General features: G+C 33.8%; 106 protein-coding genes (1 of these 106 running past the window's edge). 73 read left to right on the plus strand and 33 right to left on the minus strand.

The features are described from left to right. The first annotated feature begins 142 nt into the window (after positions 1–142). From E0I26_RS12490 to E0I26_RS12590, 22 genes are all read left to right on the plus strand, one after another. Positions 143–904: a hypothetical protein gene (locus tag E0I26_RS12490; protein WP_131916802.1), complete on the plus strand. Its 762-nt coding sequence runs from the start codon at positions 143–145 to the stop codon at positions 902–904. A gap of 219 nt (positions 905–1,123) precedes the next feature. Next, a complete protein-coding gene (locus tag E0I26_RS12495) occupies positions 1,124–3,493 on the plus strand; it encodes an outer membrane beta-barrel family protein (protein WP_131916803.1) in 2,370 nt (789 codons plus the stop codon). A gap of 66 nt (positions 3,494–3,559) precedes the next feature. Continuing rightward, complete coding sequence (locus E0I26_RS16525) at positions 3,560–3,733, plus strand: hypothetical protein (RefSeq protein WP_165929450.1); 174 nt, start codon at positions 3,560–3,562, stop codon at positions 3,731–3,733. Between the two features lie 347 nt (positions 3,734–4,080). Beyond that, on the plus strand, positions 4,081–6,501 hold the full coding sequence (gene ppsA, locus E0I26_RS12500) for a phosphoenolpyruvate synthase (protein ID WP_131916804.1): 2,421 nt from the start codon (positions 4,081–4,083) through the stop codon (positions 6,499–6,501). A 12-nt stretch (positions 6,502–6,513) separates the two neighbouring features. Further along, positions 6,514–6,699, plus strand: coding sequence for a hypothetical protein (locus E0I26_RS16675; RefSeq protein ID WP_205728801.1), 186 nt, complete (start codon positions 6,514–6,516; stop codon positions 6,697–6,699). A gap of 8 nt (positions 6,700–6,707) precedes the next feature. Beyond that, positions 6,708–7,169, plus strand: coding sequence for an OsmC family protein (locus tag E0I26_RS12510; RefSeq protein WP_131916805.1), 462 nt, complete (start codon positions 6,708–6,710; stop codon positions 7,167–7,169). Positions 7,170–7,286: 117 nt separating this feature from the next. After that, positions 7,287–8,246 carry a pyruvate dehydrogenase (acetyl-transferring) E1 component subunit alpha gene (gene pdhA / locus E0I26_RS12515; protein WP_131916806.1) on the plus strand — a complete coding sequence of 320 codons (960 nt, stop codon included), beginning with the start codon at positions 7,287–7,289 and terminating at the stop codon, positions 8,244–8,246. Positions 8,247–8,273: 27 nt separating this feature from the next. Further along, a complete protein-coding gene (locus E0I26_RS12520; RefSeq protein WP_205728802.1) occupies positions 8,274–8,579 on the plus strand; it encodes a zinc ribbon domain-containing protein in 306 nt (101 codons plus the stop codon). A 24-nt stretch (positions 8,580–8,603) separates the two neighbouring features. Further along, positions 8,604–9,590, plus strand: coding sequence for an alpha-ketoacid dehydrogenase subunit beta (locus E0I26_RS12525; RefSeq protein ID WP_131916807.1), 987 nt, complete (start codon positions 8,604–8,606; stop codon positions 9,588–9,590). Between the two features lie 182 nt (positions 9,591–9,772). Continuing rightward, positions 9,773–10,768: a 2-hydroxyacid dehydrogenase gene (locus E0I26_RS12530; RefSeq protein ID WP_131916808.1), complete on the plus strand. Its 996-nt coding sequence runs from the start codon at positions 9,773–9,775 to the stop codon at positions 10,766–10,768. 161 nt (positions 10,769–10,929) lie between these two features. After that, positions 10,930–11,325 (plus strand): DUF2784 family protein, encoded by a 396-nt coding sequence (locus E0I26_RS12535; protein WP_131916809.1) that lies wholly within the window; start codon positions 10,930–10,932, stop codon positions 11,323–11,325. Positions 11,326–11,544: 219 nt separating this feature from the next. Further along, complete coding sequence (locus E0I26_RS12540; RefSeq protein ID WP_131916810.1) at positions 11,545–12,648, plus strand: site-2 protease family protein; 1,104 nt, start codon at positions 11,545–11,547, stop codon at positions 12,646–12,648. Further along, a complete protein-coding gene (locus E0I26_RS12545) occupies positions 12,635–13,789 on the plus strand; it encodes a phospholipase D-like domain-containing protein (protein WP_131916811.1) in 1,155 nt (384 codons plus the stop codon). The genes E0I26_RS12540 and E0I26_RS12545 overlap by 14 nt, the downstream gene beginning before the upstream one ends. A 499-nt stretch (positions 13,790–14,288) precedes the next feature. Further along, the gene (locus tag E0I26_RS12550; protein ID WP_131916812.1) at positions 14,289–15,350 is read left to right on the plus strand and encodes a reverse transcriptase domain-containing protein; all 1,062 of its coding nucleotides are present in this window, start codon (positions 14,289–14,291) and stop codon (positions 15,348–15,350) included. Positions 15,351–15,599: 249 nt separating this feature from the next. After that, positions 15,600–16,172, plus strand: coding sequence for a YceI family protein (locus tag E0I26_RS12555; protein WP_131916813.1), 573 nt, complete (start codon positions 15,600–15,602; stop codon positions 16,170–16,172). Positions 16,173–16,446: 274 nt separating this feature from the next. After that, positions 16,447–17,346, plus strand: a complete 900-nt coding sequence (locus E0I26_RS12560; RefSeq protein WP_131916814.1) for a J domain-containing protein — start codon at positions 16,447–16,449, stop codon at positions 17,344–17,346. Next, positions 17,343–17,636, plus strand: a complete 294-nt coding sequence (locus E0I26_RS12565; protein ID WP_131916815.1) for a chaperone modulator CbpM — start codon at positions 17,343–17,345, stop codon at positions 17,634–17,636. The genes E0I26_RS12560 and E0I26_RS12565 overlap by 4 nt, the downstream gene beginning before the upstream one ends. A gap of 49 nt (positions 17,637–17,685) precedes the next feature. Then, positions 17,686–20,277, plus strand: coding sequence for a cation-translocating P-type ATPase (locus E0I26_RS12570; protein ID WP_131916816.1), 2,592 nt, complete (start codon positions 17,686–17,688; stop codon positions 20,275–20,277). Between the two features lie 473 nt (positions 20,278–20,750). Next, a complete protein-coding gene (locus E0I26_RS12575) occupies positions 20,751–22,646 on the plus strand; it encodes an SPFH domain-containing protein (RefSeq protein ID WP_131916817.1) in 1,896 nt (631 codons plus the stop codon). A gap of 181 nt (positions 22,647–22,827) precedes the next feature. Then, on the plus strand, positions 22,828–23,610 hold the full coding sequence (locus tag E0I26_RS12580; RefSeq protein ID WP_131916818.1) for an MlaE family ABC transporter permease: 783 nt from the start codon (positions 22,828–22,830) through the stop codon (positions 23,608–23,610). A gap of 6 nt (positions 23,611–23,616) precedes the next feature. Continuing rightward, positions 23,617–24,369, plus strand: coding sequence for an ABC transporter ATP-binding protein (locus E0I26_RS12585; protein WP_131916819.1), 753 nt, complete (start codon positions 23,617–23,619; stop codon positions 24,367–24,369). A gap of 8 nt (positions 24,370–24,377) precedes the next feature. Then, a complete protein-coding gene (locus E0I26_RS12590) occupies positions 24,378–25,355 on the plus strand; it encodes an MlaD family protein (RefSeq protein ID WP_131916820.1) in 978 nt (325 codons plus the stop codon). 37 nt (positions 25,356–25,392) lie between these two features. On the opposite strand, the gene E0I26_RS12595 is transcribed toward E0I26_RS12590, so the two are convergent. Then, a complete protein-coding gene (locus tag E0I26_RS12595) occupies positions 25,393–26,517 on the minus strand; it encodes a cysteine desulfurase family protein (protein ID WP_131916821.1) in 1,125 nt (374 codons plus the stop codon). A 36-nt stretch (positions 26,518–26,553) separates the two neighbouring features. After that, entirely contained in the window at positions 26,554–27,456 is a 903-nt protein-coding gene (locus E0I26_RS12600) for an EamA family transporter (protein ID WP_131916822.1), read from the minus strand. Between the two features lie 205 nt (positions 27,457–27,661). Between E0I26_RS12600 and E0I26_RS12605 the strand changes: the two genes are divergently transcribed. Continuing rightward, complete coding sequence (locus E0I26_RS12605) at positions 27,662–28,606, plus strand: hypothetical protein (RefSeq protein ID WP_131916823.1); 945 nt, start codon at positions 27,662–27,664, stop codon at positions 28,604–28,606. Positions 28,607–28,745: 139 nt separating this feature from the next. Here the strand turns inward: E0I26_RS12605 and E0I26_RS12610 are convergent, their stop codons facing one another. Together E0I26_RS12610 and E0I26_RS12615 are read right to left on the minus strand one after the other, a co-directional pair. Further along, positions 28,746–29,297, minus strand: a complete 552-nt coding sequence (locus E0I26_RS12610; protein ID WP_131916824.1) for a Smr/MutS family protein — start codon at positions 29,295–29,297, stop codon at positions 28,746–28,748. Continuing rightward, positions 29,290–29,472, minus strand: a complete 183-nt coding sequence (locus tag E0I26_RS12615) for a hypothetical protein (protein ID WP_131916825.1) — start codon at positions 29,470–29,472, stop codon at positions 29,290–29,292. The genes E0I26_RS12610 and E0I26_RS12615 overlap by 8 nt, the downstream gene beginning before the upstream one ends. Before the next feature lie 101 nt (positions 29,473–29,573). On the opposite strand from E0I26_RS12615, the gene E0I26_RS12620 reads away from it, so the two are divergent. Continuing rightward, the gene (locus tag E0I26_RS12620; protein ID WP_235831770.1) at positions 29,574–29,852 is read left to right on the plus strand and encodes a DUF2752 domain-containing protein; all 279 of its coding nucleotides are present in this window, start codon (positions 29,574–29,576) and stop codon (positions 29,850–29,852) included. 36 nt (positions 29,853–29,888) lie between these two features. Here E0I26_RS12620 and E0I26_RS12625 read toward each other — a convergent pair whose 3' ends face one another. Then, positions 29,889–30,587, minus strand: a complete 699-nt coding sequence (locus E0I26_RS12625; RefSeq protein WP_131916826.1) for a DUF1003 domain-containing protein — start codon at positions 30,585–30,587, stop codon at positions 29,889–29,891. A 398-nt stretch (positions 30,588–30,985) separates the two neighbouring features. Between E0I26_RS12625 and cysM the strand changes: the two genes are divergently transcribed. Beyond that, the gene (gene cysM, locus E0I26_RS12630) at positions 30,986–31,873 is read left to right on the plus strand and encodes a cysteine synthase CysM (protein WP_131916827.1); all 888 of its coding nucleotides are present in this window, start codon (positions 30,986–30,988) and stop codon (positions 31,871–31,873) included. Between the two features lie 298 nt (positions 31,874–32,171). Further along, positions 32,172–32,864: an SGNH/GDSL hydrolase family protein gene (locus E0I26_RS12635; RefSeq protein WP_235831771.1), complete on the plus strand. Its 693-nt coding sequence runs from the start codon at positions 32,172–32,174 to the stop codon at positions 32,862–32,864. A gap of 95 nt (positions 32,865–32,959) precedes the next feature. On the opposite strand, the gene E0I26_RS12640 is transcribed toward E0I26_RS12635, so the two are convergent. Next, entirely contained in the window at positions 32,960–33,370 is a 411-nt protein-coding gene (locus E0I26_RS12640; protein ID WP_131916828.1) for an OsmC family peroxiredoxin, read from the minus strand. Between the two features lie 378 nt (positions 33,371–33,748). Between E0I26_RS12640 and E0I26_RS12645 the strand changes: the two genes are divergently transcribed. The 5 genes from E0I26_RS12645 to E0I26_RS12665 all read left to right on the plus strand — a co-directional run bounded on the left by E0I26_RS12645 (position 33,749) and on the right by E0I26_RS12665 (position 38,618). Continuing rightward, positions 33,749–34,273 (plus strand): GNAT family N-acetyltransferase, encoded by a 525-nt coding sequence (locus tag E0I26_RS12645; RefSeq protein WP_131916829.1) that lies wholly within the window; start codon positions 33,749–33,751, stop codon positions 34,271–34,273. A 121-nt stretch (positions 34,274–34,394) separates the two neighbouring features. Further along, positions 34,395–35,417, plus strand: coding sequence for an alpha/beta hydrolase family protein (locus tag E0I26_RS12650; RefSeq protein WP_131916830.1), 1,023 nt, complete (start codon positions 34,395–34,397; stop codon positions 35,415–35,417). Between the two features lie 284 nt (positions 35,418–35,701). After that, on the plus strand, positions 35,702–37,114 hold the full coding sequence (gene rlmD / locus E0I26_RS12655; RefSeq protein ID WP_131916831.1) for a 23S rRNA (uracil(1939)-C(5))-methyltransferase RlmD: 1,413 nt from the start codon (positions 35,702–35,704) through the stop codon (positions 37,112–37,114). Between the two features lie 156 nt (positions 37,115–37,270). Continuing rightward, positions 37,271–37,810, plus strand: coding sequence for a DUF6452 family protein (locus E0I26_RS12660; RefSeq protein ID WP_131916832.1), 540 nt, complete (start codon positions 37,271–37,273; stop codon positions 37,808–37,810). After that, entirely contained in the window at positions 37,782–38,618 is an 837-nt protein-coding gene (locus E0I26_RS12665; protein WP_131916833.1) for a DUF6048 family protein, read from the plus strand. Before E0I26_RS12660 ends, E0I26_RS12665 begins: the two co-directional genes overlap by 29 nt. Before the next feature lie 89 nt (positions 38,619–38,707). Here the strand turns inward: E0I26_RS12665 and E0I26_RS12670 are convergent, their stop codons facing one another. Together E0I26_RS12670 and E0I26_RS12675 are read right to left on the minus strand one after the other, a co-directional pair. Then, positions 38,708–38,944: a hypothetical protein gene (locus E0I26_RS12670; RefSeq protein ID WP_131916834.1), complete on the minus strand. Its 237-nt coding sequence runs from the start codon at positions 38,942–38,944 to the stop codon at positions 38,708–38,710. Positions 38,945–38,993: 49 nt separating this feature from the next. Continuing rightward, positions 38,994–40,199, minus strand: coding sequence for a THUMP domain-containing class I SAM-dependent RNA methyltransferase (locus E0I26_RS12675; RefSeq protein ID WP_131916835.1), 1,206 nt, complete (start codon positions 40,197–40,199; stop codon positions 38,994–38,996). Between the two features lie 69 nt (positions 40,200–40,268). On the opposite strand from E0I26_RS12675, the gene E0I26_RS12680 reads away from it, so the two are divergent. Further along, the gene (locus E0I26_RS12680; protein WP_131916836.1) at positions 40,269–41,033 is read left to right on the plus strand and encodes a class I SAM-dependent methyltransferase; all 765 of its coding nucleotides are present in this window, start codon (positions 40,269–40,271) and stop codon (positions 41,031–41,033) included. Next, positions 41,034–41,702: a ZIP family metal transporter gene (locus tag E0I26_RS12685; protein WP_131916837.1), complete on the plus strand. Its 669-nt coding sequence runs from the start codon at positions 41,034–41,036 to the stop codon at positions 41,700–41,702. Positions 41,703–41,760: 58 nt separating this feature from the next. On the opposite strand, the gene E0I26_RS12690 is transcribed toward E0I26_RS12685, so the two are convergent. The 3 genes from E0I26_RS12690 to E0I26_RS12700 form a co-directional block, all read right to left on the minus strand. Then, complete coding sequence (locus tag E0I26_RS12690) at positions 41,761–44,148, minus strand: TonB-dependent receptor domain-containing protein (RefSeq protein ID WP_131916838.1); 2,388 nt, start codon at positions 44,146–44,148, stop codon at positions 41,761–41,763. A gap of 154 nt (positions 44,149–44,302) precedes the next feature. After that, positions 44,303–45,451 (minus strand): helix-turn-helix domain-containing protein, encoded by a 1,149-nt coding sequence (locus tag E0I26_RS12695; protein ID WP_131916839.1) that lies wholly within the window; start codon positions 45,449–45,451, stop codon positions 44,303–44,305. 101 nt (positions 45,452–45,552) lie between these two features. After that, entirely contained in the window at positions 45,553–46,713 is a 1,161-nt protein-coding gene (locus E0I26_RS12700; protein ID WP_131916840.1) for a histidine decarboxylase, read from the minus strand. 160 nt (positions 46,714–46,873) lie between these two features. Here E0I26_RS12700 and E0I26_RS12705 point away from each other — a divergent pair, with 160 nt between their 5' ends. The 9 genes from E0I26_RS12705 (at position 46,874) to E0I26_RS12745 (ending at position 54,635) form a co-directional block, all read left to right on the plus strand. Next, on the plus strand, positions 46,874–47,326 hold the full coding sequence (locus E0I26_RS12705) for an Lrp/AsnC family transcriptional regulator (RefSeq protein WP_131916841.1): 453 nt from the start codon (positions 46,874–46,876) through the stop codon (positions 47,324–47,326). 190 nt (positions 47,327–47,516) lie between these two features. Further along, positions 47,517–48,338, plus strand: a complete 822-nt coding sequence (gene murQ, locus E0I26_RS12710) for an N-acetylmuramic acid 6-phosphate etherase (protein WP_131916842.1) — start codon at positions 47,517–47,519, stop codon at positions 48,336–48,338. 78 nt (positions 48,339–48,416) lie between these two features. Then, the gene (locus tag E0I26_RS12715) at positions 48,417–48,638 is read left to right on the plus strand and encodes a DUF6095 family protein (RefSeq protein WP_131916843.1); all 222 of its coding nucleotides are present in this window, start codon (positions 48,417–48,419) and stop codon (positions 48,636–48,638) included. After that, complete coding sequence (locus tag E0I26_RS12720) at positions 48,638–49,210, plus strand: pentapeptide repeat-containing protein (RefSeq protein ID WP_131916844.1); 573 nt, start codon at positions 48,638–48,640, stop codon at positions 49,208–49,210. Before E0I26_RS12715 ends, E0I26_RS12720 begins: the two co-directional genes overlap by 1 nt. 2 nt (positions 49,211–49,212) lie before the next feature. Next, positions 49,213–49,788, plus strand: coding sequence for a DUF1572 domain-containing protein (locus E0I26_RS12725; RefSeq protein ID WP_131916845.1), 576 nt, complete (start codon positions 49,213–49,215; stop codon positions 49,786–49,788). A 79-nt stretch (positions 49,789–49,867) separates the two neighbouring features. Then, positions 49,868–50,242 carry a DNA topoisomerase IV gene (locus E0I26_RS12730; RefSeq protein ID WP_131916846.1) on the plus strand — a complete coding sequence of 125 codons (375 nt, stop codon included), beginning with the start codon at positions 49,868–49,870 and terminating at the stop codon, positions 50,240–50,242. 42 nt (positions 50,243–50,284) lie between these two features. Beyond that, positions 50,285–51,055, plus strand: a complete 771-nt coding sequence (locus E0I26_RS12735; RefSeq protein WP_131916847.1) for a TerC family protein — start codon at positions 50,285–50,287, stop codon at positions 51,053–51,055. A gap of 205 nt (positions 51,056–51,260) precedes the next feature. Continuing rightward, positions 51,261–52,739 carry a PhoX family protein gene (locus tag E0I26_RS12740; RefSeq protein ID WP_131916848.1) on the plus strand — a complete coding sequence of 493 codons (1,479 nt, stop codon included), beginning with the start codon at positions 51,261–51,263 and terminating at the stop codon, positions 52,737–52,739. Between the two features lie 84 nt (positions 52,740–52,823). Further along, a complete protein-coding gene (locus E0I26_RS12745) occupies positions 52,824–54,635 on the plus strand; it encodes a cytochrome-c peroxidase (RefSeq protein ID WP_131916849.1) in 1,812 nt (603 codons plus the stop codon). A gap of 44 nt (positions 54,636–54,679) precedes the next feature. Here E0I26_RS12745 and E0I26_RS12750 read toward each other — a convergent pair whose 3' ends face one another. The 6 genes from E0I26_RS12750 to ychF form a co-directional block, all read right to left on the minus strand. Then, complete coding sequence (locus E0I26_RS12750) at positions 54,680–57,409, minus strand: DNA gyrase/topoisomerase IV subunit A (protein ID WP_131916850.1); 2,730 nt, start codon at positions 57,407–57,409, stop codon at positions 54,680–54,682. Then, on the minus strand, positions 57,409–58,536 hold the full coding sequence (locus E0I26_RS12755; RefSeq protein ID WP_131916851.1) for a PDDEXK nuclease domain-containing protein: 1,128 nt from the start codon (positions 58,534–58,536) through the stop codon (positions 57,409–57,411). Before E0I26_RS12755 ends, E0I26_RS12750 begins: the two co-directional genes overlap by 1 nt. Before the next feature lie 50 nt (positions 58,537–58,586). After that, complete coding sequence (locus E0I26_RS16530) at positions 58,587–58,772, minus strand: hypothetical protein (RefSeq protein WP_165929451.1); 186 nt, start codon at positions 58,770–58,772, stop codon at positions 58,587–58,589. Between the two features lie 11 nt (positions 58,773–58,783). After that, on the minus strand, positions 58,784–60,646 hold the full coding sequence (locus E0I26_RS12760) for a DNA topoisomerase IV subunit B (RefSeq protein WP_131916852.1): 1,863 nt from the start codon (positions 60,644–60,646) through the stop codon (positions 58,784–58,786). A 155-nt stretch (positions 60,647–60,801) separates the two neighbouring features. Beyond that, the gene (locus E0I26_RS12765) at positions 60,802–61,323 is read right to left on the minus strand and encodes an NADPH-dependent FMN reductase (protein ID WP_131916853.1); all 522 of its coding nucleotides are present in this window, start codon (positions 61,321–61,323) and stop codon (positions 60,802–60,804) included. 321 nt (positions 61,324–61,644) lie between these two features. Then, a complete protein-coding gene (gene ychF / locus E0I26_RS12770) occupies positions 61,645–62,739 on the minus strand; it encodes a redox-regulated ATPase YchF (RefSeq protein WP_131916854.1) in 1,095 nt (364 codons plus the stop codon). Positions 62,740–62,962: 223 nt separating this feature from the next. Here ychF and E0I26_RS12775 point away from each other — a divergent pair, with 223 nt between their 5' ends. From E0I26_RS12775 to E0I26_RS12785, 3 genes are all read left to right on the plus strand, one after another. Continuing rightward, on the plus strand, positions 62,963–65,827 hold the full coding sequence (locus tag E0I26_RS12775; RefSeq protein WP_131916855.1) for a TonB-dependent receptor: 2,865 nt from the start codon (positions 62,963–62,965) through the stop codon (positions 65,825–65,827). A 95-nt stretch (positions 65,828–65,922) separates the two neighbouring features. Next, on the plus strand, positions 65,923–66,663 hold the full coding sequence (locus E0I26_RS12780) for a class I SAM-dependent DNA methyltransferase (protein ID WP_131916856.1): 741 nt from the start codon (positions 65,923–65,925) through the stop codon (positions 66,661–66,663). 117 nt (positions 66,664–66,780) lie between these two features. After that, a complete protein-coding gene (locus E0I26_RS12785; protein ID WP_131916857.1) occupies positions 66,781–67,317 on the plus strand; it encodes a hypothetical protein in 537 nt (178 codons plus the stop codon). A gap of 71 nt (positions 67,318–67,388) precedes the next feature. On the opposite strand, the gene E0I26_RS12790 is transcribed toward E0I26_RS12785, so the two are convergent. Then, on the minus strand, positions 67,389–67,739 hold the full coding sequence (locus tag E0I26_RS12790; protein ID WP_131909957.1) for a 4Fe-4S dicluster domain-containing protein: 351 nt from the start codon (positions 67,737–67,739) through the stop codon (positions 67,389–67,391). A 134-nt stretch (positions 67,740–67,873) separates the two neighbouring features. On the opposite strand from E0I26_RS12790, the gene E0I26_RS12795 reads away from it, so the two are divergent. The 6 genes from E0I26_RS12795 to E0I26_RS12820 all read left to right on the plus strand — a co-directional run bounded on the left by E0I26_RS12795 (position 67,874) and on the right by E0I26_RS12820 (position 72,749). Continuing rightward, positions 67,874–68,932, plus strand: a complete 1,059-nt coding sequence (locus E0I26_RS12795; protein WP_131916858.1) for an acyl-CoA reductase — start codon at positions 67,874–67,876, stop codon at positions 68,930–68,932. Between the two features lie 93 nt (positions 68,933–69,025). Further along, positions 69,026–70,096 (plus strand): 3-phosphoserine/phosphohydroxythreonine transaminase, encoded by a 1,071-nt coding sequence (serC, locus tag E0I26_RS12800; protein ID WP_131916859.1) that lies wholly within the window; start codon positions 69,026–69,028, stop codon positions 70,094–70,096. Positions 70,097–70,251: 155 nt separating this feature from the next. Beyond that, positions 70,252–71,202, plus strand: a complete 951-nt coding sequence (locus E0I26_RS12805; protein WP_131916860.1) for a D-2-hydroxyacid dehydrogenase — start codon at positions 70,252–70,254, stop codon at positions 71,200–71,202. Between the two features lie 96 nt (positions 71,203–71,298). After that, on the plus strand, positions 71,299–71,862 hold the full coding sequence (locus E0I26_RS12810; protein ID WP_131916861.1) for a DUF937 domain-containing protein: 564 nt from the start codon (positions 71,299–71,301) through the stop codon (positions 71,860–71,862). Positions 71,863–71,979: 117 nt separating this feature from the next. Continuing rightward, a complete protein-coding gene (locus E0I26_RS12815) occupies positions 71,980–72,414 on the plus strand; it encodes a DUF6146 family protein (RefSeq protein WP_131916862.1) in 435 nt (144 codons plus the stop codon). A gap of 32 nt (positions 72,415–72,446) precedes the next feature. Beyond that, the gene (locus E0I26_RS12820) at positions 72,447–72,749 is read left to right on the plus strand and encodes a DUF6787 family protein (RefSeq protein WP_131916863.1); all 303 of its coding nucleotides are present in this window, start codon (positions 72,447–72,449) and stop codon (positions 72,747–72,749) included. Between the two features lie 14 nt (positions 72,750–72,763). On the opposite strand, the gene E0I26_RS12825 is transcribed toward E0I26_RS12820, so the two are convergent. Further along, positions 72,764–73,063 carry a hypothetical protein gene (locus E0I26_RS12825; protein WP_131916864.1) on the minus strand — a complete coding sequence of 100 codons (300 nt, stop codon included), beginning with the start codon at positions 73,061–73,063 and terminating at the stop codon, positions 72,764–72,766. A 43-nt stretch (positions 73,064–73,106) separates the two neighbouring features. Next, positions 73,107–73,655, minus strand: a complete 549-nt coding sequence (msrA, locus tag E0I26_RS12830; protein ID WP_131916933.1) for a peptide-methionine (S)-S-oxide reductase MsrA — start codon at positions 73,653–73,655, stop codon at positions 73,107–73,109. A 245-nt stretch (positions 73,656–73,900) separates the two neighbouring features. Here msrA and E0I26_RS12835 point away from each other — a divergent pair, with 245 nt between their 5' ends. From E0I26_RS12835 to E0I26_RS12870, 8 genes are all read left to right on the plus strand, one after another. Then, positions 73,901–74,563: an ABC transporter ATP-binding protein gene (locus E0I26_RS12835; protein ID WP_131916865.1), complete on the plus strand. Its 663-nt coding sequence runs from the start codon at positions 73,901–73,903 to the stop codon at positions 74,561–74,563. 190 nt (positions 74,564–74,753) lie between these two features. Beyond that, on the plus strand, positions 74,754–75,530 hold the full coding sequence (locus E0I26_RS12840) for a TIGR02757 family protein (protein ID WP_131916866.1): 777 nt from the start codon (positions 74,754–74,756) through the stop codon (positions 75,528–75,530). 529 nt (positions 75,531–76,059) lie between these two features. After that, positions 76,060–76,428 (plus strand): response regulator transcription factor, encoded by a 369-nt coding sequence (locus tag E0I26_RS12845; RefSeq protein WP_131916867.1) that lies wholly within the window; start codon positions 76,060–76,062, stop codon positions 76,426–76,428. A gap of 28 nt (positions 76,429–76,456) precedes the next feature. Next, positions 76,457–77,533, plus strand: a complete 1,077-nt coding sequence (locus E0I26_RS12850) for a HEAT repeat domain-containing protein (RefSeq protein WP_131916868.1) — start codon at positions 76,457–76,459, stop codon at positions 77,531–77,533. A gap of 12 nt (positions 77,534–77,545) precedes the next feature. Continuing rightward, a complete protein-coding gene (locus E0I26_RS12855) occupies positions 77,546–78,976 on the plus strand; it encodes a glycosyltransferase family 2 protein (RefSeq protein ID WP_131916869.1) in 1,431 nt (476 codons plus the stop codon). A gap of 13 nt (positions 78,977–78,989) precedes the next feature. Continuing rightward, the gene (locus E0I26_RS12860; RefSeq protein WP_131916870.1) at positions 78,990–81,440 is read left to right on the plus strand and encodes an LTA synthase family protein; all 2,451 of its coding nucleotides are present in this window, start codon (positions 78,990–78,992) and stop codon (positions 81,438–81,440) included. Then, a complete protein-coding gene (locus E0I26_RS12865; protein ID WP_131916871.1) occupies positions 81,440–82,705 on the plus strand; it encodes a YaiO family outer membrane beta-barrel protein in 1,266 nt (421 codons plus the stop codon). The genes E0I26_RS12860 and E0I26_RS12865 overlap by 1 nt, the downstream gene beginning before the upstream one ends. Positions 82,706–82,782: 77 nt before the next feature. After that, complete coding sequence (locus tag E0I26_RS12870) at positions 82,783–84,135, plus strand: DEAD/DEAH box helicase (protein ID WP_131916872.1); 1,353 nt, start codon at positions 82,783–82,785, stop codon at positions 84,133–84,135. Between the two features lie 61 nt (positions 84,136–84,196). On the opposite strand, the gene E0I26_RS12875 is transcribed toward E0I26_RS12870, so the two are convergent. Continuing rightward, positions 84,197–85,309, minus strand: a complete 1,113-nt coding sequence (locus E0I26_RS12875; RefSeq protein ID WP_131916873.1) for a lactonase family protein — start codon at positions 85,307–85,309, stop codon at positions 84,197–84,199. 182 nt (positions 85,310–85,491) lie between these two features. On the opposite strand from E0I26_RS12875, the gene E0I26_RS12880 reads away from it, so the two are divergent. The 4 genes from E0I26_RS12880 (at position 85,492) to E0I26_RS12895 (ending at position 89,810) form a co-directional block, all read left to right on the plus strand. Beyond that, positions 85,492–87,420 carry a BatA domain-containing protein gene (locus E0I26_RS12880; RefSeq protein WP_131916874.1) on the plus strand — a complete coding sequence of 643 codons (1,929 nt, stop codon included), beginning with the start codon at positions 85,492–85,494 and terminating at the stop codon, positions 87,418–87,420. Positions 87,421–87,540: 120 nt separating this feature from the next. Next, positions 87,541–88,794 (plus strand): dihydroorotase, encoded by a 1,254-nt coding sequence (locus tag E0I26_RS12885; RefSeq protein ID WP_131916875.1) that lies wholly within the window; start codon positions 87,541–87,543, stop codon positions 88,792–88,794. A 40-nt stretch (positions 88,795–88,834) separates the two neighbouring features. Continuing rightward, positions 88,835–89,161: a hypothetical protein gene (locus tag E0I26_RS12890; protein WP_131916876.1), complete on the plus strand. Its 327-nt coding sequence runs from the start codon at positions 88,835–88,837 to the stop codon at positions 89,159–89,161. A 4-nt stretch (positions 89,162–89,165) separates the two neighbouring features. Next, the gene (locus E0I26_RS12895) at positions 89,166–89,810 is read left to right on the plus strand and encodes an alpha/beta hydrolase (RefSeq protein WP_131916877.1); all 645 of its coding nucleotides are present in this window, start codon (positions 89,166–89,168) and stop codon (positions 89,808–89,810) included. Positions 89,811–89,818: 8 nt separating this feature from the next. Here E0I26_RS12895 and E0I26_RS12900 read toward each other — a convergent pair whose 3' ends face one another. Genes E0I26_RS12900 through E0I26_RS12910 form a run of 3 tightly spaced genes read right to left on the minus strand, consistent with a single transcriptional unit; the run spans position 89,819 to position 91,544 of the window. Next, positions 89,819–90,265, minus strand: coding sequence for a hypothetical protein (locus tag E0I26_RS12900; protein ID WP_131916878.1), 447 nt, complete (start codon positions 90,263–90,265; stop codon positions 89,819–89,821). Between the two features lie 2 nt (positions 90,266–90,267). Then, positions 90,268–90,768 (minus strand): hypothetical protein, encoded by a 501-nt coding sequence (locus tag E0I26_RS12905; RefSeq protein WP_131916879.1) that lies wholly within the window; start codon positions 90,766–90,768, stop codon positions 90,268–90,270. 11 nt (positions 90,769–90,779) lie between these two features. Beyond that, positions 90,780–91,544 (minus strand): MBL fold metallo-hydrolase, encoded by a 765-nt coding sequence (locus E0I26_RS12910; RefSeq protein WP_131916880.1) that lies wholly within the window; start codon positions 91,542–91,544, stop codon positions 90,780–90,782. Between the two features lie 94 nt (positions 91,545–91,638). On the opposite strand from E0I26_RS12910, the gene E0I26_RS12915 reads away from it, so the two are divergent. Further along, positions 91,639–93,099 (plus strand): TonB-dependent receptor, encoded by a 1,461-nt coding sequence (locus tag E0I26_RS12915; protein ID WP_121342546.1) that lies wholly within the window; start codon positions 91,639–91,641, stop codon positions 93,097–93,099. Between the two features lie 84 nt (positions 93,100–93,183). Here the strand turns inward: E0I26_RS12915 and bcp are convergent, their stop codons facing one another. After that, positions 93,184–93,636: a thioredoxin-dependent thiol peroxidase gene (gene bcp / locus E0I26_RS12920; protein WP_131916881.1), complete on the minus strand. Its 453-nt coding sequence runs from the start codon at positions 93,634–93,636 to the stop codon at positions 93,184–93,186. 88 nt (positions 93,637–93,724) lie between these two features. On the opposite strand from bcp, the gene E0I26_RS12925 reads away from it, so the two are divergent. After that, complete coding sequence (locus E0I26_RS12925) at positions 93,725–94,375, plus strand: endonuclease III domain-containing protein (RefSeq protein WP_131916882.1); 651 nt, start codon at positions 93,725–93,727, stop codon at positions 94,373–94,375. Positions 94,376–94,688: 313 nt separating this feature from the next. On the opposite strand, the gene E0I26_RS12930 is transcribed toward E0I26_RS12925, so the two are convergent. Then, positions 94,689–95,273, minus strand: coding sequence for an RNA polymerase sigma factor (locus E0I26_RS12930; protein WP_131916883.1), 585 nt, complete (start codon positions 95,271–95,273; stop codon positions 94,689–94,691). A 464-nt stretch (positions 95,274–95,737) separates the two neighbouring features. Here E0I26_RS12930 and uvrA point away from each other — a divergent pair, with 464 nt between their 5' ends. Further along, a complete protein-coding gene (uvrA, locus tag E0I26_RS12935) occupies positions 95,738–98,524 on the plus strand; it encodes an excinuclease ABC subunit UvrA (RefSeq protein ID WP_131916884.1) in 2,787 nt (928 codons plus the stop codon). Between the two features lie 4 nt (positions 98,525–98,528). Here uvrA and E0I26_RS12940 read toward each other — a convergent pair whose 3' ends face one another. The 5 genes from E0I26_RS12940 to E0I26_RS12960 form a co-directional block, all read right to left on the minus strand. Next, a complete protein-coding gene (locus E0I26_RS12940; protein ID WP_131916885.1) occupies positions 98,529–98,828 on the minus strand; it encodes a hypothetical protein in 300 nt (99 codons plus the stop codon). Positions 98,829–99,198: 370 nt separating this feature from the next. After that, positions 99,199–100,668 carry an oligosaccharide flippase family protein gene (locus E0I26_RS12945; protein WP_131916886.1) on the minus strand — a complete coding sequence of 490 codons (1,470 nt, stop codon included), beginning with the start codon at positions 100,666–100,668 and terminating at the stop codon, positions 99,199–99,201. 41 nt (positions 100,669–100,709) lie between these two features. Next, positions 100,710–102,005 carry a glycosyltransferase family 4 protein gene (locus E0I26_RS12950; RefSeq protein ID WP_131916887.1) on the minus strand — a complete coding sequence of 432 codons (1,296 nt, stop codon included), beginning with the start codon at positions 102,003–102,005 and terminating at the stop codon, positions 100,710–100,712. A gap of 59 nt (positions 102,006–102,064) precedes the next feature. Beyond that, entirely contained in the window at positions 102,065–104,473 is a 2,409-nt protein-coding gene (locus E0I26_RS12955; protein ID WP_131916888.1) for a YfhO family protein, read from the minus strand. 48 nt (positions 104,474–104,521) lie between these two features. Next, positions 104,522–104,803, minus strand: coding sequence for a DUF4834 family protein (locus tag E0I26_RS12960; RefSeq protein WP_131916889.1), 282 nt, complete (start codon positions 104,801–104,803; stop codon positions 104,522–104,524). Between the two features lie 124 nt (positions 104,804–104,927). Here E0I26_RS12960 and E0I26_RS12965 point away from each other — a divergent pair, with 124 nt between their 5' ends. Together E0I26_RS12965 and E0I26_RS12970 are read left to right on the plus strand one after the other, a co-directional pair. Beyond that, complete coding sequence (locus E0I26_RS12965) at positions 104,928–105,863, plus strand: transporter (protein ID WP_131916890.1); 936 nt, start codon at positions 104,928–104,930, stop codon at positions 105,861–105,863. Positions 105,864–105,886: 23 nt separating this feature from the next. Beyond that, the gene (locus E0I26_RS12970) at positions 105,887–107,005 is read left to right on the plus strand and encodes a GTP cyclohydrolase (protein WP_131916891.1); all 1,119 of its coding nucleotides are present in this window, start codon (positions 105,887–105,889) and stop codon (positions 107,003–107,005) included. Positions 107,006–107,094: 89 nt separating this feature from the next. Here E0I26_RS12970 and E0I26_RS12975 read toward each other — a convergent pair whose 3' ends face one another. Together E0I26_RS12975 and E0I26_RS12980 are read right to left on the minus strand one after the other, a co-directional pair. Then, complete coding sequence (locus E0I26_RS12975; protein WP_131916892.1) at positions 107,095–107,568, minus strand: hypothetical protein; 474 nt, start codon at positions 107,566–107,568, stop codon at positions 107,095–107,097. 119 nt (positions 107,569–107,687) lie between these two features. Continuing rightward, positions 107,688–108,950, minus strand: coding sequence for an aminotransferase class I/II-fold pyridoxal phosphate-dependent enzyme (locus E0I26_RS12980; RefSeq protein WP_131916893.1), 1,263 nt, complete (start codon positions 108,948–108,950; stop codon positions 107,688–107,690). Positions 108,951–109,276: 326 nt separating this feature from the next. On the opposite strand from E0I26_RS12980, the gene E0I26_RS12985 reads away from it, so the two are divergent. The 5 genes from E0I26_RS12985 to E0I26_RS13005 all read left to right on the plus strand — a co-directional run. Beyond that, a complete protein-coding gene (locus E0I26_RS12985; protein ID WP_131916894.1) occupies positions 109,277–110,257 on the plus strand; it encodes a M20/M25/M40 family metallo-hydrolase in 981 nt (326 codons plus the stop codon). 171 nt (positions 110,258–110,428) lie between these two features. Further along, positions 110,429–111,214 (plus strand): NYN domain-containing protein, encoded by a 786-nt coding sequence (locus tag E0I26_RS12990; protein ID WP_131916895.1) that lies wholly within the window; start codon positions 110,429–110,431, stop codon positions 111,212–111,214. A 1,056-nt stretch (positions 111,215–112,270) separates the two neighbouring features. Then, positions 112,271–112,849, plus strand: coding sequence for a non-canonical purine NTP diphosphatase (locus E0I26_RS12995; protein ID WP_131916896.1), 579 nt, complete (start codon positions 112,271–112,273; stop codon positions 112,847–112,849). A 205-nt stretch (positions 112,850–113,054) separates the two neighbouring features. Continuing rightward, complete coding sequence (locus tag E0I26_RS13000; protein WP_131916897.1) at positions 113,055–114,986, plus strand: DEAD/DEAH box helicase; 1,932 nt, start codon at positions 113,055–113,057, stop codon at positions 114,984–114,986. 88 nt (positions 114,987–115,074) lie between these two features. Beyond that, positions 115,075–115,343: the beginning of a carboxypeptidase-like regulatory domain-containing protein gene (locus tag E0I26_RS13005; protein WP_131916898.1), read on the plus strand. It continues 499 nt past the right edge of the window; only the first 269 of its 768 coding nucleotides appear in the window; its start codon is at positions 115,075–115,077; its stop codon lies beyond the right edge, outside the window.

Raw genomic sequence — 115,343 nt, forward strand, 5'->3', positions numbered from 1 at the left:
TGGCTCAATAGCTACAAACCAATAAAACACACGTTCGATTTTCCGCTGGAAAATCTTATATTAGCAAGAAATAATCGTTCCACGAAGCCGCTACTGCGCCAAGCCGCGGAACGTTGGCGGTCATTGTAAAAAAACTCACAGAATGAAATTTAGACTATTATTTTTAATATTACTTGTTTCCAAAATTGGGTACTCCCAAGATGGAAAACTTGAAGACTACAAAGTAGCCAATATCAACAATGTTATATCTTTATTCAAACAGAAAAATATTGACAAAATTTCAAGTATAATTGATTTCCCATTAAGAAGAGAATATCCAATACCAAGCATTAAAAACTCGAAAGAATTTAGACAAAGGTTTAATGAAATCTTTGACAAAGTTCTTATTGATAAAATTACCAATTCAAAAGTCAAACAGTGGTCAGAAGTCGGTTGGAGAGGAATTATGTTAGATAATGGCATTTTATGGATTGACAGTACTGAAGGAAAAATAACTGCAGTAACCTATCAAAGCAACTTTGAAAAAAAACTAAAAAAAGATTTGATTGATAAGGAGAAGGGGAATTTGCATATATCATTAAAAATATTTGAAAGCCCTACTTACAAGATAAAGACAAAAAACTATCTCATTAGAGTTGACAAATTATCTGATTACAAATACAGATATGCCTCTTGGAAAATAGGCGAAAAGGAATCTTCAAAACCCGACTTAACTTTAAAAGACGGAAAATGGGAATTTGAAGGAAGTGGAGGAAATCACGTAATCACATTCAAAAATGCAAATTATATATATAGAGTTTACAGAAATATTATTGGAGAAGACAACGCACCAGATATAACAATTGAAATTGAAAAAAATGGAAAAATAATACTAACAGCAAACGGAACATTAATAGTTGATTAATTAACAACGAACCGCCAACACTTGCTACAAGAGATTTGGGCAATTGGCTTAATTTAAAAATGGTTTTGTGTTTGGGATGATTTGGCAAATCCGAATAATGGGTTTAATTTATTCCCAAACCCGCTGTAGTACCGGAACACGTTACAGGATACCTTTGAGCTACACGAAACGCAAATAAACAGCATAAAAGAGAAATAAACGAACAAAAAAACATACAATATGATGTCAAAAATATGTTTAGTAACCTTTTTCTTAATTGCCTTTTTACCAAACAACTTACTTTCACAAACAAGTATTAAAGGTACAATAGTAGACGCCAACAACATTCCAATAGAGTCCGCCGAGGTTATATTGTTATCAAAAGAAAGCAAAATCGCAAAAGGAGATTTATCAGATATTAAAGGTTTTTTTGACATAACTATTAAAAATGGAAATTACACACTACAAATCAATCACAATGGAGTTTTTTTGTTTTCAAAAGAGATTGTTATTAATAAAAATATGGATTTAGGCATCATTAAATTAGAAACAACTCAATTACTAAAAGAGGTAATAGTCCAAGCAAAAAAACAATTATTCAAAAGAGAATTTGACAAAATAATATTTATTGTAGAAAATAGCCCTTTAAAAGAGGGTTATAATGGATTAGAAGTTCTTCAACGATCACCTAAAATAAAAGTAAATTCGGAAGGAGGTATTTCACTTAAAAATGGTAATCCATCAGTGAATATAAATGGTCGAAAATTAAATTTATCAAGCGACGAATTATCAAATTACCTAAGCAGTTTAAACTCAGAAACGATTAAACAAATTGAAATTCAAGAAGTTGGTTCTCCTGAGGCTGATGCAAGTAATATTGGCGGAATAATTAACATTGTAACCAAAAAAAATCCAAAAGGATTCTCCTCTTTGAGTAAAGGGTATATTGGTCACAAGGAAAAGAACTTTCAGAAATATCAACTTGGAAACACAATAATTTATGGTTCAGACAAATGGAATCTATATTCAAGAGTAAATTATACGGATAATGATGATAGAGGAAAAGTCAAGTCAACAGCTACTATTTTTAATACAAACATTAAGCAAAAGAATGAAGGTTTTTTTATCGAAAGTGATAAAACAATAACATTAACAAATGGAGTTGTTTCTTATCCAAATAAAAAAAATGAATTTGGAGTAGAATTCTTTTTTAATAAGCAAAAAAAAGGAATTGATTCAAACAAAGATTTAAATATATATAACAGTAACATACTTGAGACATCCAGTAAAAATTTATCAATCTCAAGCGTAAAGCAAAATACATGGTATACTACTTTTAATTATACTCTTAAAAAAGATACGCTTGGAAGTACCATTAAATTTATTGGTGACATTGGTCAAAATAATATCGACAACACAAATAATATAGTTATCAATTATTTTTTAGGTAATTTAAGTAATTCAAATTCACGCTTTACTGCAGACGGTATCGCAAATTATAATACATTTCAATTAGATTGGAAACAGAATACATCAAAAAAAATCAACTTTTCGACAGGAATTAAAAACAATTATATTAATAGAAAAAATACATTAATAGAAGAATCCCTTATTGGAAATAATTGGCAATTAAATCCAAATGGATTTCAAAACTTTACAAATAGAGAAAATATATTTGCCAGTTATTTTACATTTAATACAAAGTGGAAAGAAAATAATACAGTAAAATTTGGTTTAAGGATTGAAAACACTTATATCAATGGGTTTAATAGGATTAATAGCGAATCTGTAACGCAAAATTACACAGATTTTTTCCCGAGCTTCTATTATGGGTATGATTTTGGCAATGATAAATATATATCCTTAAGCTATTCAAAGAGCATCCAAAGGCCCTCTTTTAGGGATTTGAATCCATTTGTACTCAAACTAGATGATTTCTACTATCAAAAAGGCAATCCCAATTTAAAGCCTCAATACTCAAATAAAATAGATGTTTCGTATCAATTAAAAAATCATGATTTTTCATTTTATATGAACTTTGTAAATGACCTTATTGCTCCAGCCTATACATTAACAGATGAGAATGTTAGGATTTATCAATCTCAGAATTTTGGAAATGAAAAGAATTACGGTATCAGCTATGATTACTCTGGAGATTTAACAAAATGGCTATTTCTGAATTTTACTTTTAGTACCAAATATTACGAATTCAATTCGAAAAACGATTTTTTAAAAACTAATAAAACATCTTTTGTTAATAATATTTTCGCCAATATAAAACTTACAAAAACACTCTCAATTGATGTTTTTAGCGTTTACTTTAGTAAATTCCAATATCATGTCATGGACGATTTTGGGGCTTATAATCTTGATATTTCGATTCAAAAGAAAATATGGAATGACAAAGGTTTAATCAAGTTATCTTTTTTTGACATTTTTGATACAATGAGAGCCAAAAATGCTTCAACCTATGGGAATTTTGAATTTGAATTCTTTCAAAAAAGATTGACACAATCTATAGCTTTATACTTTCAATACAAAATAGTAAATAGTAAAAAAGTAAATGACAAATCTGTTCGTTCCGAAAACCAAACTAGACAAAGACTATAAACAATATTAAAATGGCGGAAATCGAAAAGCCAGCTATGAGTAGACCTAACCAAAAAAACAGTCAAAATGAAAGATAAAAAATCATTTAAAGACCTTGTAAAGCAAATGGAATTTTTACAAGAAAACCAACAAGGTAAACTTAAAGGAGGCTTTCCTTCTTATAGTTCAACTAATTCAGCATCTATTTTTAGTATTCGTCAGATAAATATCTCGTTTTCGGGTAGTCTTAAAAACAGTTGAATTTTGATTAAAAAAGAACCGTTTTTTAATCAGTTTCAATTTGCATTACCCCAAACGAAATAAAAACACAAACAACTGTTTATTAAATACTTAAAATAAAATAATATCAAAAAAAAGTGATTTTTTTGTACCAATAAAATAATTATTTGTTTAAATTTACAGTATTGGTTTAAACAGGCAGGAACACCTACTACCTCTTCTTTTAAACTTGATATGTAAATTTCAAACCTACTTCTGAATTACAAAATTTACTATCCTATTAACTAAAAAATCTGCCCCAGTAATTTTCTATTGTTTCTTATCCAGCATACCAATAATGGTCTGTTTCTATTACAAAAACATACGAAATGGGGAAGTACAAATACATTTTGCTTTTTGACCAAATTGGTATTGATGCCATTGGTAAAGTTGGTGGCAAAAACGCCTCTTTGGGTGAAATGTACAATCAGCTTAATCCAATAGGGATCAGTATTCCTAATGGGTTTGCAGTTACTGCTGAAGGATATCGTCTTTTCAGGAAAATGAATAATCTGGAGAAACCTTTGAAGGATTTATTATTTTCATTGGATACAGAACACTATTCCAATCTTTCCTCTATTGGAGAAAAAGCCAGAAACCTTATTTTATCTGCTGCCATTCCGGACGAAATTCGGGATGAAATTTACGCTGCCTACCAATCACTTAGTGAACAATGCAACAGCAATAATCTTGATGTGGCGGTGCGAAGCAGTGCTACCTCTGAGGATTTACCAACAGCGAGTTTTGCAGGACAAATGCAATCCTTCTTGAATATCAACGGTGCCGTGCAATTACTGGATGCCGTTCATCGCTGTTTTGTATCCTTGTTTACAGATCGTGCCATCAAATACCGCCATGACATGGATTTTGCTGCACTAGACATTGCCATTTCCGTTGGCGTTCAGCAAATGGTACGAAGCGATAAAGCTTCCTCCGGCGTGGCATTTACCATTGACCCTGACAGCGGTTTCGAAAACACCATCATCATCAATGGATGTTGGGGTTTAGGAGAAAATATTGTTCAGGGAACGGTGACTCCTGATGAATGGATGGTTTTTAAACCAACTTTAGAAAATCCTGATTTCAATCCCATTCTAAAAAGACAGTGCGGAAGAAAAGAATTCACGATGATTTATGCTGAAAAATCAGAAAGTTCATCCGCTGAAAACACAATTATCAACACCAATACTTCTTTAGAAAAACAAAACCAGTTTTCGTTAACCAATAAAGAAGTCATCCAACTGTCCCAATGGTGTTCCAAAATTGAGAAACATTATAAAAAACCAATGGATATCGAATGGGCAAAAGACGGTTTGAATAACCAACTCTACATTGTTCAGGCTCGTCCGGAAACCGTTCATGGAAAAGCAAACAAGCAAGTTCGGGAAATCTACAAACTCAAAGAAAAAAGCGCTCTTTTGACTCAAGGAATTGCGCTTGGCGATAAAATTGCTTCCGGAAAAGCGCGTATTCTAAACAGTCCGGAAGAAGGCGATTTATTGCAAAAGGGAGAAATCATAGTAACTGATTTGACTAATCCGGATTGGGACCCTATCATGAAAAGAGCGTCGGCAATTATTACCAACAAAGGCGGACGCACCAGCCATGCAGCGATTGTTGCCCGAGAACTCGGAACCGTTGCCGTAGTGGGTTGCGGAAACGCCACTTCCGCGATAAAAAATGGTCAGGAAATCACTGTTTCCTGTGCCGAAGGTACAACAGGAAATATTTACGATGGGAAATTGAAATGGGAAGTATCAGAACAAGATTTCAGCAAACTTGAAATGCCAAAAACAGCTCCCATGCTTATTCTTGCGGATCCGGAAAGGGCTTTTGAATTAAGCCATTATCCCAATCAGGGCGTGGGTTTGATGCGAATGGAGTTTGCCATTTCGAATACCATCAAAATTCATCCACTGGCATTGTGCGAACCTGAAAAAATAACCGATGAGAAGATTGTAGCCGAAATAGCCACATTAACGAAAGGCTATGAAGATCCTAAAAATTATTTCATTGACAAACTGGCCGAAGCTGTAGCAATTGTTGCCGCCGCTTTTTATCCCAAAGATGTTATTGCTCGAATGAGTGATTTTAAAAGTAACGAATATGCCAACCTCATCGGAGGAAAATATTACGAGCCCGATGAAGAAAACCCGATGATTGGTTTCCGTGGTGCTTCGCGTTATTACAGTGATTTTTATCGAAAAGGTTTCGCTTTAGAATGCGAAGCCATGAAAAAAGTACGAAACGAAATGGGACTGCAGAATGTAAAACTGATGATTCCTTTTTGCAGAACAATCGATGAAGGTGAAAATGTGCTAACCGAAATGTCTAAAAATGGATTAGTGCAAGGCATCAACGGATTACAAGTATATGTCATGATTGAGATTCCAAGTAATGTATTAATGGCCGATGAATTTGCAAAACTCTTTGACGGATTTTCTATTGGTTCCAATGATTTAACGCAACTCACATTAGGTTTGGATCGCGATTCCGCACTGGTAAGTTATTTGTTTAGCGAAGAAAATCCTGCCGTCAAATCTTTAATTAAAGAAACGATTCGGGTTGCCAAACGTTTTGAAATAAAAGTGGGATTGTGCGGACAAGCTCCTAGCGATCTCCCGCAATTTGCACAATTTTTAGTGAATGAAGGCATTGACAGCATCTCGTTTAATCCAGATGCTTTGATAAAAGGAATTGAAAATATTTTGGAAGCGGAAAAGAAAACAAAAAGAAAAATTCTAATGTAAATCGATTTAATTATGGAAGCACCATTCAAAAATAAAGTAGCCATCGTGACGAGTGGTTCATCTGGAATTGGTAAATCAACCGCCTTGGCTTTCGCCAAAAAAGGAGCTATTGTAAACTGTGCTTCTGTAGCCGGACATGCAATGACAGTTGATGGGGGATTTGCCGCACAATATTTTTTGAGTTTAAATATCACTTAAAAACGTATATGATGTATACTTACGAAGTAAATCTAAAATGGTCAGACAAAAGGAAAGGGATGTTAAGTTCCCCCGCTCTGCCTCAAAATATTGAAGTAGCGACACCTCCTGAGTTCCCGAAAGGAATGGAGAAAATTTGGTCGCCTGAACATCTATTTGTTGCAGCGATAAACAGTTGTCTGCTAACTACTTTTCTATCGATTGCCGAAAATTCAAGACTACAGTTTATAAGCTTTGAGAGTAAATCGACCTGTAATGTTGATAAAATCAATGGGAAACATACCATAACCGAAATCATTCTTCAACCAAAACTCGTCATTCATTATTCCCAAAAACCGGAGCGGGCTAAACATATTTTGGAGATGAGTGAAAAAGCCTGTTTGATTTCAAATGCCATAAAAATAACCATTCGTTTAGAGCCGGAAATAATTATTGAATATAATCTTGTTCCGCTTGGAAATTCCTTCTAGAATAATATTCGAAATGTATTCCCAAAAAACATAAAGCTATAATTACCAGCACAATATATTTCAATATTACAACAAACTAAAAATAACGAGTCAAAAATTGATTCAAAAAAGATAATTATGGATGCGAAAAAAGGACTTTTGCTTTTGTATCAAATGCTACTCATTCGACGATTTGAAGAGAAAGCTGCCGAGCAATACACTAAAGCCAAAATCAGGGGATTCCATCATTTATATATTGGTGAAGAAGCAGTAGCCGCAGGTGTAATGCAGGCTTTAACGGATGATGATACTGTGTTAAGTACCTATCGGGAACATGGTCATGCTTTGGCACGCGGTATTGATGCTGATTTAATCATGGCAGAAATGTATGGTAAACTGGAAGGCTGCAGCCGAGGCCGAGGTGGCTCAATGCACCTTTTTGATGCCTCAAAAAAATTTTACGGAGGCAATGCTGTAGTGAGTGGCAATCTTCCAATAGCCGTTGGAATGGCATTGGCATCCAAAAAACAAAAGAAAAACAATATTACCTGTTGTTTCTTTGGTGAAGATGCCGCTGCCAAATGTGAATTTTACGAGGCAATGAATCTGGCAGCACTTTGGAAAGTTCCTGTTTTGTTTGTTTGTGAAAACAATCTGTATGCGATAGGCAATGCAGTCCGGTATTCGGATACTGCAACAGAGCTGGAAAAAAAAGGGCTTGCTTATGGAATTGAATCTTCTACCGTAGATGGAATGAATTTGATAAAAGTAATGCATGCTACCAATACGGCTGTCGAAAAAATGAGAAGCGGTGGAAAACCCTATTTATTGATTTGCAACACGTATCGTTTTAGGGCTTACTCCATGTTTGATGCCGAATTATACCGTGCTAAAAAGGAAGTGGAAGAATGGAAAAGACGAGATCCTATTCCGCAATTCGAACAGTTTCTTTTGCAACAGCAATGGATTACAAAGGATGAAATTACTGATTTTGAAAGCAAAATAAACACAAAAATCCAGAAAGCATTAGATTTTGCGGAAGAAGGCGCTCGGGAACCATTAGAGCAATTGACAAAATTTGTTTACACCGAAATTTAAATTATAAACATTAAAATCAAAAACACCATGAAAAACTTTACACTAAACTCTTTAAAAGAAAACAGTATGGAAGACATACTATTTTGTCAAAGTTGCGGTATGCCACTAAATGCGGAAAAACTAAAAGGAACAGAAAATAACGGTATTAAAAGCAATGACTATTGTAAGTATTGTTATGTGAACAGTGATTTTAAAAATCCGGAAATGAATCTGGATGACATGAAAAATGTTGTAAAAATGTATATGGAAAAAAGAAAACTTCCCAGTTATATGATTCAAAAAGCCGTAAATATTTTGCCTGCATTAAAACGTTGGAAAAGCAAACAACAATAATTGATTCAACCCATGAAAAACAGCATGGCTACACTATCCATCACCTATCGAGAGGCTTTAAATCAAAGTCTTCGCGAAGCATTGCAAAATGACGAACGCGTTTTTTTGATGGGCGAAGATGTGGGTCGCTATGGTGGCGCTTTTGCGGTAAGCAAAGGATTATTACAGGAATTTGGAAAAGACCGCATTATGGATGTACCCCTATTCGAAGCGGGCTTTGTGGGAGCCGGAATTGGAGCGGCAATGGCTGGTATGAAACCTATTATTGAAATAATGACAGTTAATTTCAGTTTATTGGCTATGGACCAAATCGTGAACAATGCGGCTACCTTACAGCACATGTCGGGCGGACAATTGAATGTTCCTATCATTATACGAATGGGAAGCGGTATTGGACGCCAGTTGGGAGCACAACATTCGCATAGTTGGGAACCCTTTTATGCACACATTCCAGGATTAATTGTTTTGTCCGTGGGAACGCATGAGGATGCGAGAAGTATGCTACATGCCGCCTTGCTAAGTCCTGATCCTGTGCTACTGTTTGAATATACGATGCTGCTTAATCTAGAAAAAGAGATAGCGACTGATTTGCCAATTGCCTCTCTCTCTAAAGCCAAAGTGTTACGAGAAGGAAAAGACATTTCGATTATCACCTACGGAACAGGAGTGTATAAAAGTTTAGAGGCTGCTGCCGAATTAGCTACCGTTGGAATTGATGCTGAAGTCATTGATTTACGGGTTTTACGGCCATTGGATGAGTTCACTTTCTTGGCTTCAATAGCCAAAACGCATCGGGTATTAATAGTCGAAGATGCTTGGCGTTCCGTGAGTATTTCTTCGGAAGTGAGCGCTCGGATTATGGAAAACGGATTTTATGATTTGGATGCTCCCGTACAACGATTGTGCGGCATTGAAGTCCCTATTCCCTACCCTGCCCATTTGGAAGAAGCAGCTATTCCTCAAAAAAGTGATATTATAAATGCAGTAAAAAAAATGATCTATCGGAATTGATTTTTTAAGAAGAATTACTGATTCGGGAAGAAACTAAAGCATCCATTTAATCCTTAATCACACTGATTAAAAAGAGTTTAGTTCCATTAAATTAAAAATAAGAATTGAAATTCCAGAAACAGGTTTACGAAAAAATCACTATCTTAACATGTATTTTTTTTAGAAATGAAAAACAACAAAAAATGAAAGTATTAGTCTATAGTATATTTGGTTTTGATAAAGCTTTTCTGGAAAAAGCAGCACATGGTAATCACGAATTAGTTTTTACGGAGCAGCCCTTGAATGAAAGTACCGTACACCTTGCTAAAGGATTTGATGCGGTTTCACTTTTTACTTCTGATGATGCTTCGGAAGCAGTATTGCAAAAACTATATACTTGTGGCATCAAATATATTGCCCTGCGCTCCGTAGGTTACGATCATGTTGATTTGGCCAGAGCAAAATCATTAGCGATAAAAGTGGCAAATGTTCCTGCTTATTCGCCTTATGCCATTGCTGAACTAGCCGTAGCCTTGTTATTGGCCCTAAACCGAAAACTGGTTTTAGGTCAGACGCTAATGCAAATTGGCGATTATCGTTTGGATCATTTAGTGGGTTTTGATTTACATGGAAAGACAATAGGCATCGTAGGAACTGGAAAAATAGGCGCTGCTTTTGCAAGAATTATGCATGGTTTTGGCTGTGAAATTTTAGCCTTTGATATTGAGGAGAATAAGGAACTTATGGATGAAATTCCTATTACTTATGTTTCACTCGAAGATTTATGCGCCACTGCTGATGTGATATCTGTTCATTATCTGCTCAATGGAGCAACAAACCATCTGTTCAACAAAAGTACTTTTGCACTAATGAAAAAAGGGGTGATTTTTATTAATACTGCTCGTGGAGGAATCGTAAACACCAAAGATTTATTAGAAGCTATCGAAAATAAAACCATTGGAGCTGCCGGCTTAGATGTTTACGAAAAAGAGAAACCTATTTTTTTTCAAGATCATACTGATTCTCCAATACATGATAACTTGTTTTTAAAACTTCGCTCCCATCCTAATGTAATGATTACCGGACATCAAGGTTTTTTGACAAATGAAGCATTAGAAGGAATTGCACACACTACGATTGCTAATTTGAATGCTTGGACCTACAATGGTATTTCCGGAAATGAAATAAACAATTTCTAAATTGTTTATGGTTAATTTATTCTAACCATGCTATCGTCAATGGCGTTAAAATTAAAAAATGAAAGAATCATTTAAAATAGGGAATATAGCAGGGATTGGTATATTTACAGATTAGACTTTTCCATACTTATTTCCTTTATCGTTTTCTTTACCAATCCGTTATGGGTAAACTTATTCTTCATATTATCGATTATTTTTTTATTGTATTTCATACCGTTCTTATCTTGTTCAACGTGCTTGGCTGGATTGTTCCGCGATGGAGATCTGCAAATTTAATTACATTATCACTTACAGTATTTTCGTGGTTTATAATGGGGATTTGGTACGGTTTGGGCTATTGCCCGTTTACAGATTGGCATTGGAAAGTGCGTGAACTTTTAGGCTACCATGATGAAAGCAATTCTTATATCCATTTTCTTATTCTAAAAATAACCGGAATTAGGCTGTCGGAAAGTTTGGTTGACGTTGCAACAGTAATTATTTTTTTTACTGCGTATTTTATCAGTATTTATTTTGCAGTAAAGAAAAGAATGTTGAAGCGAAAGTTAAAAAAATGATATTCCTCCTATTGTAGTTTTCTTATGCTCTGCATTTGAAAAAATAATTTTCATTTTCAAACTCCAATTTCTCTAATTCTTCAAAAAAAATGTTGTAATTTAGTACAAGTTGTGCCTGCCCCCTTTCTTCTTGCATAGACTACAATTTATTGATTTTTAATTATTTGCATATTTTTTTTCTAATCCTACTATAATAAATAGTATTAAAAATTCAAAAAAATGAAAGGATCATTAAAACTCGGAAAAATAGCAGGTATCGCAATATTTATACACTGGACATTCACATTACTTATTCTGTTTATCATTTTCGTTAACTACAAATCAGGTCAAAATGCCACACAAATAATATGGTCTGTCGTATTTATTTTAACTATTTTTATTACTATTTTATTACACGAACTGGGGCATGCTTTAGCCGCAAAAAATTATAACATAAAAACCAAAGATATCACCCTTTTACCCATTGGCGGATTGGCCAGACTAGAGCGGATACCTGAAAAACCTTTGGAAGAATTAATAGTCGCTTTTGCCGGACCTTTGGTAAATATCATATTGGCCTTTATTACGGGAATTTTCATTACCATTCCTGACACTTCGGAGCAATTAATGGCGGAGTTATCTAATGGCGTAAACGCGAATAATTTCTTTCTCAATTTTTTTTTAGTCAATTTCTGGTTGGCAATTTTCAATTTAATCCCAGCTTTTCCTATGGATGGCGGCAGAATATTACGCGCTTTATTATCGTTTAAATTACAAAGACATGTTGCGACAAGAATTTCGGCACGAATAGGACAACTATTGGCAATGGGATTTATCATTTTTGGATTTTTCACTTCCCCTTTTTTAATTTTTATAGGTATTTTTGTCATTATCGGAGCTCAAGTTGAAGCTGATTATACCGAGTCTAAGTTCTTCTTGAAAGGCTTCAAAGTCCATGATGTTATAATGAAACAGTATCCAACGATGGATGCAAATGATACCGTAAAAACAGCGGTTGAATTGGTATTGGACAGTCAAAACAAGAATTTTTTGATCACTGAAAATGGTATTCCGGTTGGAACGTTGAATCGAGACCAAATTATTATGGCACTTTCTAAAAAAGGAGACGATGAATTTGTTTACAATGTTATGGATCGAAATTTGGTTTACCTCGACAGTGATTCCCTTTTGGAAAACGTTTTTGAACTGATACAACTCAATAAATCAAGATTAATGCTTGTTATGGAGAACAATGAACTCGCTGGTACTTTGGATGTTGAAAACCTTATGGAATTCCTTTTAATTAAAGAAGTAAAAATAAATAAAGCCCATGATGAAAAGTAAAAATAGCCTTATTGTTCCAAAAAATCTGGAGCTTGTCTACAGCGGCGAAGATTATTTTTCTCGATTAGAAGCTATTATTCGTAATTCACAGTTTGAAATTCACATGCAAATGTATCTTTTTGAAAATGATACAACCGGAAATAGAATTATCACAGCATTAAAAGAAGCCGCTTCCCGTAACGTTCAAATTTATGTCCTTTTGGATGGCTTGGGATCTTTATCATTTCCTTCCGAGACAATAAAAGAAATGAGGCAAAGTGGCATAAACATTCGTTTTTTTGCCCCTTTATTTTCAACCTATACCTTTTATATTGGCAGAAGATTGCATCGAAAAGTTATTGTTACTGATGCAAAAACGGTCCTAATTGGTGGCATAAATATAGCCGATAAGTACTGTGGTTCGGCTACCGAAGCTCCTTGGTTGGACTATGCCGTTCAATTAAACGGAGAAATTGCCCAACCGCTTCAAAAATTGTGTGCCGATATTTATTTTAAAAAAAGACGCCTGCAAAACAAAAAAATAAAATCTTCCTTTCCTGTTCAGGAAGATGCCATGGTTCGCATCCTTCAGAATGACTGGTTAAAGGGAAAAAACGAAATTTGTGATGCCTACATAAAATCCATTCGAAATGCGAAAAAAGAAATAATTATTGTGGGAAGTTATTTTCTGCCTGGGATTCGAATCATTCGAGCCTTGAAAAAAGCATCCAAAAACAAGGTGAAAATTAAATTAATTCTTTCCGGAAAATCAGATTTACCGCTGACAAGGCGCGCCACTTGCTTTCTCTATGGCAAACTCCTTAACTATAATATTGAATTATACGAATGGAACCAATCTATCTTACATGGAAAAGTGGCGGTAATAGACGGCAATTGGACTACAATAGGTTCTTTTAATCTGAATAATTTAAGTTCGTACGGAAGCCTTGAAATGAATGTTGAAATAAATTCTGCTTTACTTTCTAAAATGTTTCAAAAACAACTCATCGAAATTATTGCTCAATGCCAAAACATAACGCTTAACTCGCTAAAAACAAAGAACAATCTGTTTACGAAAACCATCAACTTTCTTTCGTATTGCATAACCAGAATAATAGAAATAATTGTCACGTACACTCCCTACAAGCGATTCAATAATTGATTTTTAGAAAATAATAATTACCGTTTTTATTCCAAAACAGAAAAAGCGTATTCTGTTTCCAAAAGTAAATTATTATTGAAAAAATTATCACTATTAGTACTGTTAATAAAATATTTTTAATTAACTTTATATGTGCTTTTAAACTATTTAAAACACTAACATATAGCACTTTATAAACTAACAAACAATGGAACCACACCGAATAAAAACTAAAAAAAAAGAGGATTGGATTCAAAAAGATTTGGAGAGTAAAATTCCCAAATTAAGCAGTAAAACATTGTTTATTCCCAGTCAGGATGAATTATTTTTCTAGTTCATTCCTCAAAGAAATTTGTTAGCCTAGGTTAACATCGGAGCCGTGAGTCACTGCTCTGTAATTGAATGTTCTTTCAAGCACCAGGTTTAAAAGATTCTCCGCAGAGCTTCGAACTTTTAAACCGGTATTCTTAATCGGGGTTAGGGACAAAATAGTCCCTACTCCATTAACGATTTAAACGCTATGGATTTTGCACAGTACAAAGATACCTTTACAGATAAATCCCATAAAATAGGATATTCCCTGCCTAACATTCAACGTTGTCTGGATTATGCCGAAGTTTTATTTTCACATGAAGTACCTATTATTTATAATCCAACCCATTTATCGCTTTTGGTGGGATACAAAAAAGAATACTTAAAAAAAGCGGCTGTTTATCCCCGCTATTTTTATCGTGATTTTGAGATTGCAAAAAAAAATGGCACAAAGAGACTTATTTCAGAGCCACTTCCCAGTTTGAAAGAAATCCAGATCTGGATTCTGAAAAATATCCTCAATAAAGTTCCCATCAGCCCTTTTGCGAAAGCATACAAAACCAATGTAAGCCTTATTGAAAACCTGAAATTCCATAAAAATCAACCTAAAGTATTTACATTGGACTTAGAAAATTTTTTCCAATCTATTACTATTAAATTAGTTGAAAAAGAATTTCATCAATTGGGCTATTCAAAAATGGTATCGAGACTGCTTTCAAAATTGTGTACCCGAGACAAAACTTTGCCTCAAGGCGCACCTACGAGTCCGTATCTTTCAAATTTGATTTTTAAAGATGCCGATGCCCAGATTGCCACTTACTGCAAACTGCATAAAATAAGATACACCCGTTATGCTGACGACATGAGCTTTTCCGGTGATTTTGACGAGAATAAGTTACTCCATAAAATAATTGAAATTGTTGAAAAACTAAACCTTCGCATCAATAAAAACAAGACTAAACTCATGACGTCCAATACCCGTCAAACCGTCACAGGTATTGTGGTCAATGAAAAACCACAAGTTGTATTTCACAAACGCAATGATTTGAGACAAGCCATGTATTATATCAAGAAATTTGGTTTCGAGGAACACCGCGAATACAAAGAAATCAACCAAAAAAATTATCTCGAACATTTGTTAGGGAAAATCAATTTTGTATTGCAAATAAATCCAAAAGACATCGAGTTTTTAGAATACAAATCTATACTGAAAGACCTAAAAAAGAAACAGGATTTAAAAGCTATGGAGGACGAATTATTACCAATATAGGAATTGAAAAATATTCTTGTACAGCACTTTTCTATAAAAACTCATTTTAGAGTTTTTTTTTATTTATAACTATCTGAAATAAAGCTATTTATTATTATTTAATCCTGGAAATTAATTAAATTTGATAGGTTAAAATGTCTAAAAACCACAATCATTTGTGCTATCTCTTTTATACATATTGATAAAAGTGAGATTACAACCTGAGAACGTCTTTATAACCTATCAAATAATTAAAAAAAGTAATACCCCATGAAAAAAATAACAACCATTATCGCAACACTATTTTTCTCTACTTTTCTACTGGCACAAACAACATGGAAAGCAGATCCGATGCACTCAAAACTTAGTTTTAGCACTGTGCATCATGGTATTTCAGATATAGCAGGATTATTCAAAAAATTTGAGATAACTGCAACAACTAATAAAACGGATTTCAGTGATGCTGTATTTGAACTTTCGACTGATGTAGCATCTATTGACACTGAAGTGGAAATGCGGGATAACCATTTACGAAGTGCCGATTTCTTTGACGTAGAAAAATATCCAAAAATGACTTTTAAAAGCATCGCTATAAAAAAAATTGGAAAAGACAAATACAAACTTATAGGTACGCTCACATTACACGGAATAACAAAGCCGACAACAATTACTATGTGGTATAGAGGAACTATAGTGAATGAACAATCAAAAGCAATTACTGCCGGGTTTCAATTTAGCGGAATTTTAAAGCGTTCTGATTTTAATGTAGGTACAAAATTCCCTTCGGCAATGATTAGTGATGAAGTAAAAATTAAAGCAGATTGCGAGTTTATAAAGCAATAAAATCTACTGTTAGATCATAAAGGTCTTGTCATAATACAGTTCCAAATAATTATATAAAAAACATTTTTTCACCTTGAATAGCCCTAAAAGAAGTACCTTTTTTTCAGGGCTATTCCTTTATAAGGAACTGAAATAAAACACTTTATTACCATTTTAACATTCAAAAATTGATTAAATTTGATAGTAGAAATATTCCATTAGTCAATCGTTGTTTTTTTTGTACTTGTGGATATTAAAAGCAATCATAGTAACAGCAATTATAAAAACAATCCAGATGGCATTTATAGACTATTACAAGATTCTTGAAGTGGATAAAAAGGCAACTGAAACCGAGATTAAAAAGGCGTATCGTAAACTGGCCAGAAAATACCATCCTGACTTAAACCCCAACGATAAGGAAGCCGAAAGAAAATTCAAGGAAATCAATGAGGCCAATGAAGTATTGAGCCATGCCGAGAATCGTAAAAAATATGATGACTACGGTGAAAACTGGCAACATGCGGAGGAATTTGAGAAATCAAAACAACAACAGCAGTACCATAGAGGTGGTCAACAGGATGGTTTTGGTGGATTCAGTGGCGGCGGAGATTTTTCAGATTTTTTTGAATCTATGTTTGGTGGTCGCTCATCAGGAGGTGGAGGTCGTCGTAGTGCACAGTTTAAAGGGCAGGATTTTAATGCAGAACTGCATCTTGACCTAAAAGACGTGTACACCACCCACAAACGTGCCTTGACAATTAACGGCAAAAACATTCGGATTACCATTCCAGCCGGAGTAGAGAATGGTCAGCAAATAAAAATCAGCGGACTTGGTGGTGAAGGCGGTGGCGGTGGACCAAAAGGAGATTTGTACATCACTTTCACTATTGAAAACCATACCAACTTCAAATTAGACAAACATAACCTCTATTCCACCGTTACCTTAGATTTATATACTGCCATATTGGGTGGAGACATTACCGCAGATACTTTTGACGGAAAAGTAAAATTAACCGTAAAGCCCGGAACCCAAAATGGAACAAAAGTAAAACTGAAAGGGAAAGGATTTCCAGTGTATAAAAAGGAAGGGGAATTTGGTGATTTATACATTACCTATCACATCCAAATACCCATAAATCTTTCCGAAAAAGAAACAGCATTATTTACGGAACTCGCTAAGTTAAGAACGTCATGAACATAGAAAACCTCATCGCTATACCTGCATTATGTACCCATTACAAAGTGGAATTATCTTTTTTTAACAACCTCAGTGAAATGGGTTTGCTCGAAATAAAAACAATCGAAGAAACGCAATATATCCATCCGGATGCTATCTATGAAATAGAGAAAATGATACGCATGCATCAGGAATTAGAGGTTAATACCGCAGGAATCGATGTGGTGTTTAATTTGCTGCAAAAAATAGAAGATTTGCAAAATGAGTTAATTTCTACTAAGAACAGATTGCGTTTATACGAAAATTGAGATTTGGCAATCGAATATTCTTTTTACTGAATTATAAAAAGTAAAAAATATGAACTGGCATTTAATCCCTCTTTCGGAAATAACACAGTTGCTAAATACAACTCCATCCGGTATTGATGATATAACGGCATCAGAACGCTTGAGCGAACACGGAAAAAATCAAATTGAAGATAAAAAAAAGAAGACAATATTCCAGATGCTTCTATGTCAGCTATCTGATTTCATGATTCTCATCCTTATTGCAGCGGCAATTATTTCAGGCATAATAGGCGATGTCACGGATACGGTTATTATTCTTGCTATCATTATTATTAATGCCGTTGTTGGGTTTATCCAAGAGTATCGGGCTGAAAAAGCGATGGAAGCATTAAAGAATATGGCGGCAAACTATGCGCGTATTTTACGTGAAGGAAAAACAATGGATATTCCTGCTTCCAATCTCGTGCCGGGCGATGTAGTGGTACTCGAAGCAGGGAATGTTATTCCTGCCGATATTCGTTTTTTTGAAACCCATCAAATAAAAGTAGATGAATCAGCTCTTACGGGTGAATCAAATAATGTTGAGAAAAATCCTGAGGAACTTCCCGAAGGAAATTATGCGCTTGGCGACCAAACCAATATGGGATATAAAGGAACTTATGTTACCAATGGAAGGGCGCTGGCTTATGTTGTGGCAACGGGAATGCATACTGAACTTGGACACATCGCTAAAATGATCCAAACCGATGAAACCACAACGCCTTTACAAAAAAGATTAGCCGCTTTTGGCAAACGATTATCGGTAGTTATACTTATTATCTGTTCTATCATTTTTTTTATTGGATGGTTGCGCGGAGAATCTGTTCTAACGATGTTGATTACGTCAATTTCACTCGCTGTTGCCGCCATTCCTGAAGCTTTACCGGCATTAGTTACCATTGCACTTGCTTTTGGCGCCAAGAAATTGGCAAAAAACAATGCGCTTATTCGGAAATTACCCGCTGTAGAAACGCTAGGTTCCGTGACTTACATCTGTTCGGATAAAACAGGAACCCTTACGCTGAATAAAATGACTGTACAGGAAATTTTTGAAACTTCTGATACAAAATATGAGGCTTTTTTTGCAGAAAAAAATGCACTGCTACACACAATAGCTTTAAACAATGATGTTACAAAAGAGGAAAACGGAAAATGGCTGGGAGATTCAACCGAAGTCGCATTGGTACAATATGCATTCGATAAAAATTTAAACCGCGCTGATTTAGAAGCAACATTTCCCCGAATTGCAGAATTGCCTTTCGATTCTAAAAGAAAATGCATGACTACAATTCACCAAACCCAAAATTCTAATGGTGAAATTATGGTAATTACAAAAGGGGCTGTTGATGTATTGTTTCACAAACTGAATGATAATCAAAAATCGCTTATTCCTGAATTTGAAAGTAAAGTCAACGAAATGGCTGAAAAAGGATATCGGGTTTTAGGTTACGCCATGAAAACGCTTCCTTCCTTACCCGAAAATCTGGACACTGATGAAATAGAAACCGAATTAACCCTTATTGGGTTTGTAGGTATGATTGACCCGCCGCGTGAGGAAGCAAAGCAAGCCGTATCTGAGTGCAAAGAAGCAGGTATCATACCAGTGATGATTACAGGTGACCATAAACTCACTGCCAAAGCTATTGCCGAAAAATTAGGAATCATATCTTCTGATGAAGATCTTGTTTTAACGGGTTCCGAATTATCAGCATTAACCCAAACTGAATTTATTAAAATTGTAGAAAAAGTACGCGTTTATGCCCGTGTGAATCCAGAACAAAAATTAAGAATCATTAATGCCTTACAATCAAAGGATCATTTTGTAGCGATGACTGGCGATGGTGTAAATGACGCTCCGGCACTTAAAAATGCCGACATCGGTATTGCGATGGGAATCAACGGAACGGAAGTTTCTAAAGAAGCTTCGCACATGATTTTGCTGGATGATAATTTTGCCAGTATTGTTGTTGCTGTCAAACACGGTCGGAAAATATTTGATAACATCCTGAAATTCATCAAATACATTATGACGGGAAATTCAGGCGAAATATGGGCTATTTTTTTAGCGCCGTTCTTTGGTTTACCTATTCCGTTATTAGCCATACACATTCTCTGGATTAATCTGGTAACGGATGGTTTACCGGGGTTAGCATTGGCCTCAGAACCATCTGAAGCTAACATTATGAAACGACCGCCCAGAAATCCTAAGGAAAATATTTTTTCAAACGGAATGGCAATACATATTTTATGGGTAGGATTTTTAATGGGTATCGTTACCATTGGGATGCAGGCCTATGCAATACATAATGCCAATACACATTGGCAAACGATGGCTTTTACGGTGCTTTGTTTTAGTCAGTTGGGACATGTAATGGTCATTCGGTCCGGGCGGGAATCCATTTTTAAAATTGGATTTTTTTCTAACAAACCTATGCTTGGTGCGCTATTAATAACGATTACCCTTCAATTCATGATTATTTATATGCCTTTCTTTAACGAGATTTTTAAAACACAACCCTTATCTTTTTATGAATTGGGACTAACCTTAGCGGTATCAAGTATTGTATTTTGGTCTGGTGAAGCCGAAAAATGGATTAAAAACAGACGCTATACTACCATTTAGTCTTTGAAATTACTGTATTGTTTTTTTATCAATTGCCGCTGGTTTTAACCAGCTGATTGGAATGAGTAAGCTGATTGGCTTTAGCCAAAATACAATGCTCATTTTGGCTAAAGCCAATGCTAGCCTGAAATTTCAAATTCCGTTGGTTAAAACCAACGGCAATTAATCTGAGTTGTTTGATTATAATTTTTAGCCTTAAACAGGTTACAGTAATTTCTAACCAAAAATGGTATAACTTCCATGTTCTGTTTTAAAATAATTTATGAGCAAAAAAACACTGCTAAAAGTGTTAATATTCAAAATGCCAACTTTTGATTGATTCAAAATTAATCGGGTCTTAAAGAGCCTGTTTACAATCTTAAAAGTCATGTTTTTTTATATAAATTTAGTAAGATTATTCAAACGTTAATTATTCTATTTTTTAGAATTAACACTAAAAATTGCATTAATTTTACAATTCTAATTTATATAATATGACAACAATTACAGATTATTGGTGGGTACTGGTATTGATTTTATGCCTGATTCTTTACAAATTCGTTTTACGTGTTTTCTTCGGAATGGTAATCGTTCCTGAAGATAAAATTGGTTTAGTAACCAAAAAATTTGTCCTCTTTGGATCCGAAAAATCTTTACCGGATGGCAGAATTATAGCTACCAAAGGGGAAGCCGGTTTTCAGGCAAAAACACTTGCTCCAGGGTTATATTGGGCCATGTGGCCTTGGCAATTTTCTGTTGAAATGGCTCCATTTACCATTATCCCTGAAGGTAATATTGGTTTGCTTTTAAGTAAAGATGGTGCCGAAATACCAACGGGTAGAATTTTGGCACAAAAAGTGAACTCAGACAATTTTCAGGATGCTACCTTATTTCTTAATAATGGTGGACAAAAAGGACGTCAATCTGCCTTTATAACTACTGGATCGTACAGGATTAATACGTTTTTATTTGAAGTGGTAATGTCTCCTCAAATTGTGATTTCAGAAAATATGGTCGGGATTGTTACTGCTATGGATGGTGAGCCAATTCCTATTGGTCAAATTGCAGGTAAATTTGTTGAAAATCATAATAACTTTCAAGATTTTGATCAATTTCTAAAAAATGGCGGAAATCGTGGATTGCAACCACAGGTTATGCTTGCCGGATCCTATTATATTAATACTTGGGCGATACAAATAGAGCAAACTCCTATGACAGATGTACCTATTGGATATGTTGGGGTTGTGATTTCTTATATTGGCGAAGACGGACAGGATGTAACAGGTGATACTTTCAAACATGGAAATATTGTTTCAAAAGGGCAACGCGGTGTATGGATGGAGCCGCTGGGTCCCGGAAAATATGCATTAAACAAATACACTACTAAATTAGAACCTGTTCCAACAACAAATCTAGTGTTGAACTGGGCTGATGCACGTAGCGAATCCCATAATTTAGACCAAAATTTATCCACAATTACGGTTCGCTCAAAAGATGGTTTTCCTTTTAATCTCGATGTTTCACAAATCATTCATGTTCCCGCTAATGAAGCCCCAAAAGTAATTGCCCGTTTTGGTAGTATGAACAATCTTGTTTCACAGGTTTTGGAGCCAACAATTGGGAATTATTTTAGAAACTCCGCTCAGGAAAGTGATGTAATATCCTTTTTGTCAACAAGAAAAGAGCGTCAGGAATCTGCTAAAAATCATATCAAAGTGGTTCTTGATGAATACAATGTAAATGCTGTTGATACATTAATAGGAGATATTGTACCTCCGGAATCCTTAATGAAAACCCTGACTGACAGGAAGATTGCCGAAGAAGAGCAAAAAACCTATCAGACACAAAGAATGGCTCAGGAGCAACGTCAGGGAATGGAAAAAGAAACCGCTATTGCCGATATGCAAAAAGAAATCGTAAAAGCGTCTCAAAGTGTTGAAATTGCACAACGTACTGCTGATGCAACAGTTAAAAAAGCAGAAGGAGATGCAACCAGTTTAAAATTAAATGTAAATGCAGAGGCAGAAGCTACAAAAATGCGTGCCAATGCAGAAGCGGAAGCTACTAAAGCAAGAGCTGGAGCACAAGCAGAAGCGACAAAACTAACTGCAAGTGCCGAAGCCGAAAGAATTTCTAAAACGGGTCTTGCCGAAGCTGAAAAAATTATGGCTATTGGTAAATCAACTGCCGAAGCATATCAATTGCAAGTTTCAGCAATGGGTGGTGATAACTTCACGAAATACAAAATAACTGAAGAGATTGGCAAAGGAAAAATCAAAGTAATTCCCGATGTTTTAATCTCAGGAAATAATGGCTCTGATGGACCAATCAGTGGTCTTCTTGGAATGAAACTAATGGAAATGATGGATACAAAAAACGAGAAGGAATAAACAGTAGTACAATAGTTTTTTATAAAATGTTCAACAAACGCCATTCAAAATTTGAATGGCGTTTGTTTTTTATATTTTTTCAATAAAAACACTAAAAAAACAGCTTAAAAAGACTGAAAATCAACACAATAATACTATATTTGAGTAGCTTTTTTTCTATTAAAAATTAATTCATTTGCTAATGAATAGTATTTTTAAAATAATCGAATTGTTTAAAGCTTTTTTACTTGAAATTGGCGAACTCTCCTATTTTGCCGGCCGTTTTTTTAAAGAAGCTTTTAGGCATCCTACGGAGTTCAAAGAATTCCTTAGGCAGTGTTTTTATATGGGAAATCGCTCGTTGCTACTTGTTGCTGTAACAGGATTTATCATTGGTTTAGTCTTCACCTTACAATCGCGCCCCACGTTACAGGAATTTGGTGCCGTTTCCTGGATGCCGTCAATGGTCAGTATTTCGCTCATCAGAGAAATTGGGCCTATTATTACGGCTTTAATTTGTGCAGGTCGTATTGGTTCCGGAATTGGAGCCGAATTAGGTTCCATGAGAGTTACAGAACAAATAGATGCCATGGAAGTTTCAGGAACAAATCCTTTTAAATATTTAGTGGTCACCCGCATATTAGCGACCACTTTTATGCTTCCCATTCTGGTTTTTTTTGGGGATGCCATTGCCATTTTTGGTTCTTATCTGGTTGAAAACATAAAGGGAAACGTATCTTTTTTATTGTATTACAACCAGGTTTTTGATGCTTTGGAATTTAGCGACTTAATACCCGCAACAATTAAGACTTTCTTTTTTGGATTTGCCATAGGGTTAGTGGGCTGCTTTAAGGGGTATTATTGTGAAAAAGGAACCGCTGGAGTAGGTCTTGCTGCCAACTCTGCCGTGGTTTTCACCTCAATGCTGCTTTTTATTATCGATTTTATTGCCGTTTTTGTTACCGATATTTTTTATGATATGTAAATGATTATGAATACATCTATACCAAATCAAAACCCCATAATAGAAATCAAAGACTTAAAAAAAAGCTATGGTAATAATCATGTTTTGGATGGTTTTAATATGGTTTTGAATGAAGGAGAAAATCTGGTTATCATGGGAAAATCAGGTTCTGGAAAATCAGTTATGATAAAATGCCTGATTGGATTAGAAGAACATGACAGTGGAACTGTTGTAATAATGGGAAACGATATTAGTAAACTCGACCATTCAGCATTAGATGATCTTCGTACCGAAGTGGGTTTTCTTTTTCAGGGAAGCGCACTCTATGACTCGATGACCGTCAGGGAAAATTTGGAATTTCCATTACGTCGTCACAAAAAAAAATTCGGTAAAATAAAAGACACCACTCCACTGGTTATGGAAGCATTGGAAAATGTAGGTCTGGCCCATACTATAAATTTAATGCCCGAAGAACTTTCGGGGGGAATGAAACGAAGGATTGCTTTGGCCAGAACCTTAATTCTACAACCAAAAATTATTCTTTATGATGAACCAACTACTGGTTTAGACCCCATTACTGCAAAGGAAATTTTGCTGTTAATGATGTCCATCCAGAAAAAATACAACACTTCGGCAATTATCATTACACATGATGTGGATTGTGCCAGAGTGATTTCGAACCGAATGATTTTATTGGTAGACGGCATCAATTATATCGAAGGAACTTTTGAGGAATTATCAGTTTCAACAGATCCTAAAGTACAAGCTTTCTTTAAATAAGAATAGATATGGAAAAAACGACATCACAAAAAATGCGCCTTGGACTTTTTGTAATCATCGGATTAACGCTATTTGTACTGGCAGTGTATTTCATTGGCGATAAGCAAAAAATGTTTGGAAAAACCAATCATCTGAAAGCGGTCTTCAATAACGTAAGTGGATTACAATTAGGCAATAATGTACGGTATTCTGGGATAAATGTTGGCACTGTACGCGGAATAGAAATGATCAATGATTCTACTATTAAAGTCGATATGCTGATTGAAAAAAACATTTTTACTCACATTAGGAAAAACGCTATTGCCACTATAGGCTCCGATGGATTGGTAGGTAATATGATCATAAATATTATTCCCGGAAAAGGGATGGAAGCATCAGTAGCCCCGGGTGACGAGATTCAATCCTTAAACCGTATTCGTACGGATGATTTACTGAATACCCTTGGCGTGACCAATAAAAATGCGGCGCTTCTTACTGCTGATTTACTTAAAATCACGCAGGAAATAAATCAAGGCAAAGGAACTGTGGGTTTATTGATTAAAGATTCCACTGTAGCCAATAACCTGAAAGAAACCATACGCTATTTAAAAATTACCGGAAAAGGAACTTCGGAGTCCGTGACAAAATTAAACCGACTCATTTCTTCCTTAGAAAATAAAGATAATGTGATAGGTTTTTTGAAAGATACGGCTGTAGCCAATGATATGAAAGCGGTAGTTCGCAATTTAGATAAATCCAGCACTGAAATAAACAAAGTAGTAACCAATCTTAATACTACAATTGTAAATATTAAAGACGGAAAAGGCGCCATTAATTACCTTTCTAATGACCCAAATTTAGTTCGAAAAATAGATTCGACTATGAAAAATATAAATGATGCCAGTTTTCGATTAAATGAAAATATGGAAGCCTTGAAACACAATTTTTTATTTCGGGGTTATTTTAGAAAACTGGAAAAAGCAAAAAGTAAAGAACAGAAAAAATAAGACATAACATAAGAAACCAGTCTTTCGAGCAGATTTTTTATATTGTTTTCAACGCTTCAATAAGTAAATCAACATCCTCTTTTGTATTGAAATGGCTGAAAGATATTCTCAAACTCGGTTTTTTCAAATCTTCTACAGAAAGCATTTCGGCTAAAACATGCGAAGGCTTTATACTTCCGGATTGACAGGCGCTTCCGCGGGAAACTGCAATTCCTTTCATGTCTAAATGGAATAATATCATAGCTGTTTTTGCTTCTGAAAAAGGCAATAAAACATTCAAAACAGTATAAAAACCATCTGGATTTCCATTGATTTTAAATTCAGGAAATTCAATTTTGAGTTGGGCAATCAAATAGCTTTTCAACTGAGCAATATGATTTTGTTCCGTTTCTAAGTTGGCATAGGAAACGTCCAATGCTTTTGCCATACCCGCGATTTGGTGCAACGCTTCGGTTCCGGCTCGCAATCCTTTTTCTTGTTCGCCACCAAAAAACAAGGGTTGTAATCCAGAATTTTTTCGAATAAAAGCAAATCCAACACCTTTTGGCCCATGAAATTTATGTGCACTTGCCACAATAAAATCAACAGGAATGGTTTGTAAATCAATCGCTGTTTTTCCAATGGATTGAACCGTATCCGAATGAAATAAGGTATTGTGTTCTTGGCAAATGCGGCCTATTCGTTCCAAATCTAAAACGTTCCCAGTTTCATTATTCACGTGCATCAGGCTGACCAATGTTTTCTTTTCCTGCGAAAGCAATTCCACTAAATGTGTGATGTCAATTTCTCCATTTGGTTTAACATCCACATAATCAATTTGAATATCGTATTCTTTTTCTAATACTAAAGCCGTATATAAAACTGCATGATGTTCTATTTTACTGGTAATAATTCGTTTTACCTGTAAATCTTTAACCGCAGAACGAAGAATCCAATTGTTGGCTTCGGTACCACAGGATGTGAAAATAATTTCCTGTGCTGTCGCATTTAGGTTCTTAGCTATTGATTTTCTGGAAAGTTCCAATATACTTTTGGCGGCACGACCCAAACTATGCGTTGAGGAAGGATTCCCATACTCTTCGGTCATTATTTTGGTCATTTCCTGGATCACTTCGGCACGAATAGCAGTAGTAGAAGCATTATCGAGATATACTTTTTTCATTTTTTGAAAATTATAAAATTATTTTACACCATCTATTTATGTTGGAACGTTTTTCGATTTTCTAGAAAAGAGTATTCTTTCATTAAAAACAACTATCGAAATCATAATCAGGAAATAGGAAAATAGTTGGAGTGTACTCACTTGTTCGTGATAATAAAAAATTGCCATTAAAAAATTAATAATGGGATTGATATAAATCATAATTCCCACCGCAGAGGAATTGATTCCCTTGAGTGCATACAGGTTTAAAAACAACGGAATAATTGTAAAAAAAACTACAATCATTAACAAACAAGTATAAAACAAAGGCTCCGTAGGAATTGGCCCGCTGTAAGTGGGGTAAAAAGGCAACAGAATTAATGCTGTAAAAACCAATTGAATGGTTAGACTCAAGAATTTATCCAAATCACTATTTTTTCGCTGACTCACTAAATATAAAGCATACGTTGCTGCCGTAATAAGGCTGTAAAAAATATCCTTAAAATGATTGAATGATAATAAAACACAACTGAAAACACTTATCCCAACTGCAATCCATTGCCATTTAGTTAGTGTTTCCTTCAACATAAAAAAGGCAAAAACGGTAGTGAGAATCGGGCAAATTAAGTACGCCAAAGAAGCCGCATTCACGCTGACATGATTCATTACATAAATATAAACAAACCAGTTTGAAGATAGAAATACACCGCCGCCAAGTGTCAATGCAACAGTATTTTTCTGTTGTTTGGCAGTCATACTTTTGAAATGATTCCAATTTTGTCGTATTACATTTCGTCGAAAAATAATATTAATTAATACCATCATAATTACACTAAAAAACACCCGATAGAACAAAATATCCAACGATGGATAAGCATGTATCGGTTTTAATGCTAAACTGAAAAACCCCCAGAGAAAAAACGCTGAGAAAGCAGCTAAATAATATTTATTAGTTCTCATTTTTAGTGTAAAATTTGCGCAAAGATAATGATTTCTATTCGCTTTAAATTCATCCGATCGCGGCAATACAATAAAGCACTCGCTATTGTATTCCTCTCACTATTTGAAATTTAAAAACCCAATATCCTGTTAAATAATCTATTTTTAAAGGGGAATGCAATTGGAACAAATTAAAAATTCTATTTTTGTTACAAATATTATAAAAATGAAAAGAGTTGTAAGCCTACTGGTTTTTGCGTTACTATTAAACGGTTGTGATGATGGTGATTTAATTCAAGAAGACATTAGTTTTGAAGATGTTGACACACAAAAGTGCACTACAAATGGCATCTTCTACAAGCTAAAAGATAGCGAAGCCCTTATTCTTGAACTTAAGGAATTCACTTTCCCAACCGAAACTAAATCTCAAGAATTAGACATTAATACCTCAAATCGTGTATTTTATCGCTTTTACAATGGAGCGGTAACTTCTTTAACTATTTGCGAAACCATTCCGCCGGCAACACCAATTGTTATGGATCAATGGACTACTTCCGGTGGAAAAATAATTATAAACACTACCGCTGTTAAAACCACAGATGAAAAGGATAACAGCACTAAAATTACGGGTTACAATCATAATATCACGTTCAAAAATATCACATTTGTGAAAAGTAACGGAACACAAGTGTACGAAACATTCCCTTTTGGTGACCATGTAATTAACGCTACTCCTTTACCTTTTGCATTCAATAAGACGCTTGAACAATGCCCGACTTCTAAACAATTGTATGATTACAATAGTAGTGAAGCACTTATCCTAGACATTGATCCCGCTTTAATTGTTAATCAAGCGACACCGCTAAATACTCCAAGAACCGGATTGATAAGCGACACAAAAAACAAACTTACGTATCGATTATTCTCCGGTTTAGTAACTGGTGCTTATTTTTGTAACACCACTTTTCCGGCAACTCCTGCAGTAAGCGAAGAATGGATTGCAGTAGCTGGAGTGGCAAACGAAAGTGGCATTGTGGAAGTAACAACTACTACTTTGGGAAATGGTTTTAAACATACCGTTGTCCTTAAAAAAGCAAAAATGAAGAAAGGAAACAGTGATTTTATTTTGGGTGATAATTACATTTATGGTGAATTATTAACTACGAATTAATCCCAAATAAGCCGTAAAATTTGAGACAAAAAACAACCGTTTTTAAGTCCAAAAAAGGTCCGATTTTTAAGTACATTTTCTAATGAAAATTGCTTAAAAACCGGACCTTTTTTTGAGCTTTTAAAAACCAAAATAAAACTTACATGGCACTTTGCTTGATAAAAACTTCTGTTGCTCCTTGACCATATTTTTGATAATTGCCTTCTTGAAAAGCAATGTTATCATAACGTCCCAATAAAAAATCCAGCTCTGCTTTTAGGATTCCTTCACCCACTCCGTGAATAAAAACAATCTTTGGAATGCGGTTACGAATGGCAAATTCAATGTGACGTTTTGCCGTTTCAGTCTGCAAAGTCAAAATGTCATAGTTCGACATTCCGCGTTTATTTGGCACCAGTTTTTCGATATGCAAATCAAACTCCGGAGCCGGAATTTCGTGTTTTGATTTCTTTTCTTTCACAAAACTTCGCGGTTTTGGGATCTCTTTCTCTTTTGAAACCTCACTTACATTAATTCTTCTGATAGAATCAAGTAAGTTACTGGAATCGTTTATCTTAATCAATTCGTTGACAAAAAATGTCATCGTAAATCCGTCCTCAGTTTCTATCGTAACTTGCTTGTCTTTGACTGATAATACTACTCCGTTCATCGCTTCGTCAAGCACTGAAACCTTATCTCCTTTGTTAAACATTTTCGTCTTCTTTATCTTGATTTTTACTTGGCGTTTTGGCACTCAATTGCATCATTCCCATCATGAAAACTACAATTGCAATTACCATTATATACACATTTTTTTCGGCACTCACTTGCTCGTATAAAGCAACAGTGATGGCGATAACCATTATTGGAATTATAAACTTTCTCATCTTTTTAACTATCAGTTTTCAAAAGTAATGAATTTAAAATTGCATCAATTATTATCGCAACCGTTTCTTATTTTTTCGTAAAATTGTAAAAAGAAAAACCATTGGATTTAGAAAAATACATGCTCCCCTGTTTAAGCAAAACGCTCTTTGGAATGGAGTGTTTGGGCTGTGGTTTTCAGAGAGGATTTTTGCTGCTTTTGCAGGGTAATTTTGAAGGTGCTTTTAAGATGTATCCAGCCATTTTTACCACCCTGTTATTTTTGGGAATTCTAGGTTTTAATTGTATCGATAAAAACAGGAATTACAAAAAACTCATCATTGGCTCCGCCATCTTAAATGGTGTTTTTATGATTGCAGGTTATTGTTTTAAGCACTACTGACGAGTTCCTTTTTTTGACTTTTTTAAAACAAAAAAATTATTTGATTCGAGTCAAAATATCATTCATCATTTCGATTTGCACTTTTTGAATTTCTATTAATTCTTCTTGTTGATGCATAATCAAATGATCCAGTTTTTCATGAAGCATTCTGATTTCAAGTTCTGATTTCAGATTAATCATATAATCTTTTTTGGCTCTTTCCCGGTCTTTTTCTTCCTGACGATTTTGACTCATCATAATCACCGGAGCTTGAAGTGCGGCAAGACACGACAAAATTAGATTCAGCAAAATAAATGGATACGGATCAAATCCTTTATTCAAGAGGATATAAATATTGGCCAAAATCCACAACAAAATAAATACTCCAAAAAAAATTATAAATTTCCAGCTTCCGCCAAAAGCAGCAACTTTATCCGCCACTTTTTGACCCATCGTTCGAACTCCAATTTCATCTTCAACAACACTAACTAAAGATTTATCTTCGTTTAAAGATCCAATTACCTTCGTTTCCAGATTTGACAACTCCCCTATTTCGACTACTAAATAATTAGATATGTATTTCTCCCGATACATATTCAACTCCCCAATTGCTAAGAATTTATCCTCATCAAAATCAGGATAATCCTTTTGTATGAGAGCCAGAATTGGATTTCTGATTAATTTAGCAGAAATTTTATCCGCTATTGGAAATTCTTTTTGAGAAATATCGCTTATAAAAGTAGTCTTGGATTTCATATTTAATTATTTATTGGCTAATTTAAAAAAACACTTTCACCAAAACTAATAATCGGATCACACACATTGAAAATAAAACAGATACGCAACAGCTTTTTGTCTTAAAAAAATTTAAAACAGCAATACCCATTGCTTTTAATATCAATTTATTTAACAAAAGTGTCTCAATAAACACCATAGCTTTATGTTTTAAGAAAGAAATAATTCGAAATAGTTCAATATCTTTGTGCTTCGTTTTAAAACCATAAAAATGTTACTGAACTACAAAAATATTCCTTTCTGCTATTGTTGTTGCTGTTTTTAAAATACTCTATTTAGAAACATTGTTCAAAAACGAATACGTATTGTAATCAATTAGAATCTGATTATTACAATTAAAACATAAGACACAAAATAGCATGAGACCACAAAAAATAGTAGACCTTATTGGAAACACGCCTTTAGTAGAAACTACTAATTTGATACAAAATAAAAACGTAAAACTTTTACTGAAACTCGAAGGAAACAACCCTGGAGGCAGCGTAAAAGATCGCGCAGCCTACAATATGATTGCTTCCGCACTGGAAAGAGGAGAAATCAAAAAAGGAGACAAACTCATTGAAGCAACCAGTGGAAATACGGGAATTGCTTTGGCGATGATTGCCCAATTATTCAATATAGAAATCGAATTGGTTCTTCCGGAAGATTCCACCAAAGAACGCACCCAAACCATGCGTGCTTATGGCGCAACCGTGATTTTGACACCCGCAGCTACCGGAATAATCGGTTCCAGAGATTACGCTGATAAAAAAGTGGCCGAAGGCGGTTATATTATGCTAAATCAGTTTGCAAACGACGACAACTGGAAAGCGCATTACAAAACAACTGGTCCGGAAATATGGAATGATACCGAAGGAACCGTAACCCATTTTGTTTCTGCTATGGGAACAACGGGAACAATTATAGGCACTTCCACGTATTTGAAAGAGAAAAATCCGGCGATTCAAATTGTAGGCGCTCAACCCAGCGATGGATCTCAAATTCCGGGAATCAGAAAATGGCCTGAAGAATATTTACCTAAAATTTTTGACGCCAAAAAAGTAGACACAATCATTGAAGTTTCTGAAGAGGAAGCGCGAGCCATGACGAAACGCTTGGCACTTGAAGAAGGCGTTTTTGCAGGAATGAGCAGTGGCGGTTCAGTGGCTGCCGCTATAAAAGTGGCGAATCAATTAGAATCAGGAGTGATTGTTGCTATCATCTGTGACCGCGGCGATCGTTATTTGTCTTCGGATTTGTTTGATTAAAAAATTACAAATCAACCTTCCCTTTGTATATCTTTTTGATATAAAAAGTAATGCTGATTCTTTTTTTTGTTCTACTGGATTTTGTGTAAAAATCATAAACAGAGTCCTTTTAAAAAAGTAGTTTTCTTCTTTTAACCATATAAGAAATATAAGGTCATTTAAGTTTTAGTTTATATTATTAGGCTTATGTGTACTTATATTTCTTATGTGGTTTAAATTTATCTTACTGTTTCACAACATTTCCAGTAGCACTTTTTTTATATTTTTATGAGCTAATGAATTTCAAATCTGGTTACAAATGAAAAATACAACATTAATTTACAGCATTCTATTTTTATCAATCGTTATGGGAGGAAAAGCACAGGTTCAGGACTGGCCAAATTTAAATAAATACCAAAATGAAAATGCTAATCTCAAACCGGCAGCACCCGGACAAAAAAGGATTGTATTTATGGGAGATTCCATAACCGAATTTTGGAGTATAACAGATCCTCAGTATTTTGCCGGAAAACCATACGTTAATCGCGGCATTAGCGGTCAAACCACACCTCAGATGCTAATCCGTTTCAGAGCCGATGTTATTGCTTTAAAACCAGCCGCTGTGCTTATTTTTGCCGGAATAAATGATATTGCAGGCAATACTGGCCCTTCAACATTGGATATGATTGCAAATAATATATTCTCGATGGCTGAATTGGCAAAAGTAAACCAGATTAAAGTAATCCTTTGTTCTGTACTGCCAGCTTACGATTTCTCTTGGAAACCCAATCAAAATCCCGCAGAAAAAGTGGTGGCTCTAAATGAAATGATAAAAAATTACGCTGACGCCAAAGACATTCTATATCTTGATTACTTTTCGGCTATGGCAGATGAACGAAAAGGTTTGCCTGCTTTGTATTCTAATGATGAAGTACATCCCAATAAAAAAGGGTATCAAGTAATGGCGCCGCTTGCCGAAAAAGCAATCACAAAAGTCTTGTTGCAAAAATAAACGAATACAAAGAAGTTACTTCAATTAATACTTTACAAAGTAAAAAGGCTCGATTTAATTTTAAATCGAGCCTTTCTTTTATGAATTCCTAATTTTTAAGCCAAAGTAGCCGTTGAAGAAATTGCTGCATTCAATACTTTAGAAATAATACAAAATTTTTCTGCTTTTGTAACCAACCCTTGAAAAACATCTTCCGAAATTCCTTTGACTTTTGCATGTACAGTTAAGTGAGATGTAACAATGGTTCCGTCAACCAAATCAATGTCGCATTTGGTTTCGACACTTTCAACTTCAAAACCAGCTTCGGTGATATAAGCCGAAAGTTGCATCGTAAAACAACCTGCGTGCGCCGCTGCAATAAGTTCTTCAGGATTGGTCCCCACTCCTTCTTCAAAACGGGATTTGAACGAATATTGTGTATCTTTTAACGTGGTACTTTGTGTGGTAAGTTTTCCGGCTCCTTCTTTCAGTGAACCATTCCAGACTGCGGTTGCATTTCTTTTCATAATTATACAATTTATGTTTTCTCAAATTTAGTTCATTTGTCAAAAAAACACTTTCAGAAATAGGATTTTTTAACGAAAATTTAAAGTTCGTGCTACTCTAAAAACTGAAATTCTCCATTTAGCATAATCCGTTACAATTCGATTTTTAAAAAATTAAGCGGTAAACTCTTTTTACTGTATCTGTTTAAATCATTATTTACGTGCTATTTTTCGTATTTAATTGATTATGTTTGTTTGAAGAAAAAATCTGACGTTCAGCAGACCAATCTAGCCGAAAATGGGTGGATTGGGATAATTTTGTCAGACCTATGTTAGCCGTCAGTTTACAGCAAAACTAAACAACATAAACTAAATGTTTGAAAACACAAATTTTAATCAATGATAAAACTTGAAACGTTTAATGAAACAGATTTCGACAGACTAATAAACTGGGCTGTAAGTGAAGAAATGTTAGTTCAGTTTTCTGGTCCAATTTTTAAATTCCCGCTCACAAAAGAACAATTAGAAAAGTATCTAACGGAAAAGAGAAGTATTACGTTTAAAGTTGTAGACAGAGAATCGGGCGAAATTATTGGGCATTCTGAAATATATCATTCTGAAAATGGAGTAGCAAAACTTTGTAGAATTCTTATTGGTGACGAAAGTTTTCGAGGCAAAGGAATTGGAGAAAAAATCATAAATAAATTAGTTGAATATTGTTTTGAGAAATTAGAAGCGGAAAAAGTAGAACTTAATGTTTACGATTGGAATAAATCAGCAATAAGATGTTACGAAAAATCTGGTTTTGAAATTAACCCAAATAAACTCAGCCAAATAGAAGTAAAAGGAAGCATTTGGATTAGTTTGAATATGATTTTAGATAAATCCAAATGGAAAAATAAAACCAAAAAACCGAACGGCTAACAGGCATTTGGGTAGATTGGGGCAAAAGGCTTAATTTAGAAATGGCTTTGTACTTGAAAACATAGTGATTAACCGAAAGATAAGGCTTCCCTAATCCCCAACGAACGTTGGCAGATATATTATGAAAAAACTACAAAAGACAATAATTCTACTATTTTTAGTTCAAATAAGTTTTGGACAAAACTTAAACATAATAAATAATCAAGCGATTCAATTTAGTCTGAAACAAAAAAATGACACAATTGATTTTATATTAGTTGACACTAAAACAGATGAAAAAAAACCAATATTCTTATTTTGTCAAGGTTCTTTACCTATGCCTTTATTTGTAAAACCTGAAAAAGGAAAAATGTGGATGATTGGTGGCGGAATTACAAATTTCGATTTAAATGAACTCAAAAAAAGTTATCATTTAATTGTAATTTCTATGCCAAAAACACCTGTAATTGTTAATGAAAAAAACTTGAATAAATCTTATTGTTACATTCCAAATCCAAATGAACCAGATGAATTTGACAAAGAATATGTAAAATCTGATTATTTAGAAAATTATGAAAATAGAGCAAAAGAAGTTTTGAAATTTTTGCGTAAACAAAAATGGGTAAATAATTCCAAATTGATTGTAGCAGGACATTCACAAGGTTCAAAAGTGGCAACATTAATTGCATTGAACAATGAAAATGTTACCAATTTAGGCTTATTTGGAGCAAATCCATTCGGTAGAATTGACCAAAACATTAGAGATTATAGAAAAAGTGCCGAAAGCAAGGAAATAACTTGGGAAGAAGCTGATGAACAAATTGAGAAAACATATCAAATGTATAGAGATTCTTACGACGAAGATATTTTGAATAAAAATCCATATTTATTAGCTTGGAAATCTTTTTCAAGACCTTTAATAAACGATTGGTTGAAAATCAAAATTCCAACTTATTTAGCTTATGGAACTAATGATATTGCTTCTGATTTGTGCGATTTAGTTCCTTTATTTTATATTCAAAATTCAAAAACAAACTTGACATATAAAAGACACTTAAATTTAGAACATAATTTCTTTGAAGTAAATGAAAATGGAAGAGCAAATTATGAAAAAGAACATTGGAAAGCAGTTATGAATGAATTTATTAAATGGACATTAAAATAAATCAAAAACTCCACCTCCTGCACAACAAAACCCAATTCTCACCCACAATTCCCCTGCCCCCGATTGCAGCGAAAAACCCGCAGTTTCGAAAGCTTTGGAACACTTGCCGGTAAAGAGCGACTCCCGAAGTTTCGGGAGAAGCTCCTTTACGGGCGTAGTGTTGCTGCTTGCGGAACGAGGATTTGCAGCGGAAAGCGGGAATTGGCTCAAATAAAAAACACTTGAAATTAAAAATATTTCACAATTTGAATTTATAAAACCATTCAAACGCTTATTTTTGCGCTATGGCAAAGAAAAATACAGACAAAGTTGTCTTTCATCAAATAAAAGTCCTTGATGCTGGTGCAAAAGGCGTTTCGGTAGCAAAGGCTCCCGACGGAAAAGTAGTTTTTATCCCGAATGTGGTTCCGGGTGATGTGGTTGATGTGCAGACTTTCAAGAAGCGCAAGGCCTATTATGAAGGAAAAGCGGTTCATTTTCATGAATACTCAGAACATCGCGTAGAACCGGTTTGTGAGCACTTTGGTGTTTGTGGCGGTTGTAAATGGCAGAATATGAAATACAGCCAACAGTTGTATTACAAGCAAAATGAGGTTTTGAATCATTTGCAACGCATCGGAAAAATAGAACTTCCGGAATTCGAACCGATTCTAGGTTCAGAAAAACAGTTTTTTTACAGAAACAAAATGGAATTTTCGTTTTCGAACAGCCGTTGGTTGACCGAAAAAGAAATTGACAGCACCGAAGATTTAGGAAACAGAAATGCACTTGGTTTTCACATTCCGAAAATGTGGGACAAAATCCTAGACATCAATAAATGTCATTTACAGGAAGATCCATCAAACGCAATTAGAAACGAAGTGAGAGCTTTTGCGAATGAGCATGGTTTGACTTTCTTTAACCCAAGAGCGCACGAAGGTTTATTGAGAACTTTGATGTTACGCACCGCTTCAACTGGTGAAATCATGGTGTTGATTCAGTTTTTTGAAAACGACAAAGCCAACAGAGAATTAATCCTAGACCATCTTTACGAGAAATTCCCGCAAATTACTTCGCTGCAATATGTGGTGAACAACAAAGCGAACGATACTTTATACGATACCGATATTAAATTATACAAAGGAAGAGATTACATTTTGGAAGAAATGGAAGGGTTGAAGTTTAGCATTAATGCGAAATCTTTTTACCAAACCAATTCCGACCAAGCATACGAATTGTACAAAATAACTCGTGATTTTGCTGGTCTTACCGGAAACGAAATCGTTTATGATTTATACACAGGAACAGGAACTATTGCACAGTTTGTTTCTAAAAAAGCAAAAAAAGTAATTGGTGTAGAAAGTGTTCCTGAAGCGATTAAAGACGCAAAACTGAATGCTGAACGCAATGAAATCACCAATTGTGAGTTCTTTGTAGGAGATATGAAAGTAGTTTTCAACGATAGTTTCATCGCACAACACGGTCATCCTGATGTGATTATCACCGATCCGCCAAGAGACGGAATGCACAAAGACGTAATTGAACAAATTATGAAAATTGCTCCTGAAAAAGTGGTTTATGTAAGTTGTAATTCGGCTACACAAGCGCGTGACTTGGCTTTGATGGACGAGAAATACAAAGTGACCCGGGTACGTCCTGTGGATATGTTTCCACAAACGCATCACGTGGAGAATGTTGTACTTTTGGAAAAAAGATAATTGATTTTTGATTGCTTCGCCAGTTCGCAAAAGCTCGGGTGCAGATTTTAAAAATTGATATTGCTATTGCCATTGCTATTGTTTTTATCATTGTCATTGAAATTTTTCATTTCAGCTATCCTATTGCACACCGAATTACACAAAAACAAATTGTAAATGAAAAAAATAATTTTATTGGTATTCGTATTAGCGCTATCCTTCTCCAGTTGTGAGAAAGATGATATTTGCGATGCAAATACACCCACAACGCCTCGTTTGGTGATTGGCTTTTATGATTTCTTGAATCCTTCGGTTTTAAAAAACGTGACAAATCTAAAAGTAGTTGGCGAAGGAATGACGGATGGAATTATTTTTAATGCCAGTGCGACAGATGATTCAAAATACCTGACAAACGGAAGCACGATTTCGATTCCGTTAAGAACGATAGGAACTACAACCAGTTATAGTTTTACTTTAAATTCTGGCAATCCAAATCCAGCTTTGGTGAACCAAGACAATATAAAATTTGATTATACGACACAAGAGTTATTTGTGTCGAGAGCTTGTGGCTATAAAACCATTTTTACATTAGACCCAACAAATCCATACACACATACCGATGCTGCAGTTGCAGACACAAAATGGATAAAACACATCTCGGTTGAAAAAAGTAACATAGAAAACGAAAATGAAACACACATTAAGATCTTTTTTTAGTTTTTGTCTCCTATTATCGTTGACTTTGGCACAAGCTCAGGAAACTACTCCTGTAAAAAGTGATCCAAAAAGCACCAAAACGGATCAGATAGTTCCTGAAGCGCCTTTACCATTGGTCGAAATTAGTCCTGAAATTATAAAGAGCGATTCGATTCCTGTAAAAACTGACCGATACGGAATTCGTGTTGGACTAGATTTATTCAAACTGACACGCGCTTTATACGACAAAGATTATAAAGGAATTGAGTTTGTGGGAGATTATCGATTGACGAAGAAATATTTTTTGGCTGCCGAAATTGGAAACGAAAATAAAACCACGGATGATGACCGTGTGAATTTTACTACCAAAGGTTCGTACCTAAAAGCAGGTTTTGATTACAACGCCTATGAAAACTGGCTGGATATGGAAAACATCATTTCTATAGGAATGCGTTACGGTTTCAGTACTTTTAATCAGCAATTAAACAGTTATAGAATTTACAATGCCAATCCTTATTTTGGTGAAGTTCCTGTAATTGCTTCCAGTCAAAAATTTGATGGATTAACTGCCAGTTGGATTGAAGTGGTGGCTGCAGTGAAAGCGAAAGTATTCAATAATGTTTTTATGGGTTTCAGTCTTCGATTGAACCGATTAGTAACCAACAAAGAACCGGAGAATTTCTCCAACTTATATATTCCCGGGTTTAATAGGACTTACGATGGCGATTTTGGAGTAGGATTCAACTATACCGTTACTTATTTTGTTCCTATTTATAAGAAGAAAGTAAAACCTGTTGCAGTTCCAAAAAAAGTTGATACCAAAAAGTAATTACGAATTTAGAATTCCAAATAAAAAAATATCGCAAAGAAAACAACAGTTCTCTTTGCGATATTTTTTGTTGTTAGAATAAACTAAAACTATCTTATTTCCTTAATTCCTTTCATGAAAATCCATTTCATGAATAATTTCTCTCCGTCTTTCGTTTTTACGGATTGAAATTTTGGTGCCAAAAGTGTTCCTATAACAAATGCGGTTAACGGAATCCAAAAACTAGTTAAATTAGTAAAACGTTCCACTAAAAATCGGGCGGAAATAAATAATATTGCAAAACATCCCAGTTGGTACAGAAATGCTCGTATTTGTAATTTGGTCATAATAAATTATGATTTGTAAGTTATGAATATTATGTGTTTTTTAATCTTATTATTCCGGAGTGCTGTCTGAAATCTGATCCGTATTATCGGAATCCTGAACAACTTGAAACTTCGTTCTTTTGCTTCCTTCGTACATTTCGTATTTTACTAAACGTGCTTCTAAACCAGCATTAAAAAGCTTGATTTTTCTCGAAGGTTTTAATCCTACAAATTTCAATGCTTCCAGATTTGCTGTAATCATCCAAGCATTAGTTCCCGGATAATTTTTCTTCAAGGTATCACCAATACTTTTGTAAAATTCTTCCATGTGAATATCCAAACGCTCATCATACGGAGGGTTGAAAACTATGTGCAGTTTCCCTTCTGAAGTTTTCTCAGTATCAAAAAAGTTCTTTTCTTCAATAGAAATATACTCATCAAGATTCGCATTTTTGATATTATCTTTGGCTTTTTGAACGGCACTTGGTGCTTTATCATAGCCTTTTATGGTGTAATGAAACTCCCGAATTCGTTTCAATAAACTGTCTGAAATAGCATCAAACAAATCATTGTCCCAATCGTTCCATTTTTCGAAAGCAAATTCTTTACGATTTATATTTGCCGGAATATTACAGGCAATCATTGCTGCTTCTGCTAAGAATGTTCCCGAACCACACATTGGATCCAAGAAATCAGTTTGTCCGTCCCAACCGGAAAGCAATAGAATTCCTGCTGCCAAAACCTCGTTTATAGGAGCAATATTGGTAGCGGTTCTGTACCCACGTTGATTCAATGCATTTCCTGAAGTATCAAGCGCTACTGAAACCTGGTCTTTATCGATATGGATGTTGATTCTTAAATCAGGATGTACTTTATCAATACTTGGTCGTTGACCTGTTCTTTCTCTGAACTGATCCACAATCGCATCTTTACACTTTTGGGAAACAAATTCTGAGTGATTAAAATATTCCGAATGTACCGTTGTATCAATCACAAATGTCTGATTGGCATTCAGTAATTTAGACCAATTCACTCCCGAAATGCCTTTGTATAAAGCCTGTTCGTTATTTGCCTTGAAAAAATAAATAGGTTTCAGAATTTTCAAAGCCGTACGTAAAGACAAATTTGCTTTGTACATAAAACCTTTATCTCCTTTAAAACTCACCATTCTCACACCCTGCTCGACGTTTTGTGCGCCCAGCATTTGCAATTCTTTCGCTAATATTTCTTCAAAACCAAAAAAGGTTTTGGCAACCATTTTATAATTATTTTCCATTGTAAAATCAAGTATTCGTTGCAAAAATACACTAAATTTGCATCAATCGAATTAATTGAAAAAGAATAAATGTCTGCAGCACAAAATCCGCCAACTGAAAATCATCTGAAATCATCTGAAAACTGGTATACCTCTTGGTTTGATACTCCGTATTATCATATCCTTTACAAAGACAGAAACTACAGGGAAGCGCAGGTTTTTATGGACAATCTTACCCATTATCTTAATCTTCCTGAAAAAGCAAAAGTATTGGATTTAGCCTGTGGCAAAGGCCGTCATTCTATTTATTTGAACCAATTAGGATTTAATGTTCTTGGTGCTGATTTATCTGAAAACAGCATTGCTGAGGCTTCTAAAAACACGAATGAAACGCTGCATTTCAAAGTTCACGACATGCGCGAACCTTTTGAAGAAAAATTCGATGCTATTTTCAATTTATTTACCAGTTTTGGTTATTTCGAAAATGACGAAGACAATTTAATCACGCTAAAAGCCATCAAAGAAAGCCTTTCGGAATATGGTTTTGCCGTAATCGACTTTATGAATGTCAACCAAGTACTCGAAACCTTGGTTCCTGAAGAAACAAAAACAGTCGAAGGAATCGATTTTCATATCAAGCGCTATCTAAAAGACGGTCATATTTTCAAGGAAATTGACTTTGAGGATAAAAGTCAAAAATTTCATTTTACCGAAAAAGTAAAAGCCCTTACCCTAAAAGATTTTGAGGAATTAATGGAAGAAGCCGGAATTTATCTATTGGATATTTTTGGCGATTACAAATTGAAAAAATTCCATAAAACAGACAGTGAACGCCTAATCATGATTTTTAAATAAATGAATTACCTTTTACCTTTACTTTCTGTAATCATAGGATATATCGTCGCCTTGATTATACGACCAAAAAACAAAACCAACCTAAAATTGTTATTGGCTTTCAGTGGTTCTTTTTTACTTTCATTGACTGTGATGCATTTATTACCGGAAGTGTACGAAAGCGCCAACCCTAACATTGGAATCTTTATCATGCTGGGGATTTTGTTCCAAATCATATTGGAGTTTTTCTCAAAAGGAGCCGAACACGGTCACGTTCACGGACACGAAATAATAACCCAAATCCCGTGGTTGCTCTTCATCAGCCTTTGTATCCACGCCTTTCTGGAAGGATTTCCCGTGGGTCACCACCACGATTTAGCCATAGGCATTGCCATTCACCATTTGCCCATTGCCATTATTCTGACTACCTTTTTCATCAACGCCAGTCTGGATAAAAAGGCCATCCTTTTTTTCATGGTTACTTTTGCCATTATGACGCCGCTGGGAACCATCCTGTCTGATTACATGCCGATATTAAACGTGTATCATACTGAAATCACAGCCGTTGTAATAGGAATATTATTTCATATTTCATCCACCATTATTTTTGAAACCAGCGAAGGACACAAATTCAATATCGCCAAAGTTTCGATGATTGTAATAGGAATCGCCTTGGCATATTTTATATAATTTTAAATCTAATACCCAGGAAATTTAATTATTTTCTGGGTATTAGATTTAAAATTTTCTAATTACCCGTTCTACTTTTTTCTTCTTGATTTCCAAAATCGCGCTGCTTCACATTGATTTTTTTGTTTCCAAAATTATAAATTACAGATAAACGAGCAAATTGGTTGCTCATATTTTGGCTATACACCTGTTTAACTCCATTTACAACTGAAACGTCATCTTTTAAATAAGACGTATTAAAAATATCATTGGCTAGAAAGGCAATCTGCATTGTTTTGCTCAACAATTCCTGTTTAAAACCAATATCAAAACTCGACGTATATCCTGTTTCATACAAACCGCTTTTATAAGGCGTACTATAATTAAAATCTATTTGCAATTTTGTTGCTTTCCCTAACGAGAATGTATTGTTTGTAGAAAAATCGACTTTCAGACTGTTTGATTGTTTTGCATTAATATCTTTTATGAACTTAATTTCTGATCCTGAAAAAAACAATGAATTTTCACTCTGCCACCAATCTGCAAAATTGGCTGAATAACTTTCTCCAACTCCATAAGTAAAACCTTTAAAATAATTCTCTCTCGTCACAATTTGCGTGTTCGTTTCTGGATTTGCGTTAAATATCACGCCATAACCATCCGTAATAGCATTTAAGAAAATGCTGGTTCTTACTATTGTTTTATAAGAATGTACAAATTCAAAATTATCACTAAAAGATGGTTTCAAAAAAGGATTTCCTTCTGAATAACTATTACTGCTGATATAAATTCTAAACGGATTCATTAAGCCAAAACTCGGTCTACTGATTCTTTTTCCGTAGTTTAAACTAAAATTATTGTTTTCATTTTTCTTATAAGAAGCATAAAATGTTGGAAATAATTTCAAATAATTATTTTCTGTTTCTTGATTCAAATTTTCTGAAAAACCATTCGTTTGTGTATTTTCCAAACGTACTCCGAATTGAAAATCCCATTTTTCATTGATTTTTTTTTCTCCGTTAATGTAAATCGCCTGATTATTTTCGGTGTATTTAAATTGGTTTGATTGGTTAGGATCTAATTCTGGAATTCCAGTAATTGTATTATAATAGACAACATCGCTATTACTGTTTGTAAAACTCATTTTTGCTCCGTAGGATAAATTTAAGGCTTGAAGCGGATGTTCCATATCAGCCTTGAAGCTCAGGTTATCAATAGCCTGATTCGAAATATTTCGTCCTGATTGATTGACATCGACAAAAGTTCCATCTGATGAATAGTTATTCGCTTTAAAATCATTGTCAAATTTCGAATTGTAATTAAAATAATCTACATCAAATGATAATTTTCGGTTTAAAGAATCCAGTTTTGTAATCAAATGCACATTATAAGTTTGATTGCCTGAATTCCTGTCAACAACGGTATTATTGAGAGTATAGTTTTCTAATTGATTTTGAGCATTGTATCTATCAATTCTAATCTCTGCGTCTAAATCTGGATTACTTCTATCCTTTAAAAATTGAAAACCAATGGTTGTTTTTTCTGAAAAATCATAATCTAAAGCTAATTTTCCAGATCCGTTTTCCTCATTTAATTTTGTTGTCACATCCATCCTTGTAGGCCCTTCAACGAAATACATATTAAGAGATTCATCAATATTTTTAGCGCCCGTTTTTCCACTAACGCTGGCCGAAAATCTAAACTTATTTTTACTGTAAAAGAAGTTGTTCCTTAAAGCATAAATTCCATATTTATTTTGATCATACGAAGCTGTAGTGGTATTTTTCCAGGAATTACGAGCACCTTTTTTCATTACAATATTAATCAATCCGCCAGTTCCTTCGGCTTCATATTTTGACGAAGGATTACTTATAATTTCGATATTTTTAATATCACTTGACGAAATAGATTTCAAGAAATTATTCAGTTCTTCGCCAGTTAATTCAATCATTCTTCCATCAATCATGACACGAGAAGTTCCTTTTCCTAATATATTGATAGCTTTATTTTGTACCACAACACCCGGTGCTGTATTTATTGCACTCAAAGCATCGCCACCAACCGTTGTTACATTATTTTCAGGATTATAAACCAAACGATCTATTTTTTGTACGATTGTGTTTTTTTTACTTTTGATTACAACTTCTACTAAATTTGTTGCGTTTTCTTTCAAAATGATTGTTCCTAAATCAGTATCATTTTCTATTGCAATCTCTTTTTCAAATTCAGAATATCCAAGCGACCTAATTTTTACTTTATAAATTCCTTTATTCAAATTCAGCTCAAAACTGCCGTCTTCTTTTGTTGTTGCTCCGTTTATAATTTTTCCTTCTTGATTTACAATTACGACATCTGTCCATGCTAATGACGTTTTTTCATCGGCAATTTTTCCATTTAATTTAAAGGATGTTTGTGCTAAACAAAATAAAGGCAATAATAAAAAGATAAGGAGGTTTGTTTTTTTCATAATTTCTAATTTTAAACTTGTTCGATTAATTTGAAGCAAAGTTGCCTTAGAAAATTTCAGAATTCGACCGACAAAAAAAAGTCGAACTCATTTTCTCAGAAGAAATGGGTTCGACTTTATTGAACACAAAGTACGACTTTTTACAAATCACTTATTATGAAGCGTTTCGATAAGCTGTCGGCGTTAGATTAGTATGTTTTTTAAAAGAGGTATTAAAAGAAGATTTTGAATTAAAACCTACTTCATACAAAATTTCCAAAACCGTAAGCTGACTCTTGGATTGATCTTTAAGGATATTCATTGCTTTTTGAATGCGATATTCATTCACAAAATCAAAAAAGTGCTGGTCTATATGATGATTAATCAAAACAGATAAATCCCGAACCGGAATATCAATTTGATTTGAAAGCTCCTGAATGGTAAGCGACGGATCGAGAAAAGGTTCTTTTTCTATCATATAGTGTTTCAACGCCGAAATTTGAGCCGAAATTACTTCATTTTGATGGTCTTTTACTTCGGCATTATTTACATTTTCCTTAGGAAGAATATCTCTTGCTAATTGTAATTTGGAATCAATCCCACGAAAAAGTTCGGGATGGTTCAAGGCTTTTAATACAAACCAGCAGCTTATTATTAAAACCAGAAATTGCATTACTACATTTGCCCAAATCCATAGCAATTCGAAATCAGTAAATCTTATAATATTCTTAGCTATAGATAAATAATACAAAATAAAGAACATAATGGATATTTGAAATAACCATTTAAAAACAGAAGTTTTGGGATTCGTATAATTTTCCAGATATACTTGTCTATACTTTTTTAAAACCAAAAATATTCCAATACTATACAATACAATTTGCATGGATAACATAAACTGGAAATAGTACAATTCAGGCATTTGATTACGATGGTCATAAAACTGCATTTTTTCAACATCATTTAAAAAGTAGAGTCTGAAGATAAAAACTACATTTGTGATTATAAATGGAAGTGTGTGCAATAAATGCTTGGTTTTTAACCGAAAATCAGCAAAACAAACTGACAATACATACAGATAAAAAACAGGAAGTACCAAAGCACAAATAGTCCATCTGAAAAATTCTAAATTAAGATAATCTTTAATCAAGTCATCATCAATCAAAAGACCGCTATTGTCAATTACAAAAAACAGTAAATAGGATGCAAATAGTCGGTTTGCTAATTTGTTTTTTGTTTTTACAGTGAGTAAAAAGAATGCCAGTAATAATGAAACAAAAACTGATATTTTGGCCATACCCGTTAAAAAGCTAATTATATCCATTCCAATTTTTTAATTATTCAACAAATATAATATTTTAGTTCATTCAAAAAGGTTCTAAAAATTGCAATAAAAAAGATTAATTTTGGGGCTGTCTAAAATCACTAAAAACCAAATTCAAATACTTCTTCGGGTTTTTCCACACAGTTTTCGACGTCGTGGATAAAATTATCGATTTGTTCTTTGGTTACATTTGGCATACAGATGATGTGCGAGATATCGCCTTCGGTAGCCAATTGCCATTTCGATTTTATTTTTTCGGAGACTTTAGGGAATACAACCGTAATGGCATTAGGGTTTCGCCAAGCGTTAATGCCAATTTCTTTTAGTCTTTGCTCGCAATATTCCGCAATTTCCAAACTATGTAAATACCGTTTTTTTAAACCGTTAACCCCTAGTTTTTTAAGAGTATACCATAAAAATAAGGGGCAATGTCCATTTCGGGATCCCGTAATGGTAGTGTCCAGTGAACCGATATAGGAAATCCCCTTTGAGATTCGGTCTCTGTTGGAGCGTTTTGTAATGATTACCCCGGTTGGTATTGGCGAACCAATAAATTTATGACCGCTAATAGAAATACTGTCCGCGCCATCTTTGAAGTCAAATGGGAAACGAGGTTCCATGAAAGCTCCGTAACTGCCAGACAAAGCGGCATCGCAATGGATGTAGCTGTCTTGTATCGCCAAACCTTTTAAGATATTTCTAATTTTAGAAACGTCATCTTTCGCTTCTTTCATAGTCGTACCAAAGGTTGTCAACACTATGGCGGGCTTGTGCCGATTCATTTTTAGGGTATTCTCAAAATCGGTATAATCAATCTCACCGTTTTCTTGTGATCGGATGACAATGCTTGGAATATTTAGCAAATGAATGTTTTTACGAACACTATAATGGGTCGATTCAGAGTAATAAACCATTGCTTTTGGATATAATTCCCTTGCCAGATATAAACCGTACAAATTACTTTCGGATCCTCCATTAGTTACGTAACCCCAATAATCTTTGGGATTCGCTCGGAACAATTTGGCAAAAAATCCAACAACTTCCCTTTCCAGTTCATGGGTCTGCACTTTATAGGTGCAGTCTTCAAATGGATCTCCCAGATTATTAATCGGGTATTTTAAGAAATGATTAATTTCTGAATAGTCAAAATCTTTTGAAACAGGATAGCCCAAGAAATTGTCTCTTGCATTTTCAATAAATTGTTCTAATTCAATTAATCGTTGGTTATCTTGTTCTGTTAATGACTCTGAAATTGTTTTCATGCTTTTGAAATGTTTTTTTTTTTGCAAAAATACTTTAATTGAAATGCAATTCTATTTATCGAATCAAATTCGAAATATAATTCTACATTTGCTATTAATTGAAGAATTTTAATATTGAATTGCTTCAATTTTATTTTTCAAACAAGATAATTTTTCTGCTATGGATGCAACAGACAAAAAAATATTAATGCTCCTGCAGCAAAATGCAAAGCTTAATACGAAGGAAATCGCCGAAAAAGTGGGCTTGTCAGTCTCTCCCACGTTTGAGCGGATAAAGAAATTAGAACAAAAGCAATACATCAAAAAATATGTTGCCCTGTTGGATGGCACAAAAATCGGAAAATCGATCAGTGTGTACTGTCAGGTTACCTTGGCCGTTCATTCGAGGGAATTGATTGATGATTTTAAAAAACACATCAACGAATTGCCTGAAATTATGGGATGTTTTCATGTTTCCGGCAACTATGACTTTTTATTAAAAATTGCCGTTAATGACATGAATGAATACCAGAAATTTATAATAGACAAGCTATCGGTTATCAAGGGGATTTCTAACGTGCAAAGTTCCTTTGTCATGGAGGAGATAAAAAATGACATCGCTTATACTTTATAGAAAGGAGTTTGTGTAGTCAAACACCTTGATGCCTCCATTATTTACTCGCTCTTCTTTTCTCTTCTTCATTTCCAGAATTTCTTTGTATCCTATTATAAAAAAAACATTTTAAATCTTTGCGACTTTACTCCTTAAATTTCGGGATTGCGATAAAAAAGATTAATTTTGGGGTTGTCCAATTACAAGAAAAATGACCTTTACAAAAACTACCGAACAATCCTCAAAATACGAACATTTAGAAAAAATGTCGGTTCCAGAATTGTTATCTAATATCAATCAGGAAGACAAAACCGTTCCGCTTGCCGTAGAAAAAGCATTACCACAAATAGATCGTTTAGTAACTGAAATCGTTGCCAAAATGAAATTGGGCGGTCGATTATTCTATATTGGAGCAGGAACATCCGGGCGTTTGGGAATTCTTGATGCTTCGGAATGTCCGCCAACCTTTGGCGTTCCTTTCGATTTAGTAATTGGGATTATTGCCGGCGGCGACACCGCAATCCGTAAAGCCGTAGAAAACGCCGAAGACAATACTATACAGGCTTGGAAAGATTTAAAAGCGCATAATATAAATAAAAATGATGTCGTTGTAGGAATAGCAGCTTCGGGAACAACGCCTTATGTTATTGGAGGATTGCAAACTTGCAACGAAAATAATATTACCACAGGAAGTATTTCTTGCAATGCAGAAAGCCCGCTTTCGCAAACGGCAAAATTTCCAATCGAAGTAGTTGTAGGTCCGGAATTTGTAACCGGGAGTTCCCGTATGAAAGCTGGTACCGCACAAAAACTGGTACTCAACATGATTACAACTGCTACCATGATTCAACTGGGGAAAGTGAAAGGCAACAAAATGGTTGATATGCAACTAAGCAATAGTAAACTGGTTGATCGTGGCGTGAAAATGATTATGGGAGAAATTCCTGTTTCTTATGATGAAGCTACCGAATTATTGAAAAAATATGGCAGTGTTAGAAAAGCAGTCGATAATTATAGTGGTCAGTCCCGATAGCTATCGGGAGTAGTCAATATTAAGTAATCAGGTTGCAGATAACCTTTAACTCATAACTTTTAACCCTTAACTCATAAAATGGCAACCAACAAAGAACTATTATCAAAAGGAATCAAATATTTAGCGGGAGCTTTACCATTGCTGTTTTTGGGGCCGGCAGTGATTTATAATGCTTTTATGAATCAACAAAATGTGTGGCATTATTTGGTTTTAGCAATAGGAATAATTGCTTGTTTAGCAGCTATGCTTTTGATGTTTTTGGGTTTAAAAATAATTATGAAAAGTTTATTTAACGACTAATGGAAAACTTAATTCATGTTCAAAAAACATTTGAAAAAATCGTTTACATTGATAAAAAAGTAAACAATAGAGAATTTGAAGATTGCGTTTTTAAAAACTGTGATTTATCGAATAGTGATTTCTCCTATAGCACTTTTATGGATTGTGAGTTCATTGATTGCAATTTATCCATGACCAAATTATCAGGAACAAGCTTAAAAGGGGTACAATTCAAAAACTGTAAATTGCTGGGTATCCAATTTGAGGAATGTGATGACTTCTTGTTTAAAGTCAATTTTCAGGAATGTGTTTTGGATTATTCGTCGTTTGCTAATAAAAAAATGCCTAAGACAAAATTCAATTCCTGCTCGTTGAAAGACACTACCTTTATTGGAGCCAATCTTACGAGTTCCGTTTTTGACAACAGTAATTTGGATGGCGCTATTTTTAACAATACGCAATTAGCTGGAGCCGATTTTTCAAAAGCATCTAATTTTAAAATTGATCCTGAATTCAATCCCATGAAAAAAGCAAAATTTTCAACACAGGGAATCGTTGGACTTCTGGACAAGTATGACATCAAAATTGTGTAACCATGGAAACAAATATTGCCTATCTTGAAAGTGCGAAAAAGCAGTTTTTGTATTATAAAACACTGGGAGAAAAAGCCATAGAACAACTTGAACCAGAGCAACTTTTTGTCGCCGTAAATGAAGATACAAACAGTATTGCCACGATTGTAAAACATCTTTCGGGGAATATGCTTTCACGTTGGACCGATTTCCTTAATAGTGACGGCGAAAAAGAATGGCGCAACCGCGATGCTGAATTTGAAAATGATTTACAATCTAAAGAAGCAGTTTTAGTCGCTTGGAATAAAGGCTGGGAATGTTTATTCAATGCTTTAAACGGATTACAACCAGAACAACTTTCACAGATTATATATATCAGAAATGAAGGCCATACGGTTGTGGAAGCGATCAACAGACAATTGGCACATTATCCATATCACGTTGGTCAAATCGTTTTTTATGCCAAACAACTAAAAAATAGCGATTGGGAAAGTTTATCAATTCCGAGAAATAAATCAAAAAGTTACAATGCGGATAAATTTGCACAAGAGAAAAGCATCAAGAATTTTACGGATGAAGAATTAAAACGGTTAAAATAATAGCTACAATCAGGACACGAGTGAAGCGAACTGAAGAAGTAAACAGCTCCAAAAAATTAAAAATAAATACACTTAAGAAATGAAAAAAATAATACTCCTCCTCCCATTATTGCTACTAATGTCGTGTTATGATGCGGAACGCAATTGCAAAGATTTTAAAACCGGGAAATTCAAGTTTGAATATGAAGTTAACGGCGTAAAAAAAATTGCCCTTTTTGAACGTAATGACAGTATTGAAATTGAAACTTTTGAAGGAAAAACAGATACCGCTTCGATACGATGGGTAAACGATTGTGAATATGTTTTACTGAAATTGCACCCAAAAAACATGGCTGAGGAAAAGGCAATTGGTATGAAAATTTTGACAACCTCAAAAAATTCCTATACCTTTGAATTTGGAATGGTTGGTGTTGATGAAAAACAAAGAGGAACTGTCACTAAGATTTCCGATTAAGCACATAAAATCAAATTAATTACAAATAATAACTAAATAAACATGGAAGTATTTTTAAATCCAGATGCTTGGATTGCCCTTTTAACATTGACTTTTTTGGAAATTGTATTAGGAATCGACAACATTATTTTCATATCAATTGCCACAGGGAAATTACCTGCTGAACAACGTAAGAGAGCCACGAAAATAGGAATGTTCCTTGCCATGTTCATGAGAATTGCGCTTTTATTTGGTATCAATTTATTGATTCAAATGAAAGAACCTTGGTTTCATATCGATTTCAGTTGGTTTTCAGCGGGAATTACAGGTCAGAGCCTTATTTTACTAGGCGGTGGATTATTCTTAATTTACAAGAGTACAAATGAAATCCGTGAAAAAGTAGACGAGAAGGGTCATGAAGAAAAAGAATTAGGTAAAGCGGCAACAAAATCATTTCAAAATGTACTGTTACAAATTATCATGATTGATTTAGTTTTCTCTTTCGATAGTATTCTTACGGCGGTAGGTATGACAAACGGAGTTGAAGGTGCTTTGTATATTATGATTACAGCAGTGGTTATATCAGTATTAGTAATGATGCAGTTTGCATTTCCAGTAGGGAATTTCGTAAATAAACATCCTTCAATTCAAATTTTGGGTTTATCATTTTTGATTCTAATTGGGATGATGTTACTTACTGAAAGTGCGCATTTATCGAATGCATTAATCTTTGGAAATCACGTTACACCAGTACCAAAAGGGTATTTGTATTTTGCGATATCATTCTCATTATTAGTTGAAGTATTGAATATGAAAATGAAGAAAAACAAGTAATTCTTCTTTGTAATTTTAAACAAAAATAGCCGCTCAATGAGCGGCTATTTTTGTTTAAAATTAAGATGATAAATTTACATTTGGTCAAAAAATTTACTTTTTCATAATACAATTCACCTAATTTGATAGCTATTAAAAAAAACTGGCTTAACATCTTATTTACTTTTCTACAATAGTTTTGCTTCAAATAATAAACAAAACAACTATGAAATTAAATTTTTTAAAATCTGTAGCATTGCTAGGATTTACAAGCTTGTCGTTGATAAGTTGCCAAAATGACGATGATTCGTCTAATAGTGTGAACCCAAATATTGATTTCACGTCAAAATCTAGTGTCCCAGCCTTCGCTTATGCTCAAGCGGGATTTGAAAACCTTCAAATTTCATCTTTGATTAGTTCTTCAGATGTTTTAACACAAACTCCAGGATTTATTTATGGTGCACAACCCGATGGTGCTGGTTTTATGAAAGATCCTAACGGTGATGGTTATATCATGATAACAAATCACGAAATACTCAAATCTGTTTCTAGAGTTTATTTAGACAAAACATTAAAACCTATAAAAGGGGAATATATTGTTGATGCTGTAGGAGGTATGACTAGACTTTGCTCTGCTACATTGGCCACTCCAACAATTCATGGTTTTGGTCCAATTTTCTTGACTGCTGGAGAAAGTGGTGAAGAAAGCATGGTTCACGGCATAGATCCTTTTGGAGCATCTAGCGAAAAAAGCCGAAAAGACAGAGTTTTGCCTGCATTAGGAAAAGCAAGTATGGAAAATGCCGTACCGTTACCAAAAGTTGCCTACCCTGGAAAAACGGTAATACTTATTGGTGAAGATCAATCCTACGCAACAGCGCATGCAAGTGCTGGACAGGTAATTATGTATGTAAGTAATACTGTTGGTGATTTAACTAACGGAAAATTATATGCTTTAAAAAGAAATGACAACAATCAAGTAGAAACAGCAATGGCTGTTGGAAATTCTTTTGATGTGTCTTTTGTTGAAATTCCAAATGCAAAAAACAGTACTGGTGCCGAAATTAACACTGCTGTAAATAATCTTAAAGCCATTCGCTTTTCAAGAGTAGAAGATGTCGATTACAGAAAAGGTTCGGCGAGCAACAACAGAGAAGTCTATTTTACAGCTACGGGTCAATCCTCCTCAAATGCACCAGTTGAAGGTTACACTATGTGGGGAAGAGTTTACAAACTGGTATTGGATGCAACTAATCCACTTATCGGTAAACTAGAACTTGTTGTTGAGGGAGATTCTACACCTGGAACAGGAATTATCAATCCGGATAATATTTGTGTGACCGAAAATTACGTTTACATACAAGAAGACGGTGACAGCTACTATACCGCAGCAAAACATGATTCCTACATTTGGCAATACAGCATTGCTGCCAAAACCAACAAACCTTGGTTAAACATGAATCACAAGCGTACAGACGCAGCTTGGAATGCTTTGTATAATCCCGGAAATGAAACCCGTTTTGGAAGCTGGGAATTCGGAGCTATGGAAGATATATCTGATGTAATTGGCATTCCGAATACATTTATCGTAAACATTCACCCTCATACTTGGCAAAAAGATGCATTTTCAAACGCTGATGGAAGTGGCTTAAACACAAACAAAGAAGGTGGACAAACTATTGTTATTCGTAACGTTCAAAGATAATTTTATCCTTTATAAAATAAAAAGCAATCCGATTATTCGTCGGGTTGTTTTTATTTTTTATCCATTTTGCAAAAGTACACACATATGAAAATTAGCATTAAAAAAATATTTTTTGTTTTTGGAATTCTATCCAGTCTCGTTTTTATTTCTAGTTGTACCAAAGAAAAAACAGAAACATCCGTAAAACAAGAATTATTAATCGATTTAGAAAAGCTTCAAAATAGCGTAATTGAATTTCAAAAAATTGCCAAAGCGGAAAGTTCCTCAAACGTTATTCAAAAATGTTTCAAAGAAAACAGATTGCTATATAAAAAAGTAGAATGGGCTATTGAATATTTTTCACCTGAAACGGCAAGATTTATGAATGGTCCCGCACTAGATGAACTTGAAGTGGAAGAAAATAAATTCTTGCCTCCAAATGGTTTCCAAGTTATGGAAGAACTTATTTTTCCAGTTTACAACACAGTCAATAAAACCGAATTACAAAGAGAAATTGCAGTTATGAGTGCTAACATAATGCAAGTAAAACAACATTTAAACGCAATTACAATTAGTGACAATCATATAATAGATGCCGCTAGATTTCAGGTTTACAGGATTATAGCGTTAGGAATTACGGGTTTTGACTCCCCAATTGCATTCCAATCCGTAAATGAAATCATACCTAGCTTGTCATCTGTAGAAAAAATCACTTTAAAAACCTGCAAAGACAATTCTAAAAAGTCGGTTGCATTAAAGCAGAATCTAAAAAAAACAATAACAGAAAGTAATGCCTATTGCAAGGATAATAACAACTTTGATACTTTTGACAGAGCATTATTTATTAGGACGTATTTGAATCCTATTTCTAAAATTTTACTTCAATTGCAAAAGCAAAATAATATTCCTAATGTAAATAAAACCAATGCTATCAATCCCAATTCGATAACTCTTTTCGAAAAAAATACTTTCGATGTTAATGCTTTCATTCCATCCGATGAATATTTTTATTCTAAAGAAAAAGTAAGTTTAGGTTCCAAATTATTTTATGATGTGAATATATCAAAAGATCAAAGAAGAAGTTGTGCTTCTTGCCATAATCCAGAGAAAGCATTTACGGATGGGCAAAAAACTAACATTTCTTTAGAAGGTGGAGTTCTAAACAGAAACACTCCTACCCTAACTTATGCGGGTTTTCAAAACGCTCTTTTTTGGGATTTAAGGCAACCCGATTTAGAAAAACAAAGTATGGAAGTTATAGCAAACAAAGAAGAAATGCATGGCTCATTCAAAAATATTATCCCAATTGTAACGGAAAACAGCACTTATAAAACCTTATTTGCAAAAGCATTTCCTAAAGAAAAAAAGGTGGAAGAATGGCAACTACAAAATGCGATTGCCTCTTACATTCGCTCTTTAAATGATTTTGATTCTAAATTTGACCAATACATACGAGGCGATTCTGAAGATTTTTCAGAACAAGAAAAACTAGGATTCAATCTTTTTGCGGGTAAGGCAAAATGTGCCACTTGTCATTTCATCCCTTTGTTTAACGGAACCGTTCCGCCTAACTACAATAAAACCGAGCAAGAAGTTATTGGAACTCCTGCTACCAAAAAAGGTATTGCAATAAGTCCTGATTTAGGAAAATACAACCAGTATAAAATGCCTCAACTAAAAAATGCATTCAAAACACCATCGCTACGAAATACAGCAAAAACTGCTCCTTATATGCACAATGGAGTATATACAACGCTAGAAGAAGTTGTAGATTTTTACAATAAAGGAGGAGGAAAAGGATTAGGATATTCAGTCGAAAATCAAACCCTTCCGTTTGAAAAACTTAATTTGAGTAAAAAGGAGGAATTAGCATTAGTTGCGTTTATGAAAACACTAACCGATGTAAAATACCAATAAAAACAAAACGGAATGCCCTATTTAGCATTCCGTTTTGTTTTATTCTAAAACAAAACAACTTGACCATCATCATCAAGTTGAATGTCTGAATCATCGGCATTAGTATCACCCATAACTTCTAACTCCTCAGGGATAACCTCAACAGGAATTTCATACGGCAAAGGTTCCAGCAGGTTTACTTGTTTCAACTTATCGGTTGTCAATTGATTCCCTAAAGCTTTAAATCCTTTCACCGAAATAAATGATTCTATATCTACCGTCATCGTTTCTTTTTGAACTCCTTTTACTTTTGTAAAAACCAATTCAGCCACTGGACGATACTCCGTTGATACAATCTCTAATTGTGAATTAGGATGTTCAGTGATAAAACTTTCCTCTTTATTCTCCGTTTCCACTAAGAAACGTTTGATGTAATAACGCTCTTTTTCTCCATCATAATAAATAGCTGAAATTGGTTTCTTTGGAACCCATTTTTCCAAAACTACCATATCTTCATCAAAATGAGTGGATAATTCAGGTGTAATTACTTTTATTTTTCCGGATTGCGATATAACCAAAATTTTATCATTTGGTCTGAACTCCCCTAATAATTCACCTCTTGCATCAACGTTTAATCGTTGAACGGTATCGTCAAACCAAACTTTTCTAGGCAATAAAGTAGAAATTCCTTTCTCCTTCAGTTCTATTTTTTTGATTGGATACTTGGTAACCAAATTTCCTTTGGAAGCCCTTCCTTTTATTGCTAAACTGGCAAAATCAATATCGAATTTCAGTTTTTTAACACTTCCTACCTGACGCAATAGTATTGTAATTACTTCAGCTTCTCCATTTGGATTACAAGAGAAATATACTACTTGAGAACCCGTAGTTTCATTGGTTAAATCGTATGCTTTATCTCTGGTAACACCTGAGACATTGAATCGTTTGATGTAAGAAGGCCCAGATTTTCCATCACGGTAAATCATATTGTAAATAGTGCGCTTATCACTTTTGTCAAAAATAGCAATGTGAATAATATCTTTACCCACAAAGGTTTTCGCATCCACTTTGGTAATCATCATTTTTCCATCACGCAAAAAAACAATTACGTCATCAATATCAGAACAATCCGTAACGTATTCGTCTTTTTTCAGGCTCGTACCTACAAATCCTTCTTCTTTATTTACGTATAATTTAGTATTTCTTAAAACTACTTTAGTTGCTTCGATATCATCAAAAATACGAAGCTCCGTTTGACGTTCGCGTCCTTTTCCGTACTTCTCTTTCAATCGAGTGAAATAGGCAATCGCAAAATCAATCAGATGTTCTAAATCATGTTTTACTTGTTCGATATCGCCTTCCAACGATTCGATTTTGTCCTGTGCTTTATTGCTGTCAAATTTGGAAATACGCATGATTCGGATATCCAATAAACGCAGAATATCTTCTTCGGTAACAGCACGTTTTAAGTGTTTCGTATGTGGTTTTAAACCATCATCAACGGCTTTAATTACCGTTTCTCTGGTCGTCATTTCTTCAATGTCACGATAGATTTTGTTTTCGATGAAAATACGTTCCAAAGAAAGAAAATGCCATTGTTCCTCTAATTCTCCTAATTGAATTTCCAATTCACTTTTCAGCAATTGGACGGTTCTGTTTGTTGAAATTTTTAACATTGCAGAAACCCCAATAAACAACGGTTTGTTGTCTTCAATCACACAACCCAATGGCGCCACCGAAGTTTCACAAGCCGTAAATGCGAACAATGCATCAATGGTTTTATCTGGAGAAACACCCGGAAAAAGGTGAATTAATATCTCTACCTCAGCAGCGGTATTGTCTTCAATTTTCTTGATTTTGATTTTCCCTTTATCATTCGCTTTCAAAATACTGTCAATCAAAGTCGTCGTATTGGTAGAAAACGGAATTTGGGTAATCACCAAAGTATTTTTATCCAACTGACCAATTTTGGCACGAACACGAATACGTCCGCCACGCAATCCATCATTATAATTAGACACATCGGCAATACCTTGTGTCATGAAATCCGGATACAGTGTAAAAGGTTTTCCTTTTAATATTTTTATCGAAGAATCGATTAATTCATTGAAATTATGAGGTAATACTTTCGTGGAAAGACCTACCGCAATACCTTCGGCTCCTTGTGCCAAAAGCAACGGAAACTTCACCGGAAGATTGTTCGGTTCCGCTCTTCGTCCATCGTAAGAAACGCCCCAATCGGTAATTTTTGGACTATAAATAACCTCCAAAGCAAATTTAGACAAACGCGCTTCAATGTAACGAGAAGCAGCTGCACCATCTCCCGTTAGGATATTTCCCCAGTTTCCCTGACAGTCAATCAATAATTCTTTTTGTCCAATTTGCACCATCGCATCACCAATACTCTGATCTCCGTGAGGATGATACTGCATGGTGTGTCCTACAACATTGGCAACTTTATTATAACGACCGTCATCTAATTCTTTCAAAGAGTGCATGATACGGCGTTGCACCGGTTTAAAACCATCTTCAATCGCCGGAACGGCACGCTCCAGAATTACATAGGAAGCATAATCCAGAAACCAGTCCTTGTACATTCCCGTAACTTTGGTAATGGTATCGTTTCCGTCTTCTTGATTATCGTAAAAATGTTGTCCTTCAAAAGATTTGCCGTCTACTTCAATAATTCCATCAGCATCATTCTCTTCTTGATTTTCATCAATCGAATGATCCTCTGAATTATTTTCTTCGTCCTGACCTTCTGGGATTGTGTTATCGTCTTCTTCGTCTTTCATTATCTTGATTCCGAAATTAATTGTATTAAATCTTCTCTGCTTGGCAGAATTGTTTTGTATTTACTGGCAAAAATTTGCTCATTATTTTCAGGTAAAGTATATTCTACAACCAAATCACTTTTGTTTTGGCAAAGTACAATTCCTATGGTTTTATTTTCGTCTTCCAAACGCATTTCTCTGTCGTAATAATTGACATACATTTGCATTTGTCCTAAATCTTGGTGTTTCAAATCGCCTATTTTCAAATCAATCAGTACAAAACATTTTAAAATTCGGTTGTAAAAGACCAAATCGATTCGAAAATGTTTATCGTCAAAAGTAATTCTGTTTTGTCTTGCGACAAAAGTAAAACCATGGCCCAATTCTAGTAAAAAATGCTCAAGTTTATTGATGATTTCTTCCTCTAATTCCGATTCAGAATAGTGATGCAATTCTGGCAATCCTAAAAACTCCAAAATATAAGGATCTTTGATAAGGTCTTTGGGTTTCTCTATAATCTGACCTTGCTCCGAAAGTTTCATAATCCCTGCTGCATCTCGGCTTAAAGCCAATCGTGTATAAAGTGCCGAATCGTATTGGCGTTTTAATTCTCGAACACTCCAATTGTATTTTTCGGATTCTATTTCATAGAAACGTCTTTCGTTTACGTCATCAATTCGCATTAAGAAAACATAATGTGTCCAAGTTAGTTTGAAAAACGAAATTAGTGACTGTGCTTTTTGATTTTCAGAAACCCCAATCAGTGACTGGGAAATTGAATCTTGAGAAATCCGCAACAGTGTATCGGATTTCTCAAGATTCAATTTCGTCATCAGTGATGAAGAAATTGAATATGTTTTATAAAATTTCCTCATTCGATCAAGATTTTCTACAGAAAACCCTTTTCCAAACTCAGTAGTCAGCCGTTCGGAAAGCCCTTTTAATAATTGCTTCCCATATTCAGCTCTGTTTTTTCCATTTTGCTCCTCTTCCACAATCATTCTTCCTATTTCAAAATAGGTATAAACCATTGTTGAATTTACGGTACGTAAAACCTGTTGCCGGGCATTTTGCAATAGCGCGACTACTTGAGAAAATAAAATTTTATTTTGAAGATTTTCTGGAATTGTATTTTCTTCGTCTTTCATTAAATATATTCTATTGAATACTAATTAATTCAATTTTTGTTTTATAAATTCTAAAAAGAATATTTTTCTTTACAAACATGCTCTTCCTTTGTAACCTCAATTCTATTTTTATCCATCTCTTTCTTTATAACTATATCACATTCTTTATGATCATTACTCCTTATAATAAAAAAGGTCGTTGAAAAACTAATCACAAATAATAAAACGATAAAAATTAGTGTTCTTTTTGTAGGCATTTTATAACTATTTAAATTTTCTCAATTACATCTAATTCCACTTTCAAATTCTTGATGATAAACTCCTGTCTGTCCGGAGTGTTTTTACCCATATAGAAAGACAATAACTGCTCAATAGAAGTATTTTTGTCCATCATAACCGGATCTAAACGAATGGTTTCTCCAATGAAATTTTTGAACTCATCTGGAGAAATTTCTCCTAATCCTTTAAATCGGGTGATTTCAGGTTTTGGTTTTAGTTTTTCGATAGCGTCTTTACGTTCTTCATCAGAATAACAGTAAATCGTTTCTTTCTTGTTTCGAACCCTGAAAAGTGGCGTTTGCAAAATATACAAATGCCCTTCTTTGATTAACTCCGGGAAAAACTGAAGAAAGAACGTAATCAATAATAATCGAATATGCATTCCATCGACATCGGCATCGGTTGCAATTACAATATTGTTGTAACGCAATTTTTCCAATCCGTCTTCAATATCCAAAGCCGCTTGCAATAAATTGAATTCTTCATTTTCATAAACAATTTTCTTGCTCATTCCATACGAATTCAAAGGCTTACCACGCAGACTAAAAACGGCTTGTGTATTTACATCCCGTGATTTAGTAATAGATCCGGAAGCCGAATCTCCCTCAGTGATAAAAAGGGTACTCTCTAAATTTTTAGGATTTTTAGTATCCGGAAGATGTGCACGACAATCCCTTAATTTTTTGTTGTGCAGATTCGCTTTTTTGGCACGATCTGTCGCTAACTTTCGAATACCGGATAATTCTTTACGCTCCCTTTCGGCTTGAAGAATCTTTCGAAGTAAAGCATCCGCAGTTACTGGATTCTTGTGTAAATAATTATCTAATTTGGTTTTCACAAAATCATTTACAAAAGTACGCACCGAAGGCATTCCAGGCTCTGAACCCATATCAGTTGAACCTAATTTAGTTTTGGTCTGCGACTCAAAAACCGGTTCCATAACCTTTATACTTACCGCACTTACAATGGATTTTCTAACATCCGAAGCTTCGAAGCTTTTGTTATAAAATTCACGAATAGTTTTCACTATTGCTTCACGATAAGCTGCTAAGTGCGTTCCCCCTTGCGTAGTATTTTGTCCGTTTACGAAGGAATGGTATTCTTCACTGTATTGGGTTTTACTGTGTGTTAAAGCAACTTCGATATCATCGCCTTTCAAGTGAATGATTGGATATTCCAAATCATCGGCGTGAATGGTTTCTTCTAATAAATCTTTCAGACCATTCTCCGAAAAATATTTTTCGCCATTGAATAAAATAGTCAAACCGTTGTTCAAGTAACAATAGTTTTTGAGCATTTTGATTACATATTCATATCGGAATTTATAATTTTTGAAGATTGCTTCATCCGGAATAAAAGTTACTTTAGTTCCTTTTCGCTTCGTGGTATCAATTACATCTTCTTCGAGAACAAGATTTCCAGCAGAGAATTCAGCCGCTTTTTGTTTTTCGTCCCGAACAGATTCTACGCGGAAATAATTAGACAAAGCATTCACGGCTTTTGTCCCTACTCCATTTAAACCAACAGATTTCTTAAATGCCAAGGAATCGTATTTTCCTCCAGTATTCATTTTAGAAACTACATCAATCACTTTTCCCAAAGGAATTCCACGTCCATAATCTCGAACAGTAACCGTTTTGTCTTTAATTGTTACCTCGATTGTTTTACCGGCACCCATGACAAATTCATCGATACAGTTATCGAGTACCTCTTTTAGAAGAATATAAATACCATCATCCGGAGAAGAACCATCACCCAGTTTCCCGATATACATTCCGGGACGCATGCGAATATGTTCTTTCCAGTCGAGCGACCGAATATTATCTTCGGTATATTGATTTTGTTCGGACATTGTAAAATTTGTGGATTTGGTGCTAATGTAGTGTAATTCGATAAAATTTAAAATAGGAAGCCATCAAAGTTATCAAGAATGATATTGACAACTAATTTCTGATTTAGGATTAACAATTTTAGATTTCAAATTGATATTGATATTGCCATTGAAATTTAAAAATTCTTGATAATTTCTTTCAATTGTTTATCCAATTCGGGATTGGAAATCTTACCGTTTACAACATCAAAATTAGCATCGAAACTAGGAAGCGAGAAAGTTGCTTTTATATTTCCACCATAAAAAGGAAATGCGTTTTTTGCAATTCCCAATACGCTTGCTCCACCTCTGGCTCCTGGAGAAGTTGCCATCAACAACATGGGTTTTTCCTGAAATACTTTTCCTGTAATTCTGGAGCACCAATCAAAAACATTTTTGAAAGCCGCTGAATAATTCCCATTATTTTCCGCCATTGAAACTACCAAAATATCAGCGGTGGCAATTTTAGCCAGGAAAGCTTTTGCTAATTCATGTTGACCTATTTTTTTTTCGATATCAACGGTAAAAATCGGCATTTGAAAATCGTTTAAATCCAACACCTCAACTTCAGCATTTTCGAAAAGATTTGCTGCATACGTCGCTAATTTTTTATTGATGGAGTTTTTGCTGGGGCTTGCGCCAAAAGCGATAATTTTCATGATGATTTATTTTTACTAAAAGTACTAAAAATAAAATAACAACAAAATTATTGTCCGCAGATTCACAGATTACGAAAACAAATAAGAAAAACGAAATTTCATTTTCTTCTAAATCGATTTTACCCCAGATAGAAACAGAAAGCATTTTTCAGATCAATCTTATTTTTCTTGATGAAAAAGAGCGACCAAAGGAAGCTCCTTTTTTGTCTTAGAAAAAGAGATTGATGGGAAAATCTTGAAGTGGAAAGCTGGAATAGGTACAAAAAAAAAACCTGCAAAATTACTCTTACAGGTTTCTCTTTATGCTATTTTATTAGCTATTTACACATTAAAACGGAAATGCATTACATCACCATCTTTAACGATATATTCTTTTCCTTCCACCTTGAATTTTCCTGCTTCTTTACATTTAGCTTCTGAACCGTAATGAACGAAATCTTCGTAAGCAATAACTTCGGCACGGATAAATCCTTTTTCAAAATCAGTGTGAATAACTCCAGCAGCTTGTGGCGCAGTTGAACCAACATCTATAGTCCAAGCACGAACTTCTTTAACTCCTGCCGTAAAATAAGTTTGTTGTTTCAATAATTTGTAAGCTGCACGGATCAATACAGACGCACCTGGCTCTTGTAACCCCATATCTTCTAAGAAAACCTGACGCTCTTCATAGCTTTCCAATTCGGTAATATCAGCTTCAGCACCTACAGAAAGTACGATAACTTCAGCATCTTCATCTTTAACCAATTCACGAACCTGATCTACATACTTATTTCCGTTAACTGCCGAATTTTCATCAACATTACAAACATATAATACTGGTTTCGCCGTAATCAATTGAAAACCTTCCATCAAAACTTCTTCGTCATTGTTTTGTGGCGTTATAGTTCTCGCTGATTTCGCTTGAAGCAGCGTTTCTCTAATTCTATTCAACAACGCTTCTTCAACGATTGCTTCTTTATTTCCAGTTTTAGCAGCACGTTTTACTTTTTCTAAACGTTTTTCAACATTCTCCAAATCTTTCAACTGCAACTCAATATCAATTGTTTCTTTGTCACGAATCGGGTTTACATTCCCGTCAACGTGAACAATATTATCGTTATCAAAACAACGCAAAACGTGAATAATTGCATTACACTCTCTAATATTTCCTAGAAACTGATTTCCCAAGCCTTCTCCTTTACTGGCTCCTTTTACCAATCCTGCAATATCAACGATATCAACAGTCGCCATTTGCACACGCTCCGGTTTTACTAATTCTTCCAGTTTTTCTATTCTAGAATCCGGAACATTTACAACACCAATATTAGGCTCGATTGTACAAAAAGGAAAGTTGGCACTTTGCGCTTTTGCATTTGATAAACAATTGAATAATGTTGATTTTCCAACATTCGGTAATCCTACAATTCCTGCTTTCATGATATTTTTGTTTACTGACAGCCTTTCCAGCCAAAAGTTTTAGTACTTACTTTAAAAGTTTGCAAATATAAGATTTATTAGATGCTGAAAAACCAAAAAAAGCACATTAATCCACAGTTGATAATTTTTTTATATAATTTTTATTGATTTGTTAATGATACGTTAAAAAATTATTATATTGCCACCGATTAACTAACCAAAAAACAACCAAACTCAACTTATTATGAAAAAACTTGCATTATTATTATTCCTATTAAACGTCTCGTTTCTTTTTGCACAAAAAGAAATTTCAGGTGTTGTTAAAGACAATACCGGTAATGCCTTGATTGGCGTTAATATTATTGAAAAAGGGACTCAGAATGGCGTCTCTACTGACATCGATGGGGCATACAAGATAAAAGTTAAAGAAGGAGCAACTTTAGTTTTCAGTTATGTTGGTTTTTCTAAATTAGAAAAAGCGGCTACTGATGCTGTTATAAATGTTGTTTTATCAGAAGAAGGCGGACAAAATCTGGATGAAGTTGTAGTTACTGGAACCAGAACGGCGCCAAGAAGTAATACAACAACCGCACTTCCAATAGATGTATTGTCTTCAAAAGATTTGACATCAACTGGACAAGCTTCTTTTGACAAAGCGTTACAGTACAAAATCCCTTCGTTTAACACGGTTCAAACGCCTGTAAATGATGCAACTTCATTACTTGATCCTTATGAAATTAGAAATATGGGACCTAGTAGAACTTTAATCCTTATCAACGGAAAACGTAAAAACTTAAGTTCATTACTTTACGTACAAACGTCTCCAGGCCGTGGAGAAACAGGGGCTGATATCTCTGCCATTCCTACTGACGCTATCGAAAGAGTAGAAATACTTCGTGATGGAGCTTCGGCTCAATATGGTTCTGATGCTATTGCAGGAGTTATGAATATTATCTTGAAAAAGAATACAAACGGTGGATCTGTAACTGTAAGAAGTGGCATGACTTCTGAAGGTGATGGCGAAATGTTAGGCGTAAGTTTGAACAATGGCTCTACTGTAGGAGAAAAAGGATTTGTAAATTATACAGTCGATTTTTCTAAAGTAAACTTGGCTAATAGACCAGGTAAAGTAGATGCAGAAGGAGATTTTAATGATTTTGTTAAAATAAACCCTGCTGCATACGGTAGTTATATTAATAAAGATAATACTCTTGGAGGAACAGACATAACTGGAATGACAGAAGCTCAAAAAGAAGCAACTTTTAGCTCATACCAAGGTTCTGCAGATTACAATGCAAAATTTGCCACTATAAATCAGGGAAATATTGCAGGTAGGCAAGCCGTTGATGATTTTTTAAAAGAAAAACCTGATGGAGGAAACATCAATGGTTCTCCAGAAACAGCTTCTGCAAAATTCTTGGTAAACGGTGGATTTGAGTTATCCGATGAAACACAATTGTATTATAATGCTGCTTATGTGTACAAAAAAGTAAACTCTTTTGCGAACTACAGAACACCATATTGGAGATCAATAAAAAATCCCTTTGAAAATGCCAGTATCTCAGATTGGAGTACTTCAGAAGCTTATCCTACCTATTTAAAGGATTTCTTTGGTAACGGAACGGCAGCTTCTTACAAAGGCTATGTACCAACATTTACAGGAGACTTAAACGATTATAACGCTACTTTAGGTTATAAATCAACAAAAAACGATTGGAATACCGATGCCAGTATTACTGTTGGTGGCAATACACAAACCTATACCGTAGAAAACTCACAAAATAGATCTGGATTAACTGATCCAATCACCGGGCAAAACATTTACCAAGAAAACAGTCCGATAACCTTCAAACCTGGAGGAACTTCTTTCAACCATGTTGTAGGTAATTTAGACATCTCTAAAGTATTGTCGGATAAAATCAGTATTGGTTTTGGTTCTGAGTTTAGAACAGAAACTTTTGAAGTAACTGAAGGCGATAAAGTATCTTGGGAAGGAATGGGAGCTGATTCATTCGCTGGTAACAGACCTGAAAATTCAGGAAAATGGAACCGTTATAATTTAGGTGCTTATTTTGACCTTGCTTATGACGTAACTGAAGATTTCTTAATAAATGGTACCGTTCGTTACGAAGACTATAGCGATTTTGGAGGCGCAACGGTTTGGAAATTGAGTTCTAGATATAAATTTTTAGATGACAAAGTTACATTAAGAGGATCTATTTCTACTGGATTTAGAGCACCTACGTTACACCAAATTTACACTCAAAAATCACAATATTCATTCGTTCCCGGAGAAGGAATTCAAGTTAGTGGAATTATAAATAACGTTTCTCCACAAGCGCGCCAATTAGGAATTGATCGTTTAGACGCTGAGAAATCAACAAACATCACTATAGGAATTGGAGCAAAACCTATGAAAAACTTTAATTTCACTATCGATTACTATAACATTAAAGTGGAAGACAGAATCGTTTTAGGAGACATTGTACCTACTACTTTTGGAGATGTTGCTTGGTTTGAAAACTCATTTGACTCTAGAACTTCAGGTTTAGATGTGGTTGCCAATTACAACAACATCGAATTAGGAACTGGAAAACTTGGATTCAATTTATCTGGAAACATAACTTTTCAAAATGAAAGAATCTCTCCAGTAAAAAGCAACAATTTTAGTGCAACACTAGATGCATTAATGTTTACTTCCAGACCAGAAACAAAATGGATTTTAGGAGCAAACTACGAAGTTGGAAAATTTGGCTTTTCTCTTAACAACACTTATTTTGGAAAATCTACATTTAAACAAGCTGGTTTAGATTCTAATTTAAGAACTGAATTCACTCCTAAAATTGTTACAGATTTAGGAATTACTTTCTCTGCTACTGACAAATTAACTTTGGCATTGAATGTAAATAACTTGTTGAATGTACTTCCTGAATGGAAATTCAAAGCAGAAAACGCAGCTGGAACTGCAATATTAGCAGATCCTGCTCAAGTAAAAAATCAATCTAACTTAATCACTTTCAACCAACGTTATTCTCAAATGACGTATGACGGATATCACTTTAGCCAATTAGGAACTATGTTTAATTTATCTTTAAACTATAAATTCTAATTCGGTTATCGAATAATTTAAAAGGGCTGTCTTTCGACAGTCCTTTTTTTATTTCGTTTATTCTCCCTAAATTTAGTACTTAATATACAAATATCATGGCAAATCTTTACGACGGAAAAATGGCGGCAATTTTTGATGCTATGTACCAAACCTTTATCGATTATGATGAAGAGTATCATTTTTATAATAGTTTAATCCAAGAAAACAATTGTAAAACCATACTGGAGATTGGAAGCGGCACAGGAAATCTTGCCAAACGATTTCAGGAAAACAATCAAGATTACATTGGTCTGGATTATAGTCAAAGTATGATTGCGATTGCCAAAGAGAGGAATAAAAACGGCACTTTCATACATGGCGACATGAGAGAGTTTGAACTTGAAAAACCGGTTGATTGCATCCTAATTACGGGGCGCTCCACCAGTTATTTAATAACAAATGAAGATGTGAACAATACTTTTGACTCTATTCATAAAAACCTAAATAAAGACGGAATTATCATTTTTGATTTTATTGATGCCAATCGATTTATTCCTTTCACCAAAGAAAATGAAATCATAATTCACAAAGCTGAATATGATGGAGTAAAATATTATAGAAACAGCAACTGGAAAACAACTTCGTCAGAAAATTTTATGCTGGAGTGGACCGCACAATATTATACCCTTAAAAATGATGAAAAAGAAATAATTGCAGACGATTTTTCTACAGTTCGCGTTTTTACCTTAAATGAAATACAATTGTTTTTATATCTAAATGACTTTGAAATCATTAGAACAATTGACCGAAAAACCTATGCGTATGACACTTTTGTAATTGTTGCTAGACAAAAATAAAAACATAGTTTTTATCTCCCTTTATGTAAATTATATAATCTTTTATCATAATTACGTAACAAGTACTCAGCCAGAGGATTGTAAATTTGTTTCATATTAATCACAAAATTAAATATTATGAAAACTATAATTCTTGGAATGGTTGCTTTTCTATTTTCAGTAAATATTCAAGCTCAAAATAAAAATGTTAAATCGGAAGTTAAAACGACAGTTACTACTGTAAAAAATTCTGATGGTCAGAAAAAATCAATAAAAACTCAAGAAGTAAAAGAAATTCAAAAAATTGAATTAAAAGACGCCGAATCTAATGTTTTAAACAAAGAAAGAAAAGAAACACCAGTTGAAGTTACTGCAATTACTACAATTACTACAAATGGAGTTACAAATATTGTTGACATTGACAGATCAGCTTATTATGATTTAAACGGAGAAAAATATCAGGTTAAACTAGCTGAAAGTGGATATAACATGTATTTGCCCAACAGTGAGAAAACAGCCATTTTGAGAAAAACATCAAATAATAATTATATTTATAAAGCAAAAAACAAAACATCATTTGCTTATTTTGATACCAATGGAAATCTAGTTTTAGAATCCTATGATGAGCAAACGGATAAAATAAACAAGGAGATTTTTATCATAGTTAAAGAATAAAAAAACAGTTAAAACAAAAAAATCCTGAGTTCGCACTCAGGATTTTTTTTAACCCAATTCAGGATTATATGTTATTCGTTATGTAAAAACGCTTGTCTGTTTAGTAACGTTTCTTCGCTTTCTACATGATTATCATCCGGAATACAACAGTCTACAGGACATACTGCAGCACATTGCGGCTCATCGTGAAAACCTTTACACTCGGTACATTTCCCTGGCACAATGTAATACACTTCGTCAGAAATTGGAGTTTGAGCTTCATCAGAATCTATTTCGGAACCATCAGGTAAAATTACTTTTCCTTTCAGTTTTGTTCCGTCTTTATATCTCCAATCATCTGCTCCTTCGTATATTGCTGTATTTGGGCACTCTGGTTCACAAGCACCACAATTGATACATTCGTCTGTTATAATAATTGCCATTGTTCTTTGTTTTAAAGTATAAAATTTTAGGTTTAAAGTTTGTTTTTAAAACTTATGTTTTTTTAACAATGCCTAATTACTTTATCCTTATTTTTGTGCAAAATTACAATCAAAACTATTCATAAGCAAACATTATGACATTAGAAACAAAAAAAAGTGTTTTTGTTGAATTAGGGAAATTCTTAAGTCAATTTTCCGAAGATAATACTTCTAAGAATCCAACTGTTTTGCACAACGATCTGTTTTTTGATGATTTTATCGAATTAATAAAATTATCTCAATCCCACAATGGATGGTATACGCCGGAACAAGTGTATTTTGCTATTCAATCTTGGGCAGAAGCATTAACTGCAGAAAACTTAAATCAATGGCTTTCTGCTTATGATTTTCCAATAAATGAACCTAAAAACATCGCCTTAATTCTTGCCGGAAATATTCCGTTGGTGGGTTTTCATGATTTTCTTTCGGTTTTGATCACAGGAAATAATGTATTAGTAAAAACATCATCAAATGACCAACATTTGTTGCCTTTTTTGGCAAAATACATCATTGCAGTTGATTCTGAATTAGCCAACAACATCACTTTTGTAGAAGGGAAATTAGAAAATTTTGATGCTGTAATAGCTACAGGAAGCAATAATACAGCCCGTTATTTTGAATATTATTTCAAAAACAAACCTTCTATCATTCGAAAAAGCAGAAACTCAATTGCAGTTTTGAATGGAAAAGAAACCAAAGAGCAACTAACTGCTTTAGGGGAAGATATATTCCGATATTTTGGATTGGGTTGTCGCAATGTTTCTAAACTTTTTGTTCCAAAAGGATACTCATTTGACGCCTTTTTTGAAGCAATATTCGAATACCAAGACGTGATACATTATGAAAAATATGCTAATAATTACGATTACAATAAAGCCGTTTTCCTGATGAGTAATTTTAAATTATTAGACAATGGTTTTTTGACAATAAAAGAAGATCAAAGTCATGCCTCACCTATTTCTAGTGTGTTTTATGAGTTTTATGACGACATCAATGATTTGAAAATAAGATTACAATCAGAAAATGAGCAAATTCAGTGCATTGTAAGTGACAATCTTATAGAGAACAGCATTGGTTTTGGGCAAACCCAAAAACCTAAATTGTGGAATTACGCAGATAACATCGATACTATTTCGTTTTTGTTAACAACATAGTTGAAATATGTTCAATTATTTCGAATTAATTAACGCCTTTTAAATTCCTATTCCCGAAATTTGCACTTTAATTTTTTGGACTTAAACTACACCATGAAAAAACACAACTACAGCGCAGGACCTTGTATTTTACCACAAGAAGTTTTCGAAAAATCAGCACAAGCAATTTTAAATTTTAACGATTCCGGGTTATCTCTTTTAGAAATTTCGCATAGAAGCAAAGACTTCGTTGCCGTTATGGATGAGGCTAGAGCAATTGTTATTGAACTTTTAGGCCTTGAAGGCAAAGGTTATCAAGCATTATTTCTTGCTGGCGGAGCCAGTTTAGAATTTTTGATGGTTCCTTATAACTTAATGAAAGAAGGCGGAAAAGCGGCTTATCTTGATACAGGAACATGGGCTTCAGGCGCTATAAAAGAAGCAAAACTTTTTGGAGATACCGTTGTTGTAGCTTCTTCTAAAGAACAAAATTACAATCACATTCCAAAAGGATATACTGTACCTGCAGATGCTGATTATTTCCACTGTACGAGTAACAATACGATTTTTGGTACACAAATGAAGGAATTTCCGTCAGTTGATATGCCTCTTGTATGTGACATGAGCTCTGATATTTTTTCAAGAGAATTGGATTTTTCTAAATTTGATTTAATTTATGCAGGAGCACAAAAAAATATGGGCCCAGCAGGAACTACTTTGGTTGTTGTAAAAGAAGAAATTCTTGCTAAAAACGACCGAATTATCCCAAGTATGTTGGATTATACTAAACACATCAAAGCAGAAAGTATGTATAATACTCCTCCTGTTTTCCCCGTTTATGCTTCATTATTGACATTACAATGGTTGAAAAACCTTGGTGGAATTGCTGCTATTGAAAAAATAAACAATGCTAAAGCGGCATTACTTTATACAGAAATAGACAGAAACCCATTATTCAAAGGAGCTGCAGTTGTTGAAGACCGTTCCAATATGAATGCCACTTTCTTATTAAATGATGAAGCGCATGCTCCAACATTTGATGCGATGTGGAAAGCAGCAGGAATATCTGGATTACCTGGACATCGTTCCGTAGGTGGTTACAGAGCTTCTATGTACAATGCACTTCCATTAGAAAGTGTTCAAGTATTAGTTGATGTAATGAAAGAATTAGAGTCAAAAGTTTAATCGTTGATTTGGTTATTTGTTTAATCGAAATAACCAAAGAAAATAATATCATGTTGATTTAATTATTTAAACCAACAATCAAATTAATTAATAATTCAGTTATTTTTTATCCAAAATACGATTAAATAAATAACTGAATAAACAAATAAACACAAATGAAAGTATTAGCCAACGATGGAATTTCAAAAAGTGGAATTCTAGCTTTAGAAAAAGGTGGATTTGAAGTTATAACTACAAAAGTAGCTCAAGAACAAGTAGCTAATTTTGTAAACGAAAATAATGTAAGTGTAGTTTTGGTAAGAAGTGCGACTAAAGTTCGTAAAGATATCATTGACGCTTGCCCAGGATTAAAAATCATAGGCCGTGGTGGTGTAGGAATGGATAATATTGATGTGGATTATGCTAAAAGCAAAGGAATTCACGTGATCAATACTCCGGCTTCGTCATCAGAATCAGTGGCAGAATTGGTTTTTGCACACTTATTTTCCGGTGTTCGTTTTTTACATGATTCTAATAGAAATATGCCTCTTGAAGGAGATACAAACTTTGAAGGTTTGAAAAAGGCCTATGCAAACGGTGTTGAATTAAGAGGAAAAACGCTTGGAGTAGTCGGAATTGGCCGTATTGGTCAAGCTACAGCTAAAATGGCATTAGGTTTAGGAATGAAAGTAATTGCTGCGGATATGTTTATCCCACAAGTTGATGTTAAAGTGGAGTTTTTTGACGGTCAATCGATTACAACTACTATCGTTTCGCAATCATTGGAATCTTTATTCAAAGAAGCTGATTTCATCACTTTACACGTTCCTGCTCAAGATGGCTACATCATTGGAGAGAAAGAATTGGCAATCATGAAAGACGGTGTAGGTATTGTAAACTGTGCTCGTGGTGGTGTTATTGACGAAGTTGCATTAGTAAAAGCATTAGACAGCGGAAAAGTATTATTCGCTGGATTAGACGTTTTTGAAAACGAACCAACTCCTGAAATGGCTATTTTAATGAATCATAAAATCTCGTTGACTCCACATATTGGAGCAGCAACAGGAGAAGCTCAAGACAGAATTGGTACTGAATTAGCACAACAAATCATTAGCATATTAGGCTAGTATTTTTTGACTAAATAAATAAAAAGGGATTTATTAACTTTGTTTAATAAATCCCTTTTTTTATTAAATTTGATTTCTAATCTAAAAACACTATTCATGTTTGAACAATTAACACAATTAGCACAACAGTTTGGGGTCGAATCAGTTGTTAAAAATAACGCTATTCCAAACGAGCAAAATGAAGCGGTTATTACTGAAGCCAGTAATTCTATTTTTTCTGGATTACAGAAAATAGTTTCAGAAGGCGGAGCAGATCAACTTGCAGGTTTATTTCAAGGAAATAATGCTCAAGACAGTTCAAATCCTGTGGTGCAAAAACTCACCGAAGAGCTTACCGGGAACTTAGGCGAAAAATTTGGTATCAACAGTGAAACTGCCTCTGGTGTTGCAGGAAGTTTAATTCCACAAATTTTAGGCTCGTTAGTCAATAAAGCTAAAGACCCAAATGATAGTAGTTTTCAAATTTCAGATGTGATAGCGGCTATTTCTGGTAATAGTACCCAGAATTCAGGCGTAATGGATGCTATATCTAAATACGGAGGTCAATTTGGTTTAGACCAAAATGCAGATGGTAAAGTAGATCTAGGCGATGCCATGTCAGCGGTGACAAAAAAAGGTGGTGGATTAGGTAGCTTACTAGGCAAACTTTTTGGAAAATAATTAAAAAACAAAAAATATCTATAAAAAATCATCTACTCGTTGCAGATGATTTTTTTATGTTAAAACATTACTGACAAACCATTTAATTTTGTAAATTTAATATTCAATTTTCTGATTATGAAAAATAGTGTTTACCTATTAGCGATTATTTTAGTTTCTCTTTTTAGTTGTAAAACTTCAAATTCAAGTTTTTCAAAAACAGACAAACCAATTGCAACTAAAGGCGATACCGTACGAATTGCCAACGATGCCCTTGAATACGAAGTGATTATTATTGATCCCGGTTTTAGTTCGTGGCTTAGCTCAAGAGCTTTACCGCGAAACTATCATTCCCAATCTTATTTAGAAAACAAAAATCGAATTTGGATTAGCGAATGGAACAGTCGTGTTTTACAACCGCAACGATATAATCCCAATCTGTATGAAATGACAATCAACTATGATTCTAACATTGATTATGGATATGAAGTAAATTATTTGATTTATAATTACATGATTTATTTTCAAAACACGTACAAACAAAAACTTTTTGGTTATGTCCCCATAAGATAATGTTACTATATTTGTAATCATTATAAATAAAAATGAACAAACTAAAACAACGTTGGGGGATAGACACTAATTTCCAACTCACCATCATATTTATCGTTTTTGCAATTACCGGTTCGGCTTCGGCTTGGCTGTCAAAACCATTTTGTTTTTGGTTGGGAATTACAAAATCAGATTTGGGTTATTGGTTTACACCAGTGCGATTAATTTTAATTTTTCCAATATACCAAGTGCTTTTAGTCCTAATTGGATTTCTTTTCGGGCAGTTCAAATTCTTTTGGGCATTCGAAAAAAAGATGCTGAAACGCATGGGATTGGGATTTCTTTTTAAAGAATAACAAAAACGCCTCAATTACGAGGCGCTTTTGTTTTTAATCCAATACTTATAAATCCAAGTTAATGTAAACGTTGGTATAAAATCCGAAAAGGGTAAAATTTCTTCCAGAAAAGTGACGACTCCTCCTACTCGTCCTATGGTTCCTTTATACATCCAAGTCATTAGAAACCCTGCCAAAGGTGCCCAAATCACATCGGAGAACTCACCAACCAGCGGAACTGTAAACGATAGCAATCCTATTGCATCAAAGAGAATTCCTAATATAAGATTTCTAGTTTTATTGTTTTCTGTTATAACCTGTGCTTGCTCTGTCATATCTATTTCAATTTTTCAGAAAATTGTACAAATCCAATGCCAATTATTTTTTAAGCTTGTCTTGATACACTTTTTTCAGTTTCTCAATTTTTGGAGTAATTACATAACTGCAATATCCTTGTGTTTTGTTTTGATTGTAATAGTTTTGATGATAGTCTTCGGCTTCGTAAAATTTAGAAGCCGCAGAAATCTTGGTTACAATTGGTTTGCCAAATGTATTCTCGCTGGTCATCAAAGCGATGTAATCTTCGGAGAGTTGCTTTTGAATAGGATTGTGGTAAAAAACCTCACTACGATATTGTGTCCCAACATCATTTCCCTGACGATTTAACGTAGTAGGATCATGTGTGGCAAAAAATATTTCCAATAGTTCTCCAAAACTTATTTCGTTAGGATCAAAAGTAATTTCAATAGCTTCCGCATGACCGGTATCTCCATTGCAAATATCCTTGTACGTTGGGTTTACAGTATTGCCGCCAATATATCCCGAAACAACTTTTTTCACTCCCGCCAATTCTAAAAAAACTGCTTCGGTACACCAAAAACAACCTCCTGCAAAGGTTGCAATTTCCAATCCGTTTTGTATTTCCATATTTTTTGTTTCTTTACTTTTCGGCACAGTACTATTCTTTTCTTTCGCACAAAATGAAAAAGGCAATAGTGCCAGAAAAATTCCAATTATTTTTTTCATCATTCCCGATTTAGAATCAAATTTATTCATTAAAACGAACCGATTATCCGATATTAACTAAAGTTTATATTTTGTCAAAGCAAAATATATGGCGATGCATTTAATAATCATTAAAATCTTTGTTTCTTTGTGAAAACAGTTTCAAAATGATACAAGCCAAAAATCTACATAAATATTACGATCAACTACATGTGTTGAAAGGGGTTGATTTACATATTCAAAAAGGAGAAATTGTCTCTATCGTTGGTGCTTCGGGAGCCGGAAAAACGACACTTTTGCAAATCCTTGGAACTTTAGACAAGCCGACCGTTGAAAATGGAATTGAATTGCGCATCAACAATGAAGACATTCTGACTATGAATGACAAAAACTTATCTAAATTCAGAAATCTAAATTTAGGTTTTATTTTTCAATTTCATCAATTATTACCGGAATTTACGGCATTAGAAAATGTTTGTATTCCCGCTTTTATTGCCAATAAATCAAAACTGGAAACAGAGATAGAAGCAAAAAAACTGCTGACGTATCTTGGACTTTCCCATCGAATGAATCATAAACCCAATGAACTTTCCGGCGGAGAACAACAACGTGTGGCTGTCGCAAGAGCATTAATCAACAAACCGGCAATCATTTTTGCAGATGAACCTTCGGGAAATCTCGATACTGCTTCGGCTGAAAACCTGCATCAATTATTCTTTAAATTGCGTGATGAGTTGGGACAAACCTTTGTTATTGTGACCCATAATGAAGATTTAGCGAATATGGCCGATAGAAAGCTAGTAATGATAGATGGACAAATTAGTAATTAGGAGCTATTTCCAGCTATACGTTGCAACCTTTCTAGTCCTGAAACAAGTTCAGGACTAGAAAGGATTTACACTGCAAACGAAGTTCACTGAACTCCTATGAAAATAGAAATCAAGTGAAGTAATCTGGGCTAAACGTATTTGCTGTAATCTGTAATGTTTTTTTTTAATCTGTGTCATCTGCGTTTCAATTATGAATCATTCTGAACTCAAATCCTTCCTCGACGAAAAAGTGATACAGTACAACACACTTGACTTCATAGAAAGTGATCCTGTCCAAATTCCGCATTTATTTTCACAAAAAGAGGATATCGAAATCGCCGGTTTTCTAAGTGCTACAATAGCTTGGGGCAATCGCAAAATGATTATCAAAAATTCCCATAAAATGATGGATTTAATGGGGAATGCACCTTATGATTTTGTTATGTCACATACCGAAAATGATTTGGAGCGACTAGAAACTTTTGTCCATCGGACTTTTAACGGACAGGATTTCGCAAGCTTTATCAGAAGTTTACAGCATATTTATAAAAACCACAACGGATTGGAAGCTGTTTTTAGTACCAATCAATCCCGAAGCGTCGGGACCGATTCAATGCAAAAAAGCATTCATGAATTCAAGAAAACTTTTTTTGAAATCCCGCATCAATATAGAACTCAAAAACACATTTCAGACCCTCTGAACAATTCTGCCGCCAAGCGAATCAACATGTATTTACGCTGGATGGTGCGCCAAGACACTAAAGGTGTCGATTTAGGAATATGGAAAAGTATTTCTCCAGCTTCTTTATCCTGTCCTTTGGATGTGCATTCCGGTAATGTAGCGCGAAAATTAGGATTGCTGACCCGAAAACAAAATGATGCAAAAGCATTAGCCGAATTAGATTTAAGACTACGTGAATTCGACCCGACTGATCCCGCTAAATATGACTTTGCATTATTTGGATTGGGTGTTTTCGAAAAATTTTAAGTTTCTCTAATCTAAAAATCGATTATCCCAATTTTCAGAAAAGTAAAAAATTTGATTAAAAAGATGCCTTTAATTTTTATAAAATATTCTTTTTATAAAAAATTGAAGTGTAAATTTTGTTGAAATTTTATTTAAAATCATACTATTTAACTCACTTTTAAACACTTAATCTATTTTTTTTGCACTTTATCGGATGTTTTCAAAAAAATTACATTATATTTGATTAGTAAAATTACTAATAAAATAAAGTTAAAAATGATAACTTTTTTTATTAAAAAAATCACTAAACAAATAAAAACTCAAATTATAAATAAGTCGAGTCTACTTAGAACAAAATAAAAAGGGTAATTAATAATACTATTAACCAATTATTTTTTCAGCATTTTAAATCTGAATTATTAACTTAAGTAATGTGATTGAAATAATGTCGTATTTGTTCTTAGAGGCAACCTCTGTAGTTATTGAGGTTTGGCACTATAAAATACGACAACATATCGTTCCTGTTACTTAATTCAAACCAATAAGACTAATGGGTAACAGCAAAAAAATAGTTTTAGCCGAAGATAATTCAGTCCTTTCATTACTACTGAAATTTAGATTGGAAAAAGAAGGATATGAACTTCTTATAGCAATAGACGGAAAACAAGCAATTGAATTAATTGAAGAGCACAAACCGGAATTAATTTTGACCGATATTATGATGCCTTTTGTTAGCGGACTAGAAGTAATCAGTCATGTAAGAAACAAATTGAATTTACAAACTCCAATTATCGTTTTTTCATCAGCAGGGCAAGAAGAAATCGTACTTAAAGCATTTGATTTGGGCGCTACTGATTTTATGAGTAAGCCTTTAAGTCCGCATGAATTAGTAATCCGGGTAAAAAGATTGCTGATTTAATAGTTCAAATAAATTAAAGTATCTGGATATGAACGAAAACGTATATATTTTAGAAAATCTTAAACAGTCTTCACCAATAATCCAATTGGCATGGTGTCTGAGCGGTATTTTTTTCGTAATTATTACAATGCTAATCATGTATCTAAAATACTTAAGAAACCATTTAAGAGAGAATGAAAAGATAGAGACAAAATACCAAGAGGAATATGAAACCCATCTCATAACCTATTTGTATGCCGGAAATGATGATGATACTTTAAGTTTGGAACAACAATCAATTATCAACGAATTGAAAACTTGTATTGTTGACCCTTTTAAAAGAAAGATTGTAGTTTCAACATTATTGAAGTTAAGAAATGAAATATCCGGAGAAATAGCTGAATCTATTGATAAACTTTACATTGAATTAGGGCTTTTAAGTTATTCATTAGCCAAACTGAGAAATAAAAAATGGGATATTATCGCTATAGGCATAAGGGAACTTACACAATTTAAAGTAAAAGGAGTTCACAAAGTTGTAATGAATAACATCAACCATCCAAAAAAAGAAGTTCGTAAAGAAATGCAATTATACTTGATTCATTTATTTTCTTTTAAGGGACTTAATTTTTTGAATGTTTTAGAGACCTCCTTATCTGAGTGGGATCAGATTCAGCTGCTAGAAGTCCTTCAAGTAGCCAATAATACAGAAATTGCAGATATTAGACCATGGTTGAAATCTTCAAATGATTCTGTGGTGATTTTTTCTTTAAAACTTGCTAAAGTTTACAATCAATTTGAAGCAAAAGAAGAACTTATTGAATTATTAGATAGTAAAAGTGAAAACGTAAGAGTTAATACAATTGCTGCATTGAGTCATTTGAATATTATTGAAGCCAAAAATATTTTGAAAACTAATTTTGCTGAACGTAGTCATGAAGAGCAAATCGCTTTTCTTAAAATGATGGAAAATGTATATGAAAGTAGTGACAAAGCATTTTTATTGGAACATATGCAACATAAAAATTTTGAAATTAAGCTATTAGTGATGGAAATTTTGAAGAATATCAATTTTGAAGAGTACCCATTCTATGAGAGCGAATTTCAAAAATCATTAATAGCTTAAAACCAATTGACTATGAATACAAGTACTGTAGAAATTATAATGTTAATAATTCATTATTTCTTTCTTGTTTTTTCTGTAATTGCAATTTCATCTTATAGCATATTAGCTGTAATTTCAGCAATTGAGACAATTGAATACATGAAAAAAAATAGCTTTGTCAATTACAAAGAAATATTGTCTTCTACTTTTTCTCCTTCAATTTCAATTATAGCACCTGCCTATAATGAAAGTTTAAACATTGTTGAAAACGTACGTTCTTTATTATCAAGCCACTATGTTAATTATGATGTTATCATTGTAAATGACGGAAGTAAAGATGATAGCTTGAGCAAACTTATTGAAGCCTATGATCTCATTCAAATAAGCTATCATATCAATGAACAAATAAAAACAAAACAACTAAGAAAAGGCATATATAAATCTACTAATCCTGCATTTGACAAATTAACCGTTGTAGATAAAGAAAACGGAGGAAAAGCAGATGCTTTAAATATGGGGTTGAACATAAGTAAAAATAAATATGTTGCTTGCATAGATGTAGATTGTTTGCTATTGGAAGATGCACTTCAAAAAATGATAAAACCTTTTCTGGAAACAACAGATGCTAGAGTAATTGCAGCTGGAGGAGTAATCAGAATCGCCAATTCATGTATTGTTAAAGACGGTAAATTACTTGATATAAACTTTCCTAAAACGTGGCTGGAACAAGGACAAATTTTAGAATACTTGAGAGCCTTTTTATTAGGAAGAATGGCTTGGAGCAGACTAAATGGTTTGTTAGTTATTTCTGGTGCTTTTGGTTTATTTGACAAAAAAATAGCTATTACAGTTGGTGGTTATGACACAAATACCGTAGGGGAAGACATGGAGATTATTGTACGAATGAGGCGACACATGGAAGATGAGAAGCAAAAATATAAAGTTGCTTATATTCCTGACCCACTATGTTGGACAGAAGCTCCAGATAATTATAAAACATTTATTTCTCAAAGAAACAGATGGACTCGTGGAACTATCGAAACACTTAAAAAACATAATAAGATAGGGTTTAATCCAAAATATAATTGCTTGGGACTTATCAGTTACCCGTATTGGTTCTTTTTCGAAAGAATGGCTCCAATTATAGAAGTCGCAGGTATCATTTATTTTGGAATTCTTACAGTTCTTAATGAAGTAAGATGGGATTATACATTTGCATTTGTTATTTTAGCCTACTTATTTTCGGTGCTGTTTTCTATAGTTGCAATTGTTTCAGAAGAACTTACGTATCATCAATATAAAAAGAAGTCTATAGGATTTAAATTAGTAATGATAGCTTTCCTAGAACCTTTTGTCAATCATCCATATATCCTATATTCAGCAATTAAAGGAAATATAGACTACTATTTTTACAAAAAAATAGAATGGGGAGATATGACACGAAAAGGAATGACTAAAGCATAATTTTTAAAAAAAAATGGAGATTAAAAAAATTAAAAACATTTTAAACAATAGTTATTTTAATAATAGTTATGTCTATATCTATTTAACTTTTTCGTTAATTATTACATTTTGGTTATTAAGTTTATTTGAAATTTACTCAACGGGATCAAATGGTTCCGAAGGTCAGAATATTGGAGCGACTTTAGTCTATAAATTACTGAATGATTTTTGGGCAGGAATAGGTATCGGATTATTATTCATTCCATTTTATTTTGCATTACTTTATATAAAAAAGCCTCTTGAAGTAGTATTAATTAAAGTGTTGTTTGCTCTAGTTATCATTATTCAGTTTGCTTTGGTAAAATACAGTCTTACCACACATATAAATCTGGGAGCGGATCTATTGGGATATTCCATGGATGACATGTACACTACGGTTACTGCATCTGAATCGTTGTCTCTTCTCTATTTCTTGCCTTTTATAATAATGCCTTTAGTTTATTTGGGAATAAATTATCTTTTGAATAAGTATACAAATGAGCGACAAATTTTTGCTACTTCATTCATTTTTGTAATTATTTTGGGGAGTGTAAAGCTTGTAGTTCCTGATTCATCTGGTGTAGTTTTTCAAAACAAACTTAATTTCCTGACTACAGATATCATTAAGTTTCAAAATGAAAAAAGCGCGCTGGACGCTTCTAATTTATTTTATAAGAAAGAGTTTCCTTTGATGAAGCCATTTAAAGAAACAGAAGATGTATTAGCTCCGTTTTTTAACATTCAAAGTGAGAAACCCAATATTGTAATAATTATGGCAGAAGGGTTAGGCAGCGATTTTATAGGTAAAAATTCTTATAGAGGCTTTACACCTTATCTCGATTCCTTAACCTCAAAATCCCTGTATTGGGAAAACTTTGTCAGCAATACCGGAAGAACTTTTGGTGTGGCATCATCATTATTGGGATCGCTGCCGTATGGAGAAAAAGGCTTCTTGGAATTAGGCTCTCAGCCTTCACACATTTCGCTTATGAGTGTCCTAAAAGCAAATGATTACACAACTTCTTATTATTGTGGTGATGATTCCAGTTTTGACAGAAAAATAAACTTTCTGGAATACAATGACATCGACCATGTAACCGATATAAATAAATTTGGCACTGGCTATGTTAAAACTAAAGAGAATTCAGGTGGTTTCTCTTGGGGATACCCCGATGCCGAAATATTCAAAAAAACATTATCGGAACTGGATGGCAAAAAAATGCCACGATTAGATGTTATAATGACACTTTCGAATCACGAACCTTTTGATTTTCCTTCAAAGGATATTTATTTGAAAAAAGTTGACGCCATTGTAAATACAAATAAGACTTTGGGAGTAAAAAAAGGAGAGGTTGAGACTTACAAAGATATTTTTGCGGCTCTTCTTTATACAGATACGTCTATTAAAAACTTTATGGAGGCTTACGCCAAAAGACCCGAATACAACAATACTATTTTTATCATTACAGGCGATCACCGATTGATTCCTATCCCTCAAAAAGATGAATTATGTCGTTTTCATGTACCGCTATTGATCTATAGCCCGATGTTAAAAAAAGCGAAGAAATTTAAATCCGTTTCTTCTCATTGGGATGTAACCCCAAGTTTACTTTCTTTTTTAATGAATAATTACAAGTTTAACAAGCTTGAGAAGACAGCTTGGATGGGTCAGGGATTAGATACAGCAAAAGAATTTAGAAATATTCACCAAATCCCTTTAATGAGATATAAAGGAAGCATAAACGATTATATTTATAAAGATTATTTGTATTCCGGTGGAGAATTATATAAAATAAATGAAAATTTTGGGACTTATAAAGTTCATGAAGAAAAAATATCTAAAATAATAGCGGACTCCTTGTTGAGTTTTAAAAAGCTAAATGCTTATTTAACCAAGAAAAATAAAATTTTCCCCGCTTCTTTAAATATTTATTCACAACCGGCTGTTCAATTTTCAAAGACTGAATTAGCGACAATTAAAGAGTTAACAAAGGGATTGAATTTTGACCAGACTTTTCTTCTCGCAAGAGATTTTGCGTTTAAAAAAGACTATAAAAAGGCAAAACTGCTTTGTAATTACATTTTAAATGAACTTCCTAATTATTCCGAAGTACGAACTTTAAAAGGAAGAATGCTGGCTTGGGAAGGAAAATTTCCAATTGCTGAATCCGAATTATTAAATGCGATTAAAAGAACTCCTTTTGAGAACGATAGTTATCTGGCATTAATGGATGTCTATTGGTGGTCAGACCAGAACAAAAAAGCAATTGAAATCGCAAATAAGGCTGTTAGTAATGGAATTAAAAACCCAGAAATCAGCTTTAAATTGGCGGAGACATACAAGCGAATGAATAATCTTAAAGATGCAAATAGTATTATAAATAATCTTCTGAAAAGATATCCAGGAAATACTAACTATTTAATTTTTAAAAAATCCTTGCAATAATGATTCCAAAAATAGGTATTAAGCTCACTTTTGTATTGGCATTTTTAGTTGCTTTTCCAATGTTTGGACAAGAACAAAAATACAATGGCGACCCTGACAGTTCTTTTGAGAAAGCTCGTGAATTGGCTTTTAACAAACAACGTCAACAAGCACAGGACACCTTGTTGTCTATTCTGACTAAATATCCTAATTATCACGAAATTCGTTCCTTTTTAGCGACAACTTATTCATGGGACGGTGAATACAAAAAAGCCAGAAAAGAGTTTGCAACTATTTTTGAGAAAGACACCAAGAATAAAAGTATCTGGGAAGCAGCAATTAAAAATGAATTATGGGGAGATATGCCTTATCCTGCTTTAGAAATGACAACTGAGGCTTTGAAAAATTTCCCTGATGATCCTGAAATATTGTATTTAAAGGCCAGTGCTCAAGAAAATACAAACAATCCAATAGAAGCATTAAATACAGTTCAATTTATATTAGATAAAAATCCAGAGGATAAAAAAGCTAACGATTATAAAATAAGTTTAAATAAAATACTGAGTCAAAATTCTATTGGAATTAATTCAATTGTTGATTTATATTCGGATGTATTTGATCCAATGCAATATCATACTCTTAAATATGGCCGCCAAACAAAATACGGAAGTATAATAGCAAAAGTAAATTTCAATAGAAGATTCAAGGAAAATGGGTTACAGTATGAAGTCGATTTATACCCAAAAATTTCAAAAGGATTTTACGCCTATATTAATGTTGGTTTGTCAAATTCTTTTCTGTTTCCAGATGTTAGATTTGGTGCAGAATTATACAAATCTTTACCTAAAAGCTTCGAAGTTTCATTAGGGTTCCGAACTTTAAAATATAGTACAACCACTACTATATATACCGGATCTGTTGGCTGGTATTATGGAAATAGTTATTGGTCATTTCGTCCTTATATAACACCAGGCGGAGTCGGAACCAGCACCTCAGGAACTATTGCATATCGCAAATATCGTAGTGATGCTGATAATTATTTAGGACTTTCATTAGGAATTGGTTTTTCCCCTGAAACAAATCAATTTAATTTTAATGAAAATGAAGCCTCTATCATAAATTTAAAGTCGCAAAAAATTAATTTGGGATATTATTTTACTTCGTCAAACAAACAAAATGCTTGGGGAACTCAATTTGCAGTTACGCACCAAGAAATAATATTTGACCCAGGTAAATACTTTTGGATCTATTCACTTAATTTATCGTGGGAAATAAGATTCAAATAGAGGATAGATTATTGAAGTTTAGTATCAAAACTTAACATTCCTTTCAAAAAGACTATCTTTGCACAAAATTTAAGCAAATGAGTACTTTCGAACAATTCAATCTCCCTAAATCTGTGCAAAAAGCAATAGATGATTTAGGATTTATTTCTCCAACTCCCATCCAGGAAAAAACTTTTTCTGTGATAATGTCTGGAAGAGATATGATGGGAATTGCACAAACTGGTACCGGTAAAACATTTGCCTATCTGTTGCCTTTATTAAAATTATATAAATTTACTCCGGGACATACCCCTAAAATAGTAATTCTGGTTCCTACCCGTGAGCTTGTCGTGCAAGTAGTGGAAGAAGTAGAAAAATTGACAAAATATATGTCGGTTCGTACTGTTGGCATTTTTGGAGGTGTCAATATTAATACTCAAAAAACAACTGTCTATCAAGGTTGCGACATACTAGTGGGAACTCCAGGAAGAATCATGGATTTAACGCTGGATAATGTGATTCGTTTTGAAGAAATGCAAAAGCTGGTAATCGATGAGTTTGATGAAATGCTTAATTTGGGTTTCCGTACCCAATTGACCGCTATTTTGGCCATGATGCCTAAAAAACGTCAAAACATCCTATTTTCGGCAACTATGACGGATGAAGTAGATGCTATTTTGAATGACTATTTTGATTATCCGGAAGAAGTTACGCTTTCAGCATCAGGAACTCCTTTGGAAAACATCAAACAAATTGCCTATAATGTTCCCAATTTTAATACCAAAATAAACCTTCTGAAACACTTATTGCAAAACAACGAAGACATGAGTCGCGTTTTGGTATTTGTCAATAATAAGAAGATTTCAGATATGGTTCACGAACGTATCGAAGAAGATTTTGAAGGGCAATTTGGAGTGATTCACTCGAATAAATCACAAAATTATCGTTTGAGTACGATGGCTTCCTTTCAAGAAGGAAATCTTCGTGGTTTGATTACCACAGATATTATGGCAAGAGGCTTAGATATTTCTAATATCACCCACGTTATCAACTTTGAAATGCCGGAAATGCCAGAATTGTACATGCACAGAATTGGTAGAACCGGTCGTGCAGATGCTACAGGAACCGCAATAAGTCTTATCGCACCTCGTGAAGAAGAATCCAAAGTGGAAATAGAAGTGCTGATGAATATGGAATTAGCTATCGAGCCTTTCCCGGAAACAGTTGAAGTTTCTTCAAAATTAATCGAACCTGAAAAAGACAGACAACCGATTAAGTTTATGATGAAAAAACAGAAACTTGACGGAGATGGGGCTTTTCAAGAGAAAAGTAAAAAGAATAAGAAAGTCAATTTAGGTGGACCTGGGGTAACAAAGAAAAAAACGCACGGTTCAGTAAATAGAAACATGCTAAAAACCAGAGACAAAAAGAGAAAAGACAAGAATAAATAGTAATAAAAAAAGGCTAAAAATGATACTCATTTTTAGCCTTTTTTCTTGAATCGTATCTATTTTAATTCTTTGTAAAAACCAAACAAACCGGCGAACACAAAGCAATTTTTTTTCCAGTATCTGCAATGGCTCCCGTAGTTTTGTTTCTTTTAAAAATCACAATGTCATTTGTATATTGATGTGCTACCAAAAGAAAATTTCCAGTAGGATCAATCACAAAATTTCTAGGTCCTTTTCCTAAAGTACTGGTTTGCTCTTTCAATACTAATTTTCCATTTTTTAGGATTTTAAAAATTGTAATATTATTTGCTTCACCTCGATTAGAAGCATATAAAAACTTCCCGTCAGGCGAAATATGAATATCCGCAGAACTAAAATCCCCTTTGAAGTCTTTTGCTAAAATAGTGGTTTCATCAATCTTTTTCAATATCCCGTTTGAATAACTAAATACGGTTAACGCTCCGTCAAGTTCCTGTAATAGATAAACAAATCTCCCGTCTTTACTGAACGTCAAATGTCTTGGTCCACTACCCGATTTCACAGAAATACTATCTTTTAATTCTAAAACAGTACTTGCAGCATTAGGATTATAAGCATACGAATATACTTTGTCATTCCCTAAATCATTAGACAAAACAAACTCTTTGTCTGGAGAAAAATAAACCATATGCACATGAGGACCTTCTTGTCTTTGTGTGTTAATTCCTTTTCCATGATGTTGAATAACTTGCTTTGCTTCAGCTATACTTCCGTCGTTATTTTTACTAAAAACGGAGATATTTCCACCGGAATAATTGGCAACTATCACATTTTTATCGTCATTAATGATATAACAAGGATCTGCTCCTTTTGAATTTTGCTTGTTGATTAAGTCTAATTTTCCGCTTGATGGAGTGTAACTGAAAGAACTTATCGTACTTTCAGCACCATTTTCATTTACGGAATAGATAAAGTTATTCTCTTTTGAAACCGTCAAATAACTCGGATTTATAACTTTTTCCGTAGCATTTTTAAAACTGAAATCACCTGTCTTTGAATCAAAATCATATACATAAATTCCTTTGCTGTCACAACTTTGGGTGTAGGTTCCAATCAGTAAATTGAATTTATTTTCTTGTGCCTGAACACTTGTAAAAATGAAAATTAACAGAACAACAGCAAACGGTTTTTTCATGTTTTTAAATTTTATTGAAAAGCTAAAATACACATTATATCCATAATGAATGTCAATTGTTTATTCCTTTGAAAAATTATAACAACTTCATCTAAAACTGTCAACAAATTTGTATTTTTGACTCACGAAATTCAATGAACTCCATTGAAAATAAAATCCAGTGAAGTAAACTCAACCTCAGAATGCATTTTAAACATCCCGAAATTTTATACTTTCTGTTCTTGTTGATTGTTCCAATTTTGGTTCATTTATTTCAATTACGCCGTTTCAAAAAAGAATATTTCACTAATGTTCGTTTCTTAAAAGCACTTTCAATTCAAACCAGAAAAAGTTCTAAGATCAAGAAATGGTTGCTTCTCGCCTGCCGATTATTATTGTTAACTTTTATTATTATAGCATTTGCACAGCCTTATTTTGAGTCAAAAGACAGTAAAAATGCCAGTAATGAACTGTATATTATTTTAGACAATTCTTTTAGTATGCAAGCCAAAGGCAAAAAAGGCGAATTACTAAAAAGAGCCGTTCAGGAATTACTCGAAGAAACTCCGGAAAATGTAAATTTTTCTTTGCTCACTAATTCCGAAAATTATTGGAACACGGATATAAAATCAGTTCGTAGTGCTTTGCAAAATCTAAAATACAGCGCCACTCCTTTCCAATTGGATAACATAATGGCAAAAATAAAAGCCCATAAATCAGCTTTTAAAAAGGATATCGTTATCATTACCGATGCTGTAGGTCTTGATGAAAAACAACTGAAAAATAGTGACGCAACTGATTCTCCTTTATTTATAATCCCAAAAGCAGAACAAAAAAACAATGTTTCTATCGATAGTGTTTTCATCAATAAAACATTAGAAAATTTTTATGAAATTAGCGTCCAAATATCCGGTTATGGAGATGATTTTAACCCGATTCCTATTTCTTTATACAATGAAAACAAGCTCATTGCGAAGACAATAGTAACATTAGACACAAAGAAAAAAAATCTAAATTTTACGATTCCAAAACAATCCTTTCACGGCTATTTCTCAATAGTTGACAATGGGTTGAATTATGATAACACGTTGTATTTCAGTATTTCTAAAACCAAGAAAACCAATATTATCAGCATTGGAGAACCGACGAAAAGCAACTTTCTTTCCCGAATTTACACCAGTGAAGAATTCAGTTTTAACAATTATACTTTAAGCGCATTAGATTACAATAAACTGGAAGAACAAGACGCGATTATTTTAAATGAATTGGATGAAATTCCGCAAGCTTTGGCGACCACTTTGAAATCTTTTGTAGGGAAAGGCGGCAATTTAATTGTGATTCCTTCGGCAATAAGTTCAATTACAAATATGAATTCTTTGGTGTCGAATTTTGGAAATCTTACATTCAATTCTTTAGAAAACAGAGAAAAACTGATTACTAAAATCAACTTTAATCATCCTATATTCAATAGTGTTTTTGAAAATAAAGTGACTAATTTTCAATATCCAAAAACAAAAAGTTCGTTTGTATTATCAAGCCCAAACCCTGCCGCTTTGTCTTATGAGGATCAAAGTGTTTTCTTGACTTCGATAGCAAATTCGGTTTCAGCAGTTGCTATTTTTGCAGCTCCTATCAACATCGAAAATTCAAATTTCCAACAATCTCCATTAATTGTGCCTACATTTTACAAGATGGCGATGAACAATCAAAAAAACGGTGTAAATGCTTTGATAATAGGGAATAATAACCCGCACTTGACAGAAGCATCGTTAAACAAAGACGCCATTTTAACTGTAAAAGGCTTGGACGAACAATTTATTCCTATCCAACAAATTCTGAATAACAAAGTCAAAATGACTTTCAATGATTATCCGGAACAAGCGGGAAATTTTCGCATTTACAATAAAAAAGAGTGGATTGAAAACATCAGTTTCAATTATAACAGAACCGAAAGTGATTTGGCTTCAGCCAATGACAATATTCTTTCGGACTATAAAACAATCGAATCAATCCCATCACTATTTGACACTTTACAAACTGACAGAACTGATAATCAAATTTGGAAATGGTTTGTTATCTTTGCACTGTTATTTCTAATAACCGAAATGGCAATTATACGATTCTTAAAGTAAATAACGAAGGTCCAATACTTAAAAAATCAATATGAAATGAGCATGACCGTAATTTGGTCGTAAAAGTTAATGTAACTATGCAAATTCCATATTCCATTAAAAAACAAATATTATCTACATATGAAATTAATCCTCAGAGGCGCCAAAATTATCGATTCGAAAAGTCCCTTTCATAATAAGACTGCAGATATTTTAATTGTTGATGGTTTTATAAAAAAAATTGGAACATCGCTTCCCAATCCAGATAAAGCAGACGAAGTAAAACTTGATAATTTACATGTTTCACAAGGCTGGTTTGACAGTAGCGTTTCTCTTGGAGAACCTGGTTTTGAAGACCGAGAAACGATATCAAACGGACTCAATGTGGCTGCCAAAAGCGGTTTTACGGCAATCGCTTTACAACCCAACTCCTTCCCTATTATTGACAATCAATCCCAAGTGAATTTTGTTTTAAATAAAGCACTAGGATTTGCAACTCAACTGTATCCTATTGGCGCTTTAAGCAAAGAAAGTGCAGGAAAAGACATGGCCGAATTGTATGATATGAAAAAAGCGGGTGCAATTGCTTTTGGAGATTATAATAAAAGTTTGGATAATGCTAATTTGCTGAAAATCGCCTTACAATACGTTCAGGATTTTGATGGATTACTTCTTGCTTTTCCCCAAGACGAAAATATAAAAGGAAACGGAGTGGCGAATGAAGGCATTGTTTCTACCCGATTAGGCTTGAAAGGAATTCCAAATCTTGCCGAAGAATTGCAAATCTCAAGAAATTTATTCCTGTTAGAATATACTGGAGGAAAACTTCACATTCCGACTATTTCGACTAAAAAATCAGTTCAATTAATCAAAGAGGCTAAAGCCAATGGATTAAATGTAACCTGCAGTGTCGCTGTACATAATTTGGTTTTAACCGATGAAAAATTGGAGGGTTTTGATACCCGTTATAAAGTTTCGCCGCCACTTAGAACTGAAGCTGATAGAAAAGCATTACTGAAAGGAATAAAAGACGGAACAATCGATATGATTACATCTGACCATAATCCGATAGACATTGAACACAAGAAAATGGAATTTGATGGTGCCAAAAATGGAACAATTGGATTGGAAAGTGCTTTTGGTGCTTTGATGACCGTATTACCATTAGAAACCATAATAGATAAATTGACTGCTGGGAAATCTAGATTCGGTATTGATATCCAAGTCATAAATGAAGGTTCAAAAGCAAATATTACCTTATTTAATCCTGAACCAAAAAGCATTTTCACAAAATCATCCATTTTATCAAAATCGAAAAACTCCGCGTTTCTGGAAACAGAAATCAAAGGAAAAGTGCTTGGGATCATCAATCAAGGAAAATTAATTTTAGCATAAATAAAAAATATCACCAACCTCAAGGTGAGCACAAATAAAAATGAATAATACTACCGAAACAGGAAAAACTGCCGCCATCACAAGTTATATTTTAGGAATTGGCGTGTTTATAGCGATGTCTATGAACTCCGAAGATAGAAATGCGTTTGCTTCTTTTCACATTCGCCAAGGACTGGGACTCACATTAACTTTCATATCACTTGGATTAATCATCAGTAATTTTGACAGCTTAATGATTTCAGCTCCAATGTGGATTTTCGTATTTGTTTTATGGTCTTATGGCATTACCAGTGCTATAAAAGGAGAAACAAAACCGGTTCCTTTATTGGGAACTTATTTTCAAAAATGGCTTAAAAACATATCATAATCCGATGAATTTATCTTTAGAATATAAAATACGAGAACCTAAAATAAAATTAGACAAAAATCCTCTTATCCTTTTATTACATGGATATGGCAGCAATGAAGAAGATTTGTTTTCATTCGCTACCGAACTTCCAGATGAATATTATATTATATCAGCACGTGCGCCTTATGACTTACAATACGGCAGTTATGCTTGGTATGCAATAAACTTTGATGCGGATCAAAATAAATTTTCAGACCACGAACAAGCCAAAGTTTCAAGGGATTTAATTGCTGGATTTATTGATGAGTTAATTGCTAATTATCCAATCGATGGGACACAAATTGCTTTAGTTGGCTTCAGCCAAGGATCAATCTTGAGTTATGCTGTGGCACTTTCCTACCCAGAAAAAGTTCAAAAAGTAGTAGCTATGAGTGGCTATTTGAATTTAGAGATTGTGGCTGATGATTACCTTAAAAATAACTTTACAAACTTGAAAATATTTGCTTCACACGGAACTGTAGATCAAGTAATCCCTGTAGAATGGGCTAGAAAAACACCTGCAATAGTAGAAAATTTAGGAATAAATACAACCTATAAAGAATATCCTGTGGGTCATGGAGTTGCACCACAAAATTTCTATGACTTTAAAAATTGGTTAGAAGAATAACTAACCAATTATTGTCCTGTATATTTAATTTCTTCGGCTTTTTTCAAAACATAACCTTTCCAAGGAATCAATTGCCAATCATCCTTAACCCATGGTTGGCCTTCGGATTTTCGTTCTAAAATAATCGATTCCTTTTGGGTATCCAGAAACAATTCAGCTTTATTTCCGTTATTGGCATCAAAAATTACAAAAGCTGACGTGGTTGCAGTTTCTCCACTTTGCTCGTAATGATTTAATCGTGTCCCGATTTCAAAAACTCGAATACACTCCTTTCTCAACACAGACCAAGTATAACCGGCAGAAGCTTTACAACCGTGTTCATCCAAATCTCCACCTACTAATTGTGGTTTTTCTTCTTTTAGAATCAGACTCTTAGATTCCTTTTTTTGATCCATTTGCTTTGCACAAGAAAAAGCAAAAATGATCATTACCGAAAACAACAATCCCTTTTTCATATTTATTTTTGATATAACAATGATTGATTTACTTCGAATGAAATACTGTCATCAGCATTTACAAAATATTTCAATAAAACCTCTCCCCAAATCTCACCGTCACTAAAGTCAGCTATAATCCATCTGTGATTTAGAATTCTTACTTTATTGACAATAAATTTATTAGTGCCAATTTGATCTTGACCAGTGTAAGGATTTCCTTTTGGGTTGGAGTTAAAGTCCAATAATTTTTCGGTAACAACAGGAATTAATTTTTCGTATTGAATCATTTTTTCGGAACTTCCTGAATCAAAATAATTCTGGGCATTTTCATTTTTTGTCAAAGAAAAATAGTTAGCATCAGCTAACTGATTCGAAACTAAACTTAGACTGTCTCTTAACTTTTTTGTGGTTTTTTCATACCTTGCTTGTTCAAATGCTACCTGTTTACTCAAAAACATATAAGTAAAAACTGAAGAAAGTACCGCTAAAATAGTGAGATAAAGGAATAATGACTGTTTCATTGTGAATTGAATTATAGTGTAATTTCTAAATTGTCGTACGCTAGGAAAACATTTTTTGGAAGGTTTTTTTGAACCTCTTCATGATATCCCATAATGTGACTAATGTGTGTAAGATATGTTGTTTTTGGTTGCACCAAAGTTATAAAATCTAATGCTTCTTTCAAATTGAAATGAGTATCATGAGGCTCTTCCCGTAAAGCATTTATTACCAATACTTTTAAGTTTTTTAATTTTTCAATTTCGCTTTTTTCAATAGTTTTCACATCAGTTAAATAGGCAAAATCATCTATTCTATACCCAAAAACCTGTAGATTTCCATGCATAACATCAATAGGAATTACCGTTTTATTTCCGAGGGAAAATGGTTCATTATTGACAACTTCAATAGTTGCAACAGAAGGAGCTCCAGGGTATTTATTTACCGTTTCAAAAACGTATTCAAACCGTCTTCTCAAATTATCGATGACCCTTTGATGTGCATAAATTGGAATTTCACCTTGTTTAAAATTAAACGGGCGAATATCATCTATTCCCGCTGTATGGTCAGAATGTTCGTGGGTAAACAAGATTCCATCTACTTTTTGACAATTTGAAGAAAGCATTTGCTGCCTGAAATCAGGTCCGCAATCAATTACAAAAGAATGATTTCCCCAAGATATCCAAACGGAAACTCTTAGTCTTTTGTCTTTAAAATCAGTGCTTTTACATACTGGATGATTGCTCCCAATAACAGGAATCCCTTGTGATGTACCAGTTCCTAAAAAATATACCTTCAATTTTATTGCTTTTATTTACAAAAATAGGGTTAATTATCTTTCATTAGAAACCTATTTCATTAACTTTGCAACATATTAGCCATATTAAAAGAAAATGGATACAGAAATAAAATTAAAAGGTGACAAAATCATCGAACAAATCCCTTCAATTAAAGACAAAGCACTTCGTATTAATTTAAATGAAAATATATACGGAACTTTTGCAGAGATTGGAGCTGGACAGGAAACTGTAAGACATTTTTTTAGATCTGGTGGTTCTTCAGGTACAATTGCAAAAGCGATGTCTGCCTATGACAAAGACTTTAGCGATGCCGTTTATGGCGTTGAAGAGGACGGCCGTTACGTAACCGAAAGCCGACTAAAAAAAATGCTTTCTCATGAAGTAAATCTAATAGAAAAAAGATTGAGCAGAGAGAAACATCCCAACAAAATGTTTTTTAGTTATGCCAATACCGTAGCTACTATTGACTTTGCAAAACAATTCAAAGGACATGGTTGGGTTGGAATTAGTTACCAAATTGAACCGGATGAGGATTATAATGAAATTATCATTCACATTCGATTTAAAGAAACTGATGTCCGCTTGCAACAAGAAACGCTTGGTATTCTTGGTGTAAACTTAATTTATGGAGCGTATTATAAATACAATGATCCTAAACGATTGTTGCGCTATTTATACGATCACTTAGATAAAGATCAATTAGAAATAGACACTATAAATTTCTCAGGACCCCGTTTTGCTGATGTTGACAATCGTTTGATGAGTTTACAATTAGTAAAAAACGGAATGACTGATGCGGTAATGTTTAACCCCGAAGGTAAAAACATTCTTCCTGCAGCAATTTTATACAAAAAAAATATTCTTGCTTTTAGAGGTAGTTTTCGTCCCGTTACAAAAGTGAACATGGACATGTATGAGAAATCATTGAAAATGTTCCTGAATGAAAATAAAGTAAATGCCGAAAATACTCTGGTAGTTTTTGAAATTACATTATCAAACTTACGTTCTGATGGTGAAATCGATGAAAGAGATTTTATGGATAGGGCTGAGTTACTGTGTTCACTTGGACAAACAGTAATGATTTCAAACTTCCAGGAATACTATAAAGTGGTGGAGTATTTTGCTAATTATACCAAGGCCAGAATGGGATTAGCCATGGGCGTGAATAATTTAGTAGATATTTTTGATGAGAAATATTACCGTCATTTAAGCGGTGGAATTTTGGAAGCGTTTGGAAAATTATTCTATCGCGATATGAAAGTTTTCTTGTATCCAATGATTGGAGAAGATGGAGAAATCATCACATCAGAAAACTTGAAAGTACATCCTAGAATGAAAGAGTTATACAAATTCTTTAAATTCAACGGAAAAGTTGTTGATATAGATGATTATGACCCTTCTATTTTAGAAGTTTTCTCTCGTGAAGTTTTAAATATGATTAATAATGGAAAACCGGGTTGGGAAACAATGCTTCCTACTGGTATTGCTGAAATAATCAAAGAACACCGCCTTTTTGGGTATGACCCAAATAAAGTTTTGAAGGAAAGCAATTAGTATTTTCCAAAGTACAAAAAGAGCCAAGAAACAAGACTATCTTAATGTCTTTTTCTTGGCTCTTTTTTTTTAATTTTATAAAGATTATTTCAATATCTGAGCGGCATGAGCCTTAGTTTTCACATCTGAAATCACGTCCTCGATGATTCCTTTTTCATCAATTACAAATGTGGTTCTGTGAATGCCATCGTATTCTCTTCCCATGAATTTTTTTGGTCCCCAAACTCCAAAAGCTTCAATTACAGATTTATCTTCATCAGCCAATAAAGGAAAAGGAAAGTCAAATTTTTCTTTGAATTTGGCTTGTGCTTTTTGCGCATCTGCACTAACACCCAGCAGTTCATAATTATTAGCTTGGAATCGCACGAAATTATCTCTTAAGTCACAAGCTTCTGCGGTGCATCCCGGTGTATTTGCTTTTGGATAAAAGAAAACGACTAATTTTTTACCTGCATAATCCGCTAATTGATGTGATTTCCCGTCTTGGTCCAGACCAGAAAAATTAGGTGCTTTATCTCCTTTTTTTAATGTTGTCATTACTTATATTTTTATTTATTTGAATTGAAATTGAATTTTGCTATTCCCATTGAAATTGTTTTTCTTTACAAATCAAATTTAATGAATAATGAATAAACAAGAACGTGTAACGTTTGTTATAAATACGTTAAAAGAGTTATATCCAACGATTCCAGTTCCTTTAGACCATAAGGATCCTTATACTTTATTGATTGCCGTTTTACTTTCGGCACAATGCACGGATGTTCGCGTGAACCAAATCACACCGTTACTTTTTGCTAAGGCTGACAATCCATACGATATGATAAAAATGTCTGTTGAGGAAATTAAGGAAATCATTCGTCCCTGCGGCTTATCGCCAATGAAATCAAAAGGGATTCATGGTTTATCCCATATTTTAATTGACAAACATGGTGGAAAAGTACCTCAGAGTTTTGAATTTTTAGAGGAATTACCCGCCGTAGGGCATAAAACCGCAAGTGTTGTAATGTCGCAAGCCTTTGGAGTGCCTGCTTTTCCTGTCGACACACACATTCATAGGTTGATGTACCGATGGAATTTGACAAACGGAAAAAATGTTGTTCAGACGGAGAAAGATGCTAAACGTATTTTTCCTGAAGAACTTTGGAATGATCTGCACCTTCAGATTATATGGTACGGAAGGGAATATTCTCCGGCTCGTGGCTGGGATTTAGATAAAGATATTATCACTAAAACAATAGGAAGAAAAACGGTTATTGATTCCTATCATAAAAAATAAACTCTCATTGAACAAAAAATCCCATTATTTTTTTTAAAAAAAATAATGGGATTTTTTAATAATTTAAAACCAAATCAAACCTACATAAGACCAAACATAATTGGAGTTAGGCTATTTTAATTCGATATGATTTCGAAACTTTTATTGTCTATTTTTATTATGCTCAACGCTTTGGAATAGCTTAATAAGAAAGAAATTGTTTCTTTACTTGGTTTCCTGTTTTTTGAAACTGATGCTTTTTTTGAGTAAGTTTTTGCCATAGAGTAATATATATTTTTCTTTATATTACAACGCAGCAAGTTTAAACATATTGTTAATTGGTCAAAACAATTTGGTGTTTGTCAATCACTTTTCTCAAATTCATCAGAGCATAACGCATTCTACCTAAAGCGGTATTGATACTAACTCCAGTCGATTCCGATATTTCCTTAAAGCTCATATCCTGATACATTCGCATTACTAATACTTCTTTTTGATCAGCTGGAAGTCCTTCGATCAGCTTTTTTAAATCCATTTCGACTTGTTCCGAAATTATTTTATTTTCTATAGTCTGGGCCCCATCAGACATTATAGAGAAAATAGAGAACTCTTCTGTTTCCCTGAACATGGGCATTTTTTTTGTTTTCCTGTAATGATCTACAACCAGATTATGGGATATACGCATAACCCAAGGTAAGAATTTACCTTCCTCATTGTATGAATTTGATTTCAAAGTTTTAATTACTTTGATAAAAGTATCTTGAAAAATATCGTTGGTAATATCTTTATCCGGGATTTTTGAATAAATAAAACCATAAATTTTTGATTCGTGCCTTTTTATTAATTTAGCTAAGGCATCCTCGTTACCTGCGACATAATCCTTTACCAATGACGCGTCAGGGAGTTGTATATTAACCATAATAATACTTTTTAGTTTTAAAATAAAATAAGAGATGTCTCTAAAAAGTAGTTTTCTATTATAGGCTAGTGTTTGTTTAGGTTTGTTAAGTTTTCAAATTTAACTAATTATTGTTTTAACATGCAAGTAAAATTAATAAAAATTAACATAACTAGCTCCAAATTTGTTAAAATTTTTCTCCTTTTTTTACATTTATCTTACAAATAGTGTACTGATAAATAAATAGAAGTGTGTTTTTTTTCGAAATGAATTCTGAAACTAAAAAAACAAAACAATACTTGACTAACAGCGAACTTTGACAAACCTTATTCAGTTCCCTAATCTGCTGATATTCTTCAATACATCAGCGAATAATACCACCTGAAGAGATAAAAGCTACAATCCTTTTTTTATGATTATTTGTGACTTATTCAATCCTTTTAGTCAGTTGAAAATTGATTACTTTTGTAAAAATTATCATTTTTATGCAAGTTGACCTTTCGAAATTAGATCCCAAGAAAAATATCATCATAAAAGGAGCGCAAGTACATAATCTGAAAAATGTAGATGTTGCGATTCCTCGAAATAAACTAGTGGTTATCACAGGACTTTCGGGTTCCGGAAAATCAAGTTTGGCTTTCGATACTTTATATGCCGAAGGTCAACGCCGTTATGTAGAAAGCCTATCTTCCTATGCAAGACAATTTCTTGGAAGATTGGACAAACCAAAAGTGGAATATATCAAAGGAATTGCTCCTGCGATCGCGATCGAACAAAAGGTGAATACGACAAACGCACGTTCAACAGTAGGAACTTCAACCGAAATATACGATTATATAAAATTGCTTTTTGCTCGAATAGGACGAACTTATTCTCCAGTTTCCGATCGTGAAGTCAAAAAAAATACGGTTACTGATGTGGTTACTGATGTAAAAAGCTTTGAACTTGACAGCAAATGGTTGCTTCTTGCCCCTATTCATTTAGAAGAAGGACGAAAACTGGAAGACAAACTAAAAGTACTTCTACAACAAGGTTTTGCAAGGATTCTGATGAATAATGAAATGGTTCGGTTAGACGAAATAGACCAACATTCTTTAGACAATAAAGACATAAAGCTCATTATTGATAGGATTGTGGTCAAAGACGAAGAAGAATTCTACAATCGATTGGCTGATGCGGTACAAACTGCTTTCTTTGAAGGAAAAGGAATTTGCCATTTACAGGAATTAAACTCCGATAAAAAGTTTTTGTATTCCAATAATTTCGAATTGGATGGAATCATATTTTTGGAACCCAACGTTCATTTATTCAGCTTCAATAATCCGTATGGAGCGTGCCCCGTTTGTGAAGGCTATGGAAATATTATAGGAATTGATGCCGAATTAGTGGTGCCAAATACAACTTTATCCATTTTTGAAAATGCTATTTTTCCTTGGCGTGGTGAAAGTATGAGTTGGTTTAGGGATGAATTAGTAAATAACGCTTACAAATTTGATTTCCCAATTCACAAACCTTATTATCAATTATCTGAAGATCAAAAGGAATTGATTTGGAATGGAAATAACTATTTTCAAGGTTTAAATGATTTCTTCAAAGAACTGGAAGAAAAGAATTATAAAATTCAAAATAGAGTTATGCTTTCGCGTTACAGAGGAAAAACCAAATGTCATTCCTGCAAAGGAAAACGCTTGAGAATTGAAGCTTCGTATGTGAAAATTAACTCAAAAACAGTTTCTGATTTAGTTGATTTGCCTATTAAACATTTGGTTACTTTTTTCGAAAACATTGATTTAGATGTGTATGAAAAACAAATAGCAAAACGATTATTGGTGGAAATCAACAATCGCTTATCTTTTTTAACCGAAGTAGGACTGGATTATCTCACATTAAACAGAAATTCAGCAACGCTTTCCGGAGGAGAATCGCAACGCATCAACTTAGCGACCTCATTAGGAAGCAGTTTAGTTGGCTCCATGTATATTCTGGATGAACCCAGCATTGGTTTACATCCAAAAGACACGGAACGCCTGATAAAAGTATTGCTCTCGTTAAGAGATTTAGGAAACACGGTTATTGTGGTAGAACATGACGAAGATATCATGAAAGCTGCTGATATGATTATTGATATTGGTCCGGAAGCAGGTACTTTTGGAGGTAATTTGGTCGCGCAAGGAACCTATGATGAAATATTAAAATCGACTTCACTTACAGCGAAATATCTGAATGGAGACTTAGAAATTACCGTTCCCAAAAAACGCAGGCTTTTTAAGAATTTTATAGAAATAAAAGGAGCACGAGAAAACAATCTACAAAATATAGATGTAACTTTTCCGCTGGATGTATTGACCGTTATCACCGGAGTTTCAGGAAGTGGAAAAAGTACATTGGTAAAGAAAATCCTTTTTCCGGCGATGCAAAAAAAGCTCGAGAATGTTGGTGAAAAAGCGGGGCAATTCAGCGAAATATCCGGTTCTTTTTCGCAAATTAAACATATTGAATATGTAGATCAAAACCCAATAGGAAGAAGTTCCCGTTCTAATCCTGTGACCTATATTAAAGCGTATGATGACATTCGGGAATTGTATGCCAAAGAAAAACTATCAAAAATAAGAGGCTATCAGGCCAAACATTTCTCTTTTAATGTTGATGGTGGAAGATGTGAAACCTGTAAAGGAGAAGGTTCTATAAACGTAGAAATGGTTTTCATGGCGGATGTACAATTACCATGTGAAACCTGTAACGGGAAACGATTTAAGAAAGAAGTTTTGGAAGTCGCTTTTGAGGGTAAAAACATTCACGATATTCTCACCATGACTATAGACGATGCGATTGCCTTTTTTATAGCCAATAAACAAACTAAAATCACTCAAAAATTACAACCTTTACAGGATGTGGGATTGGGTTATGTACAATTGGGACAATCATCTTCTACACTTTCCGGCGGAGAAGCGCAACGTATAAAACTCGCTTCCTTTTTAGTAAAAGGAGCTACAAAAGACAAAGCTCTATTTGTTTTTGACGAACCTACAACCGGATTGCATTTTCATGACATCAAGAAACTATTGGCTTCTTTTGATGCATTGATAGACAAAGGCCATTCAATATTAGTAATTGAACACAATCTTGATCTTATCAAATGTGCCGACTGGATTATTGATTTAGGTCCTGAAGGAGGAGAAAATGGAGGAAAATTATTAGCAGTTGGAACTCCGGAACAAGTTGCAAAAATAAAGGGATCTGTTACTGGAAAATATTTGAAAGATAAATTATAAAAGATTACCCCATATAACAATTTTCTTCAAAAGCATTTCCGTCTTCATCAATTGCTATTAGTATTTTTTTAGCTTTAGAGGAAACCTGTGTAATGTAAATCCAAGCTATAGACCAAAGTCCAAGAGTAACACAAAAGATACAAAAATTAAAAACATGGTCGACCTTTTGTCTTTTTTTCAATAAAACAGCATAAGGCAACTTATCGTTTCGTTCTAAAACTATAAATCCATTACTGGTTTTATCATCTAGAATAGATGAAAATTTAATCATATCCTCATCAATTGTGCAGGTTTTGCTTTTCATAATCATTGGGGTAAATTATTTTAGCTATTTATTATTGTCTTATATAAAGATAACAACTGCAAAAGTAAGCATAGTCGCTTATTTGTACAATACCCACTTTTAGTGATTTTTGATCTATCCAAAAACAATTAAACGACTATGATTTTCACTGTTAAAGTTATCTACAAATATATTTTTTTAGATACTTTAAAAGTTACACAATAATTGTTTAAAGTTATAATATTCACATATAAAACTCTTTAATCATTTATAGAATAAAGACTCCTACCATTATTTTCTCAAAGGAGAAAACCCAAATCTCTGATGAAATTTTGTTAGGAAGATTATTTTTAGAAATTAAGATTAGTTATTATTTTGAACTAAAAAAAAATTACAACTTAATTCTCAACTTTTTCAAAACTACATCTAAAGCTTGATTAATTTCAGTGGAAATTACAAATTTATAATTAATATAAACATATAAAACGGTAATCAAGACCGATTTTAATCCTATGCTTAATATGGGATCAAAAGGAAATTCCCAGAAATAAAACAATAGAAATAATACAAATGTAATCCCAAGAGAATATACCGTTTGATTTGTGAAAGGATATAAATGCAAACGTTTGACCACAAAAAGCAGTTTAGCTAAACTGTATAATGTAATCGACAATAAGGTAGCAAAAGCGGAACCCATAATACCATATAAAGGAATAAAAATCATATTCAATCCGATGGTTAAGGCGACTAATCCAACACCCAAAAACAAAACCGTTCGATAATATTTTGTATTGAAAATAATGGCATTATTGTTCCCTAAAATCAAATCAAAATATTTAGAAATTCCAATCATAAAAACAACTGGAATACCCCCTCTATATACTTCTGGAACTATTTCATACAACTGATTGATATTAACAAAAATCCCCAACATAACAAAACCGCCGACTACTTGTAAATTGATGGATGTTTTTTTGTACAAATCATTTAACTCATCATATTTATTTTCATGCATTAACCTTGCCGTAATTGGATACACAATTTGATGCATCGCCCGGCTTGGAACTGATATGACCAGAGCGATAAATGTGGCAATTGAATAGTAGGCAATATTTTCAATTACCATATACTGGTTGAGCATAATTTTATCACCATCCAGTAGCAAATTAGCCACACTTCCTGATAAAATAATATAAAAAGTATACTCCATTAAATTTTTCACGTTATGAGGTATGGCAAATTGAAAACTTGGTCTTTTAATGTAAAAGGCATAACCCATTGTAATAATTAGTGCTAAAAAATAAATTCCGGCAGTAATATAAACAAAATCCACAACCGATATCCATTTATAATAGACACCAATCAACGCAAATAAAGAAAACAATCTTAGTCCTACTTCTTTAACAAAATTCCCAAAAACCGAATGCATGTGGACTCTGGCCCAAGCATAAAAAATTTCGAAATAAGCCATACATAATCCGATAAATGGAATAAGCCAAATAAAATCCTTGACTACCGGGTTTTTCTTTGACACAAAAAATAAAATATCATCAAAGAAAATATATCCAATCAGAATTAGAGGAATAGACAAAAGCAAGGGGAACAATACTGTAAAAGATAAAAATCGGGATCGCTCTTCATCTGTTTCGTATTGCGAATAAAATTTCACTAACGTATTTTGCATTCCTATTGCAAATAATGGCATGATCACATTAGCGACAGAAAGGATATAATTAGTTAAGGCATAATAAGTAGCTCCCAAAAAAATAGGATACAAATAAAGGGTATTTATTGCACCAATTCCAAAACCTAAATAAGTGATTATTGTATTCTTTAAAGATTGATTTAATACTATTCCCATTTTTTTGTCATTGCGAGGCACGAAGCAATCTCACTTTTAATTTACGATTTATTAAGTAATTCAACCAATGCTTTGGTAAGATTTTTTCTGGAATAGCGTTGTAATCCAACTCCGTTTGCTTGTAATTTTCCCTCCAAAAACTGATTATAAAAGTCCAAAATTACACTTTTAAGTTTCATTTTCTCCGAATAATCAAAAAATACACCTGTATTGGTTTCCGTTATGATTTCGGCAAAATCAGAACCGTTAGGGCCAATCGCAATAATAGGTCTGTTAGAAACCAAATATTCAAATAATTTCCCAGGAATAATGCTTTTTGTGTCCTCGGAATCAATTTCTATAAGCAACAAAACCTGTGATTTTCGTTGGTGTGCAATCGCTTCTGAATGCGAAACATAACCCAAATTATTCAAATAGGAATTTAGCCCGAATTGAGTAATCGTTTCCAAAACTTCCTGACTCACAGCTCCAATTAGTTTTATTTCCAAATGCGATTTGAAATTTGGAATTTCATTAATCAATTCAACCAAACTCTCCCATAAAATCAAAGGATTTCTCTCGGAAAGAAAGGAACCAATATGTGCTAAGCTAAACTTTGAATCCAAAATTTGTTTCCCAACTTCTTCCGTATCATAACCGTTGGTTATTACCGCAATTGGTTTATTTGTAATCGCTTGAAATTCCGTTTTAGTAGTCTTACTAGTTACTATAATTGTATCGGCTGTATTCAAAACCTGATGCTCTAATGTTTTGTGTTTTTTGGCAGCAAAACTGGACAATCGCAAGGATTTGTGATAGCCAATAGTGGTCCATGGATCCCGAAAATCGGCAAACCATTTTAGATCTAATTTTTGTTTTAATTCTAATCCAATAAGATGCAAACTGTGTGGTGGTCCCGAAGTAACAATGGTGTCAATATTATTTTCAACAATGTATTTCTCCAGATAAGCAACCGACGGTTTTACCCAAAAAACACGTGCATCCGGAATAAAAAGATTTCCACGAATCCAAAGAAAGGTTTTGTCCAGAAAAGATTGCTTTTTCTGATTTGGAATAATTCCCGAACTGATTTTTTTGGTTTTGTTTTTCGAAAGAAAAGAAGCCAATTGATACGGTTCAAAGATTTTGTGTTTCAGAATAATCGCTTTATCCGAAACTTCTTTAACCAAGTTTTCATCAACAATAGGATACGTTGGATTTTCCGGAATATATACAATCGGTTGAATCCCAAAATCTGGCAAGTACTTAACAAACTTGAGCCAACGTTGTACTCCAGGTCCGCCAGCCGGTGGCCAATAATAGGTAATGATTAAAATTTTCTTGGGTTCTGGTTTCAATTTAATTTTTTTATGGTAGTAGAGAGGCACTGCAGTGCCTCTCTACAGTGCGTCTCTACCTAATTACACGTTTTTTTTCTTTCGAAATAAATTCCACCTGCTAAAAGTAACAGCATTCCTATTGAACTTATCAACGTAATTGTGCTTCCGGTTTTTATCACTTGAGGCTCAAACTTGAATTCAATCGTGTGTTTTCCCGCTGGAATATTTAAAGCTCTTAAAACGTAATCAACTCTAATATGAGCCACACTTTTTCCATCAATATAGGCATTCCAACCTTTTCCATAATACATTTCGGAGAAAACAGCTAAACCTTCATTTGAATTATTAGACACATATTTCAAGTAATTAGGTTTACATTTTTCTAAAGTTATAGTCGCTGAACTGTCTTTGGCGAAAGCCGTATTTTTAATTTCAAAATCTTTACTATTTACAACCGCCACATTTTTAGAATCCAAACTATCCAACGCTTTCATCTCTTCATCAGCAGAATTCACTAATTTCACTTGGCTCACAAACCATGCATTTCCATTAACATCCGGATTTGATACTGGGAATTCTTTTCCTTCTTTGTCTTTTTGGATAACATACTTTACATTAAGCATATTAAGGACCTCAATGTTATTTTTTGAAATTTGATAATCAATTAACTGCTGCATTCTTCTAGGTCTTACGGCGCTGTAACCACCAATAGATTTATGGAAATAAGAAGCTCTTGCACCCATTAAATCTCCCACTTCAAAAACGCGGTAATTAGCCGTGTCTTTTAGAATCTCTGCATCAGAAGGTGACTCTTGAAAAGGCACTTCAACTTGGCTTCCGCTTACAAAATCTTTCCCGGAAACATATTTTTTATCCACAAAAAACAAATCGGAAACCATCAATAAACCTACTATTATAATGGCAGTATTTTGAGCAAATCTATCTTTAATGAACAACCATAAAACGCCAGCTGTTAACACTATAAAAAATCCTGAACGCAATAAATCAGCACTATATAAGCTCATTCGATCCAGCTTAAGGGCGCTTACAAATTCAGGACCATAACTTTCTTGAAAATAAGCATCGTTTCCTCCTGAAAAGCTGAACATGCTTTTGCTTAAAAATAAAATCAAAATAATTCCTAAACCTAAAATTGTCGTTTCATACAATGCTTTCCATTGCCGTTTTTTGTCTAATTTGAAGAAAGACTGTAATCCCATAATAGCCAAAACTGGAAAACACAATTCCAAAACAACTTGAATAGAGGATACCGCTCTGAATTTATCATACATTGGAACATAATCAATAAAAAAGTCCGTCAAAACAGGGAAATTTTTACCCCATGAAAGAACTAACGCAACTATTGAACCGGAGAGAAATACATATTTAATCTTTCTTTTATCGATAAATAAAGCCAAAATAGCCAAAAAGAATACTACAATACCAATATATGCAGGAGCTGCCACAATAGGTTGATCTCCCCAATACGTTGGCATTCCCGAAACAAAATCAGTTGCCTGATCCTCTGGAACTCCCTGACCTATCATGAATTCATACATATTACTGTCTTTTCCAACGACCTCATTATTTGAACCACCAAAAAGTCGGGGTGCAATAAGATTAAAACTTTCCATTACCCCATAACTGTACTCCGTGATATAGTCCTTAGACATTGAAGATGTAGTCTCATTTTTTGAACCGTTTGGATTGAATGTCAGTTCGCTTTTACCACGAATACTAAAATCAGCATACTCAGAAGTTGCTAATAGATTCGTAGCATTGGCACCAATAGCTAAAATCCCTGCCGCTGCTAATATCCCAAAAGAATACAACAGTGATTTATATTCTTTCTCTTTTACTTGCTGATATAAAAAATAAGCAGAAAGTATCAATAGGAAAATCAATAAGTAATAGGTCATTTGGAAGTGATTCGCATTGATTTCTAATGCTGTCGCAAAAAGCGTAATCAAACCTCCCAGAATATATTTTTTTTGAAATACCAAAATAAATCCAGCAATAACCAGTGGCATATAGGCAATAGCATGTGCTTTGGCATTATGACCAACTCCAAGAATAATAATCAAATACGTAGATAATCCAAAGGCTAATGCTCCAAAAAAGGCTTTCAAAGGATCTACTTTTAACACTAGCATCAAGCCATAAAACCCAAGAAAATATAAAAATAAATAATCCGCAGGGCGAGGTAAAAATCGCAATGCATCGTCTATCGCTCCAATATAATCGTGCGGATATTTTGCTCCCAATTGATAGGTTGGCATTCCACCAAATGCTGAATTAGTCCAATACGGTTCAACATCATCCGTGGCTCTAAAGTCATTTTGTTCTTTGGCCATTCCTGTATACTGCACGATATCAGACTGGAAAATTTGTTTTCCTTGCAATACAGGATAAAAATATAGGAGAGAAATTACAACAAAACCAAGTATGGCTAGGGCGTGCGGATAGAACTTATTTATTATTTTCAATGTAAAATGGTTTGGATTAGAGTAAAAACGGTGCTAATAACGACAAATTTAATCTATTTCTTCGTAATCAACATAATCTCCCACTTTTTTGGTTTCGCGTGGATTTTTTGCATTCGCCGTATTGTATATTACTTCGTCTTTACTTTGTGTTTTTTTCCAAGTATTATCTTGTGCATACTGTTGTTGCTTCTGCATATTTTCTCCTGCTTTCTCCACTACTTTTTTAAGCAATAAAGGCAAAAATAGTTTTGCTAAAAATTTAAAAATATAATAGAAAGCGATCATATAAAAAAGCGCTTTTATAAAACCAATGAAAGAGGCTGTTTGCATATAAGTGTAATTTTTTCCAAAATTAATAAATCAACCGTTCAAAATTAAAATATCTCTCTTAAATAAATAATAAAATATAGTACATTTGAAAAGCGTTATTACTTTTTAACCCAAAAAAAATAAGATGTCCAAAATCAAAATCTTACTTATCGTAGCTATTTCAATGATTCCAAGTATTCATTATGGCCAACATACCGATCAAATAAATTCTAACAGACCAGGTGAAACCATGTCGGCTTATGCAGTTGGAAAATCCGTAATTCAAATAGAAACAGGTATTTATGGAATAAAACAAAACCATCGTTTATTGAATTATGATGCCAATGGTTTTGGGATTGATGCCACATTACGATGGGGTTTATTCATGGAAAAACTGGAATTGATAGCTGATATACAATACCAAAATGAAAAATACACCACCTTATTTAACAGTTCAAATCAAGCAGATTTCAAACAAACTGTTTTAGGAGCCAAATATTTGATTTACGATCCTTTCAAAAATTACGAAAAAAAGGTAAACATATACAGTTGGAAAGCCAATCGAGCATTTAATTGGCGCCAATTAATTCCGGCCGTTTCAGTATTTGCGGGAGCTAATTTTACGATGGCAGACAATCCCTATTCTTTTTCTCCAGAATCCAGTATATCACCAAAAATTATGTTGATTACCCAAAATCACTTAGGCGACGGAAAATGGGTTTTTGTAACCAATATAATAGCCGATTATGTGACAACTGATTATCCAAGTTATGGTTATGTGTTGACTTTAACAAGAGGATTTAATGATAAATGGTCTGGTTTTGTAGAAAATCAGGGATTTAAAAGCGATTTTTACAGCGATGCCATTGTTCGTGGTGGCGCGGCTTATTTATTGAATAAAGACATGCAAATTGATGCATCGATAAGTACAAGTCTTAAAGATACTCCTTCTGTACTTTATGGAGGTATTGGTTTTTCTTGGCGTTATGATGCCAATTATCAAGAAGTCAGAATAAACATTGACAATAATCATTCTGATAAAAAAGCATTGAGAAGAGCAAAAAAGACAAAAAAAGGATAATTTATAGAATTTCAAAAAACATAATGATTACAATAAAAGAAGCTAAAACAAAAAGTGAATTAACTGATTATATCACATTCCCTTTTTCCTTATACAAGAACAATAAATATTGGGTTCCGCCAATCATTGCTGATGAACTGGAAACTTTTGACAAAACAAAAAATCCAGCTTTTGAAAATGCCGAAGCGTATTTTTATATTGCCTACAAAAACAATGAAATTGTAGGTAGAATTGCGGCAATCATTAATTGGAGTGAGGTAAATGGCCAACAAAAAAAGAAAGTTCGTTTTGGTTGGTTTGATGTGATTGATGATATCGAAGTGACAAAAGCACTTTTGGAAAAAGTATATGAATTAGGTCGGAAAAATAATTTAGACCATGCTGAAGGTCCAATGGGATTTTCCAATTTAGATAAAGTCGGCGTCTTAACGGAAGGTTTTGACGAGATTGGAACTATGATTACGTGGTACAATCATCCGTATTATGCCAGTCATTTTGAGCAATTGGGCTATCGCGTAGAAAAAGAATACTTAGAAAGTAAATTTCCTTTCGAAAACGTAAAACCAGAATTTTTTGAAAAGGCAAATGATTTGGTAAAAAGAAGATACCAATTAAGTCCGCTCAATTTCAAAACTACTAAAGAAGTGATGCCACATGTAGATAAAATGTTTGATTTGTTCAATGAATCTTATGCTTCTTTGTCGTCTTTTGTAGCTATTTCAGACATTCAAAAAGAATATTTCAAGAAAAAATACATCAGTTTTATCAATCCTGAATTCATCAAATTTGTGGAAGATAAAGACCATAACATTGTTGCTTTTAGCATTGTAATGCCTTCTTTTTCTGAAGCGTTACAAAAATCAAAAGGAAAATTATTCCCATTTGGATTCCTTCATTTGCTAAAAGCAAAAAACCAGAGTAAGGATATGATTTTCTATTTGATAGGCGTTCATCCAGATTATCAAAACAAAGCGGTTACAGCGATAATTTTCAATGAATATTACCATACTTTCAAAGAAAAAGGAGTTATCAACTGTTTCAGAACTCCTGAATTAGCGGACAACCTTGCCATTCATAACTTATGGAAACATTTTAATCCTGTTGTTCACAAAAGAAGATGTACTTTTCTAAAGAATTTATAGCAATTTAGATTGTACTATTTAAAACAAAAAATCCATTCGTTGCGGCGAATGGATTTTTTGTTTTAAATAATCTTGTTTTATCACGAAAATTACATTTTGCAATCTACTTTTGACAAAACGATATTTCCTTCAAATTTTAGCTGTTTCGTATCTTTAAAAGTGACTTTTCCTTTGTTGTCATCTATAACATCGCCATAACCTTCAACATACGTATTTCCTTTTTTCAAAAAGGAAACTTGACGAATTGACAAAACTCCTTCGGACATAAAAGTATACTCTGCAAAAAGCGTATCGCCTTTTATTTCCCCAACTAAAGTTCCTTCGTTTTTATCTTTTTCAAAAAAATTATAACTCAATTTTCCTGATGCTATTTGATTCCCTTTTATATTCAAAGACATAGAAATAGTATCTTTTTTAATAATCGCACTATAACATTCTTCCGAAACAGGTTCTTCTACAACAATTTCTTCTGATGGAACTGGGACTTCTTCCATTTCTTTTTCTTTTTTACAAGAAGCTAAAACACTCATAAAAACGACACTCAATAAAATTACTTTTTTCATAAACTTTAAATTTTAAGTTCCATAAATATACTCTTTATTGGCTAGATACATTTCAAAAAAAATCCATCAACAAAAGCTGATGGATTTTTATAAACTTAAAATTGCAATAATTTTAGAAACTAAGCATCTAAATCTACTGTAGTTTTAGCTGCAATTTCTTTGTAAGTTCCGTTTACTAATTTCTCACGAATAGCTTCAAAAGCCGTTAGTGTTTCGTCAATATCATCCAATGTATGAGGAGCAGTAGGAATAACACGCAATAAAATCATTCCTTTTGGAATAACTGGATAAATTACGATTGACAAGAAAATACCATAATTCTCTCTTAAGTCATTTACCATTACCATCGCTTCTGGTACGCTTCCTTCCAAATAAACTGGTGTAACGCAAGTATTGGTATCACCAATATTAAATCCTTTGCTTCTCAAACCATTTTGCAAAGCATTTACATTCTCCCAAAGTTTGTCTTTCAATCCTGGGTTATCACGCAACAATTGCAAACGTTTCAACGAACCAACTGTTTGAATCATCGGTAATGCTTTAGCAAACATTTGCGAACGTAAGTTGTATTTCAGGTAATCGATAATGTCTTTATCAGCCGCTACAAAAGCACCAATATTAGCCATCGATTTTGCAAAAGTAGAAAAATAAACATCAATTCCATCTTGGCAACCTTGCTCCTCACCTGCTCCAGCTCCTGTTTTACCAAGAGTACCAAAACCGTGAGCATCATCAACCAAAAGACGGAAATTGTATTTCTTTTTCATTTCTACAATCTCTTTCAACTTTCCTTGTTGACCGCGCATTCCAAAAACACCTTCAGTAATAAAAAGAATTCCTCCACCTGTTTCCGTAGCTATTTTGGTAGCACGCTGCAGATTTTTCTCCATACTTTCGATATCGTTGTGTTTGTAAGTAAAACGTTTTCCACTATGCAAACGAACTCCGTCAATAATACAAGCGTGCCCATCAACATCATATACAATCACATCATTTCTAGTCACCAAAGCATCAATTATAGAAACCATTCCTTGGTAACCAAAATTTAATAAATAAGCCGATTCTTTCATTACAAAAGCAGCTAGCTCATTCTCTAATTGTTCGTGATATTTAGTATGACCACTCATCATACGAGCACCCATTGGAGCAGCTGCACCAAATTCTAACGCTGCATCCGCATCTGCTTTACGCACTTCTGGATGGTTTGCAAGACCTAAATAGTCATTCAAACTCCAATTCAAAACCTCTTTTCCTTGAAATTTCATTCTTGGGCCTAAATCTCCTTCTAATTTTGGAAATACAAAATATCCTTCTGCTTGTGAAGCCCATTTACCTAACGGTCCTTTATTGTTTTGAATTCTTTCGAATAAATCTTTTACCATAATATATTGAAGTAATAATTTTAATTTTAAGAAGTTGCAAAAATAATTATTTAAATTTTATAATGGTATTGAAAGTAAATTTATTTTTCAGGAGCTATTTAGCTACGCTGAATCTTCGATGTCCTGCTCTCCACTGTATCTTTTGTGCCGTCAAAGAAGATTGCTTCGACCCTCGCAATTACGGCACAAAAGGATACCTCCCGATAGTCATCGGATCATCAGGGCTAATACCGAAAATTCGGGGCGATTCCAAATTATAAACTTTGTATATTTGGTACGTATTTTTAATATCAATACAACAATTCATTTTTTAAATTTTAAATATTATGCCATCTCATTACAATTATAAATTCGTTCTTGCCCTTGTTTTCACACTATTGCTAAACAAAAATTTGATTGCTCAACATACCATTAATACCCGCACTTTTTATAAGCATGAAAAATATTTAGCTTCCGATGAATTACAAGGTCGCTTTCCGGGAACAAAAGGCAATAATGATGCGGCGGCATATATAGCAAAGTATTTTAAAAAATATGGACTGCAAAAATTTGGTGGCAGTTATATGCAATCTTTTAAATTATTTGTAAAACCGGAAACAAACCATGCAAAATCAGATAGTGTAACCACTCAAAATGTGGTCGGATATATAGAAGGTTCAGATGAAACTTTAAAAAACGAATTCATTGTTATTGGTGCGCATTATGACCATTTGGGTTGGGGAGGAAAAGGAACGGGAAGCAAAAAGAAAGACACTATCGCTATTCACAATGGCGCTGACGACAATGCTTCGGGAGTTTCGGCTTTGTTGTCGATTTTAAAAGAAGTATCAAAAACGAATAAGCGACCGCTGAGAAGCATCATTTTTATAGGATTCAGTGGAGAAGAAGGAGGATTACTGGGTTCAAAATATTTTGCAAACCATCCTCCGGTTGCCAATACTGCCATCAAATTGATGATTAACATGGATATGGTAGGCCGATTGAACAAAGAAAAACATTTATCCATGGGAGGTGCCGGAACCTTTCCTGACGGAGTAGCATTAATGAAAAAATTAGGAGAAGGCAGCGGACTCAACCCTATTGTGATTGCTGGCGACGTTGGAGGATCTGATCATGTTTCTTTTTACAAAAAAAACATTTCAGTTCTTGGGTTTCACACCGGAGGACATCCTCAATACCATACCCCAGAAGATAATGCACATTTAATCAACCAAGAAGGCGCTGTTTTAGTTTGCAAGTATATTTATAATGCATTAGTAACAATAGCCAACTACAATCAACCTTTGTACTTTATTAAACAGGATTAAAAAAGATACTCTAGTCTGCAAAATGAAACTGTTGTACAAACTAATTTGGCTTAGCACCCACAACAGTGAGTCTAAATAAGGGTCAGATAAACTGGCTTCGGAACAATTTAGACAAATATTTGTATATTTGAAAAGCATTGTATAGACTAATGCCAATTAAAACAATAATATATGTCACAAGACACAAAAGAATTAAAACTGGCCGTTCTCATTGATGCTGACAACGTTCCTTATAGTAATGTAAAAGGAATGATGGAAGAAATTGCCAAATTCGGAACACCAACCACCAAACGTATTTATGCTGATTGGACTAAACCTAATGCTAACGGCTGGAAATCAGTTTTACTGGAACACGCTATTACTCCTATTCAACAATACAGTTACACAATAGGTAAAAACTCCTCAGATTCTGCTATGATAATCGATGCCATGGATTTATTATATTCAGACAAAGTGGATGGATTTTGTATCGTATCAAGTGACAGTGATTTTACACGTTTGGCCATCAGACTGAGAGAATCAGGAATGAAAGTCATTGGAATTGGAGAGAAAAAAACGCCCAACTCATTTATAGTTGCCTGCGATCGTTTTATCTATATCGAAGTATTAGACGGAGCCATAAAGAAAAAACAACCGAAACGTTCCTCAGACACTAAAAAACCAATTGGAAAACCCGTTGAAAAACCTATTGAAAAATCACTCAGTAAAATAGATTTACATACCATAGAACTTATTGAAACGACAATAGAAGATATTTGTGATGATGATGGCTGGGCATTTCTTGGTGATGTAGGAAACCTAATTGTAAAGAGAAAACCTGAATTCGACCCAAGAAACTATGGTTTTGCTAAATTAACCCCAATGCTAAAATCCCTAACCGATATTCTTGAAATTGACGAAAGAGATTCAGATAAAAAAGGCATCAAACACGTTTATGTTCGATTAAGATTTAGCTAATAGACCACTATTTCCATCAATGCCATAAAGACTCCTAATTTATCTGCTTCTAATCTAAATACTTTTTTTATTCTATAACACAAAAAAGGAGGACCCTTAGAGTCCTCCAGTTGTCGGTTCTGATTTACCATTATCAACTCATACAATTATATTAGTATAGCTGACTATTGAATTATCATATCTTATTGTAAGACTGATATACTCAAGTAATTAATCAAAACCACACTCAAAGATACAATTTACTCTCACCAAAACAATTAAAAATCAACCATTTAACGAATCATTAACGCACTGATTCATAACGTAGCAATTACATTCAAATAGTAATTTTGCACTTATAAAATTCATCCCTCTAATTCTAATTTTAAAAATTCTTTAAATTCCTTTTAAAATTAAAATTCTTTAAAATTGAACCATAAAAAAAGGAGGCCTTTTTAAAGGGCCTCCTATGTGATTCTGAATTACCTATACTAACTCTTACCGTTACTGATATAGTCTATTGTGATTTATCAATCTCATTATAAGATTGATATTCTCAAGTATTCAATCAGAATCACATATCAAAGATATTATTTTTTACCAAAAAACACAACTAAGAATCAGTACTTTAACCAATAATTAACGTGTGGATTTATAGCAGTAAAATTGCTTTTAAAAAAAGCAAAAAGGAAATTATTACTCTGGCATATAGCCACAAAAAAGGAGGCCTTTTAAAGGGCCTCCGAATGTAGATTTTGATTTACCATTTATCAAACATACCGTTCAGTATGAAATGACAATTTGAATACTCTTCTCTTTGCAGATGGTTTTTACTCAAGTGATTAATCAAAACCACACTCAAAGATACAACTTATGTTAGTTGAATTTAAAAAAAACAGCACTTTAACTCTAAATTAACGTGTTGATTTTTAATTAATTACAGTTGAATACATTCTTTGAATTCCAAACAATATAGAGATCGCTATGATTAACAGCTAGTTTGAACTGCTAATGACATCATCCCGATGAAATATCTAAAAAAATGTATCTTTGGAGAGTCAAATTAAAACTAAAATAATGCAACTTGTTTTCGCTTCCAATAACAAAAATAAAATACTGGAGATACAAAGTATACTTCCAGACACGATTGAAATTCTTAGTTTAGAAAGTATCGGTTGTCATGAAGACATTCCCGAAACCGCTGAAACAATTGAAGGCAATGCTGTTCTAAAAGCCAATTATGTTACACAAAAATATGGTTACAATTGCTTTGCCGATGATACTGGACTGGAAGTGGATTCCCTGAATGGCGAACCTGGCGTTTACTCTGCAAGATATGCAGGAGAGCAACGCAATTCTGATGACAATATGAATAAATTATTGGAGTGCTTATCCGGCAAAAGCAATAGAAAAGCACAATTCAAAACAGTGATTGCATTGAATTTAAACGGGAAACAGCATCTTTTTACAGGAATTGCCCGAGGCGAAATTACTTTAGAAAAAACAGGGAATCAAGGATTTGGCTACGATCCTATTTTCAAACCTGAAGAATACCAAGAAACTTTTGCCCAATTATCATTGGACATAAAAAACAAAATCAGCCACAGAGGAAAAGCTACACAACAACTAATTGATTTTTTGAAAGTAAATAAATAAACGCTCTGAAATACAACATTTTTATAACAAAGAAACAGATTTCAAGTCGTAATTTCACACTAAAATCCTAAATCAAAACCCATAATTTGCAAATAAAAAGTATAACTTTCTGATAATCAAATTATAATAAATCATTAAATCTTAAAATAGCATTAGTTTATATCGATTATTAACAGTAATTTTGCACCCTATTTTAAAAATACATATGAATAAATTTGAACAATTAGGATTGAGTGAATCGTTACTGAAGGCGATTTTAGATCTAGGATTTGAAAATCCGACCGAAGTACAGGAGAAAGCGATTCCCCTATTATTGGAAAAAGACACAGATATGGTTGCGTTGGCTCAGACAGGGACAGGGAAAACGGCAGCTTTTGGTTTTCCAGTTATTCAGAAAATTGATGCCAACAACAGAAACACACAAGCATTAATTTTATCTCCAACACGCGAACTTTGTTTGCAGATTACCAACGAAATTAAAAACTACTCTAAATACGAAAAAGGTATTAATGTGGTAGCAGTTTACGGTGGAGCTAGCATTACAGAACAAGCGAGAGACATAAAGAGAGGCGCACAAATTATTGTGGCAACTCCAGGAAGAATGCAAGACATGATTAATAGAGGATTGGTAAACATTTCTCAAATTAATTTTTGTATTCTTGACGAAGCTGACGAAATGTTGAACATGGGTTTCTACGAAGATATCGTAAACATCCTTTCTACTACGCCAGACGAAAAAAACACATGGTTATTCTCTGCAACAATGCCTGCTGAAGTAGCACGTATTGGAAAACAATTCATGAAAGACCCGATTGAAATTACAGTTGGTGCTAAAAACTCAGGTTCTGCTACAGTTTCTCACGAATTTTACCTTGTAAATGCACGTGACCGTTACGAAGCTTTGAAACGTTTAGCTGATGCTAATCCAGACATTTTCTCAGTAGTTTTCTGTCGTACCAAAAGAGATACACAAGCTGTTGCTGAAAAATTGGTTGAAGACGGATACAGTGCTGCTGCATTGCACGGAGATTTATCTCAAGCGCAACGTGATGGTGTAATGAAATCTTTTAGAGGAAGACAAATTCAAATGCTTGTAGCTACTGACGTTGCTGCACGTGGAATTGACGTTGATAACATTACTCACGTAGTGAATTATCAATTACCTGACGAAATCGAAACGTACAATCACCGTTCAGGTCGTACTGGTCGTGCTGGAAAATTAGGAACTTCTATCGTAATCGTTACTAAAAGTGAATTGCGTAAGATTTCTTCAATTGAAAGAATCATCAAACAAAAATTCGAAGAAAAAACGATTCCTTCTGGAATTGAAATCTGCGAAATCCAATTGTTACACTTAGCTAATAAAATTAAAGATGTAGAAGTTGATCACGAAATTGACAACTATCTTCCTGCAATTAACAGCGTTCTTGAAGATTTAACGAAAGAAGAATTAATCAAGAAAATGGTATCGGTTGAATTTAATCGTTTTATCAATTACTACAAGAAAACTAGAGATATTTCTAATCAAGCTTCAGGTTCTGAAAGACGTGATCGTGATGATAGAGATGGTGCTCCAAGAGAAAATAACAATGGTGGTGCAACAAGATATTTCGTGAACATAGGTTCTAGAGATAACTTTGATTGGATGTCATTGAAAGATTACTTGAAAGAAACATTAGACTTAGGTCGTGATGACGTTTTCAAAGTAGATGTAAAAGAAGGTTTCTCTTTCTTTAACACAGATCCTGAACATACTGATAAAGTAATGGAAGTATTGAACAACGTACAATTAGAAGGACGTAGAATCAATGTTGAAATTTCTAAAAATGACGGTGGCGGAAGACGTGACCATAATGGAAGAAGTTCAGGTGGAAGTTTTGGTGGTGGAAGAAGTGCTGCTCCAAGAAGAGAAGGAAGCTTTGCTCCAAGAAGAGAAGGTTCAGGCGGTGGATTTAGAAGCGACAGAAGTTCAGCTCCAAGAGAAGGTGGATTCGGACCAAGAAGCTCATCAGCTCCAAGAAGAGAAGGTGGTTTTTCATCTGACAGACCTAGAACTGAAGGTTCATCTGACAGAGCACCAAGACGTTCTGAAAGCTTTGGTGATGCACCAAGACCAAGAAGACCAAGAAGAGATTAACATTCATTGTTAATTTTCTTATAATTATATACTGGAACTACAAAATATTTAATCCTGTTTTATTACTTTTAAAGTCTTAAATCAGTTTATGAAATATTTTGTAGTTTTCTTTTTTTTAGTACTATCTGTAACTGCTTTTGCGCAAGTTAAAGAACCCTCCCAAAAAGTTAATGGTATCATTATCAGCAATACTACTAGACAGCCCTTATCTAGTGTAAATATCATTAATATCAATAAAGTTAGAGGTGCAACTACCGATTCAGGAGGATACTTCGAAATAGACGTACAGCTGAACGATACACTTCACATTACTAGTTTAGGATTTCAATCGCTTCGTGTTCGAGTGACCAATGACTG

Origin of the sequence: Flavobacterium rhamnosiphilum (genome assembly GCF_004349195.1) — a bacterium.
GTDB classification, from domain to species: Bacteria; Bacteroidota; Bacteroidia; order Flavobacteriales; family Flavobacteriaceae; genus Flavobacterium; species Flavobacterium rhamnosiphilum.

Bases quoted from the DNA above. Each gene is read 5' to 3' on its own strand.
- E0I26_RS12490 (WP_131916802.1), top strand. From the start codon at position 143: ATGAAATTTAGACTATTATTTTTAATATTACTTGTTTCCAAAATTGGG.
- E0I26_RS12495 (WP_131916803.1), top strand. From the start codon at position 1,124: ATGATGTCAAAAATATGTTTAGTAACCTTTTTCTTAATTGCCTTTTTA.
- E0I26_RS16525 (WP_165929450.1), top strand. From the start codon at position 3,560: ATGAAAGATAAAAAATCATTTAAAGACCTTGTAAAGCAAATGGAATTT.
- ppsA (WP_131916804.1), top strand. From the start codon at position 4,081: ATGGGGAAGTACAAATACATTTTGCTTTTTGACCAAATTGGTATTGAT.
- E0I26_RS16675 (WP_205728801.1), top strand. From the start codon at position 6,514: ATGGAAGCACCATTCAAAAATAAAGTAGCCATCGTGACGAGTGGTTCA.
- E0I26_RS12510 (WP_131916805.1), top strand. From the start codon at position 6,708: ATGATGTATACTTACGAAGTAAATCTAAAATGGTCAGACAAAAGGAAA.
- pdhA (WP_131916806.1), top strand. From the start codon at position 7,287: ATGGATGCGAAAAAAGGACTTTTGCTTTTGTATCAAATGCTACTCATT.
- E0I26_RS12520 (WP_205728802.1), top strand. From the start codon at position 8,274: ATGAAAAACTTTACACTAAACTCTTTAAAAGAAAACAGTATGGAAGAC.
- E0I26_RS12525 (WP_131916807.1), top strand. From the start codon at position 8,604: ATGGCTACACTATCCATCACCTATCGAGAGGCTTTAAATCAAAGTCTT.
- E0I26_RS12530 (WP_131916808.1), top strand. From the start codon at position 9,773: ATGAAAGTATTAGTCTATAGTATATTTGGTTTTGATAAAGCTTTTCTG.
- E0I26_RS12535 (WP_131916809.1), top strand. From the start codon at position 10,930: ATGGGTAAACTTATTCTTCATATTATCGATTATTTTTTTATTGTATTT.
- E0I26_RS12540 (WP_131916810.1), top strand. From the start codon at position 11,545: ATGAAAGGATCATTAAAACTCGGAAAAATAGCAGGTATCGCAATATTT.
- E0I26_RS12545 (WP_131916811.1), top strand. From the start codon at position 12,635: ATGATGAAAAGTAAAAATAGCCTTATTGTTCCAAAAAATCTGGAGCTT.
- E0I26_RS12550 (WP_131916812.1), top strand. From the start codon at position 14,289: ATGGATTTTGCACAGTACAAAGATACCTTTACAGATAAATCCCATAAA.
- E0I26_RS12555 (WP_131916813.1), top strand. From the start codon at position 15,600: ATGAAAAAAATAACAACCATTATCGCAACACTATTTTTCTCTACTTTT.
- E0I26_RS12560 (WP_131916814.1), top strand. From the start codon at position 16,447: ATGGCATTTATAGACTATTACAAGATTCTTGAAGTGGATAAAAAGGCA.
- E0I26_RS12565 (WP_131916815.1), top strand. From the start codon at position 17,343: ATGAACATAGAAAACCTCATCGCTATACCTGCATTATGTACCCATTAC.
- E0I26_RS12570 (WP_131916816.1), top strand. From the start codon at position 17,686: ATGAACTGGCATTTAATCCCTCTTTCGGAAATAACACAGTTGCTAAAT.
- E0I26_RS12575 (WP_131916817.1), top strand. From the start codon at position 20,751: ATGACAACAATTACAGATTATTGGTGGGTACTGGTATTGATTTTATGC.
- E0I26_RS12580 (WP_131916818.1), top strand. From the start codon at position 22,828: ATGAATAGTATTTTTAAAATAATCGAATTGTTTAAAGCTTTTTTACTT.
- E0I26_RS12585 (WP_131916819.1), top strand. From the start codon at position 23,617: ATGAATACATCTATACCAAATCAAAACCCCATAATAGAAATCAAAGAC.
- E0I26_RS12590 (WP_131916820.1), top strand. From the start codon at position 24,378: ATGGAAAAAACGACATCACAAAAAATGCGCCTTGGACTTTTTGTAATC.
- E0I26_RS12595 (WP_131916821.1), bottom strand. From the start codon at position 26,517: ATGAAAAAAGTATATCTCGATAATGCTTCTACTACTGCTATTCGTGCC.
- E0I26_RS12600 (WP_131916822.1), bottom strand. From the start codon at position 27,456: ATGAGAACTAATAAATATTATTTAGCTGCTTTCTCAGCGTTTTTTCTC.
- E0I26_RS12605 (WP_131916823.1), top strand. From the start codon at position 27,662: ATGAAAAGAGTTGTAAGCCTACTGGTTTTTGCGTTACTATTAAACGGT.
- E0I26_RS12610 (WP_131916824.1), bottom strand. From the start codon at position 29,297: ATGTTTAACAAAGGAGATAAGGTTTCAGTGCTTGACGAAGCGATGAAC.
- E0I26_RS12615 (WP_131916825.1), bottom strand. From the start codon at position 29,472: ATGAGAAAGTTTATAATTCCAATAATGGTTATCGCCATCACTGTTGCT.
- E0I26_RS12625 (WP_131916826.1), bottom strand. From the start codon at position 30,587: ATGAAATCCAAGACTACTTTTATAAGCGATATTTCTCAAAAAGAATTT.
- cysM (WP_131916827.1), top strand. From the start codon at position 30,986: ATGAGACCACAAAAAATAGTAGACCTTATTGGAAACACGCCTTTAGTA.
- E0I26_RS12635 (WP_235831771.1), top strand. From the start codon at position 32,172: ATGAAAAATACAACATTAATTTACAGCATTCTATTTTTATCAATCGTT.
- E0I26_RS12640 (WP_131916828.1), bottom strand. From the start codon at position 33,370: ATGAAAAGAAATGCAACCGCAGTCTGGAATGGTTCACTGAAAGAAGGA.
- E0I26_RS12645 (WP_131916829.1), top strand. From the start codon at position 33,749: ATGATAAAACTTGAAACGTTTAATGAAACAGATTTCGACAGACTAATA.
- E0I26_RS12650 (WP_131916830.1), top strand. From the start codon at position 34,395: ATGAAAAAACTACAAAAGACAATAATTCTACTATTTTTAGTTCAAATA.
- rlmD (WP_131916831.1), top strand. From the start codon at position 35,702: ATGGCAAAGAAAAATACAGACAAAGTTGTCTTTCATCAAATAAAAGTC.
- E0I26_RS12660 (WP_131916832.1), top strand. From the start codon at position 37,271: ATGAAAAAAATAATTTTATTGGTATTCGTATTAGCGCTATCCTTCTCC.
- E0I26_RS12665 (WP_131916833.1), top strand. From the start codon at position 37,782: ATGAAACACACATTAAGATCTTTTTTTAGTTTTTGTCTCCTATTATCG.
- E0I26_RS12670 (WP_131916834.1), bottom strand. From the start codon at position 38,944: ATGACCAAATTACAAATACGAGCATTTCTGTACCAACTGGGATGTTTT.
- E0I26_RS12675 (WP_131916835.1), bottom strand. From the start codon at position 40,199: ATGGAAAATAATTATAAAATGGTTGCCAAAACCTTTTTTGGTTTTGAA.
- E0I26_RS12680 (WP_131916836.1), top strand. From the start codon at position 40,269: ATGTCTGCAGCACAAAATCCGCCAACTGAAAATCATCTGAAATCATCT.
- E0I26_RS12685 (WP_131916837.1), top strand. From the start codon at position 41,034: ATGAATTACCTTTTACCTTTACTTTCTGTAATCATAGGATATATCGTC.
- E0I26_RS12690 (WP_131916838.1), bottom strand. From the start codon at position 44,148: ATGAAAAAAACAAACCTCCTTATCTTTTTATTATTGCCTTTATTTTGT.
- E0I26_RS12695 (WP_131916839.1), bottom strand. From the start codon at position 45,451: ATGGATATAATTAGCTTTTTAACGGGTATGGCCAAAATATCAGTTTTT.
- E0I26_RS12700 (WP_131916840.1), bottom strand. From the start codon at position 46,713: ATGAAAACAATTTCAGAGTCATTAACAGAACAAGATAACCAACGATTA.
- E0I26_RS12705 (WP_131916841.1), top strand. From the start codon at position 46,874: ATGGATGCAACAGACAAAAAAATATTAATGCTCCTGCAGCAAAATGCA.
- murQ (WP_131916842.1), top strand. From the start codon at position 47,517: ATGACCTTTACAAAAACTACCGAACAATCCTCAAAATACGAACATTTA.
- E0I26_RS12715 (WP_131916843.1), top strand. From the start codon at position 48,417: ATGGCAACCAACAAAGAACTATTATCAAAAGGAATCAAATATTTAGCG.
- E0I26_RS12720 (WP_131916844.1), top strand. From the start codon at position 48,638: ATGGAAAACTTAATTCATGTTCAAAAAACATTTGAAAAAATCGTTTAC.
- E0I26_RS12725 (WP_131916845.1), top strand. From the start codon at position 49,213: ATGGAAACAAATATTGCCTATCTTGAAAGTGCGAAAAAGCAGTTTTTG.
- E0I26_RS12730 (WP_131916846.1), top strand. From the start codon at position 49,868: ATGAAAAAAATAATACTCCTCCTCCCATTATTGCTACTAATGTCGTGT.
- E0I26_RS12735 (WP_131916847.1), top strand. From the start codon at position 50,285: ATGGAAGTATTTTTAAATCCAGATGCTTGGATTGCCCTTTTAACATTG.
- E0I26_RS12740 (WP_131916848.1), top strand. From the start codon at position 51,261: ATGAAATTAAATTTTTTAAAATCTGTAGCATTGCTAGGATTTACAAGC.
- E0I26_RS12745 (WP_131916849.1), top strand. From the start codon at position 52,824: ATGAAAATTAGCATTAAAAAAATATTTTTTGTTTTTGGAATTCTATCC.
- E0I26_RS12750 (WP_131916850.1), bottom strand. From the start codon at position 57,409: ATGAAAGACGAAGAAGACGATAACACAATCCCAGAAGGTCAGGACGAA.
- E0I26_RS12755 (WP_131916851.1), bottom strand. From the start codon at position 58,536: ATGAAAGACGAAGAAAATACAATTCCAGAAAATCTTCAAAATAAAATT.
- E0I26_RS16530 (WP_165929451.1), bottom strand. From the start codon at position 58,772: ATGCCTACAAAAAGAACACTAATTTTTATCGTTTTATTATTTGTGATT.
- E0I26_RS12760 (WP_131916852.1), bottom strand. From the start codon at position 60,646: ATGTCCGAACAAAATCAATATACCGAAGATAATATTCGGTCGCTCGAC.
- E0I26_RS12765 (WP_131916853.1), bottom strand. From the start codon at position 61,323: ATGAAAATTATCGCTTTTGGCGCAAGCCCCAGCAAAAACTCCATCAAT.
- ychF (WP_131916854.1), bottom strand. From the start codon at position 62,739: ATGAAAGCAGGAATTGTAGGATTACCGAATGTTGGAAAATCAACATTA.
- E0I26_RS12775 (WP_131916855.1), top strand. From the start codon at position 62,963: ATGAAAAAACTTGCATTATTATTATTCCTATTAAACGTCTCGTTTCTT.
- E0I26_RS12780 (WP_131916856.1), top strand. From the start codon at position 65,923: ATGGCAAATCTTTACGACGGAAAAATGGCGGCAATTTTTGATGCTATG.
- E0I26_RS12785 (WP_131916857.1), top strand. From the start codon at position 66,781: ATGAAAACTATAATTCTTGGAATGGTTGCTTTTCTATTTTCAGTAAAT.
- E0I26_RS12790 (WP_131909957.1), bottom strand. From the start codon at position 67,739: ATGGCAATTATTATAACAGACGAATGTATCAATTGTGGTGCTTGTGAA.
- E0I26_RS12795 (WP_131916858.1), top strand. From the start codon at position 67,874: ATGACATTAGAAACAAAAAAAAGTGTTTTTGTTGAATTAGGGAAATTC.
- serC (WP_131916859.1), top strand. From the start codon at position 69,026: ATGAAAAAACACAACTACAGCGCAGGACCTTGTATTTTACCACAAGAA.
- E0I26_RS12805 (WP_131916860.1), top strand. From the start codon at position 70,252: ATGAAAGTATTAGCCAACGATGGAATTTCAAAAAGTGGAATTCTAGCT.
- E0I26_RS12810 (WP_131916861.1), top strand. From the start codon at position 71,299: ATGTTTGAACAATTAACACAATTAGCACAACAGTTTGGGGTCGAATCA.
- E0I26_RS12815 (WP_131916862.1), top strand. From the start codon at position 71,980: ATGAAAAATAGTGTTTACCTATTAGCGATTATTTTAGTTTCTCTTTTT.
- E0I26_RS12820 (WP_131916863.1), top strand. From the start codon at position 72,447: ATGAACAAACTAAAACAACGTTGGGGGATAGACACTAATTTCCAACTC.
- E0I26_RS12825 (WP_131916864.1), bottom strand. From the start codon at position 73,063: ATGACAGAGCAAGCACAGGTTATAACAGAAAACAATAAAACTAGAAAT.
- msrA (WP_131916933.1), bottom strand. From the start codon at position 73,655: ATGGAAATACAAAACGGATTGGAAATTGCAACCTTTGCAGGAGGTTGT.
- E0I26_RS12835 (WP_131916865.1), top strand. From the start codon at position 73,901: ATGATACAAGCCAAAAATCTACATAAATATTACGATCAACTACATGTG.
- E0I26_RS12840 (WP_131916866.1), top strand. From the start codon at position 74,754: ATGAATCATTCTGAACTCAAATCCTTCCTCGACGAAAAAGTGATACAG.
- E0I26_RS12845 (WP_131916867.1), top strand. From the start codon at position 76,060: ATGGGTAACAGCAAAAAAATAGTTTTAGCCGAAGATAATTCAGTCCTT.
- E0I26_RS12850 (WP_131916868.1), top strand. From the start codon at position 76,457: ATGAACGAAAACGTATATATTTTAGAAAATCTTAAACAGTCTTCACCA.
- E0I26_RS12855 (WP_131916869.1), top strand. From the start codon at position 77,546: ATGAATACAAGTACTGTAGAAATTATAATGTTAATAATTCATTATTTC.
- E0I26_RS12860 (WP_131916870.1), top strand. From the start codon at position 78,990: ATGGAGATTAAAAAAATTAAAAACATTTTAAACAATAGTTATTTTAAT.
- E0I26_RS12865 (WP_131916871.1), top strand. From the start codon at position 81,440: ATGATTCCAAAAATAGGTATTAAGCTCACTTTTGTATTGGCATTTTTA.
- E0I26_RS12870 (WP_131916872.1), top strand. From the start codon at position 82,783: ATGAGTACTTTCGAACAATTCAATCTCCCTAAATCTGTGCAAAAAGCA.
- E0I26_RS12875 (WP_131916873.1), bottom strand. From the start codon at position 85,309: ATGAAAAAACCGTTTGCTGTTGTTCTGTTAATTTTCATTTTTACAAGT.
- E0I26_RS12880 (WP_131916874.1), top strand. From the start codon at position 85,492: ATGCATTTTAAACATCCCGAAATTTTATACTTTCTGTTCTTGTTGATT.
- E0I26_RS12885 (WP_131916875.1), top strand. From the start codon at position 87,541: ATGAAATTAATCCTCAGAGGCGCCAAAATTATCGATTCGAAAAGTCCC.
- E0I26_RS12890 (WP_131916876.1), top strand. From the start codon at position 88,835: ATGAATAATACTACCGAAACAGGAAAAACTGCCGCCATCACAAGTTAT.
- E0I26_RS12895 (WP_131916877.1), top strand. From the start codon at position 89,166: ATGAATTTATCTTTAGAATATAAAATACGAGAACCTAAAATAAAATTA.
- E0I26_RS12900 (WP_131916878.1), bottom strand. From the start codon at position 90,265: ATGAAAAAGGGATTGTTGTTTTCGGTAATGATCATTTTTGCTTTTTCT.
- E0I26_RS12905 (WP_131916879.1), bottom strand. From the start codon at position 90,768: ATGAAACAGTCATTATTCCTTTATCTCACTATTTTAGCGGTACTTTCT.
- E0I26_RS12915 (WP_121342546.1), top strand. From the start codon at position 91,639: ATGGATACAGAAATAAAATTAAAAGGTGACAAAATCATCGAACAAATC.
- bcp (WP_131916881.1), bottom strand. From the start codon at position 93,636: ATGACAACATTAAAAAAAGGAGATAAAGCACCTAATTTTTCTGGTCTG.
- E0I26_RS12925 (WP_131916882.1), top strand. From the start codon at position 93,725: ATGAATAAACAAGAACGTGTAACGTTTGTTATAAATACGTTAAAAGAG.
- E0I26_RS12930 (WP_131916883.1), bottom strand. From the start codon at position 95,273: ATGGTTAATATACAACTCCCTGACGCGTCATTGGTAAAGGATTATGTC.
- uvrA (WP_131916884.1), top strand. From the start codon at position 95,738: ATGCAAGTTGACCTTTCGAAATTAGATCCCAAGAAAAATATCATCATA.
- E0I26_RS12940 (WP_131916885.1), bottom strand. From the start codon at position 98,828: ATGAAAAGCAAAACCTGCACAATTGATGAGGATATGATTAAATTTTCA.
- E0I26_RS12945 (WP_131916886.1), bottom strand. From the start codon at position 100,668: ATGGGAATAGTATTAAATCAATCTTTAAAGAATACAATAATCACTTAT.
- E0I26_RS12960 (WP_131916889.1), bottom strand. From the start codon at position 104,803: ATGCAAACAGCCTCTTTCATTGGTTTTATAAAAGCGCTTTTTTATATG.
- E0I26_RS12965 (WP_131916890.1), top strand. From the start codon at position 104,928: ATGTCCAAAATCAAAATCTTACTTATCGTAGCTATTTCAATGATTCCA.
- E0I26_RS12970 (WP_131916891.1), top strand. From the start codon at position 105,887: ATGATTACAATAAAAGAAGCTAAAACAAAAAGTGAATTAACTGATTAT.
- E0I26_RS12975 (WP_131916892.1), bottom strand. From the start codon at position 107,568: ATGAAAAAAGTAATTTTATTGAGTGTCGTTTTTATGAGTGTTTTAGCT.
- E0I26_RS12980 (WP_131916893.1), bottom strand. From the start codon at position 108,950: ATGGTAAAAGATTTATTCGAAAGAATTCAAAACAATAAAGGACCGTTA.
- E0I26_RS12985 (WP_131916894.1), top strand. From the start codon at position 109,277: ATGCCATCTCATTACAATTATAAATTCGTTCTTGCCCTTGTTTTCACA.
- E0I26_RS12990 (WP_131916895.1), top strand. From the start codon at position 110,429: ATGTCACAAGACACAAAAGAATTAAAACTGGCCGTTCTCATTGATGCT.
- E0I26_RS12995 (WP_131916896.1), top strand. From the start codon at position 112,271: ATGCAACTTGTTTTCGCTTCCAATAACAAAAATAAAATACTGGAGATA.
- E0I26_RS13000 (WP_131916897.1), top strand. From the start codon at position 113,055: ATGAATAAATTTGAACAATTAGGATTGAGTGAATCGTTACTGAAGGCG.